This window comes from Nocardioides pyridinolyticus, from assembly GCF_054653575.1.
Genome location: NZ_BAAIFY010000009.1, coordinates 1 through 111,303, shown reverse-complemented (window position 1 = coordinate 111,303; position 111,303 = coordinate 1). Strand labels below are relative to the sequence as shown.

The following is a 111,303-nucleotide window of genomic DNA, read 5'->3' as shown; positions in this document are numbered from 1 at the left end:
CCCAGCAGGCGTACGACGACCAGGTCGACGTCGTCCAGGGGCGGCAGGGACCGCGCGGGGTTGGCCCAGACCCAGGCCGCACCGCTGGCGCGCGCGGAGAGCAGGTCGGTGTCGGACGTGGACAGCAGGGCGAGCCGCATGCCGCGGTTCCTCCTCCGGGGTTCTCGCCCCGTCGATCGGTCGGAATCGCCCGCAGTCAGTGTCTGGCTGCACCGCCGCCCCGGAGGGCGTCGGCGTCACAGTGGCGGAACCGCCCCGGACTCTCACCGGGTTCCTGCGCCACGGGCGTGAGCGCAGCCTACGGGAGCCGGGCCTACTTGCGCGTAACTCGTCTCGCATTCGGCCGTTGAGTGGGGCGGAGGGAACGACTCCACGGCTGCGTCCCGAAAGCGAGTGTCATGCGACCTCTTCGAGCCCTCGTCATCGCCACGACCGTCCTCGCGCTGACGGCCTGCGGGTCACAGCTGGACCCGGACACCGTGGCGCAGGTCAGCGGCGGCACCGGCACCGGCGTCGACGCCGGGGGAGTCGTGCCGGCCGACGGCTCGGTCCCGGGCGCCACCGGTGGTGGCGAGACCACGGCCGGGTCCACCGGCTCCTCCGGCTCCACCGGTGGCTCGGCCGGTGGTGGCGGCACGACCGGCGGCACGACCGGCGAGGGCGACAACGCCGCGGACGGCGGGGTGAAGCGCGCCTCCTGCGACGGGTTCGAGAACCAGACCGGCATCACCGACAAGACCATCACCATCGCCAACGCCTCCGACCTCTCCGGGCCGGTGCCCGGGCTGTTCGAATCGGCCCAGCTCGGCGTCCGCGCCTACGTCGCCTACTTCAACTCCACCTCCGACCTCTGCGGCCGCAAGCTCGACCTGCTCGCGCTCGACAGCAAGACCGACGCGGGCGCCGACCAGGCGGCGTACACCCAGGCCTGCGACCAGGCGTTCGCCGCGGTGGGGTCCCAGTCGGTCATGGACTCCGGCGGCGTGGGGGCGGCCGAGGGCTGCGGCATCCCGGACCTGCGGTCGGGGACGCTCACCACCGACCGCGCCGCCTGCGACGTCTGCCACAGCGCCCAGACCTTGGAGGTCGGGGTGCAGTCCACCTCGTTCCTCGGCCACATCCGCAAGGTCGAGAAGGCGGCGACCGAGAAGGCCGCCTTCCTCTACCTCGACGCCGGCGGCTCCGGCCAGGTCGCGAAGACCTACGCCGAGACGGCCGAGGAGATCGGCTACGGCGTCGAGATCTTCACCGGCATCGACACCGCCGAGTTCAACTACGCGCCCTACGTCCAGCAGCTCAAGGACAAGGGCATCACCTACGTGATGTTCGTCGGCGCCAACCAGCACGCCGTGCGCTTCGCCGAGGCGATGAAGCAGCAGCGCTACGAGCCGAAGGTCTTCAACGTCTCGCAGACCCAGTACAACCAGACCTACGTCGAGACCGGCGGCGATGCCGTCGAGGGCACCTGGATCCCGGTGCCGCACCCGCTCTTCACCGACACCAGCAACAAGGAGCTCCAGCTCTACCTCGCGTGGCTCCAGCAGGTGAAGCCCGGGTCGGACCCGACGACGTTCGGGCTCTTCGCCTGGTCGGCCGCACGGCTGTTCGTCGAGAAGGCCGCCGCCCTGGGCGGCAAGCTGACCCGGGCCGCCCTGCTCGACGCGGTCCGCGCCGAGCACCGGTGGACCGCGAACGGGCTGCACGCGGTGATGGACGTGGGCGCCAAGACGACCTACGAGTGCACCTCGCTGGTGCGGCTGGTCAACGGCGTGTGGCGCAAGGTCACCCCGGGCGACTACATCTGCGGCAACCTGGTCCGGACCTCGGTTGCCGACTGACCGCCGAGCCGCAGCCGTGACCGACCTGCGAGGATCGCCGGCATGACCCGGCCCGTCGCCCTCGTCACCGGCAGCACCTCGGGGATCGGGGAGGCGGTGGCGCGGCGGTTCGCCAGCGACGGCTTCCACGTCCTCGTGCACTCCGGGTCCAGCGTGGAGGCGGGGGAGCGGCTGGCCGGCGAGCTCGGCGGCTCCTACGTGCAGGCCGACCTCGCCGACGCGGACACGGCCGGCGCGACGGTCGCCTCCACGCTGGCCGGGATCGGGCGCCTCGACGTGCTCGTCAACAACGCCGGCATCAGCTGGCCGATCCCGCACGACGACCTCGCCGCCGCGCCGCCGCAGATGTGGCGCGACGTGCTCGAGGTGAACCTGGTCAGCCCGTGGGCGCTGGCGACCGCCGCGGCGCCGTACCTCCGGCAGCGCCGGGGCTGCATCGTGAACGTGACCAGCCACGCCGGCGTCCGCCCGAAGGGCTCCTCGGTGCCGTACGCCGCCAGCAAGGCCGCGCTCAACCACGTGACGAGGCTGCTGGCCGTCGCGCTCGGCCCCGACGTCCGGGTCAACGCGGTGGCCCCGGGGCTGGTCGACACCCCGCTGACCGCGGAGTGGACCGCGGCGCAGGAGCTCTGGCGCGAGCGGTCGCCGATGCGGCGCGCGGCGACGCCCGCGGACGTGGCCGGGCTGGTGGCCGACCTGGTCGCGAGCGACTACCTCACCGGCGAGGTCGTGGTGCTGGACGGCGGACTCCACCTCCTCTGAAGGCTCTCGGTAGGCTCGAGCTCGACCACGAGTGACCTCACGTCCCGGCGCTCGCGACCGATAGGAGCACAGGGTGGGTGCCTCGTGACTGCCTCGTGAGTGCCTGGCGCGAGTCGTCCGACCCGCGCGTGCGGGCGGTCCCGGAGGTGCTCGCCGGCGACGGCGTGCCGGAGGTGGCCACGCGCTGGTCGGTCGAGCCGGCGCTCGTGCGCCGGTGGGTGCGTGGTTTCGTGGACGCGAGCACGGCCCAGGTGACGAACCGGCCCGCGATCGACGCGCTGCGTACGCCGCTCACGACCGCGCAGGGCTGGGCGGCCCTGCTCGCCGAGGGTGACGTGCCCCCGGCGGCGGCCCGGACGGTCGCCCGGCTCGAGGACGCGCTCGTGCGGCTGGCCGAGCGGGTCCGCGACGTCGAGCTGCTCGCGGCGGCGTCGATGGGGCTGCTCCGCCCGGAGAAGGTGCGGGTCCCGCTCGCCGACCTGCTGCCGGGCGCGGAGGTCACCGGCGGATTCACCGTCCTGCACAGGACGAGGACGGCGCCGTGCTCTGGGTCCGGGTTCCCCGGGCGTCGCTCACGTCCGGCCACCACTGACACGAGGGCGACCCCATGTTCAAGCTCGCCTGCGGCGACGTGATGCCCGGCTGCGCCGCCACCTTCGAGGACACCGACCGCTCCGCCCTCATGGGGGCCGTCGCCGCGCACGCGGCCGCCGACCACGGCATCACCGACCTCACCCCCGAGGTCGTCGCGGCCGTCGAGAGCAAGGTCGTGTACGCGGCGTAGGTGCTGCTGCTGCCGATTCATCACGGTAGGCAGGCGAGCCTTCACCTCCCGCGGCATACCCGCCACGGGGAGTGTGGATTCAGCTGCCTACCGTGATGAATCGGCGGCGACCCGCGGGCGATCGGCGGGCGCCTCAGCGGGCGACTCAGGGAGCGACGACGGTGCCGAGCTCGGCGTCCATCGCCGCGACGTAGTCGCGCTTGATCGCGCGCCACGCCTCGTCGGTCATCGTGCGCCGCCAGTACGGCGAGCAGGACATGTCCGCGCGGGGGACGCCCCGGTCGACGAGCAGATGGCGGCGGACCTCGCGGATCTCGTCGGCCTCGCCGTGCACGAACGCGTGGACCCGGCCCTCGGGGAAGTCGAGCCCGGCGACCGCCGTGGCGAGGAGCTCCGCGTCGACGGCGCCGCCGGAGCGGTGCAGCCAGACCAGGTCGAGCTCACCGGGGCAGGGGAGCGGCAGCTCGTACTCGGGACCGTCGCAGACCAGCCGGACGACCGCGCGGGCGCCCGCCGGGACCGCCTCGAGCGACACCGCGACCGCCGGCAGCGCCGACTCGTCGCCGACCAGCAGGTGCCAGTCCGCGTCGGGGTCGGGCCGGTAGCCGCTGCCGGGGCCCTCCAGGACGAGGCCGTCGCCCGGCCGCGCGTGGGCCGCCCAGGGGCCGCCGACGCCGTGGTCGCCGTGGACGACGAAGTCGAGGGTCAGCCGGCCGTCGCGCCAGCCGCGGACGGTGTAGCGGCGCCGGGCCGGCCAGAGCTCGCGGGCGTGCTGCTCGCGGACCTCGGCGGGAACGAACGGGCCCCCGGCGTACGCCGCGCCGGCCGGCGGGATCGCCACGTTGACGTAGGCGTCGGTGTCCGTGGGCGCGTCGAAGCCGTCGAGACCGGGGCCGCCGAGGACGACCCGGACCAGCGAGGGCGTGACCCACTCGGTCGACTCGACGAGCCCGTAGAACGTTGCCATATAGGTAAGGCTACCCTTCGTCGGTGACTCCCGGAGCCCTCGTCCGCCGTACCGTCCTGCGCCAGCGCCGACGGCTCGCCGGCGCGGTCGCGCTGCTCGTCGTCTGGCAGGTGTGCGAGGTCGCGGTCCCGGTACTGATCGGCGTCGTCATCGACCGCGCGATCGCGACCACGGACGTCCAGCAGATGGTGCTCTGGGGCGTGGTGCTGTGCGTGCACTTCGCGGTGCTGAGCACGGCCTACCGGCTCGGCTCGCGGATCGGCTTCCGTGCGCTCCAGGAGGAGAGCCACCGGCTGCGCACCGAGGTGTCGGCGCTGGTGCTCTCACCGCGCGGCGCGCGGACCGACCGGCTCCCGGGCGACGTGCTGGCGATCGCCACCGGCGACGCGGAGGCGGTCGCCACCGTGCTGCGGCACCTGACGTTCACGGTGGTGGGTCTGGCCGGGCTGGCGGTGAGCGCCGTCGTGCTCGCGACCATCGACCTGCTGGTCGCGGCGGTCGTGCTGGTCGGCGTCCCCCTTGTGCTCGTGGTCACCCAGGTGCTCGCGCCCCGGCTCGCGCACCGGGCGCACGCGCGGCAGGAGGCGGTGGGCCGGGCGACCGGGCTCGCCACCGACCTGGTGCGCGGGCTGCGCCCGCTCAAGGGGATCGGGGCGGAGGCGGTGGCGCACCGGCGCTACCGCGGGCAGAGCCGCGATGCGATGCGGGCCAGTGTCTCGGCGGCCCGGTGGGAGGGCGTGCTCTACGGCTCCACCTACGGGCTGAGCCTGGCCTTCCTGGCCGCGGTCGCGCTGATCGCCGGACAGCGAGCGCTCGCGGGCGAGATGTCGATCGGTGAGCTCGTGGCGGTGGTCGGCCTGGCGCAGTTCGTCGCCGAGCCCATGGGCATGGTCGCCTACCTGGTCGCCGCGATCGCGCGCTCGCGCGCCTCGGCGCGGCGGATCGTGGACCTGCTCGCCGCGCCGCCGCTCGTGCTCCACGGCGACCGGGTCGCGACCAGCGACGGCCTGGCCGTCGAGGAGGTCACGCACGGGTCGCTCCGGGAGCTGTCGCTCGACGTCCCCGCGGGGTCGCTGGTCGCGGTCGTCGCCGAGGACCCGGCCGACGCGGCCGCGCTCATGGACCTCCTCCGCGGCGAGGCGGCCCCGGCATCCGGGCGGATGCTCCTGGGCGGCGTACCGCTCACGGAGCTGGCGATCGAGGAGTCGCGTCGGCTGCTCGTCGTGGCCGAGCACCACGTCGACCTCTTCGAGGGCACGCTGCGGTCGAACGTCGACCCCGCGGGCGTCCTGCCGGACGGCCGGTTCGCGGCCGTGCTGGCGGCCTCGGCCGCCGACGACCTGCCGGACGAGCCGGTGACCGTCAACGGGACCACGCTGTCCGGCGGGCAGCGCCAGCGCCTCGGGCTCGCCCGCGCGCTCGCGGCCGACCCACCCGTGCTCGTGCTGCACGACCCGACCACGGCGGTGGACGCGGTGACCGAGCAGCGGATCGCCGACCGGTTCGGCGGCGTACGCCGGCCGGACGGCGCCACCCTCGTCCTCACCAGCAGCCCCGCGCTGCTGGCGCGGGCCGACCGCGTCGTCCACGTCGTCGGCGGACGCGTGGTCGCCACGGGCTCCCATGCGGACCTCGCCTCGGGCGAGGCCTACCGGACGGCGGTGCTGCGATGAGCCTGCTGCCCGTCTCCACGCCGCGCGAGGCCGGCGCCCTCGCCTGGCGGCTGGTCCGGGGCCGGCCCGTGCCGCTCGCGCTGTGCACACTGACCTTCGTGATCGCCGGGATGGCGGGGCTGGTCGGCCCGTGGCAGCTCGGACAGATCGTCGACGTCGTGGTCGCCGGCGGCGACGAGAGCGCGGTCGCCACCGCGGCGCTGTGGATCCTCGGCGCGGCCCTGGTGGGCGGCCTCGCGACGGCGCTCTCGATCGCGCTGCTGGCCCGGACGGCCGAGCCCGCGCTGGCCGAGCTCCGGGAGACCGTCGTCGACCGGGCGCTCGACCTCGAGGCCCGCGAGATCGAGGAGTCCGGCACCGGCGACCTGCTCTCCCGCGTCAGCGACGACGTACGGCTGGTGACCGAGTCGTTCACCGAGGTGGTGCCGCTGCTGGTGAACTCCGTGGTCGCGGTCGCCTTCACCGCCGTCGGGCTGTTCGCGATCGACTGGCGCCTCGGCCTCGCCGGTCTGGGCGCGGCGCCGTTCTACGTGCTGGGCCTGCGGTGGTACCTCCCGCGCTCGGGCCCCTACTACCGCGCCGAGCGGGAGGCGAACGGCGCCCGCGCGGAGGCACTCCTCACCGGCGTGCACGCCAGCCGGACCCTGCGGGCCTACGGCATCGCCGACCGGCACCAGGAGGTCACCGCGGCCGCGTCGTGGCGGTCGGCGCAGCTCTCGATCGACGTCTACCGGATGCTCACCCGGTTCTTCGCGCGCAACAACCGCGCCGAGCTCGTCGGCCTCCTGCTGCTCCTCGTCACCGGCTGGTTCCTCGTCCGCGACGACGCGGTGACCGTCGGCGCCGTGACCGCGGCCGCGCTGCTCTTCCACCGGCTGTTCAACCCGATCGGCGCTCTCATCGCGCTCTTCGACCAGGCGCAGTCCGTCGGCGCCTCGATGGTCCGGCTCGCCGGGCTCGCGCTGCTCCCGCCGCCGGCGCCCGTGGCCGACGCCGCGCCGCCCGCGGACGGGCACCTCGAGGTGCGCGGGCTCCACCACGAGTACGTCGCCGGGCGGCCCGCCGTCGACGAGGTCTCGCTCGACGTGCCGGCCGGGCACCGGGTCGCCGTCGTCGGCGCGTCCGGCGCCGGGAAGACCACGCTGGGCGCGGCGGTCTCCGGGCGGCTGCGGCCGACGCGCGGCGAGGTCCGGCTGGGCGGCGTACCCCTGGAGCGGGTGGCGGCCGACGGCCGGCCGGCGGTGGCGATCGTGAGCCAGGAGGTGCACGTCTTCGCGGGCACGGTGCGCGACAACCTCACGCTCGCGGCGGCCGACGCGACCGACGAGCGGCTCGCCGCAGTGCTGGCCGAGGTCGGTGCGTGGACCGCGGTCCAGGCGCTGCCGGACGGGCTCGACACGGCGGTCGGCGACGGGGCGACGGTCCTCGGGCCGGCGCTGGCCCAGCAGCTCGCGCTGGCGCGGGTGCTGCTGGCCGACCCCGTCGTGGTCGTGCTCGACGAGGCCACCGCGGAGGCGGGGTCGGCGGGCGCCCGCGACCTGGAGCGGGCGGCGCTCGCGGCCACCGCCGGGCGGACGTCGCTCACCATCGCCCACCGGCTCACCCAGGCCGTCACCGCCGACGAGGTCGTGGTGATGGACGGCGGCCGCGTGGTCGAGCGCGGCACCCACGACGAGCTCGTCGCCGCCGGTGGGAGATACGCCACGCTCTGGGCCGCGTGGTCCGGCGACGGCACCCACTAGCCTCGGTCGGCATGGGTGGGATCCTCGTCGCCGGCACGACCTCGGACGCCGGGAAGAGCGTGGTGACGACCGGCATCTGCCGGGCGCTGGCCCGCGCCGGCGTGAAGGTCGCGCCGTTCAAGGCCCAGAACATGTCGAACAACTCGATGGTCTGTGCCGGGGGCGCCGAGATCGGACGCGCCCAGTGGGTGCAGGCCCGCGCCGCGCAGGTCGAGCCCGAGGCCGCGATGAACCCGGTGCTGCTCAAGCCGGGCAGCGACCGGGTCAGCCACGTCCTGGTGATGGGCCGGCCGGCGGGGGAGATCTCCGCCCACGACTTCACCTCGGGCCGCGAGCACCTCGCCCGGGCGGCGTACGACGCCTTCGACGACCTGGCCTCGCGCTACGACGTCGTCGTCGCCGAGGGCGCCGGCAGCCCGACCGAGATCAACCTGCGAGCCAGCGACTACGTGAACATGGGGCTCGCCCAGCACGCCGGGCTGCCGACCGTCGTCGTGGGCGACATCGACCGGGGCGGCCTGTTCGCCGCGCTCTACGGCACGGTCGCGCTGCTCTCGCCGGAGGACCAGCGGCTGATCGCGGGCTTCGTCGTCAACAAGTTCCGCGGCGACCTGGGGCTGCTCGAGCCGGGCCTGCGGCAGCTCTCGGAACTCACCGGCCGGCGCGTGTACGGCGTCCTCCCGTGGCACCCCGACCTCTGGCTCGACTCCGAGGACGCGCTCGACCTGGAGGCCCGGCGGACCCGGGAGGACCGCGCGGCCCTCAAGGTCGCGGTGGTGCGGCTCCCGCGGATCAGCAACTTCACCGACGTCGACGCGCTCGGCGTCGAGCCGGGGCTCGACGTGGTCTTCGCCTCCGACCCGCGCGCGCTCGCCGACGCGGACCTCGTCGTCCTGCCGGGCACCCGGGCCACCCGCGCCGACCTGGCCTGGCTGCGGGACCGGGGCCTCGACGCCGCGATCGTGCGGCACGCGGCGGCCGGGCGGCCCGTCCTCGGCATCTGCGGCGGCTTCCAGATGCTCGGCACGCTCGTGGCCGACCCGCACGGCGTCGAGGGAGCGCCAGGCGAGGTCGAGGGCCTGGGGCTGCTCGACGCGCGCACCGACTTCGCGCCCGAGAAGGTGCTGCGGCTGCCACGTGGGACGGCGCTGGGCGCGCCCACCACGGGCTACGAGATCCACCACGGCCGGGTGACCCGCGGGCCGGGCGCGGCGGAGTTCCTGGGCGGGGCGCGCGCCGGCCACGTGCTCGGCACGATGTGGCACGGCAGCCTGGAGTCCGACTCGTTCCGGACCGCCTTCCTCACCGAGGTCGCGCGGCTGACCGGCCACGTCTGGGAGCCTTCGGGCGTGAGCTTCGCCGCCGCCCGGGAACGCCGCCTCGAGCTGCTCGCCGACCTCGTCGAGGAGCACCTCGACCTGGAGGCGATCCACGGGCTGGCGCTCTCCGGGGCGCCCATCGTGCCGGTGATCCGGCCATGAGGGCGCTGGTGACCGGCGGGGTCCGGTCCGGCAAGTCCCGGCACGCGGAGGCGCTGCTCGCCGACCGCCCGGCGGTGACCTACGTGGCGCCCGGGCCGGTCCGCGACGACGCCGACTGGATGGCGCGCATCGCCGCCCACCAGGCCCGCCGCCCGCGCACGTGGACGACGCTGGAGACCGGCGACCTCACCGTCGCGCTGCGCGTTTCCGGCCCGGTGCTGGTCGACTGCCTCGGCACCTGGCTGACCCGGCTCGTCGACGACGCGGGGCTCTGGGACGCGCGGACCGAGGACGTGGCGGCGTACGTCGAGGAGGAGGTCGCGGCCGCGATCCGCGTCCTGCACGACGACGTGGTGCTGGTGACGAACGAGGTCGGGCTCGGCATCGTGCCCGAGCACCGCTCCGGCCGGCTCTTCCGCGACCTCCTCGGGACGGTGAACCAGCGGTTCGCCGAGGCCTGCGACGAGGTGCACCTGGTCGTCGCCGGCCGCGTCCTGAAGCTCTAGTCCGTCGAGTTGGGCCTCGCTCGCTCGCGAGTCGGGCCGAACTCCCGCGGGCGCGCGACCCCGGCCCCACTGACCGGCGACGGGGGCCCAACTCAAGGGAGGAGGGCGACCGCCGTCAGGAGGGTCGTCGCGAGGGCGAGCTCGACCGCGGCACCCATCACGTCGCCGGTGACGCCGCCGAAGCGGCGGCCGGTACGGCGGACCAGCAGCAGGACGACGAGGCCGCCGGTGACCGAGAGCAGCAGGCCGCCGAGGACGGCGACGGGGACGGGCACCGTGCCGGTGAAGCCGACGCCGAGGCCGTCCGGCCGGGCGGCGGGGACGCGGGTGCAGCACACGATCCACAGGGCGCAGCGGGAGAGGCAGACGAGGACGCCGGCGAGCAGGACGTCGTCGGCGAGGGCCGCGAACGCGGCCGCCTGCACGCCGGCCACGACGACGGTCGCCAGCACGCCGGCCGGCCCGCTGGTGCTGGTCTTCATCACCGCGAGCGACCGCTGGGCGTCGTAGGAGGCCGTGAGCCCGTCGACGGTGTCGGAGAGGCCATCCCAGTGGAGCGCGCGCGAGCCCGCGGCCAGCGCGCCGACCGCGAGGAAGCCGACGGCGAGTGCAGGCAGCTCCAGCGCTCGACCCACCGCGAGCACGGCGGCGGCGAGGATCCCGAGGGGGAGCACGGCCAGCGGGGCGAGCAGCATCGCGCGGCGGGCGGCGGCGCGGTCTACCGGCCCGACCGCGCCGACGGGGAGCGCGGTCAGGGTGCCGACCGCGAGGCGCCAGGACGTCATCGGACCCGTCACGCTAGCGGCTGGACGACCTCGGTCAGCCAGCGGTCGACGTCGCGGACGGACCTCAGCCGCACGATCGGCAGGTCAGGCCGCTCGGCCGCGACGGCGGGGACCCGCTCGTCGTACTTCTTCCGGGTGCTGATCGACCACCGGACGATGTGCTCGGGGTCGGTCAAGAACGTGTGGAGCGGCGCCTCGCGGTTGCCGTGCCAGAGCTCCTCGTTGCGGAGTCGGCGGCGCACGGTGCGGCGGACGACCCGGCTCAGGACGACGGGGTACGGCAGATCGACCCAGACGAACAGGTCGGCGCGGGCGGCGAGCAGCGGGCGCCCGGCGTCGTACTGCCACTCGGCGACCCAGCGATCACCTGCCGCGATGGCCGCGACCTCCGCGGCGAACGTGGGCCGCGGCGTCCAGCCCGGGCCGTGATACAGCCCGTCCAACTCGGTGTAGGGCAGGTCGAGGAGCTCGCCGAGCCGGCGCGCGAGGGTGCTCTTGCCCGAGCCGGAGACGCCGGCGACGGTGATCCGCCGCGGTCGGCGGGGGAGCGGGTCGCGGGCGCCGAGCACCGCGGCATCCTACGCGCGGCGCCAGCCTCGACCACGGGCCCGCGGATCGGGATGGGAGGCTGGCGGGGTGACCCAGCCGTCCTCGTGCGAGATCGTGCCGGGCGACCGGCCCGGCACGTTCGTCCTGCGGCTGGACGGCATGAACCAGTCGCACGTCGACCTGGGCCGGCCGCTGCACCTCGAGTTCGAGTACGTCCGGCGGATCGGGGACGTCCTCGACTCCTGCGCCCCCGCCGGCGACCCGGTCCGCGTCGTCCACGTCGGGGGTGCCGCGATGACCCTGCCGCGCTACGTCGCCGCCTCGCGTCCCCGCTCCGCCCAGGTCGTCCTCGAGCCCGCCACGGACGTCACCGAGCGGGTCCGCGAGGAGGTCCCGCTGCCGCCGCGCAGCGGCATCAAGGTCCGCCCGGTCGACGGCCGGCGCGGGATCGCCGAGCTGCGCGACGGGTACGCCGAGGTGGTGGTCGTCGACGCGTTCGCGGCCGGCCGCGTGCCCGGTGCACTGGTCACCGAGGCGTTCTTCCGCGACGTCGCGCGCGTCCTGGACGCCGCCGGGACGCTCGTCCTCAACGTCACCGACCGGGCGCCCTTCGGCTGGAGCAGGCGGGTCGTCGCCGGGCTGCGCGCGGTGTACCCGGAGCTGATGCTCACCGCCGAGCCCGCCACGCTGCGGGCCCGCCGCCTGGGCAACCTCGTCCTGATCGCCTCGCGCGGCTCCGTCCCGCTCGCCGCCCTCCAGGCGCGAGCGGCGAGCGCCGCTGCGCCGTACCGCGTCCTGGACGCCCGGGCGGTGTCGGACTCCTTCGGCGGCGGCACGCCGTTCACGGACGCGGACGCCGAGCCCTCGCCTGCCCCGGTGGACCGCTGAGCCAGCCGAGCTTCCGCAACGTCTTCGAGGGCACCCGGGCGACGCAGTTCATGGAGTCGAAGGGCCGGCCGGACAAGTCCGGCGGGTACGGCAGCGCGGAGCTGTTCTTGAAGTCCGAGGACACGTACTACGGACCGGCGTACATGATCAACTGGCTCGACGTGGACTACCAGGGCTTCGCGACCGAGGTCATCCTCATCAACTGCCACCTCCCGACCGGGCCGGACTCCTTCACGCTCCAGTACGGCATCGCCGTCAAGAAGCCCGAGGGCCTCGACGACGCGACCGCGCGGTACATCGCGAAGAAGTACGCCCAGATGTTCGGGGAGGGCTTCCTCCAGGACGTGCACATCTGGCGGAACAAGGTGCCGGTCCAGAACCCGCTGCTGTGCGAGGCGGACGGCCCGGTCTACCAGCTGCGCCGCTGGTACGAGCAGTTCTACGTCGACCGGGCCGACATCGTGCCGGAGATGGTCGACCGCTTCGAGTTCGAGGTCGACACGACCAGGGCGAACGAGTTCTGGCAGGAGGAGGTCGCCGAGAACCTCCGCAGGAAGGCCGAAGAGTACTCCGCCGAGGAGTCTGCCGAGGAGTCTGCGGAGAAGCCCCAGATGATGTCGGGGACCTGAGCATGGCGTCGTTCGTGCCGACCAGCGCCGACACGCTCGAGGACCAGCGCCGCTACACCTCCGCCCGGCTGGTCGAGGTCGCGTGCCTGGACTGCCGGGCGATGGTCGGCGTGAAGAAGAACAGCGAGCACCACACCTCGATCCAGTGGACGGGAGAGGCCCGGGCGCACTGCCCGGAGCTGTCCCGCCGTTCGGGCGGCCGCGACTCGCACCCCGCCTGCCCCCGGATGATGGCCTCCATCGAGGAGGCCGCGCGAGACGGCCGCATCCCCATCGGCGCCGAGGACGGTTACTGAGTGGACGAGTCCTTCGAGGTGAAGGTCGTGGACGTGGTCGAGGAGACCACCGACGCGCACTCCATCTCCTTCGAGGTTCCGGCCGGCGCGGAGGAGCGGTTCGCCTACAAGCCGGGCCAGTTCCTGACGCTGGCGGTGCCGAGCGACCGGACCGGCGTGGCCGCGCGCTGCTACTCGCTGTCCAGCAGCCCGGTCGGCGGCGGCCCGCTGACGATCACGGTCAAGCGCACCGACGGCGGCTACGCGTCGAACTGGGTGTGCGACCACCTCCGCGTCGGCGACTCGATCCACGTGCTCCCACCGAGCGGCATCTTCACCCCGGCCTCGTTGAGCGCCGACCTGCTGCTGTTCGCCGGCGGCAGCGGGATCACCCCGGTCATCTCGATCATCCGGACTGCGCTGCAGCAGGGCACCGGGAGGATCGTGCTCTTCTACGCCAACCGCGACGAGACGTCGGTGATCTTCGCCGCGGAGCTGACCAAGCTCGCCGCCGAGAACCCCGACCGGCTCGTCGTCGTGCACTGGCTGGAGTCGGTGCAGGGGCTGCCGAGCCAGGAGCAGATGAGGGCCTTCGCGTCGAGCTTCACGTCGTACGACGCCTTCGTCTGCGGCCCGGCGCCGTTCATGGGGCTGACGATCGCCGCGCTCAAGGAGCTGGGGTTCCCCCGCGAGCGGCGGCACCAGGAGAAGTTCGTCTCCCTCGGCGGCAACCCGTTCGGGGACCTGCACGACCAGGAGATCGCCGAGCACGAGATCGAGGACGCCGAGCGTGACCTCGAGGACCTCGGGGACCTCGGCGACGGGGTCACCCCGGACGCCGGTGCCCCCCAGGGGCCGGTGCGGCTCGAGGTCGAGCTCGACGGCCAGGACTACGCCTTCGACGACTGGTCGCCCGGCACCAAGCTGCTCGATCACCTGGAGTCCAAGGGGGTGAAGGCGCCGTACTCCTGCCGTGAGGGCGAGTGCTCGGCGTGCGCGGTCCGCCTCCTCGAGGGCGAGGTCAAGATGCTCCACAACGACGTGCTCGACGAGGAGGACATCGCCGAGGGGATCCGTCTGGGGTGTCAGTCGGTGCCGGTGACGGACACGGTGCGGGTCACCTATCACTGAGCGCCGCGTCGGGCCGGAGGGACAGACCACTGGGGCGATGTCCGAATCCCTTGCGTAACCGCGGATTCTCGGGGAAGGTTTGCCCTCAACTTTTCGAGCAGACAGCTCGGACCCCGGCCCGGTGACCACCGCTCCCTCGTGATCCCAGGCCGGGATCCGGCGCCGGAGTGAGGGATGAGCCATGCTCCTTGGACTGTGTGTGGTGGTCGTGGCCCTGCTGGGGTGGGGCCTGGCCGCGAGCGCGACGGGGGCGGGCCGCTGCGTCTCCGGGCAGCAGGATCACGGGCGCAGGTTCCGCGAGCTCCACCACCATCCCGAGCGCGTCGTCCATCTCGACGTCCAGAACCTGATGCTCTCCGACTCGCACCCGGCCGACGTCGTCGGGCGGGTGATGAGCCGGGCCGCCTCACGGCGGCTGAGCGCCCGCACGATGTGGCGGTGGGCCGCGGTGCACGGCACGTCGCGCCTGGTCATGGTGGTCGACGCCGGCGTCGCGGAGGACACCCTGCTCGACCACCTCGACGCCGGGACCGCGCCCGACTGGACGGCGCTGAACCTGTTCGCCGGCCTCGCCGACGACACCGCGCCCGCGGGCATTCCCCTCGCCGAGCTGGTCGACGTCGACGCGACGCCGGACCACGAGGACCTGGCCTTGTTCTACGACCTGGCCGCCCGGTCCACGGTCTCTCTCGACCCGCTGGAGCTCGGCCGGTTCGACAACCTGCCCCCGATCGCCCGCCCCGGCCTCACGCCGTTCCGTCCGATCGCGGACTGGGACGGCGACGACGACTGGCCCGAGGTCGCCTGACCCGCCCGCCGGTCCCGCCGTTTGGTCACCAACCGCACGTCGGAGGCCCGAGATCCTGCGGTTGGTGACCAAACCGCGGGGGTCACCCCGACGACCTCGAGGTCGGTCCGAGTGCCCGCGCCGGCGTACTCCCTGACGTCCGGTGGGTTCGGACGGCGTGTCGACCCCTGGATCGTCAGGGACTACCGCGACGTCTCGCCCAGCCGCCGCCCGAGCTGCTCACCCCACGCGATGATCGGGACGAGGAGGACGAGGAACCCGGCACCGGAGATGGCGGCGCTGACCATGGTGAGCCGGAGGTCGCCCGATGGCTCCGGCCACCCCATCTCCCAGTCGGCGAAGGGGTCCTCGGCGGCGGCGAACCCGAACCAGTCCTCGACGCTGTGGGGGAAGAACGCGAAGAAGACGGTAGTGCCGACGGCGAGCAGGAGCACGCCGACTCCGAACAGCGCGAGCGTGAGACGTCGGGCGCTCACCAGCCCCGCGCCCTCCACTCGGGCAGCGACGCGCGCTCGGCGCCGATGGTCGAGTCGTTGCCGTGGCCGGGGTAGAACCACGTGTCGTCCGGGAGGCGCTGGAAGACCTTGGTCTCGACCTCGTCGATGAGCTGGGCGAAGGCCGCCTCGTCGCCGCGGGTGTTGCCGACGCCGCCCGGGAAGAGCGAGTCGCCGGTGAACAGGTGGGGGTGGCCGGCCGGGTCGTCGTAGAGCAGCGCGATCGAGCCGGGCGTGTGACCGGCGATCGCGATCACCGACAGCTCGCAGGAGCCGACCTTGATCGTGTCGCCCTGCGCCACCTCCCGGTCCACGGGTACGCCGGTCTGCTCGGTGATCGCCGCGGCGTCGGGCGCGCCCGCGACGACCGACGCACCGGTGGCCGAGACGACCTCGGCCAGCGCGCGGTGGTGGTCCCAGTGCTGGTGGGTGGTGACGACGGTCGTGAGGCCGGCGTCCCCGACCAGCGGGAGCAGTACCGGGGCCGAGTCGGCCGCGTCGATCAGCACCTGCTCCCCGGTGTCGCGGCAGGTCAGCAGGTAGCAGTTGTTCGACATCTTCTCGTCGACCGCCACCTTCGCGATCCGGAGGTGCTCCAGCTCCCGCACGTCGGCGCCACCGCCGACCGAGACCTCACCCGTGTACGTCATCACCACGCTCCGATCCGCGGCAGCTCGCCGCCGTCACTCGTCAGTCCCTCGCCGGACCCGCGCCCGGTCAGCCACCATGCCAGGTCGGCCACCCGGCCGCTCACCACCGGCCCGCCCTCGCCGAACGTCCACTCTCCGCCGACGTCGGTCGCCCGGGCCGTAAACGGCGCCTCGGCGTCGTTGCGGGTGACCACCCAGTCCAAAAGGTGGCTCGCGAAGAGAGGTGCCCAGTCGGAGCGGTCGTAGTCCGCCCGCAGGTCGGCGTGGTGGATCTCCACCTCGCGCAGTCGCATCCAGGGCACCTCGCCGGCGGCGAAGACGCGCCCGCCGGGCGTCCGCTCGATCGTGACCTGCGCCGTGTCCGGGGCGACGGCCGCGATCGCGTCGGACAGCGCGGTGCCGCCCGCGAGCAGGCGGGTGCGGATCTCGGAGGGTGGTCCGCCGGCGAGCTCGTCGATGTCGCCGTCGCGCGCCTCCTGGGAGGGGTACATCGGCACCCGCTTGCCCTCGACGATCCCGCCCAGCGCACCGGCCAGCCCCTCGGCGTTGAGCGCGAGGTGGGCGAGGACGTGCGCCCGGGTCCAGCCGGGGAGGCCGCTCGGCTCGGCGTACTGCTCGTCGGTCAGCCCGTCGGCCGTGCGCACCAGGCGCCGGGTGGCTTCGGTGAGGTCCAGGGGGTCGGCCATGCGCCCATCCTGCCGGATCCGGGACTGTCGGTGGTGCGTGAGATCGTGGGAACACGAGCGCGCGACGGTTCGTTGTGGCTGGTCTGCGCCGATACGATGGCGAACACCTGTTCGAAACGAGGAGACTACGCAGTGGCGGACCAGCTCATCATCCGGGGTGCCCGGGAGCACAACCTGAAGGACGTCTCGATCGACCTTCCCCGCGACTCGCTCATCGTCTTCACCGGCCTGTCCGGCTCCGGCAAGTCCTCGCTGGCCTTCGACACGATCTTCGCCGAGGGGCAGCGGCGCTACGTCGAGTCGCTGTCGGCGTACGCCCGCCAGTTCCTCGGCCAGATGGACAAGCCCGACGTCGACTTCATCGAGGGCCTCTCGCCCGCGGTCTCCATCGACCAGAAGTCCACCTCGAAGAACCCCCGCTCGACCGTCGGCACCATCACCGAGGTCTACGACTACCTCCGCCTGCTCTACGCCCGCGCCGGTCGCCCGCACTGCCCGACCTGCCACGCGCCGATCGAGCGGCAGACGCCGCAGCAGATCGTCGACCGCGTGCTCGCGCTCGAGGAGGGCCGCCGGTTCCAGGTGCTGGCCCCCGTGATCCGTGGCCGCAAGGGCGAGTACGTCGAGCTGTTCAAGCAGCTCCAGGCCCAGGGCTTCTCCCGCGCCCGGGTCGACGGCGAGACGCACGCGCTCGACTCCCTGGCGTCCGACGGGCCCAAGCTGGACAAGCAGAAGAAGCACACGATCGAGGTCGTCGTCGACCGGCTCGCGGTCAAGGAGTCCTCCAAGCGCCGGCTCACCGACTCGGTCGAGACCGCGCTCCAGCTCGCCGGCGGGCTCGTGCTGTTCGACTTCGTCGACCTCGACGCCAAGGACCCCGGCCGCGAGCTGCGGTTCAGCGAGAAGATGGCGTGCCCCAACGAGCACCCCATCGACACCGACGAGCTCGAGCCGCGGTCGTTCTCCTTCAACTCGCCGTTCGGCGCCTGCCCGGCCTGCCACGGCCTCGGCACCCGACTCGAGGTCGACCCCGAGCTGGTCGTGCCCAACCCGCAGGCGACGCTGGGCGAGGGGGCGATCCAGCCGTGGAGCCAGGCGCACGTCGCCGACTACTTCCTGCGGCTGATGGGCGCGCTGGGCGACGAGCTCGGCTTCGACCTGAACACCCCGTGGGAGGACCTCCCGGCCAAGGCGCAGAAGGCGATCCTGGGCGGCCACCCGACCAAGGTGCACGTGGTCACGCGCAACCGCTACGGCCGCCAGCGCGCCTACTACGCCGAGTTCGAGGGCGTGAGCGCCTACATCGCGCGGCGGCACAACGAGGCCGAGTCCGACGTCAGCCGCGAGCGCTACGAGGGCTTCATGCGCGAGGTCCCGTGCCCGACCTGCGCCGGCAGCCGGCTCAAGCCGGTCTCGATGTCGGTGACCCTCGGTGGCTCGATCGAGGCCGGCGGCAAGAACATCGCCGAGGTCTGCGCGATGCCGATCAACGAGACCGCCGACTACCTCCGCAACCTCGACCTCACCGCCCGGGAGCGCCAGATCGGCGAGCGGGTGCTCAAGGAGATCCAGGAGCGGCTCAACTTCCTGCTCGACGTGGGTCTCGACTACCTCTCGCTGGACCGGCCCTCGGGCTCGCTGTCCGGCGGCGAGGCGCAGCGCATCCGGCTCGCGACCCAGATCGGCGCCGGCCTGGTCGGCGTCCTCTACGTGCTCGACGAGCCGTCGATCGGCCTGCACCAGCGCGACAACCACCGGCTCATCGAGACCCTGGTCCGGCTCAAGGACCTCGGCAACACCCTCATCGTCGTCGAGCACGACGAGGACACGATCCGCGTGGCCGACTGGGTGGTCGACATCGGCCCGGGCGCGGGCGAGCACGGCGGACAGGTCGTGCACAGCGGCAACGTCGCCGACCTCCTCGCCCACCCCGACTCCATGACCGGCCAGTACCTCTCCGGCCGCCGCGAGATCCCGGTGCCCGAGATCCGCCGCCCGCGCACCAAGGGCCGCGAGCTCAAGGTCCACGGCGCCCGCGAGCACAACCTCCAGAACGTCGACGTCGCGTTCCCGCTCGGGATGTTCGTCGCCGTCACCGGCGTGTCCGGCTCGGGCAAGTCGACGCTGGTCAACGACATCCTCTACACGTCGCTGGCCAAGCAGATCTACAACGCCCGGGCCGTGCCCGGGCGGCACCAGAAGATCACCGGGCTCGAGCACGTCGACAAGGTGATCCACGTCGACCAGTCCCCGATCGGGCGCACCCCGCGGTCCAACCCGGCGACGTACACCGGGGTCTTCGACCACATCCGCAAGCTGTTCGCGTCGACGCCCGAGGCGAAGATGCGCGGCTACCAGCAGGGCCGGTTCTCGTTCAACGTCAAGGGCGGCCGCTGCGAGGCGTGCGCGGGTGACGGCACGATCAAGATCGAGATGAACTTCCTGCCGGACGTCTACGTCCCGTGCGAGGTGTGCCACGGCGCCCGCTACAACCGCGAGACGCTCGAGGTGCACTACAAGGGCAAGACCATCGCCGAGGTCCTCGACATGCCGATCGAGGAGGCGGCCGACTTCTTCGCCGCGGTCCCCGCGATCGCGCGGCACATGAAGACGCTGGTCGAGGTCGGCCTGGGCTACGTGCGGCTCGGCCAGCCGGCGACCACGCTGTCCGGCGGCGAGGCGCAGCGGGTCAAGCTCTCCTCGGAGCTCCAGAAGCGGTCCACCGGCCGCACCGTGTACGTGCTCGACGAGCCGACCACGGGCCTGCACTTCGAGGACATCCGCAAGCTGCTCCTGGTCCTCGGCCGGCTGGTCGACCAGGGCAACACGGTGCTGGTGATCGAGCACAACCTCGACGTCATCAAGACCGCGGACTGGCTGGTCGACATGGGTCCCGAGGGTGGGTCGCGCGGCGGCACCGTCGTCGCCGAGGGCACGCCGGAGTCGGTCGCGGCGAACCCCGACAGCTACACCGGCCAGTTCCTCGCGCCGCTGCTCGAGGGCCGGGCCGCGAAGCAGTCCGCCGCCAAGCGGGCGGAGCCCGCCCCCGCGAAGAAGGCCCCCGCGACGAAGGCCGCGAAGAAGACGGCCGCTCGGAAGACGACCGCGAAGAAGAAGAAGAAGGCCTCCTGATCTCTCACCGAACTCTCAGAGACAGATCCGAACCGGTTCGGGCTCCCGTGCGTTTGTAGGGTGAACGTTCAACGACCGCCATCCGAGAGGGACGACCGTGAGCATGGGGATTTCGCGCCGCAGGACGCTGACCGGAGCAGCCGTGGCGGGGGTGGGGATCCCGCTCCTGGCCGCCTGCGGCAGCGACGACGGGGGGTCGGTGGACTCCGCTCCCAACGTCGCCTCCGGTGAGACGCTCGGACCGGCGGCGGACGTGCCGGTCGGCGGCGGCAAGATCTACGGCGACCAGAAGCTCGTGGTCACCCAGCCGACCGAGGGCGACTTCAAGGGCTTCTCGGCGGTCTGCACCCACCAGAGCTGCCTGGTCGCCGAGATCAAGGACGGCACGATCAACTGCATCTGCCACGGCAGCAAGTTCTCGATCGAGGACGGCTCGGTGTCCATCGGGCCGGCCACGTCGCCTCTCCCGCCGGTCGAGGTCACCGTCGACGGCGACCAGATCACCACGGCCTGAGCCGTGGCCGCCCGACTGTCGCGGCGGGCGGCGCTCACGGGCGCCGCCGGCGTCCCGCTGCTCGCGGGCTGTGCCGGCGACGGCGGTACGCCGTCGGGGAGCGCGTCCGGCAGCGCGACGCAGACCCCCACGCCCACCCCCACGCCGTCGACGAGCGCGACGCCGGGTCCGACCAGGTCGCCGAAGCCGGCCGAGTCGCTCACCGCGGCGAAGGACGTGCCGGTGGGCGGCGGCCGGGTGCTGTCCGCGGAGGAGGTGGTGGTGACCCAGCCGGCCGCGGGGGAGTTCAGGGCGTTCTCGTCGACGTGCACCCACAGCGGTTGTGCGGTCGGCGACGTCGCCGACCGCACGATCAACTGCCCGTGCCACGGCAGCCGGTTCTCGATCGAGGACGGGTCGGTCGTGACCGGCCCGGCGACGGAGCCGCTCCCGGCGGTCGCGGTGAGGGAGACCGGCGGTCAGGTGATCCGGGCGTAGGCCCGGCTGATCTCGGGGCACTCCTGGCACCACCGCTCGTCCCGCGGCGAGCGCCGCCGGTCGAGCCGGGCGTCGAGCAGCGTGCGCGCCTCGTCGACCCGGTCCGCGCGCAGCAGCGCGGCGATCCGGGCCTCCTCGACGACCTCGCGCTGGGCGTCGGACCCGCCGAGGCGGCGTACCTGCGGCTGGAGGGCGGCGAGCGCGTCCGCCGCCGCACCGCTGCGGCCGGCGGCCATCAGGCCGAGGGCGTCGGCGAGCGGGGCCACGACCTCGCGCTGCGTGGGGTGGCGATGCACGCGGGCCCAGCCGGCGAGGCTGGCCAGCCCGGCGGTGTCGCCGAGCGCGAGCAGGGCGACCGCGGCGTGCAGGCCGAGGAACGGCGTGGCGGGCCGCTCCAGCGTGTCCCGGCCGGCGACGTTCGCGACGACGGCCATCTCGGGGACACCGAACGCGTCGGGCGTGATCGCCCAGCGGAAGAGCAGGGAGCCCGTGTCCACCAGGGCGCGGCAGCCGAGCCCGTGCTCGGGACGCAGTTGGGTGTCGTACCGCCGCCGGACGGCGGCCAGGTCGCCGAGCGAGAGCTCGTGCAGGGCGGCGTGCCACGAGAAGTGGCTGAGGCTGTCGATGGAGGCGCCGTCGCCGGTCACCCAGCCGTCCATCCAGGCCAGCCCCACCTCGTGGTCGCCGGTCTCGTAGTGGGCGTGGGCGCGGGCGTGGGCGGAGTGCCCGGCCCCCGGCTCGACCTCCAGGGAGCGGCAGGACAGCTCCATCGCCTCGTCGAAGCGGCGCTGCTCCTGGCGGACGAAGGCCAGCAGCCCGGTGAACCACCAGTCGTCGCCGTACGCCGGGATGGCGTTCTCGACGATCGCCCAGGCCTCCTCGGGCACCTCGGTGACCCCGGCGAACGCGATCGTCGGCACCGCGGTCGACAGCAGCACGGCGTCGCGCGGATAGGCGGTCAGGTGGCGGACCAGGGCGCGGGAGTCGCCGCGCAGGTGCGCGGCCACGGCCTCGATGTGCGAACGCTCCCGGGCGGTGGCGCGCGGCGCGTGCCGCAGGGCGTCGCGCATCCGGCCCGGCACGTCGACCGCGGCGCACAGCTCGTGGCCGAGCAGGGCCAGCGTCGCGTGCCCGAGCGCGAAGGTCGGGTCCAGCGCGACCGCCGCGGCCACGGACTGCTCCGCCCCGGCCCGCAGCCGGAGCAGGTCGAGCACGCCGCGGCCGTAGGCGGCGGCCGCCTCACTGGTGCAGGAGAGCGCGTAGCCGTACGGGTCGCGACAGATCATGTAAGTAGAGTAAGCCACACGACAATCGTTGCGGTGGATCGACTGTCGGAGCCGGACCGTAGGGTTGGGCACGTGCCATCGCCCGTGTCGTACCGGCCCGAGCCGGGGTCGATCCCGACCCAGCCGGGGGTGTACCGGTTCCGCGACCCGAAGGGGCGCGTGATCTACGTCGGCAAGGCCAAGAACCTGCGCGCGCGGCTGTCGTCGTACTTCCAGGACCTGCGCAACCTGCACGCCCGGACGGCCACGATGGTGACCACCGCCGCGAGCGTGGAATGGACGGTCGTGAAGACCGAGGTCGAGGCGCTCCAGTTGGAGTACTCCTGGATCAAGGAGTTCGACCCGCGGTTCAACGTGAAGTACCGCGACGACAAGTCCTACCCGTGGCTGGCGGTGACCGTCGGCGAGGAGTTCCCGCGGGTGATGGTCGGGCGCGGCGCCAAGCGCAAGGGCACCCGCTACTTCGGCCCCTACAGCCACGCCTGGGCCATCCGCGAGACCGTCGACATCCTGCTGCGGGTCTTCCCGATGCGCTCGTGCAGCAACGGCGTCTTCAAGCGCTCCCAGCAGATCGGCCGGCCGTGCCTGCTCGGCTACATCGACAAGTGCGTCGCCCCGTGCGTCGGCAACGTCACCGCCGAGCAGCACCGGGCGATCGTCGACGACTTCTGCGAGTTCATGGGCGGGCGCACCCGGCCGTTCATGAGGCGCATCGAGGAGGAGATGTACGCCGCCTCGGAGCAGCTCGACTTCGAGAAGGCCGCGCGGCTGCGCGACGACCTGGGCGCGATGAACCGGGCGCTGGAGAAGCAGGCGGTGGTGCTGAGCGACGGGGCGGACGCCGACGTGATCGCGCTCGCCGAGGACCCGCTCGAGGTCGCCGTGCAGATCTTCTACGTGCGCGGTGGGCGCATCCGCGGCCAGCGGGGCTGGGTCGCCGACCGGGTCGACGAGGGCGACACCGCGAAGCTCGTGGACGACTTCATCCTCCAGCTGTACGCCGGCGCCGGGGGCGACGAGATCCCCCGGGAGATCCTCGTGCCGGCCCTGCCGCCCGACCACGCGATCTACGAGCAGCTGCTCAGCGACCTGCGCGGTGCGAAGGTCGCGATCCGGATCCCGCAGCGCGGCGACAAGAAGGCCCTTCAGGAGACCGTCGCACAGAACGCGCTCCAGGCCCTCGCGCTGCACAAGACCAAGCGCGCCAGCGACCTGACGACCCGCAACCGCGCACTGGAGGAGATCCAGTCCGCGCTCGATCTCGACGACGTGCCGCTGCGGATCGAGTGCTACGACGTCTCCAACCTCCAGGGCACCGAGGTCGTGGCGTCGATGGTGGTCTTCGAGGACGGGCTGGCCCGCAAGAGCGAGTACCGCCGCTTCGTGATCCGCGGCGTCGACGGGCAGAACGACGTCGCGTCCATGCACGAGGTCATCACCCGACGGTTCAGGCGGCTGCTCGACGAGCAGGCCACGAGCACCGAGCAGGTCACCGAGAACGGCCCGATGCTCGTCGATCCCGAGACCGGCCGTCCCCGGAAGTTCGCCTACGCGCCCGGGCTGGTCGTCGTCGACGGTGGCCCGCCGCAGGTCGCGGCCGCCGAGCGTGCCCTGGCCGAGCTCGGCATCAACGACATCCCGGTGTGCGGCCTGGCCAAGCGTCTCGAGGAGGTGTGGCTGCCCGGCGAGGAGGACCCGGTGATCCTGCCGCGGTCCAGCGAGGGTCTCTACCTCCTCCAGCGGATCCGCGACGAGGCGCACCGCTTCGCCATCACCCACCACCGCTCGCGGCGCTCCAAGTCGATGGTCGAGAGCGTGCTGGACGACGTACCCGGTCTGGGGGAGGTACGCCGCAAGACGCTGCTCAAGCACTTCGGCTCGCTGAAGAAGCTCCGCGAGGCCGAGGTCGACGACATCGCGCAGGTGCCGGGCATCGGCCCGCGCACCGCCGCGGCGATCAAGGATGCGGTCGCGCAGGCGAGCAGCAAGAATCGGGCGGTGAGCGTCAACACCGCGACCGGTGAGATCGAGGAGGGCTGATGTCCGGAGAGGGCCGCCACGGCGAGCTCGTCGTGGTCACCGGCATGACCGGCGCCGGCCGCAGCACCGCGGCCAAGGAGCTGGAGGACCTCGGCTACTACGTCGTCGACAACATGCCGCCGTCGCTGCTGCGCGAGGTCGTCCGGCTGGTCGACGAGAGCCGGGGCGTCGAGCAGCCGATCGCGGTCGTCGTCGACGTGCGGTCCGGCTCGTTCTTCCAGTCGCTCCAGGCCAACCTCGCCCAGGGCGCGACCGGCCGGCACGCCACGCTGGTCTTCCTCGAGGCGACCGACGACGTCCTGGTCCGCCGCCAGGAGGCGGCCCGGCGGCCGCACCCGCTCCAGGGCTCGGGCCGGCTGCTCGACGGGCTCCAGCGCGAGCGCGTCGTGCTCGCCGACCTGCGCAGCGACGCCGACCTCGTCATCGACACCACCGCCCTCAACGTGCACCAGCTCACCGAGCGGATCGCCGACGCGTTCGGGACGCCCGACACCATGCGGCTGCGGGTCACCGTGACCAGCTTCGGGTTCAAGTACGGCATCCCGGTCGACGCCGACTTCGTCGCCGACATGCGCTTCCTGCCCAACCCGCACTGGATCCCCGAGCTGCGCCCCGGCACGGGCAAGGACCGGGACGTGTCGGCGTACGTGCTCGGCCAGCCGGGCGCGGGGGAGTTCCTCGACGGCTACGTCCCGGTGCTGGAGGGCGTCGCCGACGGCTACCTGCGCGAGGGCAAGCGGTTCATGACGGTCGCGATCGGCTGCACGGGCGGCAAGCACCGCAGCGTCGCGATGACCGAGGAGATCGTCCGCCGGCTCACCGCGTCCGGCTACGAGGCGCGGCCCAGCCACCGGGACCTCGGTCGCGAGTGATGGCCACCCGCGACCGTGCCCACCTGCGGGCACAGGCGGTCGTCGCGTTCGGCGGCGGCCACGGCCTCGCGGCGACCCTCCAGGCCCTGCGGCTCCTCGTCGACGACCTCGTGGTCGACGACCTGACCGCCGTGGTCACCGTCGCCGACAACGGCGGCTCGTCGGGTCGGCTGCGCACCGAGTTCGGCGTGCTCCCGCCGGGCGACCTGCGGATGGCGCTGGCCGCGCTGTGCGGCGAGCAGGAGTGGGGCGACACCTGGGCCCGCGTGCTCCAGCACCGCTTCGCCGGCGACGGCGAGATGCGCGGCCACGTGATCGGCAACCTGCTGATCGTGGGCCTCTGGGAGCAGCTCGGCGACCCGGTCGCCGCGCTGGACTGGGTCGGCAGGCTGCTCGGTACGTCGGGCCGCGTGCTGCCGATGGCGCTGACCCCGCTCGACATCACCGCCGAGGTGCGGGGGCTCGACCCCGGCCACCCGGACGCGCTGCGGACCGTGCGCGGCCAGGTCGAGGTCGCGACCACCGACGGCGTCATCGCCTCGATCGCGCTCGACCCACCCGACCCCGCGCCCTGCCCCGAGGCCATCGCGGCGGTCGGCGCGGCCGACTGGCTCGTGCTCGGGCCCGGCTCCTGGTTCACCTCGGTGATCCCGCACCTCATGGTCCCCGCCCTCCGCGAGTCCCTGGTCGCGAGCAGCGGCCGCGTGATCGTCACGCTCAACCTCGACGAGCAGGAGGGGGAGACGCCCGGCTTCGGGGCGTCCGACCACCTCGCCGTGCTGGCCGAGCACGCACCCGACCTGCGCGTAGACACCGTGCTCGCCGACGTCCGCCACGAGCAGGACCTCGACCTCCAGCACGTCGTCGAGGCGACCGGCGCGCGGCTCGTCGTCGCGGACGTGGCCCGGGACGACGGGACCGCCCGGCACGACCCGGTGAAGCTGGCGGCGGCGTACTCCTCCATCATGGGCGGCCGCTGACCCGCAGCTGCCGTCCCGCGTCGAGGGTCGTTGACGGGCGTGAAAGGATCGCGAGCATGGCGATGACGGCACAGGTGAAGGCAGAGCTTGCCTCCACCCAGATCACCAAGACGTGCTGCCGCAAGGCCGAGGTGGCCTCGATGCTGAGGTTCGCCGGCGGCCTGCACATCGTGAGCGGCAAGATCGTGGTCGAGGCCGAGTTCGACACCGGCGCGGCCGCCCGGCGCCTGCGCACGAACATCGCGGAGGTCTACGGCCACCAGTCCGACGTCGTCATGGTCCAGGGCAACGGCATCCGCAAGGGCAGCCGCTACATCGTGCGCGTCGTCAAGGACGGCGAGGCGCTGGCCCGCCAGACCGGGCTGCTCGATCAGCGCGGACGCCCGGTCCGCGGCCTGCCCCCGGCGGTCGTCTCCGGCGGGGGCTGCGACGCGGTGGCCGCCTGGCGCGGCGCCTTCCTCGCCCACGGCTCGCTCACCGAGCCCGGCCGCTCCTCGGCGCTCGAGGTGACCTGCCCCGGGCCCGAGGCCGCGCTCGCCCTCGTCGGCGTCGCCCGCCGGCTCGGCATCCACGCCAAGGCCCGTGAGGTGCGCGGCGTGGACCGGGTCGTGATCCGCGACGGCGACGCCATCGGCCAGCTGCTCACCCGGCTCGGCGCCCACGAGTCGCTGATGGCCTGGGAGGAGCGCCGGATGCGCCGCGAGGTGCGCGCCACCGCAAACCGGCTCGCGAACTTCGACGACGCCAACCTGCGCCGCTCCGCCCGGGCCGCGGTCGCCGCGGGTGCCCGGGTCGGCCGGGCGATGGAGATCCTCGGCGACGACGTCCCGGACCACCTCAAGATGGCCGGCGAGCTGCGCCTCGAGCACAAGCAGGCCTCCCTGGAGGAGCTCGGCCAGCTGCACGACCCGGTGCTCACCAAGGACGCGATCGCCGGCCGGATCCGCCGGCTGCTCGCCATGGCCGACAAGCGGGCCGAGGAGCTCGGCATCCCCGACACCGAGGCCTCGCTCACCCCGGACATGCTCGCCGAGGACGCCTGAGCCGGATACCCGGACGTACGCCGGACACCGGCGTGTGCCCGTCCCGCCCGGGCGATAGGGTCGAGACCGTCCCCTTGCACGCGTGAACGACTAGCAGGAGCAACCAGTGACTGTTCGTGTAGGTATCAACGGGTTCGGCCGGATCGGCCGCAACTTCTTCCGCGCCGTCCGTGCCTCGGGCCTGGACATCGAGATCGTGGCCGTCAACGACCTGACGGACAACAAGTCCCTGGCGCCGCTGCTCAAGTTCGACTCGATCCTGGGTCGCCTCGACGCCGACGTCACCCACTCCGAGGACGAGATCCGCGTCGGCGACCAGGTCGTGAAGACCTTCGCCGAGCGCGACCCGGCCGCCCTGAAGTGGGGCGACCTGGGCGTCGACGTCGTCGTCGAGTCCACCGGCTTCTTCACCGACGCGACCAAGGCCCGCGCCCACGTCGACAACGGCGGCGCCAAGAAGGTCATCATCTCCGCGCCGGCGTCCAACGAGGACGTCACGGTGGTCATGGGCGTCAACCACACGACGTACGACCCGGCCGCGCACACCGTCATCTCGAACGCGTCGTGCACCACCAACTGCCTCGCGCCGATGGCGAAGGCGCTGCACGAGGGCCTCGGCATCAACAAGGGCCTGATGACGACCATCCACGCCTACACCGCGGACCAGAACCTCCAGGACAACATCCACAAGGACCCGCGCCGCGCCCGCGCCGCCGCCCTGAACATGGTCCCGACCTCGACCGGCGCCGCGAAGGCGATCGGCCTGGTCCTCCCGGAGCTCAAGGGCAAGCTCGACGGCTACGCCATGCGCGTCCCGGTCCCGACCGGCTCGGCCACCGACCTGTCCTTCGAGGCCTCGCGCGAGACCTCGGTCGAGGAGGTCAACGAGATCGTCAAGGCGGCCGCGGACGGCAAGTTCCTCAAGTACTCCACCGACCCGCTGGTCTCCACCGACATCGTCACCGACCCGGCGTCCTGCATCTTCGACGCCCCGCTGACCAAGGTGATCGGCAACCAGGTCAAGGTGCTCGGCTGGTACGACAACGAGTGGGGCTATTCCAACCGCCTCGCTGACCTGATCGCGTACGTCGGCGAGACCCTCTGACGATGGGGGAGTACGCCGGGCTGGGCGACGTCCAGGGCAAGCGCGTCCTGGTCCGCTCCGACCTGAACGTGCCGCTCGACGGCACCACGATCACCGACGACGGGCGCATCCGCGCCAGCGTGCCGACCCTCAAGGCGCTCGCCGACGCGGGCGCTCGGGTCGTCGTGGTCGCCCACCTCGGTCGCCCGAAGGGCGAGCCGGACGAGCGCTACTCGCTCCGGCCCGTCGCCGCACGGCTCGGTGAGCTGCTCGACGCCGACGTCGTGTTCGCGCCCGACACCATCGGCGTCGAGGCGAGGCAGACCGTCGACGCGCTCGAGGACGGCCAGGTCGCCGTCCTCGAGAACGTGCGGTTCAACGCCGGCGAGACCAGCAAGGACGACGTCGAGCGCGGTGCGTTCGCCGACCTGCTGGCCGAGCTGGCCGACGCCTTCGTCTCCGACGGGTTCGGCGTGGTGCACCGCAAGCAGGCGTCGGTCTACGACGTCGCCCAACGGTTGCCGCACGCGATGGGCCAGCTCGTCGAGACCGAGATCGGCGTGCTTCGTCGGCTCACCGAGAGCCCCGAGCGGCCGTACGCCGTCGTGCTGGGCGGCTCCAAGGTCTCCGACAAGCTGGGCGTGATCGACAACCTGCTCGGCAAGGCCGACCGGCTGCTCATCGGCGGCGGGATGGTGTTCACCTTCCTCAAGGCCCAGGGCCACGAGGTCGGCAAGAGCCTCCTCGAGGAGGACCAGCTCGACACCTGCCGTGCCTACCTCGAGCGGGCCGAGAAGGCCGGCGTCGAGATCCTGCTGCCCACCGACATCGTGGTCGACACGGCGTTCCCCTCCGGCGACCGGGAGCCGGAGCCGCAGGTCGTGGCGGCCGACGCGATCCCGGACGACGCGCTCGGACTCGATATCGGCCCCGAGTCGGGCGCGGCGTTCGCCGCCGCGCTCGCCGACGCGAAGACCGTGTTCTGGAACGGCCCGATGGGCGTCTTCGAGGCCCCGGCCTTCGCCTCCGGCACCCGCGCGGTCGCCGGGGCGCTGGTGCGGGTCGACGGCCTCTCGGTCGTGGGCGGCGGCGACTCCGCTGCCGCCGTACGCACCCTCGGCTTCGACGAGGCGGCGTTCGGCCACATCTCGACCGGCGGTGGCGCCAGCCTCGAGTACCTCGAGGGCAAGGAGCTCCCCGGCATCAAGGTCCTGGAGGACTGACCCACATGGCGAAGAACCGCACCCCGCTGATGGCGGGGAACTGGAAGATGAACCTGAACCACCAGGAAGCGGTGGTGCTGGTCCAGAAGCTCGCCTGGACGCTGGCGGACAAGAAGCACGACTACGGTCGGGTCGAGGTCGTCGTCCTGCCGCCGTTCACCGACCTGCGCTCGGTGCAGACGCTGGTCGACGGCGACCGGCTGCTGGTGAAGTACGGCGCGCAGGACGTCTCGCAGCACGAGTCCGGCGCCTACACCGGTGAGATCTCCGCGGGCATGCTGGCCAAGCTCGGCTGCTCCTACGTCGTTGTGGGGCACAGCGAGCGCCGCCAGTACCACGGCGAGTCCGACGAGCTGGTCGCCGCCAAGGCCCGGGCGGCGCTCGCGGCCGGCATGACGCCGATCGTGTGCGTGGGCGAGGGCCTCGAGGTGCGCCAGGCCGGCGAGCACGTGCCCTACGTCATCTCGCAGACCGTCGGCTCGCTCGCGGGGTTCACCTCCGAGCAGGTCGCCGGCCTGGTGATCGCCTACGAGCCCGTGTGGGCCATCGGCACCGGCGAGGTGGCGACCCCGGAGGACGCGCAGGAGGTCTGCCAGGCCATCCGCGCGCAGGTGCGCGAGGCGCACGGCGACGCGGCCGCCGACGGCGTACGCATCCTGTACGGCGGCTCCGTGAAGGCGGCCAACGTCGCCGGGATCATGGCGCAGGCCGACGTCGACGGCTGCCTGGTGGGCGGAGCGAGCCTCCAGGCGGACGAGTTCGGCGGCATCTGCCGCTTCTACGACATGCCGATCATCTGATCCGCGACGCTCTGACGTAGGCTTCCGACCGTGGAACTGCTCTTCACCATCGTGCTGATGATCTCCAGCGCCCTCATGATCCTCCTCGTGCTCCTGCACAAGGGTCGTGGCGGGGGTCTCTCGGACATGTTCGGCGGTGGCGTCTCCAGCTCGCTCGGCGGCTCGTCGGTCGCCGAGCGCAACCTCGACCGCCTGACGGTCGGTATCGGCGTCATCTGGTTTGCCTGCGTGCTGGCCCTCGGCCTGCTGCTGGCGTACTGACACTTCGAGAAAGGGAAACCGTTCCGTGGCTGGTGGAGGAAACGCTATTCGCGGGAGCCGGGTGGGAGCCGGCCCGATGGGCGAGGCGGAGCGTGGCGAAGCCGCGCCGCGCCAGGCTGTCACCTACTTCTGCGCCAACGAGCACCGCTCGATGGTGACCTTCTCGACCGAGGCGCAGGTGCCGGAGTCATGGGACTGCCCCAAGTGCGGTCTGCCGGCGAGCCTCGACTCCGAGAACCCGCCCCCGGCTCCGAAGATCGAGCCGTACAAGACCCACCTGGCCTACGTGAAGGAGCGGCGCTCCGACAAGGAGGCCGCCGACATCCTGGACGAGGCCCTCGAGCTGCTCCGCTCCCGCCGCAAGTCCGGCGACATCATCTTCTGACGCTGACCTGTCACTTCTGGTCGCCCCAAGGGGCCTGACCCGTCAGTTCTGGTCTGTGGAGAAGCCCGACGGGCTCGGCCCACCCGGGCAGGCTCCTCGACATGCCGTCGTGGTGTCCGCCCGAGTTGCTCCTGCTGGACGAGCGCTGTCCGCTCCCGCTCGACCTGCCGTTCACGGCGCCGCAGGCAGACGCGCTGGGCGTCTCCCGGGGACAGCTCAGGCGGCTGCTGGCCCGAGGTCTGGTCAGGCGGGAGGTGCAGGGTGTGTATGCCGTCGCCCAGGCGCCCCGCGACCTGGTCTTCCGTGCGACGGCGCTGAGCCTGGTCGTCTCGCCGAGTGCTGTCGTCACGGACCGCACCGCGGCCTGGTTGCACGGGGTCGACATCCTGCCGCGGAGCGCACGCACCAGCGTCGTACCCGTGTCGGTGCACCAGCGGCCCGGCACCCGCTGCCGCCGGCAGGCGGCGACGGGTGGAGAACGGATGCTCCTCCGGCGTGACGTCGTCGACGTCCACGGGCTGGCGGCCACGTCGCCGGAACGGACCGCGCTCGATCTCGGACGGGCTCTGTGGCGCTTCGATGCCCTGGCGGCGCTCGACCAGTTCCTGCGTCTCGGGGTCGACAGGGACGATCTGCTCCTCGAGCTGCCCCGGTTCAAGGGCTATCGAGGGGTGGTCCAGCTCCGCATGCTGCTGCCGATCGCCGACCCCCCTGCGGAGTCGGTCGCCGAGTCGGCGCTGCGGCTGCACTGGTACGACGCCGGCCTCCCGGAGCCCGAGCTCCAGTGGTGGGTGCCCGACGACCTCGGGCTCCAGCGCTACCGGCTCGACCTCGCGCTCCCGTCGCTGCGTTACGCGGCCGAGTACGACGGCGAGGAGTTCCACACCGACCCGCAGCACGACGCCGACCGCCGGCAGTGGCTGGCGGAGCGCGGTTGGACGATGGCGGTCTTCCGCCGCGATGACGTCTATCGTCTCGGTGCCGATCCCGCCCCGCGGCTGCGGGCAGGCCTGGCAGAGGCTCGTCGACGGTTGGTGCCGGCCTCGACGTACTGACCAGAAGTGACGGGCCAGCGTGTCCTGGACAGCCAGAAGTGACAGGTCGGCGTCAGAGCTGGGAGGCCGCCCCACGGTCGAGGAACCAGATGGTCTCGTCGTGGCCGGTGACGCCGGCGGCGGGGATGTCGTGGCGGTCGGCACCGCCGAGGGCCTGCGCGACGGCACCGGACTTGCCGTCGCCGCTGACGAGGAACCACACCGCCTTCGCGCGGTTCAGCGCCGGGAAGGTGAGGGTGATCCGCTCGGGCGGGGGCTTCGGCGACCCGGTGACGCCGGCGGAGAGGGCGTCGGTGACGTCGAGCTGCGGGAACCCCGGGAAGAGCGAGGCGACGTGCCCGTCGGGGCCGATGCCGAGCATCACGACGTCGAGCTCGCCGCTGCCGTGCTCCCTCAGCGTCGCGGCGTACGCCGCCGCGCCCTCGTCCGCGGTCGCGGCGTCGGCCGTCGACGGCATCTCGTGGACCCGGGTCGCGCCGACGGCGTCGAGGAACGCCTCGCGCGCCTGGCGCGCGTTGCGGTCGGGGGAGTCGGGCGCGACGAAGCGCTCGTCGCCCCACCACACGACGACCTGCGTCCAGTCGACCTGCGTGGAGGGCGACAGGCGGGCGACCTCGCGGTGGATCTCCTCGGCGATGGTGCCGCCGGTGAGGGCGACCTGCGGGACGTGGCCGGCCGCCTGGGCGTCGGCCAGCCGGGCGAGCAGCTCGCCGGCGACGGCCGTGGCGAGGGCCGCGGCGTCGGGGTGGACCTCGATGCGCGGGGCGCTGGTCACTTCCTGCTCGCCTCCATCTTGCGCAGCCGCTTGGTCGTCTCGGCGTAGATCTCGTCCTCGTCGAGCCGGCGCAGCTCCTCGGCCAGCAGCTCAGGCAGGTCGCGGCGCTTGAGCGCGACCGGCCGGTCGGGGTGGTCGGGCACCGAGAACACCGCCAGCTTGCCGTCCGGGCGGGAGATCCGCGCCTCGCCCTGGTTGGTCCGGAGGACGACCTCGGTGATGCCCGGGCCGCGCGAGCTCTTGCGGTCCACCGGCACCTTCAGCCGGTCGACCAGCCAGGCGGCCAGCAGCTCCGCGCTGGGGCTGACCCGCTCGGCGGTGACCGACGCGGCGGACACCTTCATGCCCGGCCGCTGGTCCATGATCGCGGCGAGCAGGGCGCGCCACGGGGTGATCCGGGTCCAGGCCAGGTCGGTGTTGCCGTCGGTGTAGGCGACGCACTGCTGGAGCATCGCCCTCTGCTTGCCCCGCGTGGCCGACGCGGCGTCGGTGATCCGGCGCTGCGCGAGCCGGCCGAGCGGGTCGTTCGCGGGGTCGGCCGGCGGGTCGTCGGGCCACCACACGGCCACGGGGGAGTCGGGCAGCAGCAGCGGGAGGACGACCGACTCGCAGTGCCTCACGACCTCGCCCTTGAGCCGGATGAGCGCGGTCTCGCCGCTCCAGCCGGAGCCGGTGCCCACCTGCGCGTTGATCTCCGACGCGCCGCGGGCGTCGCCGAGGATCACGCCCAGCACACGAGAGGGGTGCTCGTGGGAGGCCGCCCGAGCGGCGCGCATGGCGTCCTCGGCGTCCTCCTCGTCGACGACGATGACCAGCGTCATCACCATGCCCATCGCGGGGCTGCCGGCGCGCACCCGCGCGCGCTGCAGCTCGGCGGCGATCTCCGAGGAGTTGGTGTTGGTGAGCTCGATCATGGTCGCCTCCAGGTGCGTCCGTCACGGGCCAGCATCGCGTCGGCCGATGCCGGGCCCCAGCCGCCCGAGTCGTACGGCTCGGGTCGGCCCTTGCCCTTCGCGTCCTGCTTGGCCCAGTACTCCAGGATCGGGTCGAGAATCTTCCAGGACAGCTCGACCTCCTCGTGCCGCGGGAACAGCGGCGGGTCACCGAGCAGGACGTCGAGGATCAGCCGCTCGTAGGCCTCCGGCGAGGACTCGGTGAACGCGCCGCCGTAGACGAAGTCCATGTTCACGTCGCGGATCTCCATCTGCGTGCCGGGCACCTTCGACCCGAACCGCAGCGTGACGCCCTCGTCGGGCTGGATCCGGATGACCAGCGCGTTCTGGCCGAGCTCCTCGGTGGCCGAGTCGGAGAACGGCAGATGGGGTGCGCGCTTGAAGACGATCGCGACCTCGGTGACCCGGCGGCCCAGCCGCTTGCCGGTGCGGAGGTAGAACGGGACGCCGGCCCACCGGCGGGTCTCCACCTTGAGGGTCACGGCGGCGTACGTCTCCGTGGTCGAGGTGCGCTTGATGCCCTCCTCCTCCAGGAAGCCCACGACCTTCTCCCCGCCGGCCCAGCCGGCGGCGTACTGGCCGCGGGCGGTGGTCAGGTCGAGGCGCCGGGGGAGCGTGACGCTGGCGAGGACCTTCTGCTTCTCGATGCGCAGGGCGTCGGCGTCGAACGCCGTCGGCTCCTCCATCGCGACCAGCGAGAGCAGCTGGAGCAGGTGGTTCTGGATGACGTCGCGCGCGGCGCCGATGCCGTCGTAGTAGCCGGCGCGGCCGCCGATGCCGATGTCCTCGGCCATCGTGATCTGCACGTGGTCGACGTAGTTGGAGTTCCAGATCGGCTCGAACATCTCGTTGGCGAAGCGCATCGCCAGGATGTTCTGCACGGTCTCCTTGCCGAGGTAGTGGTCGATCCGGAAGATCGACCCCGGCGGGAACACGTCGCCCAGGGTGCGCTGGAGCTGCCGCGCCGACTCGAGGTCGTGGCCGAACGGCTTCTCGATCACGACCCGGCGCCAGGAGCTCTCGTCGCGCGCGTGGGCGAGCCCGTGCTCCTTGAGCTGGTCGACGACGTTGCCGAAGAAGCCCGGCGGGATCGCGAGGTAGAAGGCGTGGTTCCCGCCGGTGCCGCGCAGGTCGTCGAGCTCCTCGATGGTGCGCCGGAGCTGGTCGAAGGCGTGGTCGTCGTCGAAGTCGCCCGGGACGAACCGGAAGCCCTCGGCGAGCTGGTCCCAGACCTCCTCGCGGAACTCCGTGCGGGCGTGGGCCTTCACCGAGTCGTGGACGATCTGCGCGAAGTCCTGGTCGGCCCAGTCACGGCGGGCGAAGCCGACGAGGCTGAAGCCGGGCGGCAGCAGGCCGCGGTTCGCCAGGTCGTAGATCGCGGGCATGATCTTCTTGCGCGACAGGTCGCCGGTGACGCCGAACAACACCATGCCGCACGGGCCGGCGATCCGGGGCAGCCGCCGGTCCCGGGGGTCCCGCAGCGGGTTCACGTGGGTCTCGGACGTCACTGGCGGTGCCTCCGGTAGTAGTCGATGAGCGCCCGCGTGGACGGGTCCTGCTGCGCGGCGACCGCCGGGTCGCCGGCCACCGCCGGCATGAGCTGCTGGGCGAGCTGCTTGCCGAGCTCGACGCCCCACTGGTCGAAGGAGTCGATGCCCCACACGACGCCCTCCACGAACGTGAGGTGCTCGTACAGCGCGATCAGCTGGCCGAGCACCGAGGGCGTCAGCGCCGGCGCCATGATCGACGCCGTCGGCCGGTTGCCGGGGAACACCCGGGCCGGCACCAGCGCCTCGTCGGTGCCCTCCGCCCGGACCTCGTCGGCGGTCTTGCCGAAGGCGAGCGCCCGGGTCTGGGCGAAGAAGTTGGCGAGGAACAGCTCGTGGACGTCGGTCCCGCCGTCCTTCAGGGGGTACGCCGGCGTCGCGAACGCGATGAAGTCGGCCGGGATCAGCCGCGTGCCCTGGTGGATCAGCTGGTAGAACGCGTGCTGCCCGTTGGTGCCGGGCTCGCCCCAGAACACCTCGCCGGTCGACGTGCCGACGGGGGAGCCGTCCCAGCGCACGCCCTTGCCGTTGGACTCCATCGTCAGCTGCTGGAGGTACGCCGGGAACTGGTGCAGCAGCTGGGCGTAGGGCAGCACCGCGTGGGTCTCGGCGCCGAGGAAGTTCGTGTACCAGACGTTGAGCAGCCCCATCAGCGCCGGGACGTTGTCCTCCAGCGGGGTGGCGCGGAAGTGCTGGTCCATGGCGTGGAAGCCGGCGAGGAGGTCCGCGAAGGCCTCGGGCCCGATCGCCACGACCAGCGAGGTGCCGATCGCGGAGTCCATCGAGTAGCGGCCACCGACCCAGTCCCAGAAGCCGAAGGCGTTCTCGGGGTCGATGCCGAAGTCCGCGACCTTGTCGAGGGCGGTCGAGACCGCGACGAAGTGCCGGGCGACCGCCTCGGCCTGGTCCTGCCCCGCGAGCCCGTCGAGCAGCCAGGCCTTGCAGAGACGTGCGTTCGTCAGCGTCTCGAGCGTGCCGAACGTCTTGCTGGACACGATGAACAGCGTCGTGGCCGGGTCCAGCCCGGCCAGCGTGGTGGCGGCGTCGGTCGGGTCGATGTTGCTGATGAACCGGCACTCCAGGCCCGCCCCGCCATCCGGCAGAGTGCGGTACGCCGCCAGCGCCTCGTACGCCATCACCGGACCGAGGTCCGAGCCGCCGATGCCGATGTTGACGACCGTGCGGATCCGTTCGCCCGTCGCGCCGGTCCACGCACCGGACCGGACGCGCTCGGCGAAGTCGTACACGCGGCGGAGCACCTCGTGCACCTCGCGCACGACGTCCTGGCCGTCGAGGCTCGGCCGTTCGTCGGGCGACGCGTCGGCCGGCAGTCGGAGCGCCGTGTGCAGGACGGCGCGGTCCTCGGTGACGTTGATCCGGTCACCGCGCAGCATCGCGTCGCGGCGCTCCTCGACACCGACCTCGCGGGCCAGGTCGAGCAGCGCCGGCAGCACGTCGCCGTGCAGCAGCGACTTCGACAGGTCGACGTAGAGGTCGGCCGCGGTGAACGTCAGCCGGTCGACCCGGCCCGGGTCCTCGCCGAACCAGCGCCGCAGGTCCGGCTCGAAGTCGGCGGCGAGCGCCGCCAACCGCGACCACGCCGCGGTCGTGGTCGGGTCGACGGGCGCGTCCGTCACGCCTTGGCCTTCTCCATCTGGCCCGACACGGTCTCGAGGAGCTCGGTCCACGAGGTCTTGAACTTGTCGACGCCCTCCTGCTCGATCGTCCACACGACGTCGGCCCAGTCCACGCCCACCTCGCCGAGGCGCTCGAGCACGGCGCGGCCCTCGCCGGCCTTGCCGGTGACGACGTCGCCGAGCACCTCGCCGTGGTCGGCGAAGGCGTCGAGCGTCTTCTCCGGCATGGTGTTCACGGTCTCGGCGACGACCAGGTCGCGGACGTACATCGTGTCGTCGTAGTCCGGGTTCTTGACGCCGGTGGACGCCCAGAGCGGCCGCTGCCGGTTGGCGCCGGCGGCCGCGAGGTCGCGCCACCGCTCGGAGCCGAACACCTCCTCGAACGCGCCGTACGCCGCCAGGGCGTTCGCGACGGCGGCCTTGCCCCGCAGCGCCAGCGCCGTGTCGGTCCCGACCGCCTCGAGGCGCTTGTCCACCTCGGTGTCCACCCGCGAGATGAAGAACGACGCGACCGAGTGGATCTGCGACAGGTCGCGGCCGGTCTCGCGAGCCCGCTCCAGGCCGGTGAGGTAGGCGTCCATGACCTCGCGGTAGCGGTCCTCGCCGAAGATCAGCGTGACGTTGACGCTGATGCCCTCGGCGGTCACGGCGGTGATCGCCGGCAGGCCCTCGAGGGTCGCCGGGATCTTGATCAGGGCGTTCGGACGGTCGACGGCGGCCCACAGCGCCTTCGCGGACGCGATCGTGCCCTCGGTGTCGTTGGCGAGCGTCGGCTCGACCTCGATCGAGACCCGGCCGTCGTACGGGGTCGCGTCGAACACGGGCCGCATGATGTCGCAGGCGTTGCGGACGTCCTCGGTGGTGAGGTCGAAGACGACCGAGTCGACGTCCTGGCCCTTCTCGACGAGCTGGCGGACCTGCTCGTCGTACCGCTCGCCGTCGGCGATGGCGCCGGCGAAGATCGTCGGGTTGGTCGTGACGCCGACGACGTGCTTCTGCTCGACCAGCTCGGCCAGGTTGCCGGTCTCGATGCGCTCGCGGGAGAGATCGTCGAGCCAGATCGAGACTCCCGCGTCGGACAGTGCCTTCAGACGGTCACTCATGTGAGCTCCTCTCGTGGAGCGGTCAGCCGCGCGCGGCGGCGATGGTGTCGTGCGCGGCGAGGACGACGGCCTCCGTCGTGATGCCGTACTCCTGGTAGATCCGGGCGTAGTCGGCCGAGGCGCCGTACCGGTCGATCGAGACGATCCGGCCGTGATCGCCGACGTACTCCCGCCAGCCCTGCCTCACGCCGGCCTCGACCGAGACGCGGGCCTTGACGATCGGCGGGATCACGCTGTCGCGGTAGGACTGGTCCTGCTCCTCGAACCACTCCTGGCACGGCAGCGACACGACGCGGGCGCGGATGCCCTCCTCGCCCAGCCGGGTGCGGGCCTCGACGGCGATCTGCACCTCCGAGCCGGTGGCGATCAGCACCACGTCGGGCGCACCGCCCTCGGCGTCGACCAGCACGTAGCCGCCGCGATGCACCTCGCTGGTCTCGGCGAAGCCCTCCTCGCCGCGCGGGAAGACCGGCACGTTCTGGCGGGTGAGCGCCAGCGCCGCCGGCCGGTCGGTACGCCGGAGGACGGCGTGCCACGCGGCTGCGGTCTCGTTCGCGTCGGCCGGGCGGACGACGTCGAGGCCCGGCATGGCGCGCAGCGCGGCGAGGTGCTCGATCGGCTGGTGCGTCGGGCCGTCCTCGCCGAGGCCGATGGAGTCGTGGGTCCAGACGTAGATGACCGGCAGCTGGCTCAGCGCCGCGACCCGGACCGCTCCGCGCATGTAGTCGGAGAACGTGAGGAAGGTCCCGCCGAAGACGCGGGTGAGGGCGTCGGCCGCGATGCCGTTCATGATCGCGCCCATGCCGTGCTCCCGGATGCCGAAGTGCAGCACGCGCCCCTGGAACGGGTCGGCCGGCCACTCCTCGACGCCGCGGCCCTCGGGGAGGAACGACGGGACGTTCTTGATCGTGGTGTTGTTGGAGCCCGCGAGGTCGGCCGAGCCGCCCCACAGCTCCGGCATCAACGGGGCGACCGCGTTGATGACCTGGCCCGAGGCCGACCGGGTCGCGACGCCCTTCTCGCTCGCCTCGAAGACCGGCAGCGCGTCCTCGAGACCCTCGGGCAGCGTGCGGGCCTTGAGGCGGTGCAGCAGCGTCGCCTTGTCGGGGTTGGCGGCCGCCCACGCGTCGTACCTCTCGTCCCACTCGGCCCCCAGGGCCTTGCCGCGCTCGGCGAGCTTACGGGTGTGGGCGATGACGTCCTCCGGCACCTGGAAGGTCAGCTCCGGGTCCCACCCGAGCACCTTCTTGGTGGCCGCGACCTCCTCCTCGCCGAGGGCGCTGCCGTGGGCCGCCTCGGTGCCCTGCGCGTTCGGCGCTGGCCACGCGATGACGGTGTCGAGCACGATGAGGGACGGCTGGTCGGTGACCACGCGGGCCGCCTGGACCGCGTCGTGGAGGGCGGGGACGTCCTCGACGTAGTCGGTGCCGCCGTTGGTCCAGTCGACAGTCTGGACGTGCCAGCCGTAGGCCTCGTAGCGGGCCGCGACGTCCTCGGTGAACGCGATGTCGGTGTTGCCCTCGATCGAGATGCGGTTGCGGTCGTAGACGACCGTGAGGTTGCCCAGCTGCTGGGTGCCGGCGATCGAGCTGGCCTCGCCGCTGACGCCCTCCTGGAGGTCGCCGTCGGAGGCCAGGACGTACACGTGGTGGTCGAACAGGCTCTCGCCGGGCCCGGCGTCGGGGTCCAGCAGGCCGTGCACGCGGCGCGCGGACATCGCCATCCCGACGGCGTTCGCGACGCCCTGGCCGAGCGGGCCGGTCGTCACCTCGACACCGGCGGTGTGGTGGAGCTCGGGGTGGCCGGGGGTCTTGGAGCCCCAGGTGCGCAGCGCCCGGAGGTCCTCGAGCTCGAGGCCGAAGCCGCCGAGGTAGAGCTGCGTGTAGAGCGTGATGCTCGAGTGGCCGCAGGAGAGGACGAACCGGTCGCGGGCGATCCAGCGCGGGTCGGAGGGGTCGTGGCGCATCACCTTCTGGAACAGGAGGTATGCCGCGGGAGCCAGGCTCATGGCCGTGCCGGGATGGCCGTTGCCGACCTTCTGCACGGCGTCCATGGCCAGCACCCTGGCGGTGTCCACCGCCTTCTGGTCGAGGTCGGTCCAATCGAGTGCTGCGGTCTTGCTCACAGGGTTCCTTTCGGGAGGTTCGGCCGATGCCGAGCCTACTCAGGTCGGGAGATAGACTCCCATCCGTCCAAGCACCGACCCGGTGCCCCGATTCCCGCCCGAGGACACCCTGTGACGTACGTCGGCCAGCCGGCCTCTGCCGCGAGGCAGCCCGTGGCCGAGCGGGCGACGGCGAGGGACGTCGTCGCGGCGTACGTTGGGCTCACCAAGCCGCGGGTCATCGAGCTGCTGCTCCTGACGACCGTGCCGGTGATGTTCTACGCCGCGAAGGGCGTGCCGGACCTCGGTCTCGTCGTCGCGACCGTGATCGGCGGCACGTTCTCGGCCGGCTCGGCGTCGGTCTTCAACTGCGTCTACGACCGGGACATCGACGAGCAGATGCGCAGGACGCGGCGCCGGGCGCTGCCGCGGCACATCGTGTCGCCGCGGGCCGCGCTCGTCTTCGGCTTCGTGCTCGGGATCGCCTCGACGGTGATCCTCTACGTCTGGGTCAACCCGCTCTCCGCGTTGCTGTCGGTGCTCGCCAACGCGTTCTACGTGTTCGGCTACACGATGCTGCTGAAGCGGCGCACCACCCAGAACATCGTCTGGGGCGGGATCGCCGGCTGCTTCCCGACCCTCATCGGCTGGACGGCCGTCACGGGGTCGCTGTCCTGGATCCCGGTCGTGCTGTTCCTCGTCGTGTTCTTCTGGACGCCGCCGCACACCTGGGCGCTCGCGCTGCGCTACCGCGAGGACTACGCGAACGTCGACGTCCCGATGCTGCCGGTCGTGAAGCCCGCGGCCGTGGTCGGCCGCCAGATCGTCGTCTACAGCTGGCTGATGGTCGCGACCTCGCTGCTGCTCTGGCCGGTCGCCGACACCGGGCTCTTCTACCCGGTCGCCGCCGCCGTGCTCGGCGTGGTGTTCCTCCTCGAGGCGCACCGCATGCGGAGCCGCACGCGCGGCACCGAGGACCTCTCGGTGATCCAGCCGATGCGGCTGTTCCACACCTCGAACCTCTACCTCTCGCTGCTCTTCGTGGCGGTCGCGCTCGACCCGCTGATCAGCCGCTGAGGTTTCACCCGTTCGGTGCGCAACCGAATCCGGTCCCACCGCGTCTAGGTGAGTGATGGCGGTGGCCCGCCCACGGGGGTGCGGGCGCCGCCGTCGCCATGTCCGGACCTCAGCGCAGCTCGCCCAGGACCGTGGGCACGGTGCCCGGCAGCTCGCGGGCGAGGTAGCCGACCTGGCCGACGGATCCCGCCAGCCGCTCGCCCGCTCGCGCGTGGAGGTAGGCCCCCCACACGGCGGCCCGCGCCGGCTCCTCGCCGCGGGCCAGCAGTCCGGCGACGATGCCGGCCTGCACGTCGCCGGACCCGGAGACCCCCAGCCCGGGGCCGCCGCCCTCGACGACCCACGCGCGGCCGTCCGGTGCGGCGACGTACTTGCAGGTCCCGCCGGCCGGGACGACCGCGCCGCACCGGCTGGCGAGGTCGCGGGCGGCGGTCAGCGCGTGCTCGGCGGTGAGGTACGCCGTGCCCAGCGCGTCGCCGAGCAGGGCGACGGCCCGGTCGGCGTCGACGAGTCCCGGACCGGCGAGCACCGCCGCACTGCCGGCCGCGAGGTGGGCGACCGCGTCGGCGGCGCCCGCGGTGATCGACCCGTCGTCGTGCGCGGCCAGACCGACGACCCGGGCCTCCGGGACCGCGACGGCCGTCGGTGCGGCGACCGTCCGTGCGGTGGCGATGACGAGCTTGCCGGCTCCGGCGCGCAGGCTGGCCTCGCCCGCCAGCAGCGCCGCCCCCGGCGTGCTCGCGCTGCCGCCGAGCACGAGCAGCTCGCCCCGCGCCTCCTTGCCGGCTCCCGGCTCGTCGAGCGGCCAGGACCGCAGCAGCGCCGGGGTCACCACCTCGGCATCGGCGCTCACGCGCTGTCCTCCTCGGTGACGGCCGTCTCGCGCGCCACGGCCCGGGCGTCGGCGAACATCTCCAGCGCGAAGCCGGCGTCCGTCCGCCGGAAGCGTGTGAGCGAGGCGTTGGGGATCTGCACCTCGCGGTCGATCTCGAGCAGCCGCCGCTCCTCGATGCCCTCGAGCACGTAGCGGAACGCCATGATCACGGCCTGGTGCGTGAACACCCACACCCGCTCGCCCTCGTACCCGTGCGCGAGGTCGTGGAGGAAGCTGCGGACCCGCAGGGCGACGTCGGCCCAGCTCTCGCCGCTGGGCGGCTGGTAGTAGAACTTGCCGAGCTTGTCCCGGCGGGCCGCCTCCTGCTGGTAGCGCGCCCGGATGCCGCGCCCGGTCAGGCCGTCGAGGACGCCGAGGTCGCGCTCCCGGACCCGCTCGTCCAGCACCACGGGGAGGCCGAGGGGCTCGACCGCGGCACGGGCGGTGTCGAGCGCCCGGCGGTACGGCGAGCTGATCACCACCGACGGCCGCCACTCCTCGGAGACGTCGGCCAGCCACATGCCGACGGCGTCGGCCTGCTCGTGGCCCAGCGGGGAGAGCTCGACGTCGGCGTCGCGGGCCGTGAGCTCGAGCTCCTCGGCCTGCCCGCTCCGCGCGGCCTCGTCCGCGCGGTTGCCCATGCTCTCGCCGTGCCGCACCAGCGTGATCGACTCGGGGGGACTGCACCATCTCGGCTCCACGAGAGTGCGGGTACCCACCCGGCGATGGTCCTGTGCCTGGTCGCAGCCCGGTCAGGCCTCCGCCGGCTCCCGCACCTGGATGAGCGCCCAGGTCACGGTGGCCGAGACGAGGGCCGCGCCGAGCATGTGGAAGCCGACGAGCACGACGGGGAGGTCGGTGAAGTACTGCACGAAGCCGATCAGGCCCTGCGCGAGCTCGACGACGAGCAGCACGGCGGCCGCACGGACGGTGGCGGCCGGCTGGCGCAGCGCCATGGCCGCCAGCAGGAGGCCGATGGTGAGCCCGAGGAGGAGGAACACGACGTCGGCGTGGATCTGGCTCCACTGGAGCGGGTCGAGTCCGTTGCGCTTCGCGTCCGCGTCGCCGGCGTGCGGACCCGAGCCCGTCACGATCGTGCCGACGTAGAGGACCGACCAGGCCGTGGCGAAGGTGCCCCACGCCAGCCACACGAGGGGACCGTGCGCCGGTGCCGGCGGAGCGGGGCGGCGTACCCGCTGGAGGAAGAGCGTGGCGATCCCGATGATCGCCATGGAGCAGAGCAGGTGCAGCGAGACGATCCACGGGTTGAGGTCGGTGAGCACGGTGATGCCGCCGATGACCGCCTGGGCGGGGATGCCGAGCGCCATCACGACGGACAGCGTCAGCAGGTCCTTGCGCCGGGACTGGAGCGCCGCGGCGAACGTCGCGACCGCGATCGCGACCAGCACGTAGGTGAGGAGCCGGTTGCCGAACTCGATGGTCGAGTGCAGGTCGTAGGCGCCGTGCGGCGTGAACGACTCCTCGGTGCACTTCGGCCAGGTCGGGCAGCCCAGGCCCGAGCCGGTCAGCCGGACGACGCCGCCGGTGACCACGATGCCGATGTTGGCGACGATCGACGCCCACGCCCAGCCGACGAGCCAGTCGTCGAGGTGGCGCAGCCGCTCTCTCACTCCCACTTGAAGGTCCTCGCAGTCAGGATCGTGCCGACGGCGGCCCACCCGGCGAGCACCCCGAGCTCGCGCCAGGCGATGCCGCCGTCGATGAACGCGACGCGCATGGCCTCGCCCAGCGCGCCCGAGGGCAGCCACGAGACGACGTCGCCGAACGCGCCGTACGCGCTGAAGGGGAGGACGACGGCGCCCCCGGCCATCAGCAGCAGGTAGACCAGGTTCGCGACGGCCAGGGTCGCCTCGGCGCGGAAGGCGCCGGCGAGGAAGAGGCCGAGAGAGGCGAACGCCGCGGTCCCGAGGACGATCGCGAGCGCGACGCCGAGCACACCCGGCTCGGGCGTCCAGCCGAGCAGCTGGCCGACGCCGCCGATGACGACGACCTGGAGGAGCTGGACGAGCAGCAGCGCGCCGATCTTGCCGGCGAGCAGGCCGGAGCGGGGGAGCGGCGAGCTGCCGAGCCGCTTGATCACGCCGTACCGCCGCTCGAAGCCGGTGGCGATCGCCAGCGACGTGAAGGAGGTCGACATGACGGCGAGCGCGATGACGCCGGGCGTGAAGATGTCGACGAGCGGCTTGGCGGTCTCGAGGTCGAGGGAGAGGTGCTCGCCGGCGGTGACGCCGCCGATGAGCACGAGGACGGGGATGACCACGGCGAGCAGCAGCTGCTCGCCGTTGCGCAGCATCAGCCGCGCCTCCATCCGCGCCTGCGCCAGCACCTGGCGCGACAGCCGGGCCGCCCCGGGACGGGCGGTGAAGTCGAGGTCAGTCATGGTGGATGTCCCGCCCGGTCAGCTCCAGGAAGACGTCCTCGAGCGTGCGGGAGCCGAAGTCGATCGACCGCACGCCGACGGCGTGCTCGGCGCTCCACCGGTCGATCGAGGCCCGCAGCGCGGCCTCGGCGCTCGCCGGCAGCTCCTGGTCGACGACGAGGCGCACGGTCGCCGACGTGCCCCGCGTGAGCTCGGCCGGCGTCCCGGAGGCGATCAGCCGCCCCCGGTCGATGATGTGGACCTGGTCCGCCAGCTGCTCGGCCTCGTCGAGGTAGTGGGTCGTGAGCACGACGGTGACGCCGGACTCGCGCAGTTCGCGCAGCAGGTCCCAGGTCGTGCGTCGCGCCTGCGGGTCCATGCCCGCGGTCGGCTCGTCGACGAACACGATCTCCGGACGCCCCACGAGCGCCATGGCGAGCGCCAGGCGCTGCTGCTGGCCGCCGGAGAGCCGCCGGTACGGCGTCCGCCCGCACTCCTCGAGGCCGAGGCGCTCGGCCAGCAGGCCGGTGTCGAGCGGGTGCGCGTGCAGCCGCGCGATGTGGTCGAGCATCTCCATCGCGCGGACACCGCTCCACGCGCCGCCGCCCTGGAGCATCACGCCGATGCGGGGGAGGAGGGCGCGGCGGTCGCGCACGGGGTCCAGGCCGAGCACCCGGACCACTCCCCGCTGCGGGCGTCGGTAGCCCTCGCAGGTCTCCAGCGTGGTGGTCTTGCCGGCGCCGTTGGGGCCGAGGACCGCGGTGATCGTGGCCCGCTCGACGGCGAGCGAGAGCCCGTCGACGGCCACCTTGTCGCCGTACCTCATCACCAGGCCGTCGACGGAGACGGCAGGGGAGGCTCCGGACACGGCCGTCAGTCTAGGGACGGGGGTCATGTGGCCCGGCACACGCCCTCCGTCGGTGCCGTCCGGTGCGGTGGTGCGTCAGGTAAGGGTTGCCTTCCTTGAAGCGTCCGAACCAATAACGGCACACTGTTGTTGTGGAATTCGACGAGGTCCCCGTGCCGGGGCACGACCAGCCGACGCGTGAGCGCGTCGCCCGGTCGATCCTCGTCAACGGCCCCTCGACCGCGGCGGCGCTCGCCGACCGGCTCGACCTCACCCCGGCGGCGGTCCGCCGCCACCTCGACCAGCTGGTCGTGGACGGCGCCGTCGAGGCCCGCGAGCCGCGCAGCGCCGCGCACCGGGGCCGCGGCCGGCCCGCCAAGGCCTTCGCGCTGACCGAGGCGGGGCGCGACCGGTTCGACCAGAAGTACGACGACCTCGCCGTCCAGGCCCTGCGGTTCCTGCGCGAGACCGGAGGCGACGACGCCGTCCGGGAATTCGCGACCCGCCGCGTGGCGTTCATCCAGGAGCGGTTCGAGGGCGTCCGCGCGGAGCACCCCGAGCTGGGATCGGCCGAGATCCTGGCGCAGATCTTCACCGACGAGGGGTACGCCGCCGCGGTGCGTGAGCTGCCGGTGGTCGGGGAGCAGCTGTGCCAGCAGCACTGCCCGGTCGCCCACGTCGCCCACGAGTTCCCGCAGCTGTGCGAGGCGGAGACCGAGGCGATCAGCAGGATCCTCGGCCGCCACGTCCAGCGCCTGGCCACGATCGCCCACGGCGACGGGGTCTGCACCACCTGCATTCCCAGCACATCGACGAATACCTCCAACACGAAGGAGCGGGTCAGCTGATGACCACCATCGACGAGCGCAATCCCGAGCTCGAGGGCATCGGACGCTACGAGTTCGGTTGGAGCGACACCGATGTCGCCGGCGCGGCCGCGAAGCGCGGTCTCAACGAGGAGGTCGTGCGCGACATCTCCTCGAAGAAGAGCGAGCCGCAGTGGATGCTCGACCTGCGCCTGAAGGGCCTCAAACTCTTCGACCGCAAGCCGATGCCCAACTGGGGCTCGGACCTCTCGGGGATCGACTTCGACAACATCAAGTACTTCGTCCGCTCCAGCGAGAAGCAGGCGACCTCGTGGGAGGAGCTCCCCGAGGACATCAAGAACACCTACGACAAGCTCGGCATCCCGGAGGCGGAGAAGCAGCGCCTCGTCGCGGGCGTCGCCGCGCAGTACGAGTCCGAGGTCGTCTACCACTCCATCCGCGAGGACCTGGAGGAGAAGGGCGTCCTCTTCCTCGACACCGACACCGCGCTGAAGGAGCACGAGGACCTCTTCAAGGAGTACTTCGGCACCGTCATCCCGGTCGGTGACAACAAGTTCGCCGCGCTCAACACCTCGGTGTGGTCGGGCGGCTCGTTCATCTACGTGCCGAAGGGCGTGCACGTCGACATCCCGCTCCAGGCCTACTTCCGGATCAACACCGAGAACATGGGCCAGTTCGAGCGGACGCTGATCATCGTCGACGAGGACGCCTATGTGCACTACGTCGAGGGCTGCACCGCGCCGATCTACAGCTCGGACTCGCTGCACTCCGCGGTCGTCGAGATCATCGTGAAGAAGGGCGGCCGCTGCCGCTACACGACCATCCAGAACTGGTCGAACAACGTCTACAACCTCGTCACCAAGCGCGCCACCTGCGAGGCCGGCGCGACCATGGAGTGGGTCGACGGCAACATCGGCTCCAAGGTGACGATGAAGTACCCCGCGATCTACCTCATGGGCGAGCACGCCAAGGGCGAGACCCTGTCGATCGCGTTCGCGGGCGAGGGCCAGCACCAGGACGCCGGCGCCAAGATGGTGCACGCGGCGCCCCACACCTCGTCCTCGATCCTGTCGAAGTCGGTCGCCCGCGGCGGTGGCCGGACGTCGTACCGGGGCCTGATCCAGGTCAACGAGGGCGCGCACGGCTCGAAGTCGAACGTGCTCTGCGACGCGCTGCTGGTCGACCAGATCAGCCGCTCCGACACCTACCCCTACGTCGACATCCGCGAGGACGACGTGTCGATGGGCCACGAGGCGAGCGTCTCGAAGGTCTCCGACGACCAGCTCTTCTACCTCATGTCGCGTGGCATGGAGGAGGACGAGGCGATGGCGATGATCGTGCGCGGCTTCGTCGAGCCGATCGCCAAGGAGCTCCCGATGGAGTACGCCCTCGAGCTGAACCGCCTGATCGAGCTTCAAATGGAGGGCGCGGTCGGCTGATCGTCAGCGCCGGAGGCGCTGACGATGCCGCCGACCGCACCGTGGGGAGGGGCCCTGTGGTTGCGGCCCCGCACCAGACCGAAACGAAAGTAGACGTTGTAGTGACTGTCACTGACACCGCTCGAGAGAGCGTGTCCTCCGCCCTCGAGCAGGACCGCATCGAGAGCCACTTGAACCCGCCCGGGTCCTACGACCTGGCGGACCACCCGATGCCGACCGGTCGCGAGGAGATCTGGCGCTTCACGCCGCTCAAGCGGCTGGGCGGGATCCTCGACGGCGAGGCGTCCGACGCCGCCCTGACGTGGACGACGACGCTGCCCGAGGGCGTGACGCTGACCGAGATCACCGCCGAGCAGGCGGTCGAGCTGGGCGAGCTGGCCCCCAACGACCGGCCGGCCGCGCTGGCCGCGGCGAACGCCGGCGGCGCGCTGCTGCTCGACGTCCCGGCCGAGGCCGAGATCGCCGAGCCGATCGTGCTGCGCCTGCACGGCGAGTCGGTCGAGGACCTGGTCTGGGGCCGGCTGGTCATCCGCGTCGGGCGCCATGCGCAGGCCACGGTCGCGATCGTGCACACCGGCTCGGCCCGCTACGCGGCGCTGACCACCGTGCTGGTGGGCGACGGCGCGGCCGCGAACGTCCTGTCGCTCCAGGACTGGGAGGACGACGCCGTCCACCTGGGCCGCGACGCGATCCGGGTCGGCCGCGACGCCGCCGTCAAGCACACCTCGATCTCCTTCGGCGGGGACCTGGTGCGCATGCACGCCAACGTCGAGTACGCCGGCCCCGGCGGCGACGCCGAGCTGCTCGGCCTGTACTTCGCCGACGCCGGCCAGCACCTCGAGCACCGGCTGTTCGCCGACCACAACGCGCCCAAGACCAAGAGCCACGTCATGTACAAGGGCGCGCTCCAGGGCGAGGGCGCCCACACGGTCTGGATCGGCAACGTGCTGATCCGCAAGGTCGCCGAGGGCATCGAGACCTACGAGGAGAACCGCAACCTGGTCCTCTCGGACGGCTGCCAGGCGGACTCGGTGCCGAACCTCGAGATCGAGACCGGCGAGATCGAGGGCGCGGGCCACGCGTCCGCGACCGCGCGCTTCGACGACGAGCAGCTGTTCTACCTGCGCTCGCGCGGTGTCTCGGAGAAGGAGGCGCACCGCCTGGTCGTGCACGGCTTCTTCAACGACCTGATCCGCAAGGTCGGGATCCCCTCGATCGAGGAGCAGCTCCTCGAGACCGTCGAGACCGAGCTGGCCAAGAACCTCCTCAAGGACTCCACTCAGGAGTCTGGGCAGTGACCTTCGAGCGCGCCTGCGCGGTCGGCGACGTCCCCACCGACGAGGCCCTCGGGGTCACCGTCGGGGCCTACGACGTCGCGGTCGCCCGCGACGGCGACGAGTTCTTCGCGCTCCAGGACCTCTGCTCCCACGCAGCGGTCGCGCTGAGCGAGGGCGAGGTCGCCGACTGCACGGTCGAGTGCTGGCTGCACGGCTCGCGCTTCGACCTCCGCACCGGCAAGCCCACCGGCCTGCCGGCCACCGAGCCTGTCGCCACCTTCCCGCTGGAGGTCCGCGGCGACGACATCTTCGTGGACACCACCACCACCCTGAACGGAGTCACCCCCTCATGAGCACGTTGGAGATCAAGGACCTGCAGGTGTCTGTCGACACCGAGGACGGGCCGAAGGAGATCCTCAAGGGCGTCACGCTGACGATCCAGGACGGCGAGACGCACGCGATCATGGGCCCCAACGGGTCGGGCAAGTCCACCCTGGCGTACTCCATCGCGGGCCACCCGAAGTACACCGTCACCGGCGGCACCGTCACCCTCGACGGCGAGGACGTCCTCGAGATGTCCGTCGACGAGCGGGCGCGCGCCGGGCTGTTCCTGGCGATGCAGTACCCCGTCGAGGTCCCCGGCGTCTCGGTCGCTAACTTCCTGCGCACCGCCAAGACCGCCATCGACGGCGAGGCGCCGAAGCTGCGCACGTGGGTCAAGGACGTCAACACCGCGCTGGGCCACCTCAACCTCGACCCGACGTTCTCGCAGCGCTCGGTCAACGAGGGCTTCTCCGGCGGTGAGAAGAAGCGCCACGAGATCGCGCAGCTCGAGCTGCTCGACCCCAAGTTCGCGATCCTCGACGAGACCGACTCCGGCCTCGACATCGACGCGCTCAAGATCGTGTCCGAGGGCGTGAACCGGTTCCGCGGCCAGGAGGGCAAGGGCGTCCTGCTGATCACGCACTACACCCGGATCCTGCGCTACATCGAGCCCGACCACGTGCACGTCTTCGTCGACGGCAAGGTCGCCGAGTCCGGCGGCCCGGAGCTCGCGGAGGAGCTGGAGGCCAACGGCTACGAGCGCTTCCTGAAGGCGGGCGTCTGACATGACCCAGACCCAGCTGGCCGGCCTCCTCCCCGAGCTGGAGGTGATCCGCGCCGACTTCCCGATCCTGGGCCGCACGGTCGCGGGCGGGCTGCCGCTGGTCTACCTCGACAGCGCGAACACCTCGCAGAAGCCGCAGGTGGTGATCGACACGATGGTCGACCACCTCGAGCGGCACAACGCGAACATCGCCCGGGCGATGCACACCCTCGGCGCCGAGGCGACCGAGGCCTACGAGGCCGCGCGGGACCGGGTCGCCGCGTTCCTCAACGCCCCGTCGCGCAACGAGGTCGTGTTCACCAAGAACGCCACCGAGGCGCTCAACCTGCTCGCGCGCACGATCGACCTCGGCCCCGGCGACAACGTCGTGATCACCGAGATGGAGCACCACTCCAACATCGTGTCGTGGCAACTGGCCTGCGAGCGAGCGGGCGCGGAGCTGCGCTGGTTCGGGCTGACCGAGGACGGCCGGCTCGACCTCGCGAACGCCGACGCCCTGGTCGACGAGCGCACCAAGGTCGTCGCGTTCACCTGGGTCTCGAACATGCTCGGCACCATCAACCCGGTCGAGGACCTGGTGGCGCGGGCCGCGGCGGTCGGCGCGTACTCGGTCATCGACGCCTCGCAGGCCGCGCCGCAGCTGCCGGTCGACGTGGCGGCCACCGGTTGCGACTTCCTGGTCTTCACCGGCCACAAGGTCGTCGGCCCGACCGGCATCGGCGTGCTGTGGGGTCGCGAGGAGCTGCTCAACGAGCTCCCGCCGTTCCACGGCGGCGGCGAGATGATCGAGACCGTCCGCATGGAGGGCTCGACCTACGCCAAGGCACCGCACCGGTTCGAGGCCGGCACCCCGCCGATCGTGGAGGCCGTCGGCCTCGGTGCCGCGGTCGACTACCTCTCCCACATCGGGATGGACGCGATCCACCGCCACGAGCAGGCGATCACGGCGTACGCCCTCGAGGGCCTGCAGACCGTGCCCGGCCTGACCGTGCTCGGCCCGCTCGACGCGGCGTCGCGCGGCGGCGCGATCTCCTTCGAGATCGACGGTGTGCACCCGCACGACATCGCCCAGGTGCTCGACTCCCGCGGCATCGCCGTCCGGGCCGGCCACCACTGCGCGAAGCCCGCGCACGCGCGGTTCGGCGTGCAGAGCTCGACCCGGATGTCGTCGTACCTCTACACGACGCCGGCCGAGATCGACGCGCTGGTCGAGGGCCTGGAATACACCCGCTCGTACTTCAAGTTGGGGTGACGATGACTCAGGAGCTCGACGCGCTGTACCAGGAGATCATCCTGGACCACTACAAGAACCCCCACCACCAGGGCCTGCGGGAGCCCTACGAGGCGGAGGTCCACCACGTGAACCCGACCTGCGGTGACGAGGTCACGCTGCGCGTGCACATCGCCGACGGCGTCGTGGAGGACGTGTCGTACGACGCCGTGGGCTGCTCGATCTCGCAGGCCTCGGCCTCCGTGCTGACCGACCTCGTCATCGGCAAGAAGGTCGACGACGCGATGTCGGTCCACGAGACGTTCCTGACCCTGATGCAGGGCAAGGGGACCGTCGAGCCCGACGAGGACGTGCTGGAGGACGGCATCGCCTTCGCCGGTGTCGCGAAGTTCCCGGCGCGCGTGAAGTGCGCACTACTGTCGTGGATGGCCTGGAAGGACGCCACCGCCCGATCCCTGGAGGAGAGCTCTGATGGCTGACCACTCTGACCTGCCCGAGGTCCCGGAGGCCGCTGCCGGTGGCGCCGGTGGCGGTGGCACCGCGACCGCCACCGTCGAGGACGTCACCGAGGCGATGAAGGACGTCGTCGACCCCGAGCTCGGCATCAACGTCGTGGACCTCGGCCTCGTCTACGGCGTGCACGTCGACGAGCACTCCAACGTGGTCATCGACATGACGCTGACCTCCGCGGCCTGCCCGCTCACCGACGTCATCCAGGACCAGACCAACGGCGCCCTCGAGGGCCTGGCCAACGACGTCGCGATCAACTGGGTCTGGATGCCCCCGTGGGGCCCCGACAAGATCACCGAGGACGGCCGCGAGCAGCTGCGGGCCTTGGGGTTCAACGTCTGACCTAGACTCGCCGCGTGCCCATCGTCCTCGTGCCGGCCGACCGCGTCGTGCGCTGGGTCGAGAACTTCGCGTCCCGCCACGGCGCGACCGCGCTCGCCGTGACCGGGGGAGCGCTGACCGGGAAGGCCGAGGACGGCAGCACGTTCGAGGCGCGGCTGCCCTTCGACGAGGAGTACGCCGGCCAGCCCGATGCCGCTGCGTTCGGCAACGCCCTGGGCGCCCCCGACGACTGGGGCGTGTTGCTCGTCCGCAAGGGCGGCTTCGCCGTCGCCCGGCTGAGCGGCACGGCCACGACCGGCAGCAAGGTCGGCCAGCGCCACGTCCAGGGCCGCACGAAGGCCGGCGGGCAGAGCCAGCAGCGGTTCGCGCGGCGGCGGGACAACCAGGCGCGGCAGGCCTACGAGGCGGCCGCCGACCACGCCGCGCGGATCCTCGGCGACCTGACCGGCCCGCTCGTGACCGGCGGCGACCACGGCGCCGTCGACGAGGTGCTCAGCGACGCCCGCCTCGCCAAGGTCACGCGGACGAGCGACTGGCTCGCCGTGCCGGACCCGCGGAGGAGCGTGCTCGAGCAGGCGGTCGCCGACGCGCAGGCCGCGAGGATCGAGGTCGTCAACGCATGACCGACGTGCTGCTGCTCGCGGACACCCACCTGCCCAAGCGGGCGAAGGACCTGCCGGCCCGGGTCTGGGACGAGGTGGCCCGGACCGATGTGGTCGTGCACGCCGGCGACTGGGTCGACGTCGCGCTGCTCGACGAGCTCGAGGCCCGGTCGGCGCGGCTGGTGGCCTGCTACGGCAACAACGACGGCGCGGAGCTGCGTCGACGGCTGCCCGAGGTCGCCCGGGCCGAGATCGAGGGCCTGCGGCTCGCCGTGGTCCACGAGACGGGCGGCAAGGCGGGTCGGGAGCGACGCTGCTCGGCGGCGTACCCCGATGTCGACGTGCTGGTCTTCGGGCACAGCCACATCCCGTGGGACACCACCACCGAGACCGGGCTGCGGCTGCTCAACCCGGGCTCGCCCACGGACCGCCGGCGGCAGCCGTACTGCACCTACATGACCGCCTCCGTCGACGACGGGGTCCTCCTGGGCGTCGACCTCCACCGACTTCCGCCGCGGGTGCACTAGCGTTCCAGCCATGTGGCAGCCCCAGCCCGGGTGGGTCGCACTCCCCGGTGGCGCCGGCGGGTCGACCGTGGGCGTCTGGCGTACGGTGCTCGGGGACCAGGCGGTGGTCGTCAAGCGGATCAGCGCGCCCACCGAGGGCGACCCGGCCGAGCTCTCCGACCCGCGGCACTTCGCCTACTGGCGGCGCGCGGCCGACGTGATCGCCGCCGGGCTCGTGCTCGAGACCGCGGGCCTGCGCGCGCCCCGGCTCTCCGCGGTCGAGGAGGACGCGGACGGCCTCACGATCACCGAGGAGTGGGTCGAGAACGCCGCCACCAGCGGCCTGTTCGTCGCGCACTCGCTGGGCCGGTTCGCCGGCGAGCACCTCGCCCCGCAGCCGTGGCTCGCCCGCAACCTGCTCCGGGACCGGATGGCCCGCGTCGAGCGCCACGGCGGCTGGCGCACGCTGGCGCGGACGACGGTCGCCGACGTGGCCGACGTCCTCTGGAGCCGCCGCGCGGAGCTGCTCGCCCGCGCGGACGCGCTCGTCCAGGTGCCGACCCACGGCGACGCCGTGCCCGCCAACCTGCCGGGGCGCGACGCCGACGACGTGGTGGCGATCGACTGGGCGATGTTGGGGACCGGCCCGGTGGGCTCCGACCTCGGCTACTTCGCGCTCGCGGCCCGTGAGGAGCTCGAGCCGCTGCTCGACGCCTACCTCATGGGGATGCCCGAGGGCCTCGCCACCCGCGACGAGGTCACGCTGGGTGCCCGGGTGACCGCGGTGTACACGGTCCTCAACCGCGCGGAGTGGGCGCTGGCCCGGGTCGCAGGGGGAGAGGGCGCGCTGGCGGGCAAGTACCGGCACCCCTCCGTGGCGCCGCACCTGCGCGCGCTCCAGCGGCAGTTCCCGCACATCGAGGCCCTCGTGGAGAGTTAGCCAATTTGGCGTATGGCCGCGTTCGGTGGTCGCTCCTATCGTCGGAGGCCGGGGGTGGAGCCCATGCGACCACGAGGCGTCACCGCACTCATCAGCTCAGGCCTACTGCTTCCCGCGGTCCTGCCGGCCACCTCGGCGCTGGCCGAGCGCGCTGGCGAACCACCGCACTCGGCCGTCACCGGCGGGGGATGGGTCGAGGTGTCGGGCCCGGTCAGCTCGGGCACGCAGCCCGGGGTGGCGCGCCTGGCCGGGAGCCTCCAGGTGGTGTGGTCGCAGACCGACGGCGACGGCCGTTCGGTGCGGACCCGGCTGCTCGACGCCGGCGGCGCCGTCGAGTCTCCCGTCCTCCCGGTGGTCACGGGATGGCCCGCCATCATCGACGACCCCAAGGTGATCGGGCCCGCAGGGGCGCGGCGGGTGGTGTTCGCCGGCATCCATCCTGATCCGTTCTCCGACCACACCGGCCCCGCGGTGTTCGCCGAGAGCAGCGACGGTGAGTCGTGGACGCCCGGCAGCGGCTCGCTCTCGCAGAGCACGGCCGCGGGCAGCGGGAGCGTCGGCATCGCGGCCATCGACGCCGGCGGTACGCCGTTCTTCGCCAAGGGCGGGTTCTCGGGTGGGGTGATCGTCCACCGGGGCGTGGATGCGACCGTCCCCGCCACGGCGCCGGACCTGCGCGCCACCGAGGTCCAGGGTGCGCCCGTGGACGTGGCCTTCGCCCGCGACACCGCGACCGACGAGGTCTACGTCGCGTGGTACTCCCTGGGTGCGACCGACGACGACCAGGCCGGGACGTTCGTGCAGCGGATGTGGCCCCAGCCGAACGGCGGGCTGCTGAAGGCGCCGGGATCGAGCGACGGCTCGGGCCGCTCGACCGGCACCGGCCAGCCGGTCGCGCTGGCCGAGCGCGCGGGCGGTGGGGTGTGGCTGGCGTACCTGGTCGGCTACCCGACCAGCAGCACGATCCGCCTGTGGAAGGTCGGCACGTCCGAGCGCCTGACGATCGACACGGGAGCCGCGGCCAGCCACCTGTGCCTGACGCCGTCCACGGCGGGCCGGCTGTGGCTCTCGTGGCGCACGATCGGCGACCACCGCCTGCACGCGGTACGGACCAGCCGGGACGTCGGGCGGCTGGGCCCGGTGCAGCACGTGACCCAGCCCGGCGGGCCGTCGACCAGCGTGTGGCTGACCGCGTGCGAGGGGTCGCGCGGTCCGTTGAGCCTGGTGGTCAACGCCCAGACCACCGCGGCACGACCGACCATCTACGCCCGCCAGGTCCTCCCGGCGCTCTCCGCGCGACGCAGCCCGAAGAAGCTGGACAAGGGGCGGGTCACCGTGACCGTCACCGACGCCGGCGACCCCGTGGCCGGTGCAGCGGTCACGTTCCGGGGCCGATCCGTGACGACCAACGGACGGGGCAAGGCGGTCGTCGTGGTCCGCCCGTCGGTCAAGCCGAAGCGCTACCGCCTCACGGTCGCAGCCGCGGGGTACCGGCCGACGTCGGTGACGATCAGGGTGCGGTGACCCGAGCTCAGAGCGTTCCTGCGGCGAACGTGTCGCAGTCCCGCAGCGACCGGTTCTCGTAGCCGACCCGGAACCACTTCACGCGCTGCTCCGCCGACCCGTGGGTGAAGGAGTCGGGGTCGACCGAGCCACCCGACCGCTGCTGGATCCGGTCGTCGCCGACGGCCGCGGCCGCCTCGATCGCCTGCTGGATGTCCTCCTGGGTGAGCTGGCTGATGAGGACGTTGCCGTCCTCGTCCTCGGTGGTGGTCGCGGCGCGCGCCCACATGCCGGCGTAGCAGTCGGCCTGGAGCTCGAGCCGCACGGCGTCGCTGTTAGGGCCCTGCTGGGTCTTCACCTTGCCCATCGTGCCGAGGAGGTTCTGGATGTGGTGGCCGTACTCGTGCGCGAGCACGTAGGGCTCGACGAACCCGCCGTCCGGACCGCCGAGCCGGCGCTCGAGGACCTCGTCGAAGAACGTGGTGTCCAGGTAGATCGTTTGGTCGACCGGGCAGTAGAACGGGCCGACGTCCGAGGAGGCGTTGCCGCACCCGGTTCCGACGCCGCCGCTGAACGTCTCGACCTTCTTCGCCGGCTCGAAGCCCTGCAGGGTGTCCGACCAGAAGTCGTAGAGCGAGTTCTCGACCGCCACGCGCGCGCAGTCGACGTCGTTGTTCGCGTCCTCACCGGTCTTGCAGTGCTCGTAGCGACCGGTGTCCGACATCCGGGAGGTGTCGTACCCGGAGCCGGTGGGGCCGCCGCCACCGCCGGTGAACATGCTGATGGCGACGATGATCACGACCACGATCAGGCCGGTGACACCGCCGCCCGCGGCCAGTCCGCCCGGGATGGGGAGGCCGGCGCCGCCACCGCTCCGCGCGCCCGAGCGACCGGCGTCGCCCATCCGCCGGGTGCTGAGCCGCGCCTTCGGGTTGAACCGCATCCGACCTCCTGTGAGAACCGATTCTTCCCTGGACCGTACCCACATCTAGGATCTCCACAGTCATGATCCTCACCCCACGGAACCGCGAGCTTCCCCCGCTTCGCTCCTCCATCTCACGCTTCCGCGGGGACCCCGGATGATCACCACCCACCAGCTGGAAGTCCGCGCTGGCGCGCGTCTGCTCATGGAGAACGTCAGCTTCCGCGTCGCCGCCGGCGACAAGGTGGGTCTGGTCGGGCGCAACGGTGCCGGCAAGACCACGCTCACGAAGATCCTGGCCGGCGAGGCGCTGCCTGCCTCGGGCACCGTCCAGGCCACCGGCGAGGTCGGCTACCTGCCGCAGGACCCGCGCATCGGCAACCCCGACGTCCTCGCGCGCGATCGCATCCTGTCCGCGCGGGGCCTCGACGACGCCGTACGCCGCCTCCGCCAGGCCGAGGCCGAGATGGCCAGCGACGACGTCAAGGTGCGGGAGCGGGCCATGCGCCGCTACGAGCGCGCCGACGCCGAGCTGCACGCCGGCGGGGGCTATGCCGCGGAGTCGGAGGCCGCGCAGATCGCGCACAGCCTGGGCATCGAGGACCGGCTGCTCGGCCAGCCGCTCAAGACGCTCTCCGGCGGCCAGCGGCGCCGGGTCGAGCTCGCCCGGATCCTGTTCTCGGGCGCGGAGACGCTGCTGCTCGACGAGCCGACCAACCACCTCGACGCCGACTCGATCGTGTGGCTGCGTGAGTTCCTCAAGGCGCACAAGGGCGGGCTGATCGTGATCAGCCACGACAACGGGCTGCTCGAGGCGACGGTCAACCGGGTGCTGCACCTGGACGCCAACCGGGCCGAGATCGACGTCTACAACATGAGCTGGAAGGCCTACCTCGCCCAGCGCGAGACCGACGAGAAGCGCCGCAAGCGCGAGCGGATGAACGCCGAGAACAAGGCCAAGACCCTCACCGACCAGGCCAACAAGATGCGCGCCAAGGCGTCGAAGGCGCAGGCTGCCCAGTCGATGCTCAAGCGCGCCGAGAAGCTGATGGCCGGGGTCGAGGGGGAGCGGCAGGCCGACAAGGTCGCGCGGATCAAGTTCCCCGCCCCGGCCGCCTGCGGCAAGACCCCGCTGACGGCGTCGGAGCTGTCGAAGTCCTACGGCTCCCTCGAGGTGTTCACCGACGTCGACCTGGCCGTCGACAAGGGCTCCCGCGTGGTCATCCTCGGCCTCAACGGCGCCGGCAAGACCACGCTGCTGCGCATCCTGGCCGGGGTCGACCAGACGGACACCGGCGAGGTGGTGCCCGGGCACGGGCTGAAGATCGGCTACTACGCCCAGGAGCACGAGACGCTCGACGTCGACCGCACGGTGCTGGAGAACATGCAGAGCTCGGCGCCGCAGCTCACCGACACCGAGGCGCGCTCGGTGCTCGGCTCGTTCCTGTTCTCCGGCGAGGACGCGCACAAGCCGGCCAAGGTGCTCTCCGGCGGCGAGAAGACGCGGCTCGCGCTCGCGTCCCTGGTCGTCTCGAGCGCGAACGTGCTGCTCCTCGACGAGCCCACCAACAACCTCGACCCGGCCTCCCGCGAGGAGGTGCTGGCCGCGATCCGCAGCTACGAGGGCGCGATCATCCTGGTCACCCACGACGAGGGCGCGGTCTTCGCGCTCGAGCCGGACCGGGTGCTGATCCTCCCCGACGGCGTCGAGGACCTCTGGAACGCCGAGTACGCCGACCTGGTCTCGCTCGCCTGAGGGGTGGTCCGCTTCGGCCGGCGCGGCCGGTGGGAGGCGCGCCTCCGCTGACAAATCATCACGGGAGGTGGGTGAGTCGTCACTCCCCGCGCCATACCCACCGCGGGGAGTGCCAGCTCGCCTGCCTACCGTGATGAATCGGCGGCGGGCTCTAGGGTCGGTGCCATGGCACTCACCGTGGACCTGGCGACCGGTCGGACGGCGTTCGCCGAGTCGGTGACGGCGTTCGTGTGCGCCGCGGACGGCTTCTCGGAGTGGGACCTGCTGGGGGCGTCCCGCTGCCACGGCTGGACCCGGCTGGACGTGGTGGCCCACGTCGTCGCGGGCTGGCAGGAGATGCTGGGCGGCTTCGTGTCGCCGGTCGACGGCCCCCCGACCGTCGATGCCGCGTCCTACTGGCGGGCCTTCGAGGACGAGCACGCCGACACCGACCCGGTGGTTCCGCTGATGGCGCAGCGGCGCCGGTCTGCGGCGTTCGTGCGCCCCGACTCCGCGCGGCAGCAGCTGCGGGACGTCGCCGACGCGGTGCGCCGCGGTGGTGCCGGGTGCGCGGAGGGCCACTACGCCTGGCAGGGCCACGTGTTCACCGCCGGTGACTTCCTCGCCATCTGGGCGGTCGAGGACGTCCTCCACCAGCTCGACCTCCTCGCCGACGCCCCGGTGCCGCCGAGTGCGCTCGGGCTGGCCCGGGCGACCGTCACCGAGCTCGACGGCGCCAGCCTGGCCGACCGGCTGCCGGCGGACGGGTGAGCCCCGCATAGGGTGCGCACCATGGACGCCCAGACCCTGCTCGCCGCCGGCCTGACCTACGACGTCGACGGGCCGGTCGCCACGATCTCCCTCCACCGGCCCGACGTGCGCAACGCGCAGACCCCCACCATGTGGCGGGCGCTCGCCGCCCTGGGCGCCGAGATCGGCGACGACGTGCGCGTGGTGGTCGTGAAGGGCTCGGGCCACTCGTTCTCGGCCGGCCTCGACCGGTCGATGCTCGACCCCACCAACACCTCCGGCGAGGAGTCGGTCGCGGGACTGCTCGGTCTGTCCGACGAGGAGCTCTCGGCGACCATCGACGCCTACCAGCAGGGCTTCACGTTCCTGCGTGACCCCCGCTTCGTGTCCATCGCCGCGGTGCAGGGCTTCGCGATCGGCGCCGGCTTCCAGCTCGCGCTCTCCTGCGACCTGCGCGTGGCCGCGGACGATGCCCAGTTCTGCATGAAGGAGTCCGCGCTCGGACTGGTGCCCGACCTGACGGGAACAAAGCCGCTGGTCGAGAGCGTTGGCTACGCCAGGGCACTCGAGATCTGCGCGACCGCGCGGATGGTCGGCGCGGCCGAGGCAGTCGACATCGGCCTCGCGCTGACCGCCGTACCCGCCGCCGAGCTGGATGCGACCGTCGCGGACCTCGCAGCCGCCCTCACCGCGCCGATGCCCGGCGCGGTCCGTGCGACCAAGGCGCTGCTCCAGGGAGCCCCCGACCGGAGCCTCGACGAGCAGCGACGCCTCGAGCGCGAGGCGCAGACCCGGCGGTTCCGGGAGCTCGCGGCACTGATGCAGTAGGGGAGGTCCCGATGTCGGGGATGATGGGAGCGGGCGCCGCCTGGCGACACCTCCGCTCGGACCGGAGCGTGGTCCACAACCGCATCGAGCGCGGCACCGTGCGCCGCGTCCTCGGGTTCGCCCGGCCGCACCGCCGGCTGATCACGTTCTTCCTCGCGCTGACCGTCATCGACGCCGGCCTGGTGGTCGTCGCGCCGCTGCTCGCGCAGCGGATCATCGACGACGGGATCGTCGCCGGCGACCGCAACCTCGTGGTGACGCTGTCGCTCGCGATGGCCGGCGTGGCGCTGTTCAGCGCGCTGCTGTCGGTCGGCGAGGGCTGGCTGTCCTCGCGGATCGGCGAGGGCCTGATCTACGACCTGCGCACCCGCGTCTTCGGGCACGTGCAGCGGCAGTCCCTGGCCTTCTTCACCCGCACCCAGACCGGCGCGCTGGTCTCGCGGCTGAACAACGACGTGGTCGGCGCCCAGCGCGCCTTCACCTCGACCCTGTCCAGCACGGTCGCCAGCACGATCTCGGTGATCGTGGTCGGCATCGCCATGATCGCGCTCAGCTGGCAGGTCACCCTGCTGTGCCTGGCGATCTTCCCGCTGCTGCTGCTGACCTCGCGGTGGGTCAGCCACCGGCTCGCCGGGCTCACCCGCGAGCAGATGGACGGCAATGCCGACATGGGCAACGCGATGACCGAGCGCTTCAACGTCGGTGGCGCGATGCTGCTCAAGCTCTTCGGCCGGCGCGGAGAGGAGGACGCGCTGTTCGCGACCAAGGCCGCGACGGTCCGCGACCTCGGCGTCCGCATCTCGCTGCTCACCCGCATCTTCGCCGCGGCGATGATGATGGTGCCGGCGCTCGCGACGGCCCTCGTGTACGGTGTGGGCGGTCAGCTCGCGATCGACGGGACCCTGACCGTCGGCACCCTCGTGGCGCTCGCGACGCTGCTGCTGCGGCTCCTCGGCCCGCTCCAGAGCCTCTCGAACGTGCGCATCGACGTGATGACCGCGCTGGTGAGCTTCGAGCGCGTCTTCGAGGTGCTCGACCTGCCGTCGATGATCCAGGAGAAGCCGGACGCGACGGTGCTGCCGCGGACCGCCTCCCGCCTCGAGTTCGACCACGTGGCGTTCGCCTACCCGCGCGCCGACGAGATCTCGCTGGCCTCGCTGGAGGCGGTGGCGCGCACCGAGTCGCGCGACTCCGGCCCGGTGCTCACCGACATCGGCTTCGTCGCCGAGCCGGGCCAGATGGTCGCGCTCGTCGGGCCCTCGGGCGCCGGCAAGACCACGATCACCCACCTCGTCGCCCGGCTGTACGACGTGGGCGGCGGCGCCGTCCGGGTGGGCGGCCAGGACGTCCGCGACGTGACCCTCCAGTCGCTGGAGGACGTCGTCGGCTACGTCACCCAGGACGCGCACATGTTCCACGACACGATCCGGGCGAACCTGCTCTACGCGCGCCCGGGCGCCACGGACGTCGAGGTCTGGGACGCCCTCGAGGCCGCCCAGATCGCGCACCTGGTCCGCGGGCTGCCCGACGGTCTCGAGACGGTCGTCGGCGACCGCGGCTACCGTCTCTCCGGCGGCGAGCGGCAGCGGCTCGCGATCGCCCGCCTGCTGCTCAAGGCGCCGTCGATCGTCGTGCTCGACGAGGCGACCGCGCACCTCGACAGCGAGTCCGAGGCCGCCGTGCAGCGCGCCCTCGACGCGGCGCTCGAGGGGCGGACCTCGCTCGTCATCGCGCACCGGCTCTCGACCGTCCGCGACGCGGACCAGATCCTGGTCGTGGACGAGGGCCGGGTCGTGCAGCGCGGCACCCACGCGAGCCTGCTCGCCGAGGGCGGGCTGTACGCCGACCTCTACCGCACCCAGTTCCTCGACGACCCGGTGGAAGGGTCGCGGACCTCGGCCTGACCGGCACTGCGGCGCTGCGGGCGACCCCGGTCGGGCGCTACGGCGAGCCGGGGGAGTTCGGGCGAGTGGCCGCGCTCCTGCTCTCGCCCGCGTCGTCGTTCGTCTCCGGGGCGATGGTCCCGGTCGACGGCGGCATGCTGCGGGCGCTCTGACGCTCCGCGCGCTCCTTCTCGTACGCCCGCTGGTACGCCGCGCGCACGGCCTGCTTCTTCGCGTTCTTCTCCGCGCGCCGGCGCTTGCGCTCGTCGAGCGCCTCGCTGCTGCCCGGCTCCTCGCCGCGGCGGGCGGAGCGCCGCTCGTCCCACGCCAGGTAGGCGAAGCCGACGATCGCGAGCAGCCCGAAGAACCACCACTGGAGTCCGTAGAAGAAGTGCGGGCCGTTGTCGAGCTCGGGCAGCTCGACCGGCTCGAGGTCCTGGGCCGGCTCGCCGTCCTCGGAGCGCAGCTCGACGAACCCGCCGAACACCGGGTGCCCGATCACCGGGCCGATCTCCTCGCTGGAGATCGCCCGCGTGGAGTGGTCGTCGACGGCCGTGCTGTCGCCGGTCGCATCCGCGCGGACCCACCCCTCCACGGTGACCTCGCCGTCGGGAGGTTGCGGCACGTCGACCGGGCCGGCGCCCTGGTTCTCGGTGCGCATCCAGCCCCGGTCCACGAGGAGCGCCGTGCCGTCGGCGGTCACCAGCGGCACCACGATGTCGACCCCGGACTCGCCGTCGCGGGTGCGGTAGCGCACCAGGACGGTCTCGTCGGCGTCGTACTCGCCCGTCGCGGTGACCTGGCGCCACTCGTCGTCCTCGGCGACGGCGGCTCCGGGGGAGAGGACGTCCTCGACGGGCGCGGGAGCGCGGTCCTCGTTGGCCCGGACGACCGCGTTGCTCTCCTGGCGGTCCTCGAGGCGGTGGAACTGCCACTGGCCGAGCCACCACGCGGCGTAGCAGAGCAGCACGACGACGAGTGCGAAGAGCACCCACCGTCGCGTGAGCAGGAAGCGCCACGACCGCACGCGTCGAGGCTATCCGGCGGCCCTTGCGGGGCCGTCGGCGGGCGGGGTCGGCCGGACACGCGCACGGGCTGGCCCGGTCGGCCTAGACTGCAGGGGTGCAGACGTGGAAGCTCGAAGACCGCTACGCCCGGGTCGCGACCGACCTGCGGGTCTCGCTGACCGACCGGTGCAACCTGCGGTGCTCGTACTGCATGCCCGCGGAGGGCCTGGACTGGCTGCCGAACGACGACGTGCTCACCGACGACGAGGTCGTCCGGCTGGTCACGATCGGCGTCGAGCGGCTCGGGATCCGCGAGGTGCGCTTCACCGGCGGGGAGCCGCTGGTACGCCGCGGCCTGGTCGACATCGTGCGGCGCACGAGCGCCCTGGGCGTCGAGACCTCGCTGACCACGAACGCCCTGGGCCTGGCGCGTACGGCGCACGCCCTGGCCGACGCCGGCCTCGACCGGGTCAACGTCAGCCTGGACAGCATCCGGCGCGCGTCGTTCCACGAGATCACCCGCCGCGACCGGCTGGCCGACGTCCTCGCCGGCCTCGCCGCCGCCCACGAGGCCGGGCTGGGACCGGTGAAGGTCAACGCGGTCCTCATGCGCGGCGTCAACGACGACCAGGCGCCCGAGCTGGTGCGCTGGGCGATCGGCGAGGGCTACCAGCTCCGGTTCATCGAGCAGATGCCGCTCGACGCCCAGCACGGCTGGAGCCGCGAGGGCATGGTGACCGCCGACGAGATCCTTGCCCGACTGGAGGCGGAGTTCACGCTGGCCCCGGCGGCCGAGCCGCGGGGGAGCGCCCCGGCCGAGCTGTTCACGGTCGACGGCGGTCCCGCCACCGTCGGCGTGATCGCGAGCGTGACCCGCCCGTTCTGCGGCGACTGCGACCGGGTGCGGCTCACCGCCGACGGCCAGGTCCGCAACTGCCTGTTCGCCCGTGAGGAGTCCGATCTGCGGGCCGCGCTGCGCGGTGGTGCGAGCGACGAGGACATCGCCGAGCGCTGGGTGGTGGCGATGCGCGGCAAGCGCGCCGGCCACGGCATCGACGACCCGTCGTTCCTCCAGCCGGACCGGCCGATGTCCGCCATCGGCGGCTGACCGACTCGTCGCGCGCGCTCAGTGGGCGACGACGTCCTTGAGGAACTGACGAGCGGCGAGGAAGTCCGAGAGCGACTGCCGGTGCTCGTCGCAGGCCAGCCAGACCTTGCGGCGGTCGGGGGTGTGCAGCTTGGGGTTGTTCCACTGCAGCTCCCAGGCGGCGGGCGCCTGGCAGCCCTTCGCGGAGCAGATGTCGGGCTCGGTCGGGGTGTCGCTCACGGGTGCCTTCCTGGAAATGGAGCGGTGCCGGACAGCCACGGGGGAAGCCGTCCGGCACCACTGCGAACCGAGACGGGGGAGACTCGGCTCGCCGAGCGATTGTGTCACGGACCCCGGCGGCGACCAAGGGTTGCTAGTCCCTGTCCTCGACGCCGGGGTCGGGGCCCGGTCGACCGGGCGGCAGCTCGGTGCGGAGCTGATCGCTGCGGAGCTCGAACGCGTCGGTCCTCGACGACGTCGCGTTGGCCAGCACCACGGCGACGTACGGGAGCAGGACGGCGGCCGCCACGAGGACCCAGCGCAGCCAGCCCGGTCCGACCAGGATCGCGGCGAGGAAGCACAGCGTCCGGATCGCCATCGAGATGACGTAGCGGCGCTGCCGGGCGGAGATGTCCGCCTGCGGACTGGTGGCGGCCGTGGTGATCCGGACCGCGTCGTCGCCCTTGCGACGAACGTCCTTGGCCATTGATCCATCCTACGTCGGGGGTCGGGACCGGCTCGGCCCGCGGTCCGTGCCCTAGGGTCGGGGTATGACGAACCGCACCTACCGCGTCTCCGAGATCGTCGGCACCTCCCCGGAGGGCATCGACGCCGCCATCCGCAACGCCGTCGAGCGGGCCGGCCGCACGCTGCGCCACCTGGACTGGTTCGAGGTCACCCAGGTGCGCGGCCAGATCAAGGACGGCGAGGTCGAGCACTTCCAGGTCGGCATGAAGGTCGGCTTCCGTCTCGAGGACGACTGACCTTTCGGCGTACTCAGCGGTAGTCGCTAGCGTCGGCTGACGTGAGCGAAGCTTCAGAGCCCAGGTCGGTCCTCGTGACCGGCGGCAACCGTGGGATCGGCCGTGCGATCGCCGAGGCGTTCCTCGCCAACGGGGACAAGGTCGCCGTGACCACGCGCAGCGGCGGCGCGCCCGAGGGCGCGCTCGACGTCCGGTGCGACATCACCGACGGCGCGCAGGTCGAGGCGGCCTTCGCGACGATCGAGGAGGCCCACGGGCCGGTCGAGGTGCTGGTCGCCAACGCCGGCATCACCGCCGACACGCTGCTGCTGCGGATGACCGACGACGACTGGTCCTCGGTGCTCGACACCAACCTCACGGGCTCGTTCCGGCTCGCCAAGCGCGCCGCCAAGGGCATGCTGCGGCTCCGGCGCGGCCGGATCGTCTTCATCTCCTCGGTGGTCGGGCTGCTCGGCTCGGCCGGGCAGGTCAACTACGCCGCCTCCAAGGCCGGCCTCGTGGGCATGGCCCGCTCGATCGCCCGGGAGCTCGGCTCGCGCTCGATCACCGCGAACGTCGTCGCGCCCGGCTTCATCGAGACCGACATGACCGGCGTGCTGAGCGACGACCAGAAGGCCGCGATCCTCGCGCAGGTGCCGCTGGGGCGGTACGGCGCGGTCGAGGAGATCGCGGAGACGGTGCTGTGGCTGACCGGCCCCGGCGCGGCGTACGTCACCGGGGCGGTCATCCCGGTCGACGGTGGACTCGGAATGGGGCACTGACATGACTGGCATCCTCGAGGGCAAGCGGATCCTCGTCGCGGGCGTGACGATGGACAGCTCGATCGGCTTCGCGGTGGCGAAGGTGGCGCAGGAGCAGGGCGCGACCGTGCTCATCTCCAACTTCGGCCGCGCGCTCGGCATCACCCGCCGCATCGCCAAGCGGCTCCCGGTCGAGCCGCCGGTGCTGGAGCTCGACGTGACCGACGAGGACCACCTCGCCGGGCTCGAGGCCCAGGTGCGCGAGCACGTGGACGGCCTCGACGGCGTCGTGCACTCGATCGCCTACGGCAACCCCGAGACGCTGCTCGGTGGGAAGTTCCTCGGCGGTCCGTGGGCGGACGTCGCGCAGGCCGTGCAGGTCTCGGCCTACTCGCTGATGTCCCTCACGCAGGCGTGCCGCCCGCTGATGACGTCCGGCGGCTCGGTGGTCGGCATGACCTTCGACGCCACGGTCGCCTGGCCGGCGTACGACTGGATGGGCGTGGCCAAGGCCGGCCTGGAGTCCACGTCGCGCTACCTGGCGCGTGACCTCGGCCCGGAGGGCATCCGGGTCAACCTGGTGTCGGCCGGCCCGCTGAAGACGCTCGCCGCGAAGGCGATCCCGGGCTTCGAGGACCTCGAGGCGATGTGGAGCACCCGCGCGCCCCTCGGCTGGGACAACACCGACCACGTGCCGACCGCCAAGGCCGTCTGCGCGCTGCTGTCGGACTTCTTCCCGGCCACGAGCGGCGAGATCGTGCACGTGGACGGTGGGTTCCACGCGATGGGAGCCTGACGCTCGTGGCACGCCGGCTGGTGGTGATGCGGCACGCGAAGGCCGAGCAGGACGGCCCGACCGACTTCGAGCGGCCGCTGGCCGAGCGCGGGCACCGGGACGCCGCGGAGGCGGGCTGCTGGCTCGCGTCGCAGGGCGTCGTGCCCGACCACGCGCTCGTCTCGGCCGCGCTGCGCACCCGGGAGACCTGGGCGTCGGTGGCGTCCGGTGGCGGATGGGACCTCGAGCCGGACTTCGACCGCGGCCTCTACTCCGCCGAGCCGGCGACCGCCGTCGACCTGATCGGGCTGGTCTCCGACGACGTGCAGTCGCTGCTGGTGATCGGCCACAACCCGACCATGGCCTACCTCGCGCAGCTGCTCGGCGACGGCGAGGGAGCCCGCGAGCTCGAGAACGAGCTGTTCGCCGGATTCCCGACCAGCGCGATCGCCGTGTTCACCTACGACGGCGCCTGGGCCGACCTGGGCGAGGGCTCGGCCCGGCTGGTGGGGTACCACGTGGGGCGGGGCTGAGGCCGCCCGCCGCCGACGATTCATCACGGTAGGCAGGTGAGCTGGCACTCCCCGCGGTGGGTACGCCACGGGAAGCGACGACTGACCCACCTACCGTGATGATTTGTCAGCGTCGGCGCGTCCCACCGGCGGCGCCGGCGTCGTGAACCCCGCCTCGGCGTCCGCGAACTCGATCTCCTCGCGGGAGATGCCGAGCAGGTAGAGGATCGTGTCGAGGTAGGGCACGTTGACCGACGTGTCGGCGGCGTCGCGGACCAGCGGCTTGGCGTTGTAGGCGATGCCGAGGCCGGCGGCGTTGAGCATGTCGAGGTCGTTCGCGCCGTCGCCGATCGCGATGACCGCGGCCTCGGGGACGCCGATCTCCGCGGCGAACTCGCGCAGGGCGGCCGCCTTGCCGGCCCGGTCGACGACCGCGCCGACGATCCTCCCCGTCAGCTTGCCGTCGACGACCTCGAGCTCGTTCGCCCGGGCGAAGTGGATGCCGAGGTCCTCGGCGAGCCGGTCGGTGATCTGGCTGAAGCCGCCCGAGACGATCGCGAACCGGTAGCCCAGGCGGCGCAGGGTCCGGACGAGGGTCCGGGCGCCCGGGGCGAGCACGATGGCGTCGTACACCTCGTCGAGGGCGGCGGCGGGCACGCCCTCCAGGAGCGCGACACGCGAGCGCAGCGACTCCTCGAAGTCGATCTCGCCGCGCATCGCGGCCTCGGTGATCGCGGCCACCTCGGTCTCGTAGCCGGCGTGGGCGGCGATCATCTCGATCACCTCGCCCTGGATGAGCGTGGAGTCGACGTCCATGACGATCAGGCGGGTGCCGCGGCGCAGGAGCGTCGCGGGCTGTACGGCGACGTCGATGGACTGCTTGACGGCCTCGGCGGCGAGCAGCGGGCGCAGCACGTCGGTGCCGACGCCGCTGACGTGCAGGTCGATGGCGGTGACGGGGTAGCGCGCCATCCGCTCGATCCGGTCGATGTTGGCACCGGCGTCCGCGATCCGGCCGGCGACCGCGGCCATCGCCGTGGCGCTGAGGGGCGCGCCGATGACCGTGACGTGCGAGCGGCCGGAGCCCCGCGCCTTGTTGTCGCCGACGCCGGTCTCGACCTCGACGTGCATGCCCAGGCGGGCCCCGGTGTCGCGGACCGCCTCGGTCACCCGGCGCACGTTGCGCGGCGCCGTGACGAGGACACCGAGGATCAGGCGCCCGCGCAGCACGATCTGCTCGACGTCGAGCACCTCGATGCCCGCCGAGGAGAGGGCGGAGAACACGGCGGACGTCACTCCCGGGCGGTCCTTGCCCGACAGCGTGATGAGGAGGGTCTCCGGCTTCGCGTCAGTCATCTCAGTCGCCGAGGCTAGTGGACTGAGGCCTGCGGTCAGGACGGCGGCCAGACCTCGGGCGAGCACGCGGCGACCAGCGCCCGGCGTCCGGCGCGGTCGAGCGGCACCAGCGCGTCCCGTCGCCGGGCGGCCTCGGAGGCAGACACGGCGGCGCCGTCGTCCTCCAGCGCCAGCCCGACGATGTCCATCGCCTGGCGTCCGCGGGCGGCCAGGTCGACGCAGCGCGCGGGGATCCCGTCCGGGGCCGCGACCGGCTCCCGGTGCCGCAGGTCCATCAGCCGGTCGGCGACCTCCGGTCGCCACCGCGCGACGTCGAGGTCGGCGAGGGCGGCGGCGGACTGGAGGAGTGCCGCGCGCAGCCCCCGGTCGGCCTCGCCGACGTCCGGGAGCTGGCGCGGGCCGGCGGGGTGCACGGTCCACGCGACCGCGGCGCCGGTGCGGTGCGGGACCAGGCCGAGCCCGGTCCCGGTGACCACGACCGCCTCCCCGGCCTCCAGCGCGTCCGCGTTGAACGCGGGCGGGCCGCCGAGACCGACCGGGTCGCCCTCCACCGGGAAGGCCGCCCCGACGCCGATCGCGCCCAGCCGGCGCAGCTCGGCGAGCCCCTGGACCAGGGTCGCGGTGCCGTCGAGGCCCGGCAGCCCGGCCACCACATGCGTCGCGTCGCCGTCGATGACCGCGTCGATCACCAGGTCGGTGACGGCGTGGCCGCGCAGCCAGGCCGTGGCCCACCAGGCCAGGCGGGCGGAGGGCGGCAGGACGTCGGTCACGGCGGCCGAGGATACGTGCGGACCCGCGCGGGCCGGTCGATAGGGTGACTGCCATGACCGCCGTTCTCGACTTCGCCGAGGTGACCATCCGGCGCGGGGAGGCGGTCCTGCTGGACGGCGTCTCCTGGCGCGTCGAGGAGGAGGACCGCTGGGTCATCCTCGGGCCGAACGGCGCCGGCAAGACCACGCTGCTCCAGGTCGCCTCCGCGCAGATCCACCCCTCCGCGGGGGTCGCCGGCATCCTGGACGAGGTGCTCGGCACCGTCGACGTGTTCGAGCTGCGGCCGCGGATCGGCCTGACGAGCGCCGCGCTGGCCGAGCGCATCCCGCGCAGCGAGCGCGTCCACGACGTCGTCGTCTCCGCGTCGTACGGCGTGGTGGGCCGGTGGCGTGAGGCCTACGACGACCTCGACCACGAGCGCGCCACCCAGCTCCTCACCGAGGTGGGCGCCGCCCACCTGACCGACCGCACGTTCGGGACCCTGAGCGAGGGCGAACGCAAGCGGGTGCAGATCGCCCGGGCCCTGATGGCCGACCCCGAGCTGCTGCTCCTGGACGAGCCCGCCGCCGGTCTCGACCTCGGCGGCCGCGAGGACCTGGTGTCGACGCTGTCGGTCCTGGCCGCCGACCCGGGCTCGCCGGCCACGGTCCTGGTCTCACACCACGTCGAGGAGATCCCGCCCGGGTTCACGCACGCGCTCCTGCTGCGGGGCGGCCGGGCCGTGGCCGCTGGGCCTCTCGAGGAGGTCGTCACGGAGGCCAACCTCGCGGCGACGTTCGGCATGCCGCTGGTCCTCTCTCACGAGGACGGGCGCTGGAGCGCCCGGCGGCGCACCCGGCACCGTTAGGGTTGCCCCATGGACTGGCTGGGCGAGAACGCGTGGGCCGCGTGGTTCGGCCTGGCCGCGCTGCTCGGCGTCGCGGAGCTGGTGAGCCTCGACCTGGTCCTGATCATGCTGGCGGCCGGTGCGGTCGCGGGCGGGGTGACCTCCGTGCTCGGCGGGGCGCTGGTGCTCTCGCTGCTGGTCGCGGCGGTCACCGCGATCGGGATGCTGGCGCTCGTGCGCCCCGGGCTCGTCGCCAAGCTGCACCAGGGACCCGAGCTGGCCCTCGGTCACGCGAAGCTGGTCGGCCAGCGCGCGGTGGTCACCACGCGCATCACCGGCCTCGCCGTCGGCCAGATCAAGCTGGCGGGGGAGACCTGGACCGCCGCGCCGTACGACGAGCACCTGACGATCGAGCCCGGGGCGACCGTGGAGGTCTTCGAGATCCGCGGCGCCACGGCGTACGTCCACCCGGTCGCCGAGCTCGGCGAGTGACCACCGTAGGAACCTAGGAGGAGTCTCGTGGAGCTGGCGTTCCTGATCCTGCTCGCCCTGCTGCTGATCTTCGTGATCGCGGTGCTGGCGAAGACCGTCCGGATCGTCCCGCAGGCGCGCGCCGGCGTGGTGGAGCGGTTCGGCAAGTACCTCAAGACGCTGCCGGCCGGCCTCAACCTGGTCGTGCCGTTCGTCGACAAGGTGCGGTACCTCATCGACCTGCGCGAGCAGGTCGTGAGCTTCCCGCCGCAGCCGGTGATCACCGAGGACAACCTCGTGGTGAGCATCGACACCGTCATCTACTTCCAGGTGACCGACCCGGTCGCCGCGACCTATGAGATCGCCAACTACATCCAGGCCGTCGAGCAGCTCACGATGACCACGCTGCGCAACATCGTCGGCGGCATGGACCTCGAGCAGACGCTGACCAGCCGTGAGGAGATCAACAACGGGCTGCGCGGCGTGCTCGACGAGGCGACCGGCAAGTGGGGCATCCGCGTGAACCGCGTCGAGATCAAGGGCATCGACCCGCCGCCGTCGATCAAGGACGCGATGGAGAAGCAGATGCGCGCCGACCGCGACAAGCGCGCGCTGATCCTCACCGCCGAGGGCCAGCGGCAGTCCGCGATCCTGACGGCGGAGGGCAACAAGCAGTCCGCGATCCTGAACGCCGAGGGTGACCGCGAGTCGCAGATCCTGCGCGCCCAGGCCGACCGGGAGGCCGCGATCCTGCGCGCCCAGGGTGAGGGCCAGGCCATCCAGACGGTGTTCCAGGCGATCCACGACGGGCAGCCGGACCAGTCGCTGCTGGCCTACCAGTACCTCCAGATGATGCCGAAGATCGCCGAGGGCGACGCCAACAAGGTGTGGATCGTCCCGAGCGAGATCGGCAAGGCGCTGGAGGGCCTCGGCTCGACGATGAACAGCCTCCAGGGCATCCCGCAGCAGGTCGAGGGCCCGATCAAGCGGGTCGACATGGGCCCGAGCGAGCCCGCGGCGCCGACGTCCGACGCCGAGCTGCGCCGGACCAGCGAGGCCGTCGAGGCGGCGATCGCGGAGGCCGCCAGCGCGGCGAACCCGGGCAGGAGCAGCCAGTCGACCGAGACCGATCCGGCCGTGGACCCGGGTGAGGTGCCCCCCGCCCAGTGACCGTGCTCGAGGTCGTCGCGATCCTGCTCGCCGGGGTCGCGGCCGGCACCATCAACACCGTGGTGGGGTCGGGGACGCTGATCACGTTCCCGACCCTCCTCGCGTTCGGCGTACCGCCCGTCACGGCGAACGTCTCCAACACGATCGGCCTGGTCCCGGGATCGATCTCCGGCGCGATCGGCTACCGCCGCGAGCTCGAGGGCCAGAAGGCCCGCATCCTGCGTCTGTGCGTCGCCTCCTTCCTCGGCGGTACGGCGGGCGCGGTCCTGCTGCTCGTCCTGCCGGCCGGGGCGTTCGCGACGATCGTGCCGATCCTGATCGTGCTCGGGCTGGTGCTGGTCGTCTTCCAGCCCCGGATCTCCGGCTGGGTGGCGCGCCGCCACGACGCGGCCGGGGGACTGCCGTACCACGGCACCTGGTGGGTGTGGCCGGGTGTCTTCGTCACCGGCATCTACGGCGGCTACTTCGGCGCCGCCCAGGGCGTGCTGCTGATGGCGGTGCTCGGCATCGGCGTCGAGGAGACCCTTCAGCGCCTGAACGCGGTCAAGAACGTGCTGGCCGCCGTGGTCAACGCGATCGCGGGCCTCATCTTCGCCGTCGTCGCCGACGTCGACTGGTGGATCGTCCTGGTCATCGGCATCGGCGCCGTGATCGGCGGCCAGCTGGGTGCGACCGTCGGGCGCCGGCTCCCGGGCGCGGTGCTGCGCGTGGTGATCGTGGTCGTCGGCGTGGTCGCGCTGACGGTGTTCCTGGCGAGCTAACCGCGCTTCGCCAGCGCGAGCAGTCCCGAGGCGACCGCGCCGGCGGCGGGTGCCAGCAGCGTGTACGCGGTCTTCTTCGAGACCGAGCCGTCCTGCAGCGCGAGGTAGGCGGTCGCGGCGTCGGCCGCGTCCACGGCGACACCCACGGCGATCACGCCGCGTCGCGTCCTGCCGCCCGCGAACAGCGTGACCAGGCCGAGCGCGATCTCCCGGGCGCCGAAGAGCCGGAGGACGTAGGGGACCTGCGGGTTCGACGTCGCGTCGAGCTGGAGCGTCTTCGCCGCCATGTCGGGGTTCGCGACGGCCAGGGATCCGACGGCGATCCGGCCGAGGGACAGTCCGATCAGAGGGTTCATGGAGGGCACCGTATCGGTCGGCCGGAGAGGACATGGCAGGCTCGGTCCATGGACCTGTACGACGTCATGCGGTCGACCCCAGCCGTTCGCGAGTTCACCGACGACCCGCTGCCGGACGAGACGCTCCACCGCATCCTCGACCACGCCCGCTTCGCTCCGAGCGGCGGCAACCGGCAGGGCACCCACGTCATCGTCGTCCGCGACACCTCGACCCGCGAGGCGCTCGTGGAGCTCTACGGCACGGCGGTGCGTCGCTACGTCGCGCAGTCGAAGGCCGGGCAGAGTCCGTGGAACCCGCTCGAGCCGCCGCTGCCGACGCCCGAGGAGATCGCGGCCACCCCGGTCCCCGAGCCCTTCACCAAGCCGGTCCTCACCGCGGGCGCCGTGCTCGTCGTGTGCGTCGACCTCGGCGTCGTCGCCGCGATGGACCAGGAACTCGACCGGATCGGCCTGATCAGCGGCGCCTCGGTCTACCCGCTGGTCTGGAACATCCTGCTCGCCGCGCGCAACGAGGGCTTCGGCGGGACCATCACCACGATGGCGGTCGCCGAGGAGCCGGCGGTCAAGGCGCTGCTCGGGATCCCGGACGGGTACGCCGTCGCGGCGGTCGTGCCGCTGGGCAAGCCGGTCCGCGAGATCACCAAGCTGCGGCGCAACGAGGTGGCCGAGTTCGTCACCCGCGAGCGGTTCGACGGCGAGCCCTTCTAGAGGCAGGTCGGCACGCGGTTCGGTCACCAACCGCAGAGTGGGCGCGCTCCCACCTGCGGTTGGTGACCAAACCGCGACCGTGCGGGACCCGGAGCGGCCGGCCGCGTCAGCCGTCGACGTACGCCGAGAGCCAGCGGTCGAGCTCCGCGTACGCCGTCGCGCGGGGCTCGGGCCGGGACAGCACCACGTCGTGGCGGGCGCCCTCGACGGCGACGTAGGTGACCCGGCTGCCGAGCGCGGTGGCCCACTGCCGGATCTGGGGCACCTCGAGCACGATGTCGTAGCCGTGGGCGTCCTCGCCCATCTCCTTGGGCCAGCGGGTGCCGGCCGAGGAGAGGACGAGCGCCGGGCAGCCGACCTCGAGGCCGGCGTGCACCTCGTCGTGGCCCAGGCGGATCGCCCGCAGCCAGCCGAAGGTGACCGGGAACGAGTCGAGCGGCTTCCAGTCGGTGTTGAACATCCACTCGCCGTCGTGCTCGACGTGGAGGCTGCGGCCGTAGTGGCCGCCGACCGTGCGCGGGATGACCCGCCGCGGCTGCCGGGCGCCGATCTGCTTGATGGCCTTCGTGCCGATGCCCCGGATCGCCGCGCCGCCCTGCATGTCGAGCCACGGCGAGTTCAGGACCATCCCGGCGATCTTCGGCTTGCGCTCGTTGGCCCACAGCGAGGAGATCAGCCCGCCCGTGGAGTGCGCGCTGATCACGACGTGGTCGTGCCCGTCGCGCTCGACGACCCGGTGCAGCGCCGCGTCGAGTTCGGGGAAGTGCTGGCGCAGGTCGGTGACGTAGTTCGGCGTCTGGTGCGGCCGCAGCGAGCGGCCGTACTTGCGCAGGTCGACCGCGTAGAAGTCGTAGCCGCGGTCGTTCCACCACTCGGCGTACTCGGTCTGGAAGAAGTAGTCGCAGAAGCCGTGCACGTGCAGCACGGCCCTGGTGGTCGGCTCCGCCGCCCGGCGTACGACGAGGGTCGCGACGACCGGTCCCTCGTCGTCGGGCGGGAGCGCGATGGTCTCGGCCAGGTAGGGCTCGCCGAGGACGTCGGGAACGAGCTGGTCGAAGGCGCCGCTGGTCATGGTCGAAGTCTGGCAGCCCGCAGGCCGAGCGCGAGGGCGGGCTCGTTGGTCGTCACCAGCCAGGCCCGGCCGGGGCGCATCCAGTACGCCAGGGAGCGGGGGGTGTCGACGGTCCAGACGAGCAGCGGCAGCCGGTGCCGCCGCGCGAACCGCCGGACCCGGATCCGGGCGAGCCAGTGGTGGGCGACGGCCAGGGTGGCGCCCGCCTCGCGGTAGCGCGCGCCCGGGAACAGCTCGGTGAGCCGGATCCGGAGGCCGTGCAGCACCGGGATGTCGCGCACGCCGCGCCCGAGCGACAGCCCGACGAGCAGGTCGTGGCCCGCGGCGGCCGCCCAGTCACGGATCGCGCGGACGCCGGCGTCGTCGAGCGTGGTGACGAGCAGCCGGTCGGCGCCGAGCCGGCGGACCGCCTGGTCGACCACCGCCACCTCGTCGCCCTCGACCTTGAGGTCGAGGTGCAGCCGGGCGCGTCCCGCGAGGAGGTCGAGCCCCTCGGCGTAGCCGAGCGTCCCCGGCGGCGCGACGTCGATCGGGTCGTGGTGCAGCACGAGCGATCCGTCCGCGCACCGCTGGACGTCGAACTCGACGAAGTCCGCGCCGAGCGCGACCGCTGCCTCGATGGCCTCGCGGGTGAGGCAGCGGTGGGCGCTGACCAGGGTCATCGGGCGGCGGCGTGGGCCGCGGCGGCCCGGACCAGCCCGGCCAGCAGGCCCACGTCCGCGGCCGTCTCGGGGTGCCACTGCACTCCGACGCAGAACCGGTCCCCGGGAGCCTCCATGGCCTCGAGCGTGCCGTCGGCGGCGCGCGCGACGGCCTCGAAGCCCGGGTGTGTCCGCACGGACTGGTGGTGGTGGCAGTTCACCGACAGGTCCGTGCCCACGAGCGCGGCCAGCCGGGTGCCGGGCGTGGTCGTCACCGCCACCGCCCCGAACGCGTCGCCGCCGGGCGAGTGCTGCTCGTGCCCGACCACGTCCGGCACGTGCTGGTCGAGCGTGCCGCCGGCCCGCACGGCCATCACCTGCATGCCCCGGCACACGCCGAGCACGGGCAGGCCGACCGCCTCGGCGGCGTCGAGCAGTGCGCTCTCCCAGGCGTCGCGGTCCGCGCGCCAGCCGACGGTGCGCGGATGGGGCTGCTCGCCGTACCGCTCCGGCTCGACGTCCGCCCCGCCGCTGACCACGAGCCCGTCCAGCCGGGCCACGACGGCGTCGGCCGCGCCCGCCTGCGCGACCGGCGGCAGCAGGACGGGTACGCCGCCGGTCGCCTCGACGGCGGCGGCGTACTGCGTCGGCAGCAGGTCGGCGCGGCGCTGCCACACGCCCCACGCCGCGTCCTCGCGGTACGTGGTGAGGCCGATGAGCGGAGCGGTCATGGTGGCGGGGTGGTCACAGCGGAGTGACGTAGGCCCCGGAGATGCCGCCGTCGACGAGGAACGTGTTGGCGGTCATGAACGAGGAGTCGTCGGAGGCGAGGAACAGCACCGCGGACGCCATCTCCTCGGGCTCGCCGAAGCGGCCCATCGGGACGTGCACCAGCCGGCGAGCGGCCCGCTCGGCGTCCTTGGCGAAGAGCTCCTGGAGCAGCGGCGTGTTCACCGGCCCCGGGCAGAGCGCGTTGACGCGCACGCCCTGGCGCGCGAACTGCACGCCGAGCTCGCGGGTCATCGACAGCACGCCGCCCTTGGAGGCGGAGTAGGAGATCTGCGACGTGGCCGCACCCATCACCGCGACGAACGAGGCGGTGTTGATGATCGAGCCCTTGCCCTGCTCGAGCATGTAGGGGAGCGCCGCCTTGCAGCACAGGTACACGCTCGTCAGGTTGACCTCCTGCACCTTGCGCCAGGCGTCGAGGTCGGTGTCGAGGATCGAGTCGTCCTCCGGCGGGCTGATGCCGGCGTTGTTGAACGCGATGTCGACCGAGCCGTAGGTGTCCTTGGCGGTCTTGAACAGTGCGTCGACCTCCTCCTTGGAGGTGACGTCGACGTGGACGTACGTCGCCACCGACTCGCCGCCGAGCTGGTCGACCAGCTGGTGCCCGCGCTCGTCGTCGATGTCGCCGATGACGACCTTGGCGCCCTCCTCGACGAAGCGCTGGACGGTCGCGAGCCCGATGCCCGAGCACCCGCCGGTGACGACCGCGACGCGGTCCTGGATCCTGCCTGCCATTCCTGTACTCCTGGGACTCGGTGGGCTCAGTGGGCGATGAAGACGTTCTTCTCCTCGGTGAACGCCTGGGGCGCGTCGGGGCCGAGCTCGCGGCCGAGGCCGGACTGCTTGTAGCCGCCGAACGGCGTCCAGTAGCGCACCGAGGAGTGCGAGTTGACGCTGAGGTTGCCGGCCTCGACGCCGCGGGCCACCCGGAGCCCGCGACCGAGGTCGGTGGTGAAGATCGAGCCGGACAGGCCGTACTCGGTGTCGTTGGCCCTCGCGATCGCGTCGGCCTCGTCGTCGAAGGGCATCACGGCCACGACCGGCCCGAACACCTCCTCGCGCCAGATCCGGGCCCCCGGGTCCTCGACGGTGACGACCGACGGCGGCACCCAGAACCCGTCCCCGCCGGGCGTCGAGCCCGCGAAGGCGACCTCCACCTCGTCGAGGAAGCCGGTGACGGTGTGCTTCTGCTGCGCGGAGATCAGCGGGCCCATCTCGGAGGACTCATCGCTCGGGTCGAGCACGCGCAGGCCGGTCACGGCGGGCTCGAGCCGCGACAGGAACTCGTCGTACGCCGAGCGCTCGACGAGGATGCGTGAGCGGGCGCAGCAGTCCTGCCCGGCGTTGTCGAAGACGGCGTACGGCGCGCTGGCCGCCGCGGCCGCGATGTCGGCGTCCGCGAACACGATGTTGGCGCTCTTGCCGCCGAGCTCGAGCGTCACCCGCTTCACCTGGTCGGCGCAGCCGCGCATGATCCGCTTGCCGACCTCGGTGGAGCCCGTGAAGCAGACCTTGCGCACGAGCTCGTGGGTCACGAACCGTTCGCCGACGACCGAGCCCTTGCCCGGGATGACGGTGAGGACGTGCTCGGGGAGCCCGGCCTCGAGCGCCAGCTCACCGAGCCGGATCGCGGTGAGCGGCGTGAGCTCGGCGGGCTTCAGCACGACGGTGTTGCCGGCGGCCAGCGCGGGCGCGAACCCCCAGCCCGCGATCGGCATCGGGAAGTTCCACGGCACGACGATCCCGACGACGCCGAGCGGCTCGTGGAAGGTCACGTCGACGCCGCCGGGCACCGGGATCTGGCGGCCGAAGAGCCGCTCCGGTGCGCCCGCGTAGTAGTTCAGGCAGTCGCGGACGTTGCCGGCCTCCCAACGCGCGTTGCCCCAGGTGTGGCCGGCGTTGCGCACCTCCAGCTCGGCGAGCTCGTCGACGTGCGCGTCCACCACGGCGGCGAAGCGCCGCAGCAGCGCCGCGCGCTCACCCGGCGGCACCGCCCGCCACGCCGGGAAGGCGGCGTGCGCGGCCTCGATCGCGGCGTCCGCCTGCGCGACGGTGGCGAGCGGGACGTCGGTCACCGGCGACGCGGTCGCCGGGTTGATGACGGTGAACGTGTCAGTCACTTACAGCCTCTCGAACCCTCGGTGCAGCTCCCAGTCGGTGACCGCGGCGTCGTACGCCGCCAGCTCGACGTCCGCCATGTTGACGTAGTGGTCCACGACCTCGTCGCCCAGGGCCGCGCGGGCGACCTCGGAGGAGACGAACGCCTCGCGGGCGGCGCCCATCGTGTGCGGGACCTTGGGCTTGTCGGAGTGGTAGGCGTTGCCGACCAGCTCCGGCTCGAGCTCCAGCTCGTTCTCGATCCCGTGCAGGCCACCGGCCAGCATCGCGGCGAGCGCGAGGTAGGGGTTCACGTCGGCGCCGGGGAGGCGGTTCTCCATGCGGGCACCGGCGCCGTGGCCGACCAGGCGCAGGGCGCAGGTGCGGTTGTCCAGGCCCCACGCGATCGTCGTCGGGGCGAACGAGCCGTCCGCGAAGCGCTTGTAGGAGTTGATGTTCGGGGCGTAGAGCAGGGTGAAGTCCGCGGCGGTCGCGAGCACGCCGGCGACGAACTGGTCGTAGAGCGGCGTGCGGGCGCCGTCCTTCCAGAACACCAGCTCCCCGTCCTGGCCGCGCAGCGACAGGTGGATGTGGCAGGAGCTGCCCTCGCGCTGGTTGTACTTCGCCATGAACGTGATCGACTTGCCCTGCTGGGCGGCGAGCTCCTTGGCGACGGTCTTGTAGACGACGTGGTTGTCGGCGGTCGTCAGCGCGTCGGCGTACAGGAACCCGATCTCGTGCTGGCCGAGATTGCACTCGCCCTTGGCGCCCTCGACGTCCAGGCCCGCGGCGTACATGGTGTTGCGGATCGAGCGCAGCAGCGGCTCGACCCGCGAGGTCCCGAGGATCGAGTAGTCGACGTTGTACTGGTTGACCGGCGTGAGGTCGCGGTAGTGCCGGTCGTGCGCCTCCTCGTAGGACGTGTCGAAGGCGATGAACTCCAGCTCGGTCCCGGCCAGGGCGTCCCAGCCGCGCGCCGCGCAGCGGTCCAGCTGCTTCTGGAGGATCGCCCGCGGTGACTGCACGACCGGGGAGTGCTGCCCTGAGCCGTCGGGAGGCCCGACGAGGTCGCACTGGACCATCGCCGTCGCGGGCTGGTGGGTGAGCAGGCGGATGGTCCGCTCGTCGAGGACGAACTCCATGTCGCCGTAGCCCTTGTCCCACGAGGAGATGGCGTAGCCGTCGACGGTGTTCATCTCGACGTCCACCGCGAGCAGGTAGTTGCAGCCCTCGGTGCCGTGCGGGACCACGACGTCGGCGAAGTAGCGGCCGTGCAGCCGCTTGCCCTGGAGGCGCCCCTGCATGTCGGTGAAGGCGACCACGACGGTGTCGATCTCGCCCGCGTCGATGCGCTGGACGAGATGCTCCATCGAGAGGTGTCGGTCGTTGCGCAGCTCGGTCACCCGGTCTCCTATCCCACCAGGCCGCGCAGGAGCGCGGCCGTGTCGTCGCAGTGTTCCTCCATGACCTGGCGGGCCCGCTCGGCGTTGCCGGCGAGGATCGCCTTGACCAGCGCGGCGTGCTGCCGGTCGGAGTGGGCGATGTTGGTGCCGAGCACCGGGATCGCCAGCAGCATCTCGTGCAGGGTCGCCTGCACCGACGTGACGCTCTCGATCACCCGCGGCGAGTCCGCCAGCGACGCGACCGTGAGGTGGAACCGCGAGTCCGCCTGCCGGTGGGCCGCCGGCTTGCGGGCCGCCTCGACGTCGGCGAGCGCCTGCTCCAGCTGCTCGCGGCGTACGCCGGTGGGGTTGCTCCGCGCCGCGAGGTACGCCGCCCCGGGCTCGACGACGCGCCGGAACTCCAGCGCGTCCAGCCAGTCACGTCGGCGCTCGGGGGAGACGCGGGCGGCCGCCCGGGCCGACGGCGTGCGCGGCTTCAGCGTGACCACCGTCCCCCCGCCGCGGCCCCGCCTGGTCTCGACCAGCCCGGCCTCGCGGAGGGCGGCCATCGCCTCCCGGAGGGTGGCTCGGGACACGTGCAGGATCGCGGCCAGCTCGCGCTCCGGCGGCAGCGTGGTGCCGAGCGGGTAGACGCCGAGCCGGATCGCGGTGGCGAGCTGCTCCACGCAGGCCTCGAACGCGTGGTGCCCGCGCACCGGGCGCAGCACCGCCTCGGGGAGGTGGTGCTCGGGTGAGGCGGTCACGGGCCCATCCTCTCGGTCGTCCTCGCGAGGCTGTCAATGGTCTGAGTTCATACCATTTTTGCGCAAAGGCATTTACACCCGAATCAGGCCGGGTCTAGCGTCCGGTTCACGTTCGCACGATCGTCCTACGGAGGGTGCCGCAATGCCCGAAGCACACGAGCCGGTCCCGGAGCTCACCGCCGACGAGAAGCACCTCGCCAAGCTCGGATACAAGCAGGAGCTGAACCGCAGCTGGTCGGGCTTCTCGAACTTCGCCATCTCGTTCTCGATCATCTCGATCCTGGCCGGCTGCTTCACCACCTTCGGTCAGGGCTGGAGCAACGGCGGCCCGATCGCCATCTCGTGGGGTTGGCCGATCATCTCGATCTTCATCCTGATCATCGGCTTCACGATGTCCGAGCTGGTGTCGGCGTACCCGACCTCCGGTGGCATCTACTGGTGGGCCTCGAAGCTCGGTGGCCCGGCGGCCGGCTTCTTCACCGGCTGGCTGAACCTGATCGGCCTGATCGCCGTGACGGCATCGGTCGCCTACGGCGCCGCCACCTTCCTCGACATCACCCTCAGCACCATCAGCGACAGCTGGGCCGAGGGGTACAGCCTCAAGCGGGTCTTCGTCCTCTTCGTGCTGATCATGGTCATGGCGGTTCTGCTCAACGCGTTCGGCGCGCACCTGCTGGCGATGATCAACAACGTCTCCGTGTGGTGGCACGTCGCCGGCGCGGCCGTGGTGATCGGGATCCTGGTCCTCGTGCCCGAGCAGCACGCGAGCTCGTCGTTCGTCTGGACGGAGCGGATCAACAACTCCGGGTTCAACGACGGCTCGACCAGCGGCCTGACGTTCTGGTTCCTCGTGCTGCCGCTCGGCTTCCTGCTGACGCAGTACACGATCACCGGCTTCGACGCGTCCGCACACCTGTCGGAGGAGACCAACGCGGCGAGCACCGAGGCGGCGAAGGGCATCTGGCGGTCGATCTTCTACTCGGCCATCGGGGGCTGGATCCTCCTGCTGGCGTTCCTCTACGCGGTCCAGGACCCCGACGGCGTGACGGCCGGGATCAACTCGGGCCTGAACGGCGCCGACGTGATCTTCGGCCAGGCGCTGCCGGAACGCTGGCACATCATGATCCTCGTCATCTCGACCGCCGGGCAGCTCTTCTGTGCGACGGCCTGCCTGACGAGTGCGTCGCGCATGACCTTCGCCTTCAGCCGCGACGGTGCGATCCCCGGCTCCCGCATGTGGTCGAAGGTCGCCGGCAACAAGGTGCCGATCAACGCCGTCGTGGCGGTGGCGATCGTCGGTGTCCTCATCACGACGCCGGCCATGATCGAGGTCAACATCGGTACGCCGGAGTCGCCGGTCATCGTCCCGACGGCGTTCTACGCCGTGGTGTCGGTGGCCGTCATCGGTCTGTACCTGGCGTTCGCGATCCCGATCTTCCTCCGCTGGAGGATGGGCGACGCGTTCGAGCCGGGCGCGTGGAACAACGGCTCGAAGTACAAGTGGATGAACCTGGTCGCCGTCGTCGAGATCCTGATCATCTCGATCTACTTCGTCCTCCCGTTCACGCCGTTGGCGGTGCCGTGGAACGAGGACTTCTCCTGGAAGTTCGTGAACTACGCACCGATCCTCACCATCGGGTCCCTGATCCTGCTGACGCTCTGGTGGCATGCCTCGGCCAAGCGGTGGTTCACCGGTCCGAAGCACACCATCGACCGGGCCGTGGTCGACGCGTTCGACGACTGACGTGGCGCCCCTGAGATGACGCAGCCGCCCCTGGGCCGCCTCGCCTGCCTGGCGGAGCGGTCCTGGCGGGTCACCGACCTGCCCGGCGGGCTGACCAACCGCAACCTCCACGTGGTCACCGACGACGACCACCCGGACGGCGCGCTCGACCTGGTCGTGCGCTGGTCCTCCGGTGACGCCGCCCTGCTCGGGATCGACCGGGACGCCGAGGCCGCCAACACCCGTGCCGCGGCGGAGGCGGGCGTGGGCGCCGAGGTGGTCGAGTACCGGCCGGACCTGTCGATGCTCGTCATCACGTTCCTGGAGGGGAAGGCGCTCGAGGACGCCTCGTTCACCGACCCGGGAGTGCTGGCGCGGGCGGCGGACGCCTGCCGCCGGCTCCACGCCGGTCCCGCGTTCGCGGGGGACGGCGGCATGTTCACGCGGCAGGCGGCGTACCTCCGCACCGTGCGGAAGGGCGGGTATTGGCTACCGGACGGCTACGACGACCACGCCGGCGCATGGGAGGAGGTGCGCCGCGCACTCGCGGTCCACCCGCGGCCGGCGGTCCCGTGCAACAACGATCTCCTCGCCGCCAACTTCATCGACGACGGCGAGCAGGTGTGCCTGATCGACTACGAGTACTCAGGCACCAACGAGGCGTCGTTCGAGCTCGGCAACACCGCCACCGAGTGCAACTTCGGGGCCGAGCAGGTCGAGGCGTACGTCGAGGCGTACTACGGGACCCCGACGCGGGCCGACCTGGCGCGGGTGCGGCTCCAGATGCTGTGCAGCGAGTACGGCTGGTCACTGTGGGGCTTCATCCAGGCGGCCGCCAGCCCGATCGACTACGACTTCCACGGCTGGGGGATGGAGCGCTACGAGAAGGCCGTCGCGACCTTCCGCGGACCCGGCCTGACCGGGCTGCTGGAGGATGTCACCTGTGGCTGACCTCCCGTCGCGTGCCCGCGTCGTCGTCGTGGGCGGAGGCGTCATCGGCACGTCCGTCGCCTACCACCTGGCCAAGCTGGGCTGGACCGACGTGCTGCTGCTCGAGCAGGGCACGCTCTCGTGCGGCACGACCTGGCACGCCGCCGGGCTCGTGGGCCCGCTGCGGGCGTCGGAGAGCGGCACCCGCCTGGTGCAGTACTCCGCCGAGCTCTACGCCGCGCTGGAGGCCGAGACCGGGCTGGCGACCGGCTACCGCAACGTCGGTGGCGTGATCGTCGCGCGGACCGAGGACCGGATGGTGCAGCTGCGACGCACCGCCGCGAACGCGGTCGCCTACGACCTGCCCTGCGAGCTGGTCTCGCCCGGACGGGCGCAGGAGCTCTGGCCACCGATGCAGGTCGACGACCTGCTCGGCGCGATCTGGCTCCCGGGCGACGGCAAGGTCAACCCGGCGGACCTCACCCAGTCCCTGGCGCGCGGCGCCCGGCTGGGCGGGGCCCGGATCGCCGAGCGGGTGCGGGTGACCGGCTTCCCGACGTCGCAGGGCCGCGTCACCGGCGTCCGGACCGACCAGGGCGACGTCGAGGCCGAGGTCGTCGTGAACTGCGGAGGGCAGTGGGCCAAGGCGCTCGGCGCGCTGGCCGGCGTGACGGTGCCGCTGCACTCCGCGGAGCACTTCTACGTCGTCACCGAGGCCGTCCCGGGCACGCACCCCGACCTGCCGATCATGCGCGACCCCGACGGCTGGACGTACTTCAAGGAGGAGGTCGGCGGCCTGGTGGTCGGCGGCTTCGAGCCGGAGGCCAAGCCGTGGCGGTCGCCCGACGACCTGCCGTACCCGTTCGAGTTCCAGCTCCTCGAGGAGGACTGGGACCACTTCACGATCCTCATGGACGAGGCGCTGGTGCGGATCCCGGCGCTCGCCGAGACCGGCATCCGGAAGTTCTACAACGGCCCGGAGTCGTTCACGCCCGACAACCAGTTCCTGCTCGGGGAGGCGCCGGCGCTGCGCGGCTACTTCGTGGGCGCCGGCTTCAACTCGGTCGGGATCGCCTCCGCCGGCGGCGCCGGCCGGGCGCTGGCGGAGTGGATCGTCGCCGGCGAGCCGCAGGACGACCTCGTCGGCGTCGACGTACGCCGGTTCGCGCCGTTCCACGGATCCAACGGCTGGCTCCGCTCGCGGGTGTCGGAGGTCCTCGGCCTGCACTACGCGATCCCGTGGCCGAACCGCGAGCTCGAGTCCGGCCGCCCCCAGCGCACCTCGCCGCTGCACGCTCGGCTGGAGTCCCGGGGCGCGCTGTTCGGCACGCGGATGGGCTGGGAGCGGCCCAACGTGTTCGGCCCCGTCCTGGACTACTCCTGGGGGAAGCCGTCCTGGCTGTCGTGGTCCTCGGCCGAGCAGGTCGCCTGCCGCACCGACGTCGCGGTCTTCGACCAGACGTCGTTCTCCAAGTACGTCGTCGAGGGCCCGTCCGCGCTCGAGGGACTCCAGTGGGTGTGCGCCGCCGATGTCGACGTCGAGGTCGGCCGGTCCGTGTACACGCCGTTCCTGAACGCGCGGGGCACCTACGAGGCCGACCTGACGGTCACGCGCACGGGGCCCTCGTCGTTCCTGCTGGTCTCCTCGTCCGCCACCACGGTGCGTGACCTGGACTGGCTGGCCCGGCACGGCGTCCCGGCCCGCGACGTCACCGAGGACTTCGCCGTCCTCGGCGTGATGGGGCCGCGCTCGCGGTCGCTGCTCGCGTCGCGGTCCGAGGACGACTGGTCGGAGGAGGGGTTCCCGTTCGCGACCTCGCGTGAGGTCACCGTCGCGGGCGTCGGGCTGCGCGCGACCCGGATGACCTACGTCGGCGAGCTCGGCTGGGAGCTGATGGTCCCGGTGGCGTCGGCCGGCGCGGTCTACGACGCGCTCGACGGCACCGATGCGGGCTACTACGCGATCGAGTCGCTGCGGCTGGAGAAGGGCTTCCGAGCCTTCGGCCGGGAGCTGACACCCGACTACGGCCCGGTCGAGGCCGGCCTGGTGTTCGCCACCGCGCTCTCCGGCACCAAGGACTTCCTCGGCCGCGAGGCGCTCGCCGCCCACCGGGCCGAGCTGGCGTCCGGCGGACCACGGCGCCGGCTCGTGTCGTTCGTCGTCGAGTCGCCCGATCCGATGCTCTGGGGTGGGGAACTCCTGCTCCGGGACGGGGCGCCGGCCGGCCAGGTGACCAGCGCGGCCTGGGGAGCGACGGTCGGCTCGTGCGTGGGGCTGGGCTACGTCCGGCACTCCGGTCCGATCACCGCCGAGTGGCTGGCCGCCTCGTCGTTCGAGGTCGACGTCGCGGGGGAGAGGCACGCCGTGCGGCCGACGCTGGCCGCCCCTGTGTCCTGAGCGGTCGCCGCGTCAGCCGGAGGAGCCGACCCGGTAGGTTGCGCTCGCCGATCCGTTGTCGAACTCGACGCACTTGCCTTGGAGCGCATGCGTGCAGGTGTCCCGGGGCACCACGACGGTCACCTTGAACCGCGGCTCGGCCCCGGCGCGCACCTTGACCGCTCGGTCGGCCGCCAGTGACGGGTGCTGCCCAGACCCCGAAGCACCCAGTTGCCGGCCGACGACAGCTTCAGGCCGGCTTTCTCGGTGCACCACGTGATCGAGCCGAGGTCGGCCGAGGCGCTGATGACCGGCCAGGGGGTCGAGAAGCCGACGTCGACCGAGTGGCACTCGTTCTCGTCGGCGCTGAGGGACCGCGTGTCGTTGCGATCGACGAGCCGCGTGCCGACCTGTGAGACGCTGATGGAGACGCCGCCCATCTTCCATTTGCCGTAGCGGTCGGCGGTCACCATGTCGACGTCGAGCAGGTAGTAGTCGAACTTCCGCATGCCTTCCTTGATCTTGTAGACCGACAGCTTGGTCTTGAGCTTGCCGCGCGCGACCGGACGGCCGACGACCACGCATTGCGGCGAACGCGGGGGCAGTAGGTGCCCCGGTCAGGACCCTAGTCGTTGTACTTGATGCTGTAGCGGCCGCTCACGGGCTTCTCTCCCACGAGCTTGGCCTCCTGCGTGACGCCGACGTCGGCACTGGTCGGCCCGACGGAGCCGACCAGTGCCAGCAGCAGTGAGGCGCCCGCGGCAGCGAGCGGTACGAGTCATCGCATGGTTCCCCCTGGTGTCGAGACCTGTCAGCAGGCTGCCCTGTGGCTTGGATCACACAATCCCCTCGACGCTGTTCTCTGGCGAGCCCCGACATCAGTCCGTGCGGATCACCCGGCGACATCGGGTGGCTGCCGCCTGCAGCCACCGGTCTGTGCGGCGTCCAGGGCTCACGGGTCGATTCGGAACCGATCGCCGTACACGTGCCAGGTCAGCGGCGGCCGCAGGTCGAGGTTGCGCTCGCGGAGGAAGCGGCGCTGGGCGATGTCGATGCGCGAGGTGTCCTCGTGGGCGTCCTCGGACCGCATCACCCGGGTGCGCACGTCGAGGAACGCGTCCAGGTAGCGGACCTCGGACCCGCCCTCCGCCGGCGTCGCGGCCCGGCGCATCGCCGCACGCCGGATCCCGCCGAAGGACACCCGGTCGCGGCCGGGCCCGTGCATCACGATCGCGTCGTAGTAGACGAACTGGCCGAGCGTGCCCAGGCCGTCGCGCTTGGCCCGGCGCACGGCGGGGTCGAAGTACCACGCGTCGCGCAGGCCGTCCTGCGCGGCCCGGAACGCGGGGTCCCGGGCGGCGCGGAGCCACGCCCGCCCGAACGGCCGGCCGAGGCCGCGGTGCGAGTCGCTCCCGTCCACCCGGCGCAGTGCCGGCAGGAAGCGGGCGAGCGGGTTGTCCGGCTCGGCTCGGGTGTAGCGGCGTACGACCACGCGCATGTCGCCGGTTCCGGACGTGAAGCCGATGATCCCGCCGGTGTAGCCACGTCCGTCGCCGATGTCCTCGAGGTAGGGGTACTGCCGGCGCCACGCGAGCGTCGAGTTCTCCGCGCTGGAGACCAGCTGCATCGCGATCTCCTTGCGGCCCGGCCGGTCGAGGCCGGGTGCCGCGTGGGCCGGCGCACCGACGACCAGGGCGAGGAGGATCCCGAGGACGAGGCTGCGCACCCGGGCAGCGTAGTCGGCGGGTCAGCCCTCGACGTGGCAGTAGATGTCGGTCTTGTACGGCTGCCGCGCGAACAGCCAGCCGCTGGTCGTCGTGCGGCCGGTGTAGGTCTTCTGGATCTTGTACATCTTGGTCTTGCCGACGACGTAGGCCCGGTAGGTCTGGCCCTTCTTGAGCTTCGGGGAGGTGCAGCTGACCGACGTCGAGCTGCTGTAGCCCTCGGAGACGCCGACGCTGGCGGCCACGGCGCCCTTGCTCATGCCGAGCGAGGTCTGGATCGTGGTCGTCTTGCTCTGCACCTTGGAGATGGTGCAGGTGCCGCCCGCGTTCCGGCACGACGCGATCGAGCCGAGCTGGTAGAGCACGTCGTTGTCGTAGGTGTGCAGGTCGAGGATCTTGTAGCGCGGACCCGGCTAGCACTGGGCGCCGCACGGGACCGCGGCGGCGGCCTCGGTGCTGACGGTCTGGAGGCCGCTGATCGACAGGACGACGGTGCCCGCCAGGACGGCGGCGCGACGGAATCGCACGGACATGACTTCTCCCCCCGAGAATGAGTGGTTGGTCCGGGGATGATTGATGCGGTACGCGCGGCTCACACCTCCGCGCCCACTGGTCTAGACCGAATCGGACCGGTCGTCTCGCTGCAGGCCGCGAGCAGCCCGGCGCATGTCGACGACACTAGTGCGCGGTCAGCCGGCCCGACAGGCGCTCGTGCCGCTGCGCGCTCGACTCGTTCAACCCGACGATGCGCACCGTCGTGCCGCGGCGTTCGTACTTGGCCGTGATCGCGTCGAGCACGGCGACGGTCGAGGCGTCCCAGACGTGGGAGTCGGACAGGTCGATGACGACCTGATCCGGGTCGTCGGCGTACTGGAACTTCGTGGAGAGGTCGTTGCTCGACGCGAAGAAGAGGTCTCCGGTGACGCGGTAGACGGCCGTCCCGTCGAGGACCTCGCGGCGCGTCGCGGTCAGGTGGGCGACGCGCCGGGCGAAGAGGGTCATCGCGACGAGGACACCGACGACCACGCCGATCGCGAGGTTGTGGGTGAGCACGGTGACGACGACGGTGGCGACCATGACGGCGGTCTCCGAGCGTGGCATCCGGCGGAGCGTCGTGGTCCGGACCGAGTGCCAGTCGAAGGTGCCGACCGACACCATGACCATCACCGCGACCAGCGCGGCCATGGGGATGAGTCCGACGACGTCCCCGAAGCCGACCACGAGGACCAGCAGGAAGGTGCCGGCGAGGAACGTCGAGATCCGGGTGCGCGCGCCCGAGGCCTTCACGTTGATCATCGTCTGCCCGATCATGGCGCAGCCGCCCATGCCGCCGAAGAAGCCGGTCACGACGTTCGCCGCGCCCTGGCCCCACGCCTCGCGGGTCTTGTCGGAGCGGGTGTCGGTGATGTCGTCGACGAGCTGTGCGGTGAGCAGCGACTCCAGTAGGCCGACGAGCGCCATCGCCAAGGCGTACGGCGCGATCGTCTGGAGGGTGTCGAGCGTGAACGGGACGTCCGGCACGAACCACGACGGCAGGCTGTCGGGGAGCTCGCCCTCGTCGCTCACGTCGGGCACGTTGACGGCCGCGACCAGCGTGAAGGCCGTGAGCGCGACGATCGCGACGAGCGGCGCGGGGACCACGCTGTTGACGCGCGGGAGGCCGACGATCACCGCGATGCCGACCGCGACCATCGGGTAGACGGGCCAGGGCACGTCGAGGAGGTGGTCGAGCTGCGCCTCGAAGATGAGGATCGCCAGCGCGTTGACGAAGCCGACCATGACCGAGCGCGGGATGAACCGCATCAGCCGCGCGACGCCCGCCAGCGCCAGCGCGACCTGGATGACCCCTCCGAGGAGAACGGTCGCGATCAGGTAGTCGTAGCCGTGCTCGCGCATCACCGGGGCGATGACGAGCGCCACCGCGCCGGTCGCCGCCGAGATCATCGCGGGTCGACCGCCGAGGAACGAGATAGCGACCGCCATCGTGAAGGACGCGAACAGTCCGACCCGGGGGTCCACCCCGGCGATGATCGAGAACGAGATCGCCTCCGGGATCAGTGCCAGGGCGACGACGAGCCCGGCCAGGACCTCGGTGCGGAGCAACCGCGGGGAACGGAGGACGGAACGGACGGTCGGCTCGGCGGTCGTGCTCACTGGCTCGATCCTAGGCGCGTCGTCGCCGCGGGGACGAAATCAGGACGAGTGAGGCGCACCGGGGAGGGCCCGCTCGCCGACGCCTACCGCGCAGTGCCGATCCCGTCCCGCGAGGCCTTCGCCCACGCGACCAGCAGCCCGGCGCACAGCGCTCCCAGCGTGCCCAGCGCCTCGTCGCCGAGGGTGTCCTCGTAGGCCGTGTCGATCTCGGTGCCGTGCCGGATGAACGTCCACCACTCGCCGACCTCCCACCCGATCGCCAGGACCGCTCCGAGGCCGCACACGACCGCGACCACGGCCCAGTGCGGCCGCACCGAGCCGCACACCAGCAGCCCGATGCCGGTCAGCAGCAGGAACCAGTTCGCGAAGTGGTTGAAGTCGTCCCACCACACCAGCGAGTCGTAGAGGTCGAGGCTGTTGCCGGTCACGTCGACCAGGAACGGCAGCATGACCAGCGAGAACGCGCCGTACGGCGCCGCGCTGCCCAGATGGGCGGGCCTCGGCTGCCGGCGCCGCTGCACCAGCCACCAGACCGCCGGGGCGACGAGCATCAGCAGCGGGTAGGCCAGCAGCCGCGCGCCGAACGCCTTGTCGGCGAACCGCTCGATGCCGGGCACCCACTCCGCGACCGCGAGCTGGGCGACGGTGACCAGCAGGAGGAGGACCGGGACCCAGGCCGGGACTCTCTTCACGGGCAGCATCGTGTCAGGAATAGCGTGGCCGGCGGGGTGGTTGAGAGGATCGTACGGAATTCAACTACCCGGAATCACAGACGAGCAGAGGACAGTGAGCGGACATGCAGATCGGCATCTTCACCGTCGGTGACGTGACGCCGGACCCGACCACCGGTCGTACTCCCACCGAGCACGAGCGGATCAAGGCCACCGTCGAGATCGCCACGAAGGCCGAGGAGATCGGGCTGGATGTGTTCGCGACCGGCGAGCACCACAACCCGCCGTTCATCGCCTCGAACCCGACCGCGACCCTGGCCTACATCGGCGCGAAGACCGACAACATCATCCTCTCGACGGCGACCACCCTGATCACCACCACCGACCCGGTGCTGATCGCGGAGGACTACGCCAAGATCCAGCACCTCACCGACGGCCGCGTCGACCTGATGATGGGCCGCGGCAACACCGGCCCGGTCTACCCGTGGTTCGGCAAGGACATCCGCCAGGGCATCAATCTGGCGATCGAGAACTACGCGCTGCTGCGCCGGCTCTGGACCGAGGACGTCGTCAACTGGGAGGGCCGGTTCCGCACGCCGCTGCAGGGCTACACGTCCACGCCGCGGCCGCTGGACGGCGTCGCGCCGTTCGTGTGGCACGGCTCGATCCGCAGCCCCGAGATCGCCGAGCAGGCGGCGTACTACGGCGACGGCTTCTTCCACAACCACATCTTCTGGCCGGCCGGCCACACCCAGCAGATGGTCGACCTGTACCGCCGACGCTTCGAGCACTACGGCCACGGCCCCGCGGACACCGCGATCGTCGGCCTCGGCGGCCAGTTCTTCATGCGGAAGAACAGCCAGGACGCGGTCGACGAGTTCCGCCCGTACTTCGACAACGCCCCGGTCTACGGCCATGGGCCCTCGCTGGAGGACTTCACCGAGGCCACGCCGCTGACCGTCGGCTCGCCCCAGCAGGTGCTGGAGCGCACGCTCGGCTTCCGGGAGTACGTCGGCCACTACCAGCGCCAGCTGTTCCTGGTCGACCACGCGGGCCTGCCGCTCAAGACGGTCCTCGAGCAGCTCGACCTGCTCGGCGAGATCCTGCCCGAGATGCGCAAGGGCTTCGCCGAGGGCCGCCCGGCCCACATCCCCGACGCCCCGACCCACGCCTCGCTCGTCGCGAAGGCCGGCGGGGCCCAGGACACGACCGTGCACGCGGTCGACGACGTGACGGGAGTGTCGGTATGACCCGTCCTCACTTCAAGATCGCCGTGATCTCGGCGGGACTCAGCGTCCCGTCGTCCACCCGGCTGCTCGCCGACCGGCTGGCTTCGGCCACGGTGGCGGCGCTGCACGAGCCGGTCGAGGTCGACGTCGTCGAGCTGCGCCCGCTGGCGCACCCGCTCGCCGACCACCTGCTGACCGGCTTCCCGACCGGGGAGCTGGCCGACGCGATCGAGACCGTACGCCGCGCGGACGCGCTCATCGTGGTCACGCCCGTGTTCTCCGCGAGCTACTCGGGGCTGTTCAAGACGTTCTTCGACGTCCTGGCGCCCGAGACCCTCGCCGGGGTCCCGGTGCTGATCGCGGCGACCGCGGGCACCGCCCGGCACTCGCTCGTGCTCGAGCACGCCCTGCGCCCGCTGTTCTCCTACCTGCGCGCCGTGGTCGTGCCGACCGCCGTCTTCGCCGCCAGCGAGGACTTCGGCGACGTCGGCCTGGACGCCCGCATCGACCGGGCGGCCGGCGAGCTGGCGGCCCTGCTGTCCGGCGTAGCCCGGGAGAAGCGGCGGACGCTCGAGGACGAGTTCGCGGACCCGACGCCGTTCGAGGACCTGCTCCGCGGCGCCTGAGCAGCTCCGCTGGGATAGTCCCTGACGATTCCGGGGTCTGGGAGCGGGCTGACCCCTCAACCGTCAGGGACTATCCCGATGTCACGGCCCCCGCCGACGACGGCACGGCGGCGAGCATGGGGCCGCTGGCGGGCCGCTAGTGCTGGTAGGTGCCGTGCAGGATGGCCCGGCCGGCGGTCTTGAAGGCCAGGTTGAAGGACACGACGGCCGGCGAGGTGTCGGAGTCGACGCCGAGCGTCTCCTCGTTCACCGCGTGCACGACGAAGAAGTAGCGGTGCACCTGGTCGCCCGCGGGCGGCGCGGCACCCATGAACGCCTTCGGGCCACCGTCGTTGCGGCACATGAACGCGTTGCCGGGCAGGTCCGCGCCCTCGGCGCCGGCGCCGGCGTCGAGGGAGGTGACGTCGGCCGGCAGGTCGACGAGGACCCAGTGCCAGAAGCCGCTCGGCGTCGGGGCGTCCGGGTCGAAGCAGGTGACCGTGAAGCTCTTGGTGCCTTCGGGCGCACCCTCCCAGGACAGCTGGGGGGAGGTGTTGCCGGCGGCGGCGACCTGGTCGTCCTTGATCGGCTGGCCGTCCGTCACGTCCGTGCTGGTCACGGTGAACGACGGCACGGAGGGGAGCAGCTCGTACGGGTTCGGGCTGACGGGTCGGTCGAGTGTCATGGCGCTCAAGGTAGTCCGGTGGGTGAACCCGCGCCACGGTCGTCCGCACCGGGACCGGGATGATGGGCGCATGGACGAGTTCACGCCGTACCCCGTCGGCCTGCTGCTGGCCGGTCGCCGGGTCGTCGTCGTGGGCGGCGGCCACGTCGCGCAGCGGCGGGTGCCGCACCTGATCGCGGCCGGCGCGGACGTGCACATCGTCTCGCCGGAGGTGACGCCGGCGATTGAGGGCATCGTCGGGGCGGGGGAGGCGACCTGGCACGCGCGCGGCTTCGAGCCCGCCGACCTGGACGACACCTGGTACGTCATCGCCGCCACCGATGACGTCGCGGTCAACGAGGAGGTCTCCGCGGCGGCGGAGGTACGCCGGATCTTCTGCGTCCGCTCCGACGACGCGACCCGGGCCACGGCCTGGACCCCGGCGGTCGGCCGGCACGCGGGCGTGACCGTCGCCGTGCTCGGCCAGCGCGAGCCGCAGCGGTCGGCGACCGTGCGCGACGAGATCCTCGAGGGTCTCCGCGAGGGGACGATCGTGGCCCGGCACCAGCGCGACCGGACCCCGGGCGTGGTGCTGGTCGGCGGTGGCCCGGGCGACCCGGAGCTGATGTCGGTGGCCGGCCGCAAGGCCCTGATGGAGGCCGACGTCGTCGTGGCCGACCGGCTCGCGCCGCGCGAGCTCCTGGGTGAGCTCCCGCCCGAGGTCGAGCTGATCGACGTCGCGAAGCTGCCGCGCGGGCGCTCGGCCCAACAGGAGGAGATCAACCGGGTCATCGTCGACCGCGCCCTGGCCGGCAAGCGGGTGGTGCGGTTCAAGGGCGGCGACAACTTCGTCTTCGGCCGGGGCTACGAGGAGGTCCTCGCCTGCCGCGAGGCCGGCGTGCCGGTCACCGTGATCCCGGGGCTGTCCAGCCCGATCGCCGTACCCGGCGTCGTCGGCATCCCGGTCACCCACCGCGGTGTCGCGCACGACCTTACGATCGTGTCGGGACACCTGCCGCCGGGCCACCCGGAGTCGCTGGTCGACTGGGGCGCGCTCGGCCGGCTGAACGGCACCGTCGTGCTGATGATGGCCGTGGAGAACGCGCCGGCCATCGCTGCCGCGCTCATGGCCGGTGGCCGGCCCGGCTCGACGCCGGTCGCGGTGATCTGCGACGGCACGATGCCGGGCGAGCGCACCGTGCTGGCCACGCTCGAGACGCTGGCGCCGCGGCTGGTCGAGGAGGCCGTGCGGCCGCCGGCGATCATCGTGGTGGGCTCCGTGGTGGCGGTCGCCCACCCGGAGCACTTCGCCTGATGGCGACCCTCGTCGAGATCACCGACCCCGCGGACCCGCGGCTCGCCGACTACCGCGACCTGCGCGACGTCGAGCTGCGCAAGCACCTGGAGGCCGAGCACGGGCTGTTCCTGGCCGAGGGCGAGAAGGTCGTGCGCCGCGCGGTGGCCGCGGGCTTCGCGCCGCGCTCCTTCCTGATGGCGCCGCGGTGGCTCGACGGCCTGTCCTCCGAGCTGTCGTCGACCGATGCTCCCTGCTACGTGGTGTCGGAGGACCTCGCGGAGGAGGTCACCGGCTTCCACGTCCACCGGGGTGCGCTCGCCTCGCTGGAGCGACGGCCGCTGCAGTCGGTGTCGTCCGTGCTCGCCGGGGCGCGCTCGGTGCTCGTGCTCGAGGACCTGGTCGACCACACGAACGTCGGCGCCGTCTTCCGCTCCGGCGCGGCGCTCGGCTTCGCCGCGGTGCTGCTCTCGCCGCGCTGCGCGGACCCGCTCTACCGCCGCGCGGTCAAGGTCGGCATGGGTGCGGTGTTCACCACGCCGTGGACACGCGTCCCGGACTGGTACGACGCCCTGCCTGCTCTCTCGGCTCGCGGGTTCACCACCGTGGCGCTGACCCTGGCGCCCGACGCCGTCCCCCTCGAGGACGCCGTGGCCGGGCTCGACCGCGTCGCCCTCGTCCTCGGCTCCGAGGGCCACGGCCTCTCCGCGCGCTGGGAGCAGTCCGCGGACCGCCGGGCGATCATCCCCATGGCCGCCGGCATCGACTCGCTCAACGTCGCCGCCGCCTCGGCCGTCGCCTGCTATGTGACCGCGCGACGGTGATCGGACAGCGCCACCTCGCCTGGGAGCGGGCGCCTCACTCCAGCGCCCCCAGGACGGACCGCAGCCGAGCGACGAGGACATCGATGGCGGCAGCGACCACCGCGGCCGAGGCCGGGTCGGCGGTCGCGGCGGCCGAGCGGTAGCCCTTGGCGGCGCGGTAGTGCGCGAGCCAGGCCGGACCATGCACCGCGCAGGCGTCGGCGAGGGCGGCGGCGTCGGAGCGGATCAGCTTGCGGGTGGCGACGTCGGCGTACCGCGCCGGGTCGAGGTCCGCGGCCTCCGGTGGCGCCGATGCCACCACGTCCCGGAGGTCTGCGGTCATGGGGCACGCGGCGGCGAAGAAGCGGGCATCCAGCCGGGCGGCGTCCTCGCCGAAGATCCCGGCCGCGGTGACCGCCTGAGCCGACGAGAGCCAGAGGCGACGGCCTGGAGGGGCACCGCCGTCGGCGGCGAGGCCGGTGCCGACCTGCTTGCCGACCCGTGACGCGACGCCCTCGGCGACCCCGCGCCTCCGGAGGACGCGGTGCAGGATGCCGAGCAGGGCCAGGGCCTCGACCGTCAGGGCCGGGTTCAGGCGTCGCCCGTCCGCGACCACCTCCGTCCCGGTGACGACGTGCAGGAAGTCGGTGACCACGTCACCACCGACGAGCGTGGCCGGAGACACCAGCCGGGTGACGAGCCGGTCGCCGTACGCCGTCTGCCAGTCGGCGAGGCGGTCCGCGTAGCAGCCGCGACCGCCCCGCGCGGCGAGCCGGAGGTACTGGTCGAGAGAGCCTCCGAAGGAGCCCGACTTCCGCTGCTGCGCGAACGAGGAGAGCAGTCGCCGGGCGTGCGGTCGCAGGTAGCACACGATGCGCGTCCGCGCGTCCCATTCGGGGAGGTGGCGGCGGAGCGCGCTCTGGAAGGTCGCCGCCGGCACGTGCACGAGATGCTCGGACGACAGCACGAACACGTCCGCGGGGGTGGAGTCGAGCCAGGCCGCGAGGGCGGCCAGCCTCCGCGCGACCTCGCCGTCGCGTCCTCGGAGGAGGGCGTGGGCCAGGTCCGCCTCGGTCAGACGCTCGGGGTAGGCCAGCCACACGGGCCCGTGCGCACCGGCGCCGTCGTGCAGCGTGCGCTGCAGCGAGGACGACCCCGTCTTCGGGGTGCCGATGTGGACCACGAGGCTGGCGGACACGCCCCAGGCTAGGAGCGGTCCCGGGCCGCGGCATGACTAGTTCTGGCTATTTGGCGTACGCCGACCGCCGCGCCTGGCCCCGGGTGACGACACTCGATCAGGTGCGGCTGCGCAGGACACCCGCCCCGGAGCTGAGCGGGCTCGAGCGGCGCCTGATCCACGGCATCGAGACCACGGTCGCGCGGATCGACGGCGCCGAGTACTTCGTGCCCGACTACGGCCGCCACCGGCCCGTCGCGCGGCGCATCCTCGAGGGCCGGCTGGTCTCGCCGGGACTGCACCGGTTCGTGGGTCGCCTCCTGCTCGACCGGCCGGGCAGCATCGTGCACGCCGGGACGTTCTTCGGCGACATGCTCCCGTCGTTCTCGGCGAAGACACCGGGGCTGGTCTACGCCTTCGAGCCGGTCCTGGAGAACTACCTCCTGGCGCGCGAGGTCGTCGAGGTGAACCGGCTCGGGAACGTGGTGCTCCTGCACGCCGGCCTCGGCGCCCGGCTCCAGGTCGCCACCGTGGGAGTGGCCCGCGCGCCGAAGGGCCGACACCACGGTGGCGCGGCCCGGATCCTCACTCCGGCCTCGAGGCCGCACGCCCGCACCCAGCTGACCGCCCTGCTCAGCATCGACCAGCTCGCGATCGACGACCTGACCCTCGTCCAGCTCGATACCGAGGGCTTCGAGCTGCCGATCCTCCAGGGTGCCGAGGCGACCCTGCGGGCCCAGCGGCCGGTCGTCGTGGTCGAGGACAACAGGGGCCGCTGCGGCGCGTTCCTCGCGGGCCTGGGCTATGCCGTGGTGCGCAGGCTCGGCCGCGACACCGTCTATGCAGTGGAGGCGGAGACGTCACCGAGCCCGGACCGACCGCTCAGATCCACCGCCGGAGCTTGAACACGCGCCACAGCGTCACCGAGACGAGCAGCATCAGCACCAGCGCGAACGGGTAGCCGGCGGCCCAGTGCAGCTCGGGCATGTGGTCGAAGTTCATGCCGTACACGGTGCCGACGAGCGTGGGCGCGAAGAGGATGGCCGCCCAGGCGGAGATCCGCTTCACGTCGTCGTTCTGCTCGATGCTCGCCTCGGACAGCGCGCGCATCTCCTCGTTCTGCCGCTGGGCGACCAGGGTGGCGTTGACGGTGAGGATGTCGCGGAGCAGCTGGCGGAAGCCGTCGACCTGCTCGATGACCTGGGTGAGGTGGTCCTCGACGTCGCGCAGATAGCGCTGGAGCTCCTCGTCGGTGCGGTACTTCGCGAAGCCCGCCGTCAACGCCGCCAGCACGGCGGCCAGCGGCCGGGTCGCGCGCTGGAACTCGATCACCTCGCGGGTGAGCTCGTAGATGCGCCGCGAGACGCCCGGGTCGCTGCCGAAGACCTCGGTCTCGATCTCGTCGATGTCGTTCTCGAGGCCGGCGACGACGGGCGCGTAGCCGTCGACGATGCGGTCCAGGATCGCGTAGAGGATGGCCTCCGGACCGAGGGAGAGCAGGTCGGGGTTCGACTCCAGCCGGCGCCGTACGGCGGACAGGTCGGGCGCCTCGGAGTGGCGGACCGTGATCACGAAGTCGGCGCCGACGAAGAGGTGCACCTCGCCGAACTCCACCTCCTCGCGGTCGTCGTCGTAGTGGGCGGCGCGCAGGACCACGAACAGCGTGTCGTCGTACCGCTCCAGCTTCGGCCGCTGGTGGGCGACGATCGCGTCCTCCACGGCGAGCTCGTGCAGGCCGAACTCGTGGGCCAGCGAGCCGAGCTCGTGCTGGTCGGGCCGGTACAGCCCGATCCACGCGACCGAGCCGTCATGCTCGCGCAGCGAGCGGTAGGTGTCGGCCAGGCTGGTGGGGGAGTCGACGCGGTCGCCCGCCACGTAGACGGCGCTGTCGACCATGCTGTCCCGGCCCTGGATCCGCTCGACCGCGAGCGAGGCGCCCGGGGCCGCCGGGGGTCGCCGCCGCACCCGGCCGGTCAGCGACCGGATCGGCTTGAAGGAGCGGTCCGACACGGCTCGGAGCGTACGCCCCGCCCCGAGCGCGGATCCAGGCTCAGCCGGCGGGCCACTCCAGCGGGTAGTCGGCCGCGGCCTTGTCGTGCGCCTTCTGGAGCTTCTTGCGCTGCTTGGTCGAGAGCCGGTCGCCGAAGACCGTGCCGAGCGTGTGGTCGGTCTCGTGCTGGAGGCAGCGGGCGAGCAGGCCGTCGCCCTCGAAGGCGACCGGCTCGCCGTCCAGGCCGGTGCCCGTGACCGAGGCGACGTCGGGCCGTGCGCACTCGACGAACGCGCCCGGGAAGGACAGGCAGCCCTCGTCGTCCTCGTCGAGGTGGCGGTCGCGGCCCTCGGGGAGCGTGACCTCGGGGTTGCAGACCACGCCGACGGTGCGCCGGCCGCTCGCGTCGGGGCAGTCGAAGACGAACATCGCGACGTCCTCGCCGATCTGGCACGCGGCCAGGCCGACGCCGTCCGCGGCGTACATGGTGGCGACCATGTCGGCCGCGAGGGCGCGCAGCGCGTCGTCGTACGCCGTCACCCGGGCCTGCGGGCGGTGCATGACCTCGGTGCCCCAGCGGGTGATCGGGCGGGCGGTGCCGCCCGCGGGGAGGGGGCCGTGCGGGGCGAGGGGCGCCTGGTCGTGCTGCGTCGACATGACGGCGAGCCTAGTTGCGCTGTGACCGGCTCCACGAATCGTGTTGTAGCCCCGAGTGTAACTCCGAGTTACATTGTGTCCATGTCCTTGATGCAGAGCCTCCGACCCGGCGGGAAGCACGGGTTGTCCTCGAAGGAGACGCGCGACCCGATCGGGTACGCCGTCGCCGCGCTGAGCCGCCTCGCGCAGAGCGAGGTGCTGGACCGGGTGGGTCTGCGCAAGCAGACCGAGCAGGTCGTGTTCACGACCACGCGCAGCGGCTTCAAGACGATGTCCGCGGCCAGCCGGACGTTCGCGAAGGCCGGCAGGAAGGGCACGACCGGCGTGCGGCCCGACGCGGCGCCGCGCACCGGCGTCTTCGACCTCACGCCCACCGAGGACGAGCAGATGCTCGTCGACGTCGTCACCGAGCTGGCCACCGAGGTGCTCCGGCCCGCCGCCGCGGAGGCGGACGCGGCCTGCGCGGCGCCGCCGGAGGTGCTGGCCGCCGGCCTCGAGGTGGGCCTCCCGATCCTCGGCGTCCCGGAGGCGCTCGGCGGGATCTCCGAGGAGTGCTCCGCGATGGCGGGGACGCTGGTCGCCGAGGCGCTCGCCCGCGGCGACATGGGCCTGGCGGTCGCCTCGCTCGCGCCGGGCGCCGTGGCCACCGCGATCGGGCTGTGGGGCAGCGACGCCCAGCAGCAGACCTACCTGCCGGCGTTCGCCGGTGACGGGGACGGGGAGACGCCGGTGGCGGCGCTCGCACTGGCCGAGCCGACCGTGCTCTTCGACGTGCTGTCGCCGGCGACCACCGCCACCCGCACCGACGACGGCTTCGTGCTCAACGGCGTGAAGGCGGGCGTGGTCCGCGGCGCCGAGGCCGAGCTGTTCGTGATCGGGGCCGCCCTCGACGGCCGTCCGGTGCTCCTCCTGGTCGAGTCCTCGACCCCGGGCATCGAGGTCGAGGCGGACCCGGGCATGGGTGTCCGCGCGGCGGCCCTCACGAGGCTGAACCTCACCGACGTCCGGGTCCCGGCCGACGCGGTGCTGGGGGAGACCGACGGGTCGACGTACACCGAGTGCGTCCGGCTCTCGCGGCTCGTCTGGTGCGCGCTGGCGGTGGGCACGGGGCAGGCGGTGCTCGACTACGTGACGCCGTACGTCAAGGAGCGCGAGGCGTTCGGTGAGCCGGTGGCGCACCGGCAGTCGGTCGCGTTCATGGTCGCGAACATCGCGATCGAGCTGCAGTCGATGCGGCTGCTGACCTGGAAGGCCGCGTCCCGCGCGGCCGCCGGCAAGGACTTCGCCCGCGAGGTCGCCCTGGCCCGCAAGCTGTGCGCCGACAAGGGCATGCAGATCGGGCTCGACGGCGTGCAGCTGCTCGGCGGGCACGGGTTCGTGAAGGAGCACCCGGTGGAGCGGTGGTACCGCGACCTGCGTGCGATCGGCGTGATGGAAGGTGCGGTGCTGGTCTAAATGGCCTTCGAGCTTCTCGTTCCCCCGCTCCGCTCCTCCACGACAACCCCGAAGGGGCCCAAAAACTGATGGCGATCTACCTGGACGACCCGAAGAAGTTCCGGCCGCTCGTGGGCCAGGCCCACCAGGTCGCGATGAACATGCTGCGGCCGATCTCCCGCAAGTACGACCAGGCGGAGCACGAGTACCCCAAGGAGCTCGACATGCTCGCCGCGATGATCGACGGGCTCTCCGAGTCCGGCGCCAGCGAGGGCGCGGGCGCGGCCGGCGTGAAGCGCGGCGACGAGGGCGACGGCGGCTCGGTCCGCAACGGCACCAACCTCGCCTCGGTCATGTCGATCGCCGAGATGTGCTGGGGCGACGTCGGCCTGCTGCTGTCGATGCCGCGGCAGGGCCTGGGCAACTCCGCGATCGCGTCGGTCGCGAACGACGAGCAGCACGAGCGGTTCGACGGCGTGTGGGCCTCGATGGCGATCACCGAACCCGGCACCGGCTCCGACTCGGCGAACATCCGCACGACCGCCGTACGCGACGGTGACGAGTACGTCATCAACGGCGAGAAGATCTTCGTGACCTCCGGCGAGCGGTCCGACGCGGTCGTCGTCTGGGCGACGCTGGACAAGGAGCTCGGCCGGGCGGCGATCAAGTCGTTCGTCGTGCCGAAGGGCACGCCCGGCATGACCGTCGAGCGGCTCGAGCACAAGCTCGGCATCAAGGCCTCCGACACCGCGACGATCCGGTTCGAGAACTGCCGGGTGCCGGCCGCGAACCTGCTCGGCTCGTCCGAGATCGACGTCAAGCAGGGCTTCGCGGGCGCGATGGCGACCTTCGACAACACCCGCCCGCTGGTGGCGTCGATGGCGGTCGGCTGTGCGCGCGCCGCGCTCGACCTGACCCGCGAGCTGCTGGCGGACGCCGGGGTGGAGATCGACTACGACCGTCCGGCGCAGACCCAGCACGCCGCCGCGGCCAAGTTCCTGCAGATGGAGGCCGACTGGGAGGCCGCCCACCTGTTGATGCTCCAGGCGGCGTGGATGGCCGACAACCGCCGGCCCAACTCGCTCGAGGCCTCGATGGCCAAGGCGAAGGCCGGCCGGGTCGGCTCCGACATCACGCTCTCCTGTGTCGAGCTGGCGGGCTCGGTGGGCTACAGCGAGGGCGAGCTGCTCGAGAAGTGGGCCCGCGACTCCAAGATCCTCGACATCTTCGAGGGCACCCAGCAGATCCAGCAGCTGATCGTCGCCCGCCGGATCCTCGGGCTGACCAGCGCCGAGCTCAAGTAGTCACGGGAGCGGTGTCGGCACCCCGGTCGGCCAGCGACGCGTGACGGTCGCGCGGCTCGGCCGGGGTGCCGGCCGGTGGTGCCGGTCCGCGGGGGGCCGGGCGCGGCTCAGTCCGCCTTCTTGGGCGGGGGCAGCTTGCCGCTCGGGGTGGACGCCGGGGTGGACGTCGTGCCGGCCGCCTTCTTCGCGGGGGCCTTCTTGGCCGTGGTCTTCTTCGCGGGGGCCTTCTTCGCGGCCGGCTTCTTGGTGGCGGCCTTGCGGGCCACGTCGGCCGGCGTGACGTCGACCTGGCTGGCGTCGGCCGCCGCGTCGATCGGGCTCTCGGGAGCCGGCGGCGTGGTGCGGACCGGCTGGTTCTCGGCCTGCTCCTTGACCACGGGGGTCGCGACGTCGGTCACCGGGGGCGTGGTGACCTTCTTCGCTGGGGCCTTCTTGGCGGGAGCCTTCTTCGCCGGTGCGGCCTTCTTGGCCGTCTCGGGCTTCTCGTCCGGTACGGCGTGCAGCTCGGCCCCGGCCGGCGGGCCGATCGGGCCCGGGGTCGACGCCCTGCGGCCGGGCACCCGGGACGCGACGACCTCCGCGGCGCTCTTGGCCACCTGCCCGGCGACCGCCTTGCCGACCTCCACGCCGCCGCGGGCCTGCTGGACCGCCTTGCTCGCGGTGCCGATCGGGTCCTTGATCGTCTCGGTGGCGGCGTCCTTGATCTTGCCGAGGGGGTTCTTCGGAGGCACGGGGGTTCCCTTCGATCGCGTTCGTGGGGCCTGCTCTGGATTCAAGCATGTACCCGGTCGGGCTGGGCATGCTGCGCTCGTGTCACCGACCTCACGCCGACCGGACCGTGCCGACCAGATCGTGGAGGTGCTCGACGACGCCTTCGCGCCGCTGATGACGGCCGACCCGGCGGCCTTCCGCGGGAAGTACCGCACGATGGCCTCCGACCCGCACGCCTTCTACCGCGGCTCGGCCTGCCTGTTCTACGCCGACGTGACCGCCGACGAGGACCCGTTCTGCGACGACCGCAGCGGCCGCATCTGGGTGCACGGGGACCTGCACGTGGAGAACTTCGGCACCTACCTGAACTCCGACGGGCGGCTGGTGTTCGACATCAACGACTTCGACGAGGCCTACCTGGGCCGGTTCACCTGGGACCTCCAGCGGTTCGCCGCGTCGCTCGCGCTGGTCGGGTGGCAGAAGGCGCTGCCCGAGGACGACGTGCGGTGGCTGATCGGCCGCTACGTGCGCGCCTACCTGTCCCAGGTCGACGACTACCGGCGCTCAGACGACGACTACTACGCGCTGCACCTCGACAACACCGCCGGGGCCATCCACGCCGCCCTCGTCTCCGCCCGGCTGCGGCGGCGCGCCGACCAGCTGGACGCGCTCACCACCGTCGTCGACGGCACCCGGCTGTTCGCCGACGGCGCCGGTGTCCGCCGGCTCGGCAAGCGCGAGCGGTCCCAGGTGGTGCGCGCGTTCGAGGACTACCTCGACACGATCCCGCCTACCAAGCGCTTCGGTCGCGCGCTGTTCTACGAGCTCCGCGACGTCGTGGGGAAGACCGGGTTCGGCATCGGCAGCGCCGGGCTGCCGGCGTACAACGTGCTGGTCGAGGGCTACAGCCAGGCCCTCGACAACGACGTCGTGCTGACGATGAAGCAGGCCAACATCCCCGCGGTGAGCCGGTTCGTCGACAGCGGCGCGGTCGAGCGGTACTTCGAGCACGAGGGCCACCGCACCGCCGTCAGCCAGCGCGCGCTCCAGGTGCACACCGACCCGCTGCTCGGCCACACCTCGATCGGCGGGGTCGGGTACGTCGTGGCCGAGCTGTCGCCGTACGAGGTGGACCTCGACTGGTCCGGGCTGACCGAGCCCGACGACATCGCGGCGGTCGTCGACCAGCTCGGCCGCGCGACGGCGAAGATCCACTGCGCGTCCGACGAGGACAGCGACCAGGACCTCGTCGACTTCCAGGTGGAGGACGCGATCGCCGCGTGCGTCGAGCGGCGCCGGCGCGAGTTCACCGCCTGGGTCACCGACTTCGGGATCTCCTACGCCGAGCACGTCCGCGCCGATCACACGGCGTTCGTCGAGGCGTTCCGCGCGGGCCGGATCGGGGTGTCCGCGACCTGACCGGCCCACGGCTCCGTGCTGGTCCGGTAGGGGTGCGGTTTGGTCACCAACCGCAGATTGGGAACGCTCCCACCTGCGGTTGGTGACCAAACCGCGGCCTCACGGCACCAGGTCGGCGCGCCCGGACGGGTCGGCGACGAGGTGCTGCGGCGCGCGGAAGCCGGCGCCGGCGAAGGCGGTGTCGATGGCCAGGGCGACGGCGTCGAGCCGCTCGGTGGGGACGAGGGCGACCGCGGAGCCGCCGAAGCCGCCGCCGGTCATCCGGGCGCCGAGGGCACCGGCCTCGACGGCGGTGGCGACGGCCAGGTCGAGCTCGGGGCAGGAGATCTCGAAGTCGTCGCGCATCGAGGCGTGCGACGCGGCGAGGACCCGGCCGAGACCCGCCCAGTCGCCGGACGACACCACCGCGACGACCGCCGGCACCCGCTCGGTCTCGGTGACGACGTGCCGCGCCCGGCGGCGCAGCAGATCGTCCGCCAGGCCGTCGACGGACGCCGGGGTGGCCGACCGCAGCGACGACACCCCCAGCGCGGCGGCCGCCCGCTCGCACTCCTCGCGCCGGGAGCCGTAGTCGCCGTCGGTGAGCTCGTGGGAGACCCGGGTGTCCGTCACGAGGAGCGAGAGCCCGGGGAGGGGGAGCGCGACGTCCGACGACGCACCGGAGTCGAAGTCGATGAGCAGGGCGGCGCCGGGGGAGGCCAGCATCGAGACCGTCTGGTCCATGCCGCCGGTGGGCGCGCCGGCCACCTCGGTCTCGGCGCGGACGCACGCGTCGATCACCAGCGACCGGTCCAGGTCCACGCCCGCGACGGCGCACGCCGCGACCGCCACCGAGCACTCCAGGGCGGCCGAGGACGAGAGCCCGGCGCCGAGCGGCACCGACCCGTGGACCATCACGTCCACGCCGGGCACGTCGACACCGGCCTCGCGCAGCGCCCACAGCACCCCGGCGGCGTACGCCGCCCACCCGTCGGCCGACGCCAGCGACGCCAGGCTGCCCGTCCACGGCGACGAGCTCTCGACGCTGGAGATCCGCACGGTGTCGTCGGAGCGCGGCGCGACGGCGGCGTACGTCGCGTGGGGGAGCGCCACCGGGAGCACCAGCCCACGGTTGTAGTCGGTGTGCTCGCCGATCAGGTTGACCCGTCCGGGGGCCCGGCCGACCACCGACGCGGCACCTCCGCACTCCGAGGAGAACGCCGACCGGACCTCGGCGGCGAGGACGGATGGGGTCCCGGGATCGACGAAAGGCATGGGGGAGAACCTAGACTGCGGCAACGTGCAGTTCCTCGACGCGGTCACCCCTTCCCACGACCTGACCTACGACGACGTCTTCATGGTCCCGCGGCACTCCGCGGTGGCCAGCCGGTACGACGTCGACCTCTCGACCAGCGACGGCACCGGAGCCACCCTGCCGCTCGTCGTGGCGAACATGACCGCGATCGCGGGCCGGCGGATGGCGGAGACCATCGCCCGCCGCGGCGGCCTCGCGGTGATCCCGCAGGACATCCCGGCCGCGGTGGTCGCGGACGTCGTGCGGTACGTGAAGTCGCGGCACCTCGTCTTCGACACCCCGATCGAGCTCGCGCCGGAGCAGACCGTGGCCGAGGCGCTCGCGCTCATCCCCAAGCGCGCCCACCGCGCGGCCGTGGTCGTGCGGGACGGCAAGCCGCTCGGCGTGGTCTCCGAGGCCGACTGCGTGGAGGTCGACCGCTTCGCCCAGGTGCAGGTCGTCATGCAGCCGGTCGCGGTCCTGCTCCGGGAGGACGCCGACCCGCGCGACGCGTTCGACCGGCTGGACGCCGCCCACGCCGGGCTCGCGGTCGCGGTCGACGACGCGGGTCGCCTGCTCGGCGTGCTGACCCGCAAGGCCGCGCTCCGCGCCACGGTCTACGACCCCGCCGTCGACGCGACGGGCGGGCTCCGCATCGCGGCCGCCGTGGGTGTGAACGGCGACGTGGCGGCCAAGGCCAAGGAGCTGCTCGACGCGGGCGTCGACTGCCTGGTCGTCGACACCGCGCACGGCCACCAGGACCGGATGCTGGAGGCGCTCGCCGCCGTACGCGCCCTCGACCCGCAGGTCCCGGTCGCGGCCGGCAACGTGGTCTCCGGCGAGGGCACGCGCGCGCTCATCGAGGCGGGCGCCGACATCGTCAAGGTCGGCGTCGGGCCGGGCGCGATGTGCACCACGCGGATGATGACCGGCGTCGGCCGGCCGCAGTTCTCGGCCGTGCTGGAGTGCGCGGACGCCGCCCGCGAGCTCGGCAAGCACGTCTGGGCCGACGGGGGCGTCCGGCACCCGCGAGACGTCGCGCTCGCCCTGGCCGCGGGTGCGAGCGCGGTGATGGTCGGGTCGTGGTTCGCCGGCACGCACGAGTCGCCGGGCGACCTGATGGTCGACTCCGACGGCCGCGCCTACAAGGTGTCGTTCGGCATGGCCTCGGCCCGCGCCGTCGCCAACCGCACGGTCGGGGAGTCCGCCTACGACCGCGCCCGCAAGGGCCTCTACGAGGAGGGCATCTCCTCGTCGCGGATGTACCTCGACCCCGCCCGTCCCGGGGTGGAGGACCTGGTCGACCAGATCTGCTCGGGGGTCCGCTCCGCGTGCACGTACGCCGGCGCCGCCTCGCTCGCGGAGCTGCACGAGCGGGCCGTGGTCGGTGTCCAGTCGGCAGCGGGCTTCCACGAGGGCCGCCCGCTGCCGACCAGCTGGAGCTGAGCCGGAGCTGAGCGGGGGCTAGGCCTCCGGGTCCTTGTCGATGGCGATGACGAAGTCGTCGCCGTGCTCGGTGACACCCGCGATGACCGCGGCCTCCACCGCCTCCTCGGCGTACCGCCGCCGGACGACGAGCGGGTCGGAGCGCAGGTCCTTCACGAGCGAGACGGCCAGGCCGATCATCACGACCACGAACGGCAGGGCCGCGACGATCGTGATGTGCTGGAGTCCGGTGAGGGCGTCGTCACCCCCGACGAGCAGCATCACCGCCGCCACGGCACCGGTCGCCACGCCCCAGAAGATCACCGTCGGGCGGGACGGGTGCTGGGTACCGCGCTCGGACAGCGTGCCCATCACGATGGACGCCGCGTCGGCGCCGGACACGAAGAAGATGCCGACCAGCAGCATCACGGTGATGCTCGTGAGCGTGGCCCACGGGAACGCGTCGAGCGTGGTGAACAGCTGCGACTCGACGGCCCCGCCGCCGGCGCCCGCGATGTCGGTGCCGGCCTTCTGGAGGTCGATCGCCGCGCCGCCGAAGATGCAGAACCAGGCCAGGCTCACCAGGCTCGGCACGAGCAGCACGCCGGTGACGAACTGCCGCACGGTCCGCCCGCGCGAGATGCGCGCGATGAACATGCCGACGAACGGGGTCCAGGAGATCCACCAGGCCCAGTAGAAGACGGTCCAGCTCTCGAGCCAGGAACTGGCCTCGCCCCCCTCGGCGCCGGTGCGGGCGGCCATCATCGACAGGTCGGCGACGTAGCTGCCGATCGAGGTCGGGACCAGGTTCAGCATGAAGACGGTCGGGCCGACGACGAAGAGGAACAGGGCGAGCCCGACGGCGAGCACCATGTTGATGTTCGAGAGCCACTGGATGCCCTTCGCGACGCCCGTGACCGCCGACAGGATGAACGCCGCGGTGAGGACGGCGATGATGCCGACGAGGAGCCCGTTGCCGACCTCGCCGATGCCGCCCACGATCTCGAGGCCGCTGCTGATCTGGAGGGCGCCCAAGCCGAGCGACGCGGCCGAGCCGAAGAGGGTGGCGAAGATCGCCAGCATGTCGATGACCTTGCCCCAGCCGCCGTACGCGCGCTGGCCGAGGAGGGGCTCGAAGGCCGCCGAGATCAGCTGGAGCCGGCCCTTGCGGTAGACGCCGTACGCGATGGCCAGGCCGACGACCGCGTAGATCGCCCACGGGTGGAGCGTCCAGTGGAACAGCGTGGTGGCCATGGCGTGCTGCACGGCCTCGGGGTTGTTCTCGGGACCGGTGCCGGGCGGCGGGCTCACGAAGTGGCTGATCGGCTCGCTGACGCCGTAGAACATCAGCCCGATGCCCATGCCGGCGCTGAACATCATCGCGATCCAGGAGACGGTGCGGAACTCGGGGTCCTCGTCGTCCCGGCCCAGCGGGATGTTGCCGAACTTGCTCGCGGCCAGCCAGATCACGAAGACGACGAACGCGCTGGCCGTCGTCACGAACAGCCAGCCCATGTCCTCCATGACCCAGGCCAGGGCCTTGCCCGACGCCGAGCCGAGGCTCGAGGTGCTGACGAAGCCCCAGAGCAGGAAGGCGACCGCGATCGCCGCGGTCACGCCGAAGACGACCTTGTCGAGGCCGCCGGCAGCGGTCGTCGCCTCGACCGGCTGGTCGAGCGCCGGATGCGGGATCGGGTCGGAGGTGGGCGGGCGGTGCAGACTGGTCACCCGAGCCGAGTACCCACCCTTACGGGTGGCTACCCGTGACCAGCGCCTCACCCGCGCGAGCTGCGCTCCGTCCGCCCGCGGACGATCCCGATGAACCGCTGCACCCACGGGTCCTCGTTGTCGACGAGCCACGCGAGACCCACGGTCGTCGGCGGCAGGTCGCTCACGACCCGGTAGGTCACGTCCCTGCGGTGGTGGAGCCGGGCGATGGACATCGGCACGATCGCGACCCCGGTGCCGGAGGCGGTGACCTCGACGGCCTCCTTGACCGACATCGGCGGCCAGGCGAGCTGCTCGACGGCAGGCGTCCAGCCCGAGCGCTCGGGGAGCACCAGCTGCTCGTCGGCGAGGTCGGCGGTCGTCACCTCGTCGGCGAGGGTGAGCAGGTGCTCGGTGCCCATGACCGCCACCGGCAGCTCCTCGTAGAGCGGGATGCAGTGCAGGCCGTCCCGGTCCACCGGGAGCCGCACCAGCGCCATGTCGAGGGTGCCCGCGCGGACGCGGTCCTCCTGCTCGTCCTCGACCAGCGGGACCAGCTCCAGGGGATCCCGCGCATAGCGCTCCCGCCAGACCCGTGCCCACTTGTCCGGCGTGGCCCCGGTGACGAAGCCGACGCGGAAGTGCCCGACGGCCTCGCTCACTCCGAGATCACCCCGCGATCACCATGGACAGCAGCCTAGTGCTCCAGTCAGCCGCTCGACTCAGCCGGACTCGCCGAACTGCTCGACCCGGATCACGTCCGGGTCGACGCCGCTCTCCTCCAGCAGCCGGGTGGCGTACGACGCGAACCCGACCGAGCCGCAGACGTAGGCGCGCTCCGCGCCGGCGACGTACGGCGCCATCTCGTCGTGGTACGGCGGGGCGGCGACCCGGTCGCCTCCCGGACCTGCGAGGTTCTGCCGGGTGAGGGCGATGAAGGCGCCATAGCGTTGGAGCTCGGCGGCGTAGGGCAGCTCCTCCCAGGTCCGTGCGACGACCACGACCTTCAGCTTGTCCTGGATCCCGAGCCGCCGCGCGACGCGCGTCATCGCCACGACCGGCACGACCCCGGAGCCGCCGGCCAGGCAGACGGCGGGCACGTCGCCCTCCCACACGAACCAGCCGCCGATCGGGCCGCGCAGCTCCAGCACGTCACCGACCTCGGCGACGTCGTGGAGGAAGCCGGACACCTCGCCGCCAGGCAGGCACTCGACCATGAGCTCGAGCAGTGGGTCGTCGGGGTCGGACGCGACCGAGTAGGAGCGCTGGGCGGTGTAGTCGTCGGGCGCGCGCAGGCGGACGACGTAGTGCTGCCCGGCCAGGTGGTCGACCCGGTCGTCGACGTGGAGGCGCAGGCGGACCAGGCGGTCGGTGGGATGGTCGAGCTCGATAATCGTGCCGGTGGTCCAGCCGCCGGCAGAGGCGGTCACGGATCCCCTTGGTAGCGCTGCTCGAGCCACGGGTCGCCGCGGTCGTGGTAGCCGTTCTGCTCCCAGAAGCCGGGCCGGTCGCGCTCCATCAGCTCCAGGCGGGTGACCCACTTCGCGGACTTCCAGAAGTACAGGTGGGGGACCAGCAGCCGCACCGGTCCTCCGTGGCCGGCGGGGAGCGGCTTGCCGTCGACCTCCCAGACGACCCAGGCCTTGCCGCCGGTGACGTCCTCGAGCGGCAGGTTGGTGGTGTAGCCGGTGGTCGAGTGCGCCATGACGAACCTCGCCTCGGGCATCGGCATCGCGACCTCGAGCAGCGTGTCGACGCTGATGCCGCGGAAGGTCATGTCGAACTTCGACCACGTCGTCACGCAGTGGATGTCGCCGACGTACGTCGACTCGGGCAGCGCGTGCAGCTCGTGCCACGACCAGGTGTGCGGGCGCGCGGCCAGGCCGTCGACGGTCATGCTCCAGCTGTCGAGGTCGATCCGCGGGGTCGCCTCCGCGGTCAGCGTCGGCCAGGAGCTACCGGTGTCGTACTGGCCGGGCGGCAGCCGGTCCGGGCGCTCGGGGCGATTCCTGCCGAAGAATCCGCGGGTGACGGGCACCGGCCCAGTCTTGCACCGGGGCGGTGGGTGGCAGACCTCGCGGGCTAGCGGATCGTCAGGTCCCGGGAGTACGACGCCTGGCTGACCGTCGCGCTGCCGGCGTAGCGGACCGCGAGCGTGCGCTCGCCGGGCTTCAGATCGCGGAAGACGACCTTCGCCGTGCCGTTGCTGCGCAGCTCGACCACCTGCTTCACGCCGGCGATCCGCACGACCACGGGGCCGGTGACGCGCTCCACGCCGGGCGCGGTGACCGTCACGACGACCTTGATCCGCTTCTTGATCCGCTCGACCTGGACCTCGAGGTGCGGGTCGGTCTTCACACGGGTGGTCGCGGGGGAGTCGACCGCGGTCGTGGTGTAGCCGGCACGGCTCAGCGTGACCCGGGCCGAGAGCTGGGTGCCGAGGTCGAGGTTCGTGATCTGGTAGGTCGGACCGGTCGCGTTGAGCACCGGCTCGCCGTCGCGCAGCCACTGGATGGCGACGTCGGCGTCGCTCGGCGCGTGGCCGCCGGCCTGGACGGTGAGGGTCTGGCCGAGCCTGGGGCTGCCGAGCAGGCGGGGCGGCGTGGTGACGCGGATGGTGCCCGGTGCGACCCGCTCGGTCGGCGCGGCGGTCGCGAGGACAGGGTCGTAGCCGCTGCGGGTCGCGGTGACGGTCGCGGTGATCACCCGGTCGACGAGGTCCGGGGTGAGCGTGAGGGTCGTCGCGCCGGGGCTGGTGCCCTCGACGAGCTGGCCGTCGGCGTACCACTGGACGGCGAGCGAGTCGGGCTTCGGGTCCCACGAGCCGGTGTCGAGGGCGAGGGTCCCCTCGACCTTGGCCGTGCCGGAGATCGCGGGCGCCGCGGCGTTGCGCAGCTGTCCCGGCAGGATCGCCTCGGTCGGCGTGGAGGTGACGCTCTTCGTCGGGTAGCCGAGCTTGGAGGCGGTCGCGGTGACGGTGAGCGTCTGGCCCAGGCGCGCCTCGTTCAGCCGGAGCGTCGACTTCGTCGACTTCGCCAGCTTCTGCCCGTTGGCGAACCACTGGTACCGCACCTCGGCGGTGGCGGGCTTCCACGAGCCGGCGGTCGCGCTGAGGGTGGAGCCGACCTTGGCGACGCCCGAGATCACCGGAGCGGCCCGGTTGACCATCGGCACGTCGTTGAAGTGGATGAAGCCGCTGGGCCAGTTGCCGCTGCCGCGGGTGACGACCGCCCAGGAGAAGTCGCCGCCCCAGCTGTCCTGGGACACGATGATCTCGTCCTCGGAGATCACCTGCTCGACGTACCCGACGTGGCCCGCGGAGCCGGCCGGGCCCGTGTTGGCCTTCCACCAGGTCACGGCGCCGACGCGCGGCACGTCGTCGGTGATGCGGGACATCGAGGTGCCCCAGTACGTCGCGTTGCCGCCGCCGGACCAGGGCCGCTCGTTCGGCAGGCCGCTCTTCACCATGCGGTAGGCGGCGTAGTTGGTGCAGTTGTGCCCGGCGTACATCCGCCAGTACATGGTGCGGCTGTTCTGGGCGTAGCCGGCGTTGCCGTAGCCCTTGCTCCGGCAGTCCTGGTAGCCGTAGCAGAGGTAGGCGCTGCGCTTGAAGACCGCGTCGGGCTCGCGCCTCTGCTCGACCTTGGCCCGTTCGGGACCGACGGGGCCGGCGCTGGCGGGGGCCGGGGAGAGCGCGAACAGGCCCGCGACCAGGCCGCCCACGAGGGCAGCGGTCACGGGCGCGAGCAGACGGTTCCGCAGCGACACGGGTGGGAGTCTAGGGACAGGTGAACGCTTTTGGGAACTATGGGACAGAAATTGTCAAGGAACTCGCTCGGCGTGTCGCGTAAAACTACAAGCGTGTCATTTCGCCTGCGTCACCCGGTCCGCGCACTTGCGCCACAGGAGCAGTCCGCACCGCGCCCGAGTCGCCCACACCGCGCAATTGCGCCGAAAGGACGACCGCTGTCCACTGGCTCAGCGCCAGGAGAGGCGAAGGGCCCGGACGCGGGGTGCGTCCGGGCCCTTCATCGGTCGTGCGGGTGCGTCAGTTGAGCCTCAGGCGAGGTCGAAGCGGTCGTTGTCCATGACCTGGACCCAGGCGGCGACGAAGTCGTGCACGAGCTTCTCGCGGGCGTCCTCGCTCGCGTAGACCTCGGCCAGCGCCCGCAGCTGCGAGTTCGAGCCGAAGATCAGGTCGACGGCCGTGGCGGTCCAGGTGACCGAGCCGTCGGCCTCCTGGATCTCGTAGACGTTCTCCACC

At 72.3% G+C, this 111,303-nt stretch carries 115 protein-coding genes, 1 pseudogene and 1 riboswitch (1 of these 117 only partly in view); of the genes and pseudogenes, 66 read left to right on the top strand and 50 right to left on the bottom strand.

The window, feature by feature from the left end:
- On the bottom strand, window positions 1–140 hold the beginning of the coding sequence (cobN, locus tag ACYQ0U_RS10600; protein WP_459972472.1) for a cobaltochelatase subunit CobN. The gene continues 3,403 nt to the left of window position 1, outside the view; only the first 140 of its 3,543 coding nucleotides appear in the window; it begins with the start codon at window positions 138–140; its stop codon lies beyond the left edge, outside the window.
- A gap of 37 nt (window positions 141–177) precedes the next feature.
- A riboswitch (cobalamin riboswitch) is annotated at window positions 178–318 on the bottom strand.
- An 80-nt stretch (window positions 319–398) separates the two neighbouring features.
- Here cobN and ACYQ0U_RS10595 point away from each other — a divergent pair.
- The 4 genes from ACYQ0U_RS10595 to ACYQ0U_RS10580 all read left to right on the top strand — a co-directional run bounded on the left by ACYQ0U_RS10595 (window position 399) and on the right by ACYQ0U_RS10580 (window position 3,384).
- Entirely contained in the window at window positions 399–1,838 is a 1,440-nt protein-coding gene (locus ACYQ0U_RS10595) for an ABC transporter substrate-binding protein (protein WP_459972468.1), read from the top strand.
- Window positions 1,839–1,880: 42 nt separating this feature from the next.
- On the top strand, window positions 1,881–2,600 hold the full coding sequence (locus ACYQ0U_RS10590; protein ID WP_459972466.1) for an SDR family NAD(P)-dependent oxidoreductase: 720 nt from the start codon (window positions 1,881–1,883) through the stop codon (window positions 2,598–2,600).
- A 95-nt stretch (window positions 2,601–2,695) separates the two neighbouring features.
- Complete coding sequence (locus tag ACYQ0U_RS10585) at window positions 2,696–3,235, top strand: hypothetical protein (RefSeq protein ID WP_459972464.1); 540 nt, start codon at window positions 2,696–2,698, stop codon at window positions 3,233–3,235.
- Window positions 3,208–3,384, top strand: coding sequence for a DUF1059 domain-containing protein (locus ACYQ0U_RS10580; protein WP_459972463.1), 177 nt, complete (start codon window positions 3,208–3,210; stop codon window positions 3,382–3,384). The genes ACYQ0U_RS10585 and ACYQ0U_RS10580 overlap by 28 nt, the downstream gene beginning before the upstream one ends.
- Before the next feature lie 145 nt (window positions 3,385–3,529).
- Here ACYQ0U_RS10580 and ACYQ0U_RS10575 read toward each other — a convergent pair whose 3' ends face one another.
- The gene (locus tag ACYQ0U_RS10575) at window positions 3,530–4,351 is read right to left on the bottom strand and encodes a siderophore-interacting protein (protein ID WP_459972461.1); all 822 of its coding nucleotides are present in this window, start codon (window positions 4,349–4,351) and stop codon (window positions 3,530–3,532) included.
- 23 nt (window positions 4,352–4,374) lie between these two features.
- Here ACYQ0U_RS10575 and ACYQ0U_RS10570 point away from each other — a divergent pair, with 23 nt between their 5' ends.
- Genes ACYQ0U_RS10570 through ACYQ0U_RS10555 form a run of 4 tightly spaced genes read left to right on the top strand, consistent with a single transcriptional unit; the run spans window position 4,375 to window position 9,753 of the window.
- The gene (locus ACYQ0U_RS10570; protein ID WP_459972459.1) at window positions 4,375–6,024 is read left to right on the top strand and encodes an ABC transporter transmembrane domain-containing protein; all 1,650 of its coding nucleotides are present in this window, start codon (window positions 4,375–4,377) and stop codon (window positions 6,022–6,024) included.
- A complete protein-coding gene (locus tag ACYQ0U_RS10565) occupies window positions 6,021–7,766 on the top strand; it encodes an ABC transporter ATP-binding protein (protein WP_459972457.1) in 1,746 nt (581 codons plus the stop codon). Before ACYQ0U_RS10570 ends, ACYQ0U_RS10565 begins: the two co-directional genes overlap by 4 nt.
- A gap of 11 nt (window positions 7,767–7,777) precedes the next feature.
- Window positions 7,778–9,247, top strand: a complete 1,470-nt coding sequence (locus ACYQ0U_RS10560; RefSeq protein ID WP_459972455.1) for a cobyric acid synthase — start codon at window positions 7,778–7,780, stop codon at window positions 9,245–9,247.
- Window positions 9,244–9,753, top strand: coding sequence for a bifunctional adenosylcobinamide kinase/adenosylcobinamide-phosphate guanylyltransferase (locus tag ACYQ0U_RS10555; RefSeq protein ID WP_459972453.1), 510 nt, complete (start codon window positions 9,244–9,246; stop codon window positions 9,751–9,753). The genes ACYQ0U_RS10560 and ACYQ0U_RS10555 overlap by 4 nt, the downstream gene beginning before the upstream one ends.
- Window positions 9,754–9,845: 92 nt before the next feature.
- On the opposite strand, the gene ACYQ0U_RS10550 is transcribed toward ACYQ0U_RS10555, so the two are convergent.
- Both ACYQ0U_RS10550 and ACYQ0U_RS10545 read right to left on the bottom strand, forming a co-directional pair.
- Complete coding sequence (locus ACYQ0U_RS10550) at window positions 9,846–10,538, bottom strand: adenosylcobinamide-GDP ribazoletransferase (RefSeq protein ID WP_459972451.1); 693 nt, start codon at window positions 10,536–10,538, stop codon at window positions 9,846–9,848.
- 8 nt (window positions 10,539–10,546) lie between these two features.
- Window positions 10,547–11,107: a P-loop NTPase family protein gene (locus ACYQ0U_RS10545; protein ID WP_459972450.1), complete on the bottom strand. Its 561-nt coding sequence runs from the start codon at window positions 11,105–11,107 to the stop codon at window positions 10,547–10,549.
- A 67-nt stretch (window positions 11,108–11,174) separates the two neighbouring features.
- Here ACYQ0U_RS10545 and ACYQ0U_RS10540 point away from each other — a divergent pair, with 67 nt between their 5' ends.
- From ACYQ0U_RS10540 to ACYQ0U_RS10520, 5 genes are all read left to right on the top strand, one after another.
- Window positions 11,175–11,975 (top strand): spermidine synthase, encoded by an 801-nt coding sequence (locus ACYQ0U_RS10540; RefSeq protein WP_459972448.1) that lies wholly within the window; start codon window positions 11,175–11,177, stop codon window positions 11,973–11,975.
- Window positions 11,972–12,604 carry a hypothetical protein gene (locus tag ACYQ0U_RS10535; protein WP_459972526.1) on the top strand — a complete coding sequence of 211 codons (633 nt, stop codon included), beginning with the start codon at window positions 11,972–11,974 and terminating at the stop codon, window positions 12,602–12,604. The genes ACYQ0U_RS10540 and ACYQ0U_RS10535 overlap by 4 nt, the downstream gene beginning before the upstream one ends.
- Window positions 12,605–12,606: 2 nt before the next feature.
- Window positions 12,607–12,900 (top strand): hypothetical protein, encoded by a 294-nt coding sequence (locus tag ACYQ0U_RS10530; protein ID WP_459972446.1) that lies wholly within the window; start codon window positions 12,607–12,609, stop codon window positions 12,898–12,900.
- Window positions 12,901–14,010 (top strand): 2Fe-2S iron-sulfur cluster-binding protein, encoded by a 1,110-nt coding sequence (locus tag ACYQ0U_RS10525; protein ID WP_459972445.1) that lies wholly within the window; start codon window positions 12,901–12,903, stop codon window positions 14,008–14,010.
- 181 nt (window positions 14,011–14,191) lie between these two features.
- The gene (locus tag ACYQ0U_RS10520; protein ID WP_459972444.1) at window positions 14,192–14,818 is read left to right on the top strand and encodes a hypothetical protein; all 627 of its coding nucleotides are present in this window, start codon (window positions 14,192–14,194) and stop codon (window positions 14,816–14,818) included.
- 182 nt (window positions 14,819–15,000) lie between these two features.
- Here the strand turns inward: ACYQ0U_RS10520 and ACYQ0U_RS10515 are convergent, their stop codons facing one another.
- Genes ACYQ0U_RS10515 through ACYQ0U_RS10505 form a run of 3 tightly spaced genes read right to left on the bottom strand, consistent with a single transcriptional unit; the run spans window position 15,001 to window position 16,648 of the window.
- Entirely contained in the window at window positions 15,001–15,294 is a 294-nt protein-coding gene (locus ACYQ0U_RS10515; protein ID WP_459972443.1) for a hypothetical protein, read from the bottom strand.
- Complete coding sequence (locus tag ACYQ0U_RS10510) at window positions 15,291–15,962, bottom strand: MBL fold metallo-hydrolase (RefSeq protein WP_459972441.1); 672 nt, start codon at window positions 15,960–15,962, stop codon at window positions 15,291–15,293. Before ACYQ0U_RS10510 ends, ACYQ0U_RS10515 begins: the two co-directional genes overlap by 4 nt.
- On the bottom strand, window positions 15,962–16,648 hold the full coding sequence (locus ACYQ0U_RS10505) for a maleylpyruvate isomerase family mycothiol-dependent enzyme (RefSeq protein WP_459972439.1): 687 nt from the start codon (window positions 16,646–16,648) through the stop codon (window positions 15,962–15,964). The genes ACYQ0U_RS10510 and ACYQ0U_RS10505 overlap by 1 nt, the downstream gene beginning before the upstream one ends.
- A 132-nt stretch (window positions 16,649–16,780) precedes the next feature.
- Here ACYQ0U_RS10505 and uvrA point away from each other — a divergent pair, with 132 nt between their 5' ends.
- The 3 genes from uvrA to ACYQ0U_RS10490 all read left to right on the top strand — a co-directional run bounded on the left by uvrA (window position 16,781) and on the right by ACYQ0U_RS10490 (window position 20,771).
- On the top strand, window positions 16,781–19,780 hold the full coding sequence (uvrA, locus tag ACYQ0U_RS10500) for an excinuclease ABC subunit UvrA (protein WP_459972438.1): 3,000 nt from the start codon (window positions 16,781–16,783) through the stop codon (window positions 19,778–19,780).
- Between the two features lie 103 nt (window positions 19,781–19,883).
- Window positions 19,884–20,294 (top strand): Rieske (2Fe-2S) protein, encoded by a 411-nt coding sequence (locus ACYQ0U_RS10495; RefSeq protein ID WP_459972524.1) that lies wholly within the window; start codon window positions 19,884–19,886, stop codon window positions 20,292–20,294.
- A 3-nt stretch (window positions 20,295–20,297) separates the two neighbouring features.
- A complete protein-coding gene (locus ACYQ0U_RS10490) occupies window positions 20,298–20,771 on the top strand; it encodes a Rieske (2Fe-2S) protein (RefSeq protein ID WP_459972437.1) in 474 nt (157 codons plus the stop codon).
- Here the strand turns inward: ACYQ0U_RS10490 and ACYQ0U_RS10485 are convergent.
- Window positions 20,753–22,057, bottom strand: a complete 1,305-nt coding sequence (locus ACYQ0U_RS10485) for a tetratricopeptide repeat protein (protein WP_459972436.1) — start codon at window positions 22,055–22,057, stop codon at window positions 20,753–20,755. The genes ACYQ0U_RS10490 and ACYQ0U_RS10485 overlap by 19 nt on opposite strands.
- 72 nt (window positions 22,058–22,129) lie before the next feature.
- On the opposite strand from ACYQ0U_RS10485, the gene uvrC reads away from it, so the two are divergent.
- The 10 genes from uvrC (at window position 22,130) to ACYQ0U_RS10435 (ending at window position 31,800) form a co-directional block, all read left to right on the top strand.
- Window positions 22,130–24,097 (top strand): excinuclease ABC subunit UvrC, encoded by a 1,968-nt coding sequence (gene uvrC, locus ACYQ0U_RS10480; protein ID WP_459972435.1) that lies wholly within the window; start codon window positions 22,130–22,132, stop codon window positions 24,095–24,097.
- A complete protein-coding gene (gene rapZ / locus ACYQ0U_RS10475; protein ID WP_459972433.1) occupies window positions 24,097–24,969 on the top strand; it encodes an RNase adapter RapZ in 873 nt (290 codons plus the stop codon). The genes uvrC and rapZ overlap by 1 nt, the downstream gene beginning before the upstream one ends.
- Complete coding sequence (locus ACYQ0U_RS10470) at window positions 24,969–25,949, top strand: gluconeogenesis factor YvcK family protein (protein WP_459972432.1); 981 nt, start codon at window positions 24,969–24,971, stop codon at window positions 25,947–25,949. Before rapZ ends, ACYQ0U_RS10470 begins: the two co-directional genes overlap by 1 nt.
- 56 nt (window positions 25,950–26,005) lie before the next feature.
- Window positions 26,006–26,992, top strand: a complete 987-nt coding sequence (whiA, locus tag ACYQ0U_RS10465) for a DNA-binding protein WhiA (protein WP_459972431.1) — start codon at window positions 26,006–26,008, stop codon at window positions 26,990–26,992.
- 106 nt (window positions 26,993–27,098) lie between these two features.
- A complete protein-coding gene (gene gap, locus ACYQ0U_RS10460) occupies window positions 27,099–28,097 on the top strand; it encodes a type I glyceraldehyde-3-phosphate dehydrogenase (RefSeq protein WP_459972430.1) in 999 nt (332 codons plus the stop codon).
- Window positions 28,098–28,099: 2 nt separating this feature from the next.
- On the top strand, window positions 28,100–29,299 hold the full coding sequence (locus ACYQ0U_RS10455; protein WP_459972428.1) for a phosphoglycerate kinase: 1,200 nt from the start codon (window positions 28,100–28,102) through the stop codon (window positions 29,297–29,299).
- Between the two features lie 5 nt (window positions 29,300–29,304).
- A complete protein-coding gene (gene tpiA / locus ACYQ0U_RS10450) occupies window positions 29,305–30,099 on the top strand; it encodes a triose-phosphate isomerase (protein ID WP_459972426.1) in 795 nt (264 codons plus the stop codon).
- A 30-nt stretch (window positions 30,100–30,129) separates the two neighbouring features.
- Window positions 30,130–30,360, top strand: a complete 231-nt coding sequence (secG, locus tag ACYQ0U_RS10445; RefSeq protein ID WP_459972424.1) for a preprotein translocase subunit SecG — start codon at window positions 30,130–30,132, stop codon at window positions 30,358–30,360.
- Between the two features lie 25 nt (window positions 30,361–30,385).
- Entirely contained in the window at window positions 30,386–30,745 is a 360-nt protein-coding gene (locus ACYQ0U_RS10440) for an RNA polymerase-binding protein RbpA (protein ID WP_459972422.1), read from the top strand.
- 101 nt (window positions 30,746–30,846) lie between these two features.
- The gene (locus tag ACYQ0U_RS10435; RefSeq protein ID WP_459972418.1) at window positions 30,847–31,800 is read left to right on the top strand and encodes a type IV toxin-antitoxin system AbiEi family antitoxin; all 954 of its coding nucleotides are present in this window, start codon (window positions 30,847–30,849) and stop codon (window positions 31,798–31,800) included.
- Between the two features lie 52 nt (window positions 31,801–31,852).
- Here ACYQ0U_RS10435 and pgl read toward each other — a convergent pair whose 3' ends face one another.
- The 6 genes from pgl to tkt are packed head-to-tail and all read right to left on the bottom strand — an operon-like array spanning window position 31,853 to window position 39,868.
- Entirely contained in the window at window positions 31,853–32,575 is a 723-nt protein-coding gene (pgl, locus tag ACYQ0U_RS10430; protein WP_459972416.1) for a 6-phosphogluconolactonase, read from the bottom strand.
- Window positions 32,572–33,489, bottom strand: a complete 918-nt coding sequence (locus ACYQ0U_RS10425; RefSeq protein ID WP_459972414.1) for a glucose-6-phosphate dehydrogenase assembly protein OpcA — start codon at window positions 33,487–33,489, stop codon at window positions 32,572–32,574. The genes pgl and ACYQ0U_RS10425 overlap by 4 nt, the downstream gene beginning before the upstream one ends.
- The gene (gene zwf / locus ACYQ0U_RS10420) at window positions 33,486–35,036 is read right to left on the bottom strand and encodes a glucose-6-phosphate dehydrogenase (RefSeq protein ID WP_459972412.1); all 1,551 of its coding nucleotides are present in this window, start codon (window positions 35,034–35,036) and stop codon (window positions 33,486–33,488) included. Before zwf ends, ACYQ0U_RS10425 begins: the two co-directional genes overlap by 4 nt.
- On the bottom strand, window positions 35,033–36,712 hold the full coding sequence (gene pgi, locus ACYQ0U_RS10415; protein ID WP_459972410.1) for a glucose-6-phosphate isomerase: 1,680 nt from the start codon (window positions 36,710–36,712) through the stop codon (window positions 35,033–35,035). Before pgi ends, zwf begins: the two co-directional genes overlap by 4 nt.
- Window positions 36,709–37,815: a transaldolase gene (tal, locus tag ACYQ0U_RS10410; RefSeq protein WP_459972407.1), complete on the bottom strand. Its 1,107-nt coding sequence runs from the start codon at window positions 37,813–37,815 to the stop codon at window positions 36,709–36,711. The genes pgi and tal overlap by 4 nt, the downstream gene beginning before the upstream one ends.
- A gap of 22 nt (window positions 37,816–37,837) precedes the next feature.
- Window positions 37,838–39,868, bottom strand: a complete 2,031-nt coding sequence (gene tkt / locus ACYQ0U_RS10405; RefSeq protein ID WP_459972522.1) for a transketolase — start codon at window positions 39,866–39,868, stop codon at window positions 37,838–37,840.
- Between the two features lie 183 nt (window positions 39,869–40,051).
- On the opposite strand from tkt, the gene ACYQ0U_RS10400 reads away from it, so the two are divergent.
- Window positions 40,052–40,996 carry a heme o synthase gene (locus tag ACYQ0U_RS10400; RefSeq protein ID WP_459972406.1) on the top strand — a complete coding sequence of 315 codons (945 nt, stop codon included), beginning with the start codon at window positions 40,052–40,054 and terminating at the stop codon, window positions 40,994–40,996.
- Window positions 40,997–41,105: 109 nt separating this feature from the next.
- Here ACYQ0U_RS10400 and ACYQ0U_RS10395 read toward each other — a convergent pair whose 3' ends face one another.
- From ACYQ0U_RS10395 to ACYQ0U_RS10375, 5 genes are read right to left on the bottom strand one after another with little or no spacing between them, the layout of a single operon-like run.
- Window positions 41,106–41,849 carry an ADP-dependent NAD(P)H-hydrate dehydratase gene (locus ACYQ0U_RS10395; protein WP_459972404.1) on the bottom strand — a complete coding sequence of 248 codons (744 nt, stop codon included), beginning with the start codon at window positions 41,847–41,849 and terminating at the stop codon, window positions 41,106–41,108.
- Window positions 41,846–42,589, bottom strand: a complete 744-nt coding sequence (locus ACYQ0U_RS10390) for a histidine phosphatase family protein (RefSeq protein WP_459972402.1) — start codon at window positions 42,587–42,589, stop codon at window positions 41,846–41,848. Before ACYQ0U_RS10390 ends, ACYQ0U_RS10395 begins: the two co-directional genes overlap by 4 nt.
- Before the next feature lie 33 nt (window positions 42,590–42,622).
- On the bottom strand, window positions 42,623–43,507 hold the full coding sequence (locus ACYQ0U_RS10385) for a COX15/CtaA family protein (protein ID WP_459972400.1): 885 nt from the start codon (window positions 43,505–43,507) through the stop codon (window positions 42,623–42,625).
- Window positions 43,498–44,271 (bottom strand): ABC transporter permease, encoded by a 774-nt coding sequence (locus tag ACYQ0U_RS10380; RefSeq protein WP_459972398.1) that lies wholly within the window; start codon window positions 44,269–44,271, stop codon window positions 43,498–43,500. Before ACYQ0U_RS10380 ends, ACYQ0U_RS10385 begins: the two co-directional genes overlap by 10 nt.
- A complete protein-coding gene (locus tag ACYQ0U_RS10375) occupies window positions 44,264–45,118 on the bottom strand; it encodes an ABC transporter ATP-binding protein (protein ID WP_459972396.1) in 855 nt (284 codons plus the stop codon). The genes ACYQ0U_RS10380 and ACYQ0U_RS10375 overlap by 8 nt, the downstream gene beginning before the upstream one ends.
- A gap of 131 nt (window positions 45,119–45,249) precedes the next feature.
- On the opposite strand from ACYQ0U_RS10375, the gene ACYQ0U_RS10370 reads away from it, so the two are divergent.
- From ACYQ0U_RS10370 to ACYQ0U_RS10315, 12 genes are all read left to right on the top strand, one after another.
- Window positions 45,250–45,945 (top strand): helix-turn-helix transcriptional regulator, encoded by a 696-nt coding sequence (locus ACYQ0U_RS10370; protein ID WP_459972394.1) that lies wholly within the window; start codon window positions 45,250–45,252, stop codon window positions 45,943–45,945.
- Window positions 45,945–47,363, top strand: a complete 1,419-nt coding sequence (gene sufB / locus ACYQ0U_RS10365; RefSeq protein WP_459972392.1) for a Fe-S cluster assembly protein SufB — start codon at window positions 45,945–45,947, stop codon at window positions 47,361–47,363. The genes ACYQ0U_RS10370 and sufB overlap by 1 nt, the downstream gene beginning before the upstream one ends.
- Before the next feature lie 131 nt (window positions 47,364–47,494).
- Window positions 47,495–48,661: a Fe-S cluster assembly protein SufD gene (sufD, locus tag ACYQ0U_RS10360; RefSeq protein ID WP_459972389.1), complete on the top strand. Its 1,167-nt coding sequence runs from the start codon at window positions 47,495–47,497 to the stop codon at window positions 48,659–48,661.
- Complete coding sequence (locus ACYQ0U_RS10355; RefSeq protein ID WP_459972387.1) at window positions 48,658–48,993, top strand: non-heme iron oxygenase ferredoxin subunit; 336 nt, start codon at window positions 48,658–48,660, stop codon at window positions 48,991–48,993. Before sufD ends, ACYQ0U_RS10355 begins: the two co-directional genes overlap by 4 nt.
- Window positions 48,990–49,748, top strand: a complete 759-nt coding sequence (sufC, locus tag ACYQ0U_RS10350; RefSeq protein WP_459972385.1) for a Fe-S cluster assembly ATPase SufC — start codon at window positions 48,990–48,992, stop codon at window positions 49,746–49,748. The genes ACYQ0U_RS10355 and sufC overlap by 4 nt, the downstream gene beginning before the upstream one ends.
- A gap of 1 nt (window position 49,749) precedes the next feature.
- Window positions 49,750–51,000: a SufS family cysteine desulfurase gene (locus tag ACYQ0U_RS10345; protein ID WP_459972383.1), complete on the top strand. Its 1,251-nt coding sequence runs from the start codon at window positions 49,750–49,752 to the stop codon at window positions 50,998–51,000.
- Window positions 51,001–51,002: 2 nt separating this feature from the next.
- Complete coding sequence (gene sufU, locus ACYQ0U_RS10340) at window positions 51,003–51,458, top strand: Fe-S cluster assembly sulfur transfer protein SufU (RefSeq protein ID WP_459972379.1); 456 nt, start codon at window positions 51,003–51,005, stop codon at window positions 51,456–51,458.
- A complete protein-coding gene (locus ACYQ0U_RS10335) occupies window positions 51,451–51,831 on the top strand; it encodes a metal-sulfur cluster assembly factor (protein ID WP_459972377.1) in 381 nt (126 codons plus the stop codon). The genes sufU and ACYQ0U_RS10335 overlap by 8 nt, the downstream gene beginning before the upstream one ends.
- Window positions 51,832–51,845: 14 nt before the next feature.
- Complete coding sequence (locus ACYQ0U_RS10330; protein ID WP_459972375.1) at window positions 51,846–52,454, top strand: acVLRF1 family peptidyl-tRNA hydrolase; 609 nt, start codon at window positions 51,846–51,848, stop codon at window positions 52,452–52,454.
- Complete coding sequence (locus tag ACYQ0U_RS10325) at window positions 52,451–52,960, top strand: metallophosphoesterase family protein (protein ID WP_459972373.1); 510 nt, start codon at window positions 52,451–52,453, stop codon at window positions 52,958–52,960. Before ACYQ0U_RS10330 ends, ACYQ0U_RS10325 begins: the two co-directional genes overlap by 4 nt.
- A gap of 10 nt (window positions 52,961–52,970) precedes the next feature.
- Window positions 52,971–53,879, top strand: coding sequence for a phosphotransferase (locus ACYQ0U_RS10320; protein ID WP_459972371.1), 909 nt, complete (start codon window positions 52,971–52,973; stop codon window positions 53,877–53,879).
- A 63-nt stretch (window positions 53,880–53,942) separates the two neighbouring features.
- Window positions 53,943–55,403 carry a carboxypeptidase-like regulatory domain-containing protein gene (locus tag ACYQ0U_RS10315; protein ID WP_459972369.1) on the top strand — a complete coding sequence of 487 codons (1,461 nt, stop codon included), beginning with the start codon at window positions 53,943–53,945 and terminating at the stop codon, window positions 55,401–55,403.
- A 7-nt stretch (window positions 55,404–55,410) separates the two neighbouring features.
- Here the strand turns inward: ACYQ0U_RS10315 and ypfJ are convergent, their stop codons facing one another.
- Window positions 55,411–56,325 carry a KPN_02809 family neutral zinc metallopeptidase gene (ypfJ, locus tag ACYQ0U_RS10310; RefSeq protein ID WP_459972367.1) on the bottom strand — a complete coding sequence of 305 codons (915 nt, stop codon included), beginning with the start codon at window positions 56,323–56,325 and terminating at the stop codon, window positions 55,411–55,413.
- A 136-nt stretch (window positions 56,326–56,461) separates the two neighbouring features.
- Here ypfJ and abc-f point away from each other — a divergent pair, with 136 nt between their 5' ends.
- The 5 genes from abc-f (at window position 56,462) to ACYQ0U_RS10285 (ending at window position 61,673) form a co-directional block, all read left to right on the top strand.
- On the top strand, window positions 56,462–58,060 hold the full coding sequence (abc-f, locus tag ACYQ0U_RS10305) for a ribosomal protection-like ABC-F family protein (protein ID WP_459972365.1): 1,599 nt from the start codon (window positions 56,462–56,464) through the stop codon (window positions 58,058–58,060).
- 165 nt (window positions 58,061–58,225) lie between these two features.
- The gene (locus ACYQ0U_RS10300; RefSeq protein WP_459972363.1) at window positions 58,226–58,810 is read left to right on the top strand and encodes a maleylpyruvate isomerase N-terminal domain-containing protein; all 585 of its coding nucleotides are present in this window, start codon (window positions 58,226–58,228) and stop codon (window positions 58,808–58,810) included.
- Between the two features lie 21 nt (window positions 58,811–58,831).
- Window positions 58,832–59,617 carry an enoyl-CoA hydratase/isomerase family protein gene (locus ACYQ0U_RS10295; RefSeq protein ID WP_459972361.1) on the top strand — a complete coding sequence of 262 codons (786 nt, stop codon included), beginning with the start codon at window positions 58,832–58,834 and terminating at the stop codon, window positions 59,615–59,617.
- Between the two features lie 11 nt (window positions 59,618–59,628).
- Window positions 59,629–61,521, top strand: a complete 1,893-nt coding sequence (locus ACYQ0U_RS10290) for an ABC transporter ATP-binding protein (RefSeq protein WP_459972358.1) — start codon at window positions 59,629–59,631, stop codon at window positions 61,519–61,521.
- 65 nt (window positions 61,522–61,586) lie between these two features.
- On the top strand, window positions 61,587–61,673 hold the full coding sequence (locus ACYQ0U_RS10285) for a hypothetical protein (RefSeq protein ID WP_459972520.1): 87 nt from the start codon (window positions 61,587–61,589) through the stop codon (window positions 61,671–61,673).
- Between the two features lie 149 nt (window positions 61,674–61,822).
- On the opposite strand, the pseudogene ACYQ0U_RS10280 reads toward ACYQ0U_RS10285, so the two are convergent.
- Window positions 61,823–62,527: pseudogene (locus ACYQ0U_RS10280) on the bottom strand (SURF1 family cytochrome oxidase biogenesis protein); the annotation flags it as partial.
- Between the two features lie 95 nt (window positions 62,528–62,622).
- Between ACYQ0U_RS10280 and moaA the strand changes: the two are divergent.
- A complete protein-coding gene (moaA, locus tag ACYQ0U_RS10275; RefSeq protein ID WP_459972356.1) occupies window positions 62,623–63,615 on the top strand; it encodes a GTP 3',8-cyclase MoaA in 993 nt (330 codons plus the stop codon).
- Between the two features lie 18 nt (window positions 63,616–63,633).
- On the opposite strand, the gene ACYQ0U_RS10270 is transcribed toward moaA, so the two are convergent.
- Together ACYQ0U_RS10270 and ACYQ0U_RS10265 are read right to left on the bottom strand one after the other, a co-directional pair.
- A complete protein-coding gene (locus tag ACYQ0U_RS10270) occupies window positions 63,634–63,834 on the bottom strand; it encodes an acetone carboxylase (RefSeq protein ID WP_459972354.1) in 201 nt (66 codons plus the stop codon).
- Window positions 63,835–63,967: 133 nt separating this feature from the next.
- Window positions 63,968–64,300 (bottom strand): DUF3099 domain-containing protein, encoded by a 333-nt coding sequence (locus tag ACYQ0U_RS10265; RefSeq protein WP_459972351.1) that lies wholly within the window; start codon window positions 64,298–64,300, stop codon window positions 63,968–63,970.
- Between the two features lie 64 nt (window positions 64,301–64,364).
- Between ACYQ0U_RS10265 and ACYQ0U_RS10260 the strand changes: the two genes are divergently transcribed.
- From ACYQ0U_RS10260 to ACYQ0U_RS10245, 4 genes are read left to right on the top strand one after another with little or no spacing between them, the layout of a single operon-like run.
- Window positions 64,365–64,577 (top strand): dodecin, encoded by a 213-nt coding sequence (locus tag ACYQ0U_RS10260; RefSeq protein WP_459972348.1) that lies wholly within the window; start codon window positions 64,365–64,367, stop codon window positions 64,575–64,577.
- A gap of 41 nt (window positions 64,578–64,618) precedes the next feature.
- Window positions 64,619–65,338, top strand: coding sequence for a 3-oxoacyl-ACP reductase FabG (fabG, locus tag ACYQ0U_RS10255; protein WP_459972346.1), 720 nt, complete (start codon window positions 64,619–64,621; stop codon window positions 65,336–65,338).
- Between the two features lies 1 nt (window position 65,339).
- The gene (gene fabI, locus ACYQ0U_RS10250) at window positions 65,340–66,113 is read left to right on the top strand and encodes an enoyl-ACP reductase FabI (RefSeq protein WP_459972344.1); all 774 of its coding nucleotides are present in this window, start codon (window positions 65,340–65,342) and stop codon (window positions 66,111–66,113) included.
- A 5-nt stretch (window positions 66,114–66,118) separates the two neighbouring features.
- Complete coding sequence (locus tag ACYQ0U_RS10245; protein WP_459972342.1) at window positions 66,119–66,625, top strand: SixA phosphatase family protein; 507 nt, start codon at window positions 66,119–66,121, stop codon at window positions 66,623–66,625.
- Window positions 66,626–66,715: 90 nt separating this feature from the next.
- Here the strand turns inward: ACYQ0U_RS10245 and serB are convergent, their stop codons facing one another.
- Both serB and ACYQ0U_RS10235 read right to left on the bottom strand, forming a co-directional pair.
- Window positions 66,716–67,960, bottom strand: a complete 1,245-nt coding sequence (serB, locus tag ACYQ0U_RS10240) for a phosphoserine phosphatase SerB (protein ID WP_459972340.1) — start codon at window positions 67,958–67,960, stop codon at window positions 66,716–66,718.
- A gap of 35 nt (window positions 67,961–67,995) precedes the next feature.
- A complete protein-coding gene (locus ACYQ0U_RS10235; protein WP_459972338.1) occupies window positions 67,996–68,730 on the bottom strand; it encodes a hypothetical protein in 735 nt (244 codons plus the stop codon).
- A 53-nt stretch (window positions 68,731–68,783) separates the two neighbouring features.
- Between ACYQ0U_RS10235 and ACYQ0U_RS10230 the strand changes: the two genes are divergently transcribed.
- The 4 genes from ACYQ0U_RS10230 to ACYQ0U_RS10215 are packed head-to-tail and all read left to right on the top strand — an operon-like array spanning window position 68,784 to window position 71,959.
- Entirely contained in the window at window positions 68,784–69,578 is a 795-nt protein-coding gene (locus ACYQ0U_RS10230; RefSeq protein WP_459972336.1) for an ABC transporter ATP-binding protein, read from the top strand.
- Window positions 69,579–69,587: 9 nt separating this feature from the next.
- The gene (locus ACYQ0U_RS10225; RefSeq protein ID WP_459972334.1) at window positions 69,588–70,049 is read left to right on the top strand and encodes an NfeD family protein; all 462 of its coding nucleotides are present in this window, start codon (window positions 69,588–69,590) and stop codon (window positions 70,047–70,049) included.
- Window positions 70,050–70,076: 27 nt separating this feature from the next.
- On the top strand, window positions 70,077–71,198 hold the full coding sequence (locus ACYQ0U_RS10220; RefSeq protein ID WP_459972331.1) for an SPFH domain-containing protein: 1,122 nt from the start codon (window positions 70,077–70,079) through the stop codon (window positions 71,196–71,198).
- Window positions 71,195–71,959: a sulfite exporter TauE/SafE family protein gene (locus ACYQ0U_RS10215; protein ID WP_459972329.1), complete on the top strand. Its 765-nt coding sequence runs from the start codon at window positions 71,195–71,197 to the stop codon at window positions 71,957–71,959. Before ACYQ0U_RS10220 ends, ACYQ0U_RS10215 begins: the two co-directional genes overlap by 4 nt.
- On the opposite strand, the gene ACYQ0U_RS10210 is transcribed toward ACYQ0U_RS10215, so the two are convergent.
- Window positions 71,956–72,315: a DUF4267 domain-containing protein gene (locus tag ACYQ0U_RS10210; RefSeq protein WP_459972327.1), complete on the bottom strand. Its 360-nt coding sequence runs from the start codon at window positions 72,313–72,315 to the stop codon at window positions 71,956–71,958. The two genes, ACYQ0U_RS10215 and ACYQ0U_RS10210, sit on opposite strands and share 4 nt — an antisense overlap.
- 48 nt (window positions 72,316–72,363) lie before the next feature.
- On the opposite strand from ACYQ0U_RS10210, the gene ACYQ0U_RS10205 reads away from it, so the two are divergent.
- Window positions 72,364–73,023, top strand: a complete 660-nt coding sequence (locus ACYQ0U_RS10205) for a nitroreductase family protein (protein WP_459972325.1) — start codon at window positions 72,364–72,366, stop codon at window positions 73,021–73,023.
- 106 nt (window positions 73,024–73,129) lie between these two features.
- On the opposite strand, the gene ACYQ0U_RS10200 is transcribed toward ACYQ0U_RS10205, so the two are convergent.
- The 7 genes from ACYQ0U_RS10200 to ACYQ0U_RS10170 are packed head-to-tail and all read right to left on the bottom strand — an operon-like array spanning window position 73,130 to window position 79,768.
- The gene (locus ACYQ0U_RS10200; protein ID WP_459972320.1) at window positions 73,130–74,095 is read right to left on the bottom strand and encodes an alpha/beta hydrolase; all 966 of its coding nucleotides are present in this window, start codon (window positions 74,093–74,095) and stop codon (window positions 73,130–73,132) included.
- Window positions 74,092–74,757 (bottom strand): glycerophosphodiester phosphodiesterase, encoded by a 666-nt coding sequence (locus ACYQ0U_RS10195; RefSeq protein WP_459972318.1) that lies wholly within the window; start codon window positions 74,755–74,757, stop codon window positions 74,092–74,094. Before ACYQ0U_RS10195 ends, ACYQ0U_RS10200 begins: the two co-directional genes overlap by 4 nt.
- Window positions 74,754–75,467, bottom strand: a complete 714-nt coding sequence (locus ACYQ0U_RS10190) for a gamma-glutamyl-gamma-aminobutyrate hydrolase family protein (RefSeq protein WP_459972316.1) — start codon at window positions 75,465–75,467, stop codon at window positions 74,754–74,756. Before ACYQ0U_RS10190 ends, ACYQ0U_RS10195 begins: the two co-directional genes overlap by 4 nt.
- Window positions 75,468–75,480: 13 nt before the next feature.
- Window positions 75,481–76,260 (bottom strand): 3-oxoacyl-ACP reductase, encoded by a 780-nt coding sequence (locus ACYQ0U_RS10185; RefSeq protein WP_459972314.1) that lies wholly within the window; start codon window positions 76,258–76,260, stop codon window positions 75,481–75,483.
- Between the two features lie 26 nt (window positions 76,261–76,286).
- On the bottom strand, window positions 76,287–77,645 hold the full coding sequence (locus ACYQ0U_RS10180; protein ID WP_459972312.1) for an aldehyde dehydrogenase family protein: 1,359 nt from the start codon (window positions 77,643–77,645) through the stop codon (window positions 76,287–76,289).
- Complete coding sequence (locus ACYQ0U_RS10175; protein ID WP_459972310.1) at window positions 77,646–79,025, bottom strand: glutamine synthetase family protein; 1,380 nt, start codon at window positions 79,023–79,025, stop codon at window positions 77,646–77,648.
- Between the two features lie 8 nt (window positions 79,026–79,033).
- Window positions 79,034–79,768: a FadR/GntR family transcriptional regulator gene (locus ACYQ0U_RS10170; protein WP_459972308.1), complete on the bottom strand. Its 735-nt coding sequence runs from the start codon at window positions 79,766–79,768 to the stop codon at window positions 79,034–79,036.
- Between the two features lie 142 nt (window positions 79,769–79,910).
- Between ACYQ0U_RS10170 and ACYQ0U_RS10165 the strand changes: the two genes are divergently transcribed.
- From ACYQ0U_RS10165 to ACYQ0U_RS10155, 3 genes are read left to right on the top strand one after another with little or no spacing between them, the layout of a single operon-like run.
- Window positions 79,911–81,512, top strand: coding sequence for an amino acid permease (locus tag ACYQ0U_RS10165; RefSeq protein ID WP_459972306.1), 1,602 nt, complete (start codon window positions 79,911–79,913; stop codon window positions 81,510–81,512).
- 15 nt (window positions 81,513–81,527) lie between these two features.
- Window positions 81,528–82,442, top strand: a complete 915-nt coding sequence (locus ACYQ0U_RS10160; RefSeq protein WP_459972303.1) for a protein kinase family protein — start codon at window positions 81,528–81,530, stop codon at window positions 82,440–82,442.
- On the top strand, window positions 82,435–84,819 hold the full coding sequence (locus ACYQ0U_RS10155) for a GcvT family protein (RefSeq protein ID WP_459972301.1): 2,385 nt from the start codon (window positions 82,435–82,437) through the stop codon (window positions 84,817–84,819). Before ACYQ0U_RS10160 ends, ACYQ0U_RS10155 begins: the two co-directional genes overlap by 8 nt.
- Window positions 84,820–84,938: 119 nt before the next feature.
- Here ACYQ0U_RS10155 and ACYQ0U_RS10150 read toward each other — a convergent pair whose 3' ends face one another.
- The 5 genes from ACYQ0U_RS10150 to ACYQ0U_RS10130 all read right to left on the bottom strand — a co-directional run bounded on the left by ACYQ0U_RS10150 (window position 84,939) and on the right by ACYQ0U_RS10130 (window position 89,377).
- The gene (locus ACYQ0U_RS10150; protein ID WP_459972298.1) at window positions 84,939–85,379 is read right to left on the bottom strand and encodes a hypothetical protein; all 441 of its coding nucleotides are present in this window, start codon (window positions 85,377–85,379) and stop codon (window positions 84,939–84,941) included.
- 371 nt (window positions 85,380–85,750) lie between these two features.
- A complete protein-coding gene (locus ACYQ0U_RS10145; protein WP_459972296.1) occupies window positions 85,751–86,524 on the bottom strand; it encodes a chitosanase in 774 nt (257 codons plus the stop codon).
- 21 nt (window positions 86,525–86,545) lie between these two features.
- Entirely contained in the window at window positions 86,546–86,887 is a 342-nt protein-coding gene (locus ACYQ0U_RS10140; RefSeq protein WP_459972294.1) for a hypothetical protein, read from the bottom strand.
- A gap of 313 nt (window positions 86,888–87,200) precedes the next feature.
- Complete coding sequence (locus tag ACYQ0U_RS10135; protein ID WP_459972292.1) at window positions 87,201–88,676, bottom strand: SulP family inorganic anion transporter; 1,476 nt, start codon at window positions 88,674–88,676, stop codon at window positions 87,201–87,203.
- A gap of 83 nt (window positions 88,677–88,759) precedes the next feature.
- Window positions 88,760–89,377, bottom strand: coding sequence for a DUF2238 domain-containing protein (locus ACYQ0U_RS10130; RefSeq protein WP_459972290.1), 618 nt, complete (start codon window positions 89,375–89,377; stop codon window positions 88,760–88,762).
- 95 nt (window positions 89,378–89,472) lie between these two features.
- Here ACYQ0U_RS10130 and ACYQ0U_RS10125 point away from each other — a divergent pair, with 95 nt between their 5' ends.
- Together ACYQ0U_RS10125 and ACYQ0U_RS10120 are read left to right on the top strand one after the other, a co-directional pair.
- Complete coding sequence (locus tag ACYQ0U_RS10125) at window positions 89,473–90,597, top strand: LLM class flavin-dependent oxidoreductase (protein WP_459972288.1); 1,125 nt, start codon at window positions 89,473–89,475, stop codon at window positions 90,595–90,597.
- Window positions 90,594–91,202: an FMN reductase gene (locus ACYQ0U_RS10120; protein ID WP_459972286.1), complete on the top strand. Its 609-nt coding sequence runs from the start codon at window positions 90,594–90,596 to the stop codon at window positions 91,200–91,202. The genes ACYQ0U_RS10125 and ACYQ0U_RS10120 overlap by 4 nt, the downstream gene beginning before the upstream one ends.
- A gap of 136 nt (window positions 91,203–91,338) precedes the next feature.
- Here the strand turns inward: ACYQ0U_RS10120 and ACYQ0U_RS10115 are convergent, their stop codons facing one another.
- Window positions 91,339–91,866: a YbhB/YbcL family Raf kinase inhibitor-like protein gene (locus ACYQ0U_RS10115; protein ID WP_459972284.1), complete on the bottom strand. Its 528-nt coding sequence runs from the start codon at window positions 91,864–91,866 to the stop codon at window positions 91,339–91,341.
- Between the two features lie 70 nt (window positions 91,867–91,936).
- On the opposite strand from ACYQ0U_RS10115, the gene cobA reads away from it, so the two are divergent.
- On the top strand, window positions 91,937–93,160 hold the full coding sequence (cobA, locus tag ACYQ0U_RS10110; protein WP_459972281.1) for a uroporphyrinogen-III C-methyltransferase: 1,224 nt from the start codon (window positions 91,937–91,939) through the stop codon (window positions 93,158–93,160).
- Window positions 93,160–93,963 (top strand): TrmH family RNA methyltransferase, encoded by an 804-nt coding sequence (locus ACYQ0U_RS10105; RefSeq protein WP_459972279.1) that lies wholly within the window; start codon window positions 93,160–93,162, stop codon window positions 93,961–93,963. Before cobA ends, ACYQ0U_RS10105 begins: the two co-directional genes overlap by 1 nt.
- Before the next feature lie 34 nt (window positions 93,964–93,997).
- Here the strand turns inward: ACYQ0U_RS10105 and ACYQ0U_RS10100 are convergent, their stop codons facing one another.
- A complete protein-coding gene (locus ACYQ0U_RS10100; protein ID WP_459972277.1) occupies window positions 93,998–95,140 on the bottom strand; it encodes a hypothetical protein in 1,143 nt (380 codons plus the stop codon).
- Between the two features lie 32 nt (window positions 95,141–95,172).
- On the opposite strand from ACYQ0U_RS10100, the gene ACYQ0U_RS10095 reads away from it, so the two are divergent.
- Complete coding sequence (locus ACYQ0U_RS10095; protein WP_459972275.1) at window positions 95,173–96,024, top strand: FkbM family methyltransferase; 852 nt, start codon at window positions 95,173–95,175, stop codon at window positions 96,022–96,024.
- Here the strand turns inward: ACYQ0U_RS10095 and ACYQ0U_RS10090 are convergent.
- Entirely contained in the window at window positions 96,002–97,129 is a 1,128-nt protein-coding gene (locus ACYQ0U_RS10090) for a magnesium and cobalt transport protein CorA (protein WP_459972273.1), read from the bottom strand. The genes ACYQ0U_RS10095 and ACYQ0U_RS10090 overlap by 23 nt on opposite strands.
- Before the next feature lie 40 nt (window positions 97,130–97,169).
- Window positions 97,170–97,766 (bottom strand): peptide deformylase, encoded by a 597-nt coding sequence (def, locus tag ACYQ0U_RS10085; RefSeq protein WP_459972271.1) that lies wholly within the window; start codon window positions 97,764–97,766, stop codon window positions 97,170–97,172.
- Between the two features lie 81 nt (window positions 97,767–97,847).
- On the opposite strand from def, the gene ACYQ0U_RS10080 reads away from it, so the two are divergent.
- A complete protein-coding gene (locus ACYQ0U_RS10080) occupies window positions 97,848–99,221 on the top strand; it encodes an acyl-CoA dehydrogenase family protein (RefSeq protein ID WP_459972269.1) in 1,374 nt (457 codons plus the stop codon).
- A gap of 68 nt (window positions 99,222–99,289) precedes the next feature.
- The gene (locus ACYQ0U_RS10075; protein WP_459972267.1) at window positions 99,290–100,504 is read left to right on the top strand and encodes an acyl-CoA dehydrogenase family protein; all 1,215 of its coding nucleotides are present in this window, start codon (window positions 99,290–99,292) and stop codon (window positions 100,502–100,504) included.
- Window positions 100,505–100,611: 107 nt separating this feature from the next.
- Here the strand turns inward: ACYQ0U_RS10075 and ACYQ0U_RS10070 are convergent, their stop codons facing one another.
- A complete protein-coding gene (locus ACYQ0U_RS10070) occupies window positions 100,612–101,235 on the bottom strand; it encodes a hypothetical protein (protein ID WP_459972265.1) in 624 nt (207 codons plus the stop codon).
- A 79-nt stretch (window positions 101,236–101,314) separates the two neighbouring features.
- Between ACYQ0U_RS10070 and ACYQ0U_RS10065 the strand changes: the two genes are divergently transcribed.
- Window positions 101,315–102,634, top strand: a complete 1,320-nt coding sequence (locus ACYQ0U_RS10065; RefSeq protein ID WP_459972263.1) for a DUF2252 domain-containing protein — start codon at window positions 101,315–101,317, stop codon at window positions 102,632–102,634.
- A gap of 99 nt (window positions 102,635–102,733) precedes the next feature.
- On the opposite strand, the gene galK is transcribed toward ACYQ0U_RS10065, so the two are convergent.
- Entirely contained in the window at window positions 102,734–103,888 is a 1,155-nt protein-coding gene (galK, locus tag ACYQ0U_RS10060; RefSeq protein WP_459972261.1) for a galactokinase, read from the bottom strand.
- A 25-nt stretch (window positions 103,889–103,913) separates the two neighbouring features.
- Between galK and ACYQ0U_RS10055 the strand changes: the two genes are divergently transcribed.
- Window positions 103,914–105,353: a GuaB1 family IMP dehydrogenase-related protein gene (locus ACYQ0U_RS10055; protein ID WP_459972518.1), complete on the top strand. Its 1,440-nt coding sequence runs from the start codon at window positions 103,914–103,916 to the stop codon at window positions 105,351–105,353.
- An 18-nt stretch (window positions 105,354–105,371) separates the two neighbouring features.
- On the opposite strand, the gene ACYQ0U_RS10050 is transcribed toward ACYQ0U_RS10055, so the two are convergent.
- From ACYQ0U_RS10050 to ACYQ0U_RS10025, 6 genes are all read right to left on the bottom strand, one after another.
- On the bottom strand, window positions 105,372–107,060 hold the full coding sequence (locus ACYQ0U_RS10050) for a BCCT family transporter (RefSeq protein ID WP_459972259.1): 1,689 nt from the start codon (window positions 107,058–107,060) through the stop codon (window positions 105,372–105,374).
- Between the two features lie 47 nt (window positions 107,061–107,107).
- Window positions 107,108–107,701 carry a LysR family substrate-binding domain-containing protein gene (locus tag ACYQ0U_RS10045; protein WP_459972256.1) on the bottom strand — a complete coding sequence of 198 codons (594 nt, stop codon included), beginning with the start codon at window positions 107,699–107,701 and terminating at the stop codon, window positions 107,108–107,110.
- Window positions 107,702–107,761: 60 nt separating this feature from the next.
- Window positions 107,762–108,469 carry an FAD-binding oxidoreductase gene (locus ACYQ0U_RS10040; RefSeq protein ID WP_459972254.1) on the bottom strand — a complete coding sequence of 236 codons (708 nt, stop codon included), beginning with the start codon at window positions 108,467–108,469 and terminating at the stop codon, window positions 107,762–107,764.
- Window positions 108,466–109,077: a sulfite oxidase-like oxidoreductase gene (locus ACYQ0U_RS10035; protein WP_459972252.1), complete on the bottom strand. Its 612-nt coding sequence runs from the start codon at window positions 109,075–109,077 to the stop codon at window positions 108,466–108,468. Before ACYQ0U_RS10035 ends, ACYQ0U_RS10040 begins: the two co-directional genes overlap by 4 nt.
- A gap of 44 nt (window positions 109,078–109,121) precedes the next feature.
- Window positions 109,122–110,807, bottom strand: a complete 1,686-nt coding sequence (locus ACYQ0U_RS10030) for a CHAP domain-containing protein (RefSeq protein WP_459972250.1) — start codon at window positions 110,805–110,807, stop codon at window positions 109,122–109,124.
- A 291-nt stretch (window positions 110,808–111,098) separates the two neighbouring features.
- Window positions 111,099–111,303, bottom strand: a 205-nt coding sequence (locus ACYQ0U_RS10025; RefSeq protein ID WP_459972248.1) for a hypothetical protein, incomplete at its 5' end; no start/stop codon positions are given.

Bases quoted from the DNA above. Each gene is read 5' to 3' on its own strand.
- ACYQ0U_RS10595 (WP_459972468.1), top strand. From the start codon at position 399: ATGCGACCTCTTCGAGCCCTCGTCATCGCCACGACCGTCCTCGCGCTG.
- ACYQ0U_RS10590 (WP_459972466.1), top strand. From the start codon at position 1,881: ATGACCCGGCCCGTCGCCCTCGTCACCGGCAGCACCTCGGGGATCGGG.
- ACYQ0U_RS10580 (WP_459972463.1), top strand. From the start codon at position 3,208: ATGTTCAAGCTCGCCTGCGGCGACGTGATGCCCGGCTGCGCCGCCACC.
- ACYQ0U_RS10575 (WP_459972461.1), bottom strand. From the start codon at position 4,351: ATGGCAACGTTCTACGGGCTCGTCGAGTCGACCGAGTGGGTCACGCCC.
- ACYQ0U_RS10565 (WP_459972457.1), top strand. From the start codon at position 6,021: ATGAGCCTGCTGCCCGTCTCCACGCCGCGCGAGGCCGGCGCCCTCGCC.
- ACYQ0U_RS10560 (WP_459972455.1), top strand. From the start codon at position 7,778: ATGGGTGGGATCCTCGTCGCCGGCACGACCTCGGACGCCGGGAAGAGC.
- ACYQ0U_RS10555 (WP_459972453.1), top strand. From the start codon at position 9,244: ATGAGGGCGCTGGTGACCGGCGGGGTCCGGTCCGGCAAGTCCCGGCAC.
- ACYQ0U_RS10550 (WP_459972451.1), bottom strand. From the start codon at position 10,538: ATGACGTCCTGGCGCCTCGCGGTCGGCACCCTGACCGCGCTCCCCGTC.
- ACYQ0U_RS10530 (WP_459972446.1), top strand. From the start codon at position 12,607: ATGGCGTCGTTCGTGCCGACCAGCGCCGACACGCTCGAGGACCAGCGC.
- ACYQ0U_RS10520 (WP_459972444.1), top strand. From the start codon at position 14,192: ATGCTCCTTGGACTGTGTGTGGTGGTCGTGGCCCTGCTGGGGTGGGGC.
- ACYQ0U_RS10510 (WP_459972441.1), bottom strand. From the start codon at position 15,962: ATGACGTACACGGGTGAGGTCTCGGTCGGCGGTGGCGCCGACGTGCGG.
- ACYQ0U_RS10505 (WP_459972439.1), bottom strand. From the start codon at position 16,648: ATGGCCGACCCCCTGGACCTCACCGAAGCCACCCGGCGCCTGGTGCGC.
- ACYQ0U_RS10495 (WP_459972524.1), top strand. From the start codon at position 19,884: ATGGGGATTTCGCGCCGCAGGACGCTGACCGGAGCAGCCGTGGCGGGG.
- ACYQ0U_RS10485 (WP_459972436.1), bottom strand. From the start codon at position 22,057: ATGATCTGTCGCGACCCGTACGGCTACGCGCTCTCCTGCACCAGTGAG.
- rapZ (WP_459972433.1), top strand. From the start codon at position 24,097: ATGTCCGGAGAGGGCCGCCACGGCGAGCTCGTCGTGGTCACCGGCATG.
- ACYQ0U_RS10470 (WP_459972432.1), top strand. From the start codon at position 24,969: ATGGCCACCCGCGACCGTGCCCACCTGCGGGCACAGGCGGTCGTCGCG.
- whiA (WP_459972431.1), top strand. From the start codon at position 26,006: ATGGCGATGACGGCACAGGTGAAGGCAGAGCTTGCCTCCACCCAGATC.
- ACYQ0U_RS10455 (WP_459972428.1), top strand. From the start codon at position 28,100: ATGGGGGAGTACGCCGGGCTGGGCGACGTCCAGGGCAAGCGCGTCCTG.
- tpiA (WP_459972426.1), top strand. From the start codon at position 29,305: ATGGCGAAGAACCGCACCCCGCTGATGGCGGGGAACTGGAAGATGAAC.
- ACYQ0U_RS10435 (WP_459972418.1), top strand. From the start codon at position 30,847: ATGCCGTCGTGGTGTCCGCCCGAGTTGCTCCTGCTGGACGAGCGCTGT.
- ACYQ0U_RS10425 (WP_459972414.1), bottom strand. From the start codon at position 33,489: ATGATCGAGCTCACCAACACCAACTCCTCGGAGATCGCCGCCGAGCTG.
- tal (WP_459972407.1), bottom strand. From the start codon at position 37,815: ATGAGTGACCGTCTGAAGGCACTGTCCGACGCGGGAGTCTCGATCTGG.
- tkt (WP_459972522.1), bottom strand. From the start codon at position 39,868: ATGGACGCCGTGCAGAAGGTCGGCAACGGCCATCCCGGCACGGCCATG.
- ACYQ0U_RS10380 (WP_459972398.1), bottom strand. From the start codon at position 44,271: ATGACTGACCTCGACTTCACCGCCCGTCCCGGGGCGGCCCGGCTGTCG.
- sufB (WP_459972392.1), top strand. From the start codon at position 45,945: ATGACCACCATCGACGAGCGCAATCCCGAGCTCGAGGGCATCGGACGC.
- sufC (WP_459972385.1), top strand. From the start codon at position 48,990: ATGAGCACGTTGGAGATCAAGGACCTGCAGGTGTCTGTCGACACCGAG.
- ACYQ0U_RS10345 (WP_459972383.1), top strand. From the start codon at position 49,750: ATGACCCAGACCCAGCTGGCCGGCCTCCTCCCCGAGCTGGAGGTGATC.
- sufU (WP_459972379.1), top strand. From the start codon at position 51,003: ATGACTCAGGAGCTCGACGCGCTGTACCAGGAGATCATCCTGGACCAC.
- ACYQ0U_RS10335 (WP_459972377.1), top strand. From the start codon at position 51,451: ATGGCTGACCACTCTGACCTGCCCGAGGTCCCGGAGGCCGCTGCCGGT.
- ACYQ0U_RS10325 (WP_459972373.1), top strand. From the start codon at position 52,451: ATGACCGACGTGCTGCTGCTCGCGGACACCCACCTGCCCAAGCGGGCG.
- ACYQ0U_RS10320 (WP_459972371.1), top strand. From the start codon at position 52,971: ATGTGGCAGCCCCAGCCCGGGTGGGTCGCACTCCCCGGTGGCGCCGGC.
- ACYQ0U_RS10315 (WP_459972369.1), top strand. From the start codon at position 53,943: ATGCGACCACGAGGCGTCACCGCACTCATCAGCTCAGGCCTACTGCTT.
- ypfJ (WP_459972367.1), bottom strand. From the start codon at position 56,325: ATGCGGTTCAACCCGAAGGCGCGGCTCAGCACCCGGCGGATGGGCGAC.
- abc-f (WP_459972365.1), top strand. From the start codon at position 56,462: ATGATCACCACCCACCAGCTGGAAGTCCGCGCTGGCGCGCGTCTGCTC.
- ACYQ0U_RS10300 (WP_459972363.1), top strand. From the start codon at position 58,226: ATGGCACTCACCGTGGACCTGGCGACCGGTCGGACGGCGTTCGCCGAG.
- ACYQ0U_RS10295 (WP_459972361.1), top strand. From the start codon at position 58,832: ATGGACGCCCAGACCCTGCTCGCCGCCGGCCTGACCTACGACGTCGAC.
- ACYQ0U_RS10290 (WP_459972358.1), top strand. From the start codon at position 59,629: ATGTCGGGGATGATGGGAGCGGGCGCCGCCTGGCGACACCTCCGCTCG.
- ACYQ0U_RS10265 (WP_459972351.1), bottom strand. From the start codon at position 64,300: ATGGCCAAGGACGTTCGTCGCAAGGGCGACGACGCGGTCCGGATCACC.
- ACYQ0U_RS10260 (WP_459972348.1), top strand. From the start codon at position 64,365: ATGACGAACCGCACCTACCGCGTCTCCGAGATCGTCGGCACCTCCCCG.
- fabI (WP_459972344.1), top strand. From the start codon at position 65,340: ATGACTGGCATCCTCGAGGGCAAGCGGATCCTCGTCGCGGGCGTGACG.
- serB (WP_459972340.1), bottom strand. From the start codon at position 67,960: ATGACTGACGCGAAGCCGGAGACCCTCCTCATCACGCTGTCGGGCAAG.
- ACYQ0U_RS10230 (WP_459972336.1), top strand. From the start codon at position 68,784: ATGACCGCCGTTCTCGACTTCGCCGAGGTGACCATCCGGCGCGGGGAG.
- ACYQ0U_RS10225 (WP_459972334.1), top strand. From the start codon at position 69,588: ATGGACTGGCTGGGCGAGAACGCGTGGGCCGCGTGGTTCGGCCTGGCC.
- ACYQ0U_RS10210 (WP_459972327.1), bottom strand. From the start codon at position 72,315: ATGAACCCTCTGATCGGACTGTCCCTCGGCCGGATCGCCGTCGGATCC.
- ACYQ0U_RS10205 (WP_459972325.1), top strand. From the start codon at position 72,364: ATGGACCTGTACGACGTCATGCGGTCGACCCCAGCCGTTCGCGAGTTC.
- ACYQ0U_RS10200 (WP_459972320.1), bottom strand. From the start codon at position 74,095: ATGACCAGCGGCGCCTTCGACCAGCTCGTTCCCGACGTCCTCGGCGAG.
- ACYQ0U_RS10195 (WP_459972318.1), bottom strand. From the start codon at position 74,757: ATGACCCTGGTCAGCGCCCACCGCTGCCTCACCCGCGAGGCCATCGAG.
- ACYQ0U_RS10190 (WP_459972316.1), bottom strand. From the start codon at position 75,467: ATGACCGCTCCGCTCATCGGCCTCACCACGTACCGCGAGGACGCGGCG.
- ACYQ0U_RS10185 (WP_459972314.1), bottom strand. From the start codon at position 76,260: ATGGCAGGCAGGATCCAGGACCGCGTCGCGGTCGTCACCGGCGGGTGC.
- ACYQ0U_RS10165 (WP_459972306.1), top strand. From the start codon at position 79,911: ATGCCCGAAGCACACGAGCCGGTCCCGGAGCTCACCGCCGACGAGAAG.
- ACYQ0U_RS10160 (WP_459972303.1), top strand. From the start codon at position 81,528: ATGACGCAGCCGCCCCTGGGCCGCCTCGCCTGCCTGGCGGAGCGGTCC.
- ACYQ0U_RS10130 (WP_459972290.1), bottom strand. From the start codon at position 89,377: ATGCTGCCCGTGAAGAGAGTCCCGGCCTGGGTCCCGGTCCTCCTCCTG.
- ACYQ0U_RS10125 (WP_459972288.1), top strand. From the start codon at position 89,473: ATGCAGATCGGCATCTTCACCGTCGGTGACGTGACGCCGGACCCGACC.
- ACYQ0U_RS10120 (WP_459972286.1), top strand. From the start codon at position 90,594: ATGACCCGTCCTCACTTCAAGATCGCCGTGATCTCGGCGGGACTCAGC.
- ACYQ0U_RS10115 (WP_459972284.1), bottom strand. From the start codon at position 91,866: ATGACACTCGACCGACCCGTCAGCCCGAACCCGTACGAGCTGCTCCCC.
- cobA (WP_459972281.1), top strand. From the start codon at position 91,937: ATGGACGAGTTCACGCCGTACCCCGTCGGCCTGCTGCTGGCCGGTCGC.
- ACYQ0U_RS10105 (WP_459972279.1), top strand. From the start codon at position 93,160: ATGGCGACCCTCGTCGAGATCACCGACCCCGCGGACCCGCGGCTCGCC.
- ACYQ0U_RS10095 (WP_459972275.1), top strand. From the start codon at position 95,173: ATGACTAGTTCTGGCTATTTGGCGTACGCCGACCGCCGCGCCTGGCCC.
- def (WP_459972271.1), bottom strand. From the start codon at position 97,766: ATGTCGACGCAGCACGACCAGGCGCCCCTCGCCCCGCACGGCCCCCTC.
- ACYQ0U_RS10080 (WP_459972269.1), top strand. From the start codon at position 97,848: ATGTCCTTGATGCAGAGCCTCCGACCCGGCGGGAAGCACGGGTTGTCC.
- ACYQ0U_RS10075 (WP_459972267.1), top strand. From the start codon at position 99,290: ATGGCGATCTACCTGGACGACCCGAAGAAGTTCCGGCCGCTCGTGGGC.
- galK (WP_459972261.1), bottom strand. From the start codon at position 103,888: ATGCCTTTCGTCGATCCCGGGACCCCATCCGTCCTCGCCGCCGAGGTC.